Source organism: Micromonospora sp. RB23 (assembly GCF_053585025.1).
In genome coordinates this window covers 969,909-1,080,723 of the sequence record NZ_CM132111.1, presented here as the reverse complement: position 1 = coordinate 1,080,723, position 110,815 = coordinate 969,909, and the positions used below count along the sequence as shown (strand labels likewise).

The 110,815-nt window shown below is 71.9% G+C and carries 117 protein-coding genes and 3 tRNA genes (2 of these 120 only partly in view); 52 read left to right on the top strand and 68 right to left on the bottom strand.

Annotated features, from left to right (window positions below; translation table 11 throughout):
- The 6 genes from ACTFTM_RS05040 to ACTFTM_RS05015 form a co-directional block, all read right to left on the bottom strand.
- A protein-coding gene (locus tag ACTFTM_RS05040; RefSeq protein ID WP_449566542.1) for an ABC transporter ATP-binding protein crosses the window boundary here: on the bottom strand, positions 1–852 show its 5' portion. Its footprint begins 732 nt before the window's first position; only the first 852 of its 1,584 coding nucleotides appear in the window; the start codon lies at positions 850–852; its stop codon lies off the left edge, out of view.
- Between the two features lie 247 nt (positions 853–1,099).
- A complete protein-coding gene (locus ACTFTM_RS05035) occupies positions 1,100–2,167 on the bottom strand; it encodes a BMP family lipoprotein (RefSeq protein ID WP_449566541.1) in 1,068 nt (355 codons plus the stop codon).
- 277 nt (positions 2,168–2,444) lie between these two features.
- Positions 2,445–2,792 carry a hypothetical protein gene (locus tag ACTFTM_RS05030; protein WP_449564693.1) on the bottom strand — a complete coding sequence of 116 codons (348 nt, stop codon included), beginning with the start codon at positions 2,790–2,792 and terminating at the stop codon, positions 2,445–2,447.
- A gap of 68 nt (positions 2,793–2,860) precedes the next feature.
- On the bottom strand, positions 2,861–3,760 hold the full coding sequence (locus ACTFTM_RS05025) for a sugar ABC transporter permease (RefSeq protein WP_449566540.1): 900 nt from the start codon (positions 3,758–3,760) through the stop codon (positions 2,861–2,863).
- A gap of 8 nt (positions 3,761–3,768) precedes the next feature.
- Positions 3,769–5,409 (bottom strand): ABC transporter permease subunit, encoded by a 1,641-nt coding sequence (locus ACTFTM_RS05020; RefSeq protein WP_449564692.1) that lies wholly within the window; start codon positions 5,407–5,409, stop codon positions 3,769–3,771.
- On the bottom strand, positions 5,409–6,659 hold the full coding sequence (locus tag ACTFTM_RS05015) for a sugar ABC transporter substrate-binding protein (RefSeq protein ID WP_449564691.1): 1,251 nt from the start codon (positions 6,657–6,659) through the stop codon (positions 5,409–5,411). The genes ACTFTM_RS05020 and ACTFTM_RS05015 overlap by 1 nt, the downstream gene beginning before the upstream one ends.
- 197 nt (positions 6,660–6,856) lie before the next feature.
- Here ACTFTM_RS05015 and ACTFTM_RS05010 point away from each other — a divergent pair, with 197 nt between their 5' ends.
- The 3 genes from ACTFTM_RS05010 to ACTFTM_RS05000 all read left to right on the top strand — a co-directional run bounded on the left by ACTFTM_RS05010 (position 6,857) and on the right by ACTFTM_RS05000 (position 10,158).
- Entirely contained in the window at positions 6,857–7,903 is a 1,047-nt protein-coding gene (locus tag ACTFTM_RS05010) for a LacI family DNA-binding transcriptional regulator (protein WP_449564690.1), read from the top strand.
- A 72-nt stretch (positions 7,904–7,975) separates the two neighbouring features.
- A complete protein-coding gene (locus tag ACTFTM_RS05005) occupies positions 7,976–9,598 on the top strand; it encodes a glycoside hydrolase family 13 protein (RefSeq protein ID WP_449564689.1) in 1,623 nt (540 codons plus the stop codon).
- Positions 9,599–9,786: 188 nt separating this feature from the next.
- Positions 9,787–10,158 carry a VOC family protein gene (locus ACTFTM_RS05000; RefSeq protein ID WP_449564688.1) on the top strand — a complete coding sequence of 124 codons (372 nt, stop codon included), beginning with the start codon at positions 9,787–9,789 and terminating at the stop codon, positions 10,156–10,158.
- Between the two features lie 9 nt (positions 10,159–10,167).
- Here ACTFTM_RS05000 and ACTFTM_RS04995 read toward each other — a convergent pair whose 3' ends face one another.
- From ACTFTM_RS04995 to ACTFTM_RS04970, 6 genes are all read right to left on the bottom strand, one after another.
- The gene (locus ACTFTM_RS04995) at positions 10,168–10,605 is read right to left on the bottom strand and encodes a hypothetical protein (protein ID WP_089017805.1); all 438 of its coding nucleotides are present in this window, start codon (positions 10,603–10,605) and stop codon (positions 10,168–10,170) included.
- 86 nt (positions 10,606–10,691) lie between these two features.
- Positions 10,692–11,060, bottom strand: coding sequence for a GntR family transcriptional regulator (locus tag ACTFTM_RS04990; RefSeq protein ID WP_449566539.1), 369 nt, complete (start codon positions 11,058–11,060; stop codon positions 10,692–10,694).
- A 17-nt stretch (positions 11,061–11,077) separates the two neighbouring features.
- Positions 11,078–12,001, bottom strand: a complete 924-nt coding sequence (locus ACTFTM_RS04985; RefSeq protein ID WP_449564687.1) for a YhjD/YihY/BrkB family envelope integrity protein — start codon at positions 11,999–12,001, stop codon at positions 11,078–11,080.
- A 79-nt stretch (positions 12,002–12,080) separates the two neighbouring features.
- Entirely contained in the window at positions 12,081–12,650 is a 570-nt protein-coding gene (locus ACTFTM_RS04980) for a 2'-5' RNA ligase family protein (RefSeq protein WP_449564686.1), read from the bottom strand.
- 26 nt (positions 12,651–12,676) lie between these two features.
- Positions 12,677–13,702 carry a tryptophan--tRNA ligase gene (gene trpS, locus ACTFTM_RS04975; protein ID WP_449564685.1) on the bottom strand — a complete coding sequence of 342 codons (1,026 nt, stop codon included), beginning with the start codon at positions 13,700–13,702 and terminating at the stop codon, positions 12,677–12,679.
- Between the two features lie 33 nt (positions 13,703–13,735).
- A complete protein-coding gene (locus ACTFTM_RS04970; RefSeq protein ID WP_449564684.1) occupies positions 13,736–14,875 on the bottom strand; it encodes a hemolysin family protein in 1,140 nt (379 codons plus the stop codon).
- A gap of 171 nt (positions 14,876–15,046) precedes the next feature.
- On the opposite strand from ACTFTM_RS04970, the gene galE reads away from it, so the two are divergent.
- Positions 15,047–16,030 (top strand): UDP-glucose 4-epimerase GalE, encoded by a 984-nt coding sequence (gene galE, locus ACTFTM_RS04965; protein ID WP_449564683.1) that lies wholly within the window; start codon positions 15,047–15,049, stop codon positions 16,028–16,030.
- A 55-nt stretch (positions 16,031–16,085) separates the two neighbouring features.
- Positions 16,086–17,255, top strand: coding sequence for a galactokinase (galK, locus tag ACTFTM_RS04960; protein WP_449564682.1), 1,170 nt, complete (start codon positions 16,086–16,088; stop codon positions 17,253–17,255).
- A 261-nt stretch (positions 17,256–17,516) separates the two neighbouring features.
- On the opposite strand, the gene ACTFTM_RS04955 is transcribed toward galK, so the two are convergent.
- The 8 genes from ACTFTM_RS04955 to ACTFTM_RS04920 all read right to left on the bottom strand — a co-directional run bounded on the left by ACTFTM_RS04955 (position 17,517) and on the right by ACTFTM_RS04920 (position 25,243).
- Entirely contained in the window at positions 17,517–18,812 is a 1,296-nt protein-coding gene (locus ACTFTM_RS04955) for a sulfate adenylyltransferase subunit 1 (RefSeq protein WP_449564681.1), read from the bottom strand.
- The gene (gene cysD, locus ACTFTM_RS04950) at positions 18,812–19,723 is read right to left on the bottom strand and encodes a sulfate adenylyltransferase subunit CysD (protein ID WP_449564680.1); all 912 of its coding nucleotides are present in this window, start codon (positions 19,721–19,723) and stop codon (positions 18,812–18,814) included. Before cysD ends, ACTFTM_RS04955 begins: the two co-directional genes overlap by 1 nt.
- A gap of 65 nt (positions 19,724–19,788) precedes the next feature.
- The gene (locus tag ACTFTM_RS04945) at positions 19,789–20,619 is read right to left on the bottom strand and encodes an inositol monophosphatase family protein (RefSeq protein WP_449564679.1); all 831 of its coding nucleotides are present in this window, start codon (positions 20,617–20,619) and stop codon (positions 19,789–19,791) included.
- Between the two features lie 135 nt (positions 20,620–20,754).
- Positions 20,755–21,345: an aminoacyl-tRNA hydrolase gene (pth, locus tag ACTFTM_RS04940; protein WP_449564678.1), complete on the bottom strand. Its 591-nt coding sequence runs from the start codon at positions 21,343–21,345 to the stop codon at positions 20,755–20,757.
- A 90-nt stretch (positions 21,346–21,435) separates the two neighbouring features.
- Complete coding sequence (locus ACTFTM_RS04935; protein ID WP_449564677.1) at positions 21,436–22,125, bottom strand: 50S ribosomal protein L25/general stress protein Ctc; 690 nt, start codon at positions 22,123–22,125, stop codon at positions 21,436–21,438.
- Positions 22,126–22,436: 311 nt separating this feature from the next.
- Positions 22,437–23,417: a ribose-phosphate diphosphokinase gene (locus ACTFTM_RS04930; RefSeq protein ID WP_433536949.1), complete on the bottom strand. Its 981-nt coding sequence runs from the start codon at positions 23,415–23,417 to the stop codon at positions 22,437–22,439.
- Positions 23,418–23,474: 57 nt separating this feature from the next.
- Positions 23,475–25,061: a bifunctional UDP-N-acetylglucosamine diphosphorylase/glucosamine-1-phosphate N-acetyltransferase GlmU gene (gene glmU, locus ACTFTM_RS04925; protein ID WP_449564676.1), complete on the bottom strand. Its 1,587-nt coding sequence runs from the start codon at positions 25,059–25,061 to the stop codon at positions 23,475–23,477.
- Between the two features lie 110 nt (positions 25,062–25,171).
- Positions 25,172–25,243 (bottom strand) — tRNA-Gln (locus ACTFTM_RS04920).
- A 428-nt stretch (positions 25,244–25,671) separates the two neighbouring features.
- Here ACTFTM_RS04920 and ACTFTM_RS04915 point away from each other — a divergent pair.
- On the top strand, positions 25,672–26,637 hold the full coding sequence (locus tag ACTFTM_RS04915) for an acyl-CoA desaturase (RefSeq protein ID WP_449564675.1): 966 nt from the start codon (positions 25,672–25,674) through the stop codon (positions 26,635–26,637).
- A gap of 222 nt (positions 26,638–26,859) precedes the next feature.
- On the top strand, positions 26,860–27,549 hold the full coding sequence (locus ACTFTM_RS04910; protein ID WP_449564674.1) for a TetR family transcriptional regulator: 690 nt from the start codon (positions 26,860–26,862) through the stop codon (positions 27,547–27,549).
- Between the two features lie 7 nt (positions 27,550–27,556).
- On the opposite strand, the gene ACTFTM_RS04905 is transcribed toward ACTFTM_RS04910, so the two are convergent.
- The 6 genes from ACTFTM_RS04905 to ACTFTM_RS04880 all read right to left on the bottom strand — a co-directional run bounded on the left by ACTFTM_RS04905 (position 27,557) and on the right by ACTFTM_RS04880 (position 33,513).
- Positions 27,557–28,033 carry a DUF4383 domain-containing protein gene (locus tag ACTFTM_RS04905; RefSeq protein ID WP_449564673.1) on the bottom strand — a complete coding sequence of 159 codons (477 nt, stop codon included), beginning with the start codon at positions 28,031–28,033 and terminating at the stop codon, positions 27,557–27,559.
- A gap of 208 nt (positions 28,034–28,241) precedes the next feature.
- Positions 28,242–28,697 (bottom strand): DUF4383 domain-containing protein, encoded by a 456-nt coding sequence (locus tag ACTFTM_RS04900; RefSeq protein ID WP_449564672.1) that lies wholly within the window; start codon positions 28,695–28,697, stop codon positions 28,242–28,244.
- A 101-nt stretch (positions 28,698–28,798) separates the two neighbouring features.
- On the bottom strand, positions 28,799–30,604 hold the full coding sequence (locus ACTFTM_RS04895; RefSeq protein WP_449564671.1) for an ABC-F family ATP-binding cassette domain-containing protein: 1,806 nt from the start codon (positions 30,602–30,604) through the stop codon (positions 28,799–28,801).
- Between the two features lie 108 nt (positions 30,605–30,712).
- Entirely contained in the window at positions 30,713–31,663 is a 951-nt protein-coding gene (locus ACTFTM_RS04890) for a 4-(cytidine 5'-diphospho)-2-C-methyl-D-erythritol kinase (RefSeq protein WP_449564670.1), read from the bottom strand.
- 87 nt (positions 31,664–31,750) lie between these two features.
- Positions 31,751–32,620, bottom strand: coding sequence for a 16S rRNA (adenine(1518)-N(6)/adenine(1519)-N(6))-dimethyltransferase RsmA (gene rsmA / locus ACTFTM_RS04885; RefSeq protein WP_449564669.1), 870 nt, complete (start codon positions 32,618–32,620; stop codon positions 31,751–31,753).
- Positions 32,614–33,513, bottom strand: a complete 900-nt coding sequence (locus ACTFTM_RS04880; RefSeq protein ID WP_449564668.1) for a TatD family hydrolase — start codon at positions 33,511–33,513, stop codon at positions 32,614–32,616. The genes rsmA and ACTFTM_RS04880 overlap by 7 nt, the downstream gene beginning before the upstream one ends.
- Before the next feature lie 76 nt (positions 33,514–33,589).
- On the opposite strand from ACTFTM_RS04880, the gene ACTFTM_RS04875 reads away from it, so the two are divergent.
- The gene (locus ACTFTM_RS04875) at positions 33,590–34,837 is read left to right on the top strand and encodes a hypothetical protein (RefSeq protein WP_449564667.1); all 1,248 of its coding nucleotides are present in this window, start codon (positions 33,590–33,592) and stop codon (positions 34,835–34,837) included.
- 45 nt (positions 34,838–34,882) lie between these two features.
- On the opposite strand, the gene metG is transcribed toward ACTFTM_RS04875, so the two are convergent.
- Positions 34,883–36,685, bottom strand: coding sequence for a methionine--tRNA ligase (gene metG / locus ACTFTM_RS04870; protein ID WP_449564666.1), 1,803 nt, complete (start codon positions 36,683–36,685; stop codon positions 34,883–34,885).
- A gap of 158 nt (positions 36,686–36,843) precedes the next feature.
- Here metG and ACTFTM_RS04865 point away from each other — a divergent pair, with 158 nt between their 5' ends.
- Positions 36,844–37,986 (top strand): hypothetical protein, encoded by a 1,143-nt coding sequence (locus ACTFTM_RS04865; protein WP_449564665.1) that lies wholly within the window; start codon positions 36,844–36,846, stop codon positions 37,984–37,986.
- 10 nt (positions 37,987–37,996) lie between these two features.
- On the opposite strand, the gene rsmI is transcribed toward ACTFTM_RS04865, so the two are convergent.
- Positions 37,997–38,836, bottom strand: a complete 840-nt coding sequence (gene rsmI / locus ACTFTM_RS04860) for a 16S rRNA (cytidine(1402)-2'-O)-methyltransferase (RefSeq protein ID WP_449564664.1) — start codon at positions 38,834–38,836, stop codon at positions 37,997–37,999.
- A 93-nt stretch (positions 38,837–38,929) separates the two neighbouring features.
- Between rsmI and ACTFTM_RS04855 the strand changes: the two genes are divergently transcribed.
- From ACTFTM_RS04855 to ACTFTM_RS04845, 3 genes are all read left to right on the top strand, one after another.
- The gene (locus ACTFTM_RS04855; RefSeq protein ID WP_449564663.1) at positions 38,930–40,645 is read left to right on the top strand and encodes a dolichyl-phosphate-mannose--protein mannosyltransferase; all 1,716 of its coding nucleotides are present in this window, start codon (positions 38,930–38,932) and stop codon (positions 40,643–40,645) included.
- Positions 40,646–41,015: 370 nt separating this feature from the next.
- A complete protein-coding gene (locus ACTFTM_RS04850) occupies positions 41,016–42,308 on the top strand; it encodes a VWA domain-containing protein (protein ID WP_449564662.1) in 1,293 nt (430 codons plus the stop codon).
- Positions 42,308–43,090 (top strand): peptidase, encoded by a 783-nt coding sequence (locus tag ACTFTM_RS04845; RefSeq protein ID WP_449564661.1) that lies wholly within the window; start codon positions 42,308–42,310, stop codon positions 43,088–43,090. Before ACTFTM_RS04850 ends, ACTFTM_RS04845 begins: the two co-directional genes overlap by 1 nt.
- 56 nt (positions 43,091–43,146) lie before the next feature.
- Here ACTFTM_RS04845 and ACTFTM_RS04840 read toward each other — a convergent pair whose 3' ends face one another.
- Positions 43,147–43,416 carry a hypothetical protein gene (locus ACTFTM_RS04840; protein WP_449564660.1) on the bottom strand — a complete coding sequence of 90 codons (270 nt, stop codon included), beginning with the start codon at positions 43,414–43,416 and terminating at the stop codon, positions 43,147–43,149.
- Between the two features lie 183 nt (positions 43,417–43,599).
- Here ACTFTM_RS04840 and ACTFTM_RS04835 point away from each other — a divergent pair, with 183 nt between their 5' ends.
- The gene (locus tag ACTFTM_RS04835; protein ID WP_449564659.1) at positions 43,600–44,256 is read left to right on the top strand and encodes a 4'-phosphopantetheinyl transferase family protein; all 657 of its coding nucleotides are present in this window, start codon (positions 43,600–43,602) and stop codon (positions 44,254–44,256) included.
- 128 nt (positions 44,257–44,384) lie between these two features.
- Positions 44,385–45,227 (top strand): DUF4352 domain-containing protein, encoded by an 843-nt coding sequence (locus ACTFTM_RS04830; RefSeq protein ID WP_449564658.1) that lies wholly within the window; start codon positions 44,385–44,387, stop codon positions 45,225–45,227.
- A gap of 52 nt (positions 45,228–45,279) precedes the next feature.
- Here the strand turns inward: ACTFTM_RS04830 and ACTFTM_RS04825 are convergent, their stop codons facing one another.
- Entirely contained in the window at positions 45,280–46,296 is a 1,017-nt protein-coding gene (locus ACTFTM_RS04825; protein WP_449564657.1) for a hypothetical protein, read from the bottom strand.
- A gap of 200 nt (positions 46,297–46,496) precedes the next feature.
- On the opposite strand from ACTFTM_RS04825, the gene ACTFTM_RS04820 reads away from it, so the two are divergent.
- From ACTFTM_RS04820 to ACTFTM_RS04810, 3 genes are all read left to right on the top strand, one after another.
- Entirely contained in the window at positions 46,497–47,195 is a 699-nt protein-coding gene (locus tag ACTFTM_RS04820) for a hypothetical protein (protein WP_449564656.1), read from the top strand.
- A 340-nt stretch (positions 47,196–47,535) separates the two neighbouring features.
- Complete coding sequence (locus tag ACTFTM_RS04815) at positions 47,536–48,114, top strand: hypothetical protein (RefSeq protein ID WP_449566538.1); 579 nt, start codon at positions 47,536–47,538, stop codon at positions 48,112–48,114.
- Between the two features lie 145 nt (positions 48,115–48,259).
- Positions 48,260–48,943 carry a lytic polysaccharide monooxygenase auxiliary activity family 9 protein gene (locus tag ACTFTM_RS04810; RefSeq protein WP_449564655.1) on the top strand — a complete coding sequence of 228 codons (684 nt, stop codon included), beginning with the start codon at positions 48,260–48,262 and terminating at the stop codon, positions 48,941–48,943.
- Between the two features lie 74 nt (positions 48,944–49,017).
- Here the strand turns inward: ACTFTM_RS04810 and ACTFTM_RS04805 are convergent.
- From ACTFTM_RS04805 to ACTFTM_RS04780, 6 genes are all read right to left on the bottom strand, one after another.
- A tRNA-Ala gene (locus tag ACTFTM_RS04805) sits at positions 49,018–49,094 on the bottom strand.
- A 379-nt stretch (positions 49,095–49,473) separates the two neighbouring features.
- Positions 49,474–50,253, bottom strand: coding sequence for a divisome protein SepX/GlpR (gene sepX, locus ACTFTM_RS04800; protein WP_449564654.1), 780 nt, complete (start codon positions 50,251–50,253; stop codon positions 49,474–49,476).
- A 179-nt stretch (positions 50,254–50,432) separates the two neighbouring features.
- Entirely contained in the window at positions 50,433–51,083 is a 651-nt protein-coding gene (locus ACTFTM_RS04795; protein WP_449564653.1) for a GNAT family N-acetyltransferase, read from the bottom strand.
- A 67-nt stretch (positions 51,084–51,150) separates the two neighbouring features.
- Positions 51,151–52,464: a molybdopterin molybdotransferase MoeA gene (locus ACTFTM_RS04790; protein ID WP_449564652.1), complete on the bottom strand. Its 1,314-nt coding sequence runs from the start codon at positions 52,462–52,464 to the stop codon at positions 51,151–51,153.
- The gene (locus ACTFTM_RS04785; RefSeq protein WP_449564651.1) at positions 52,461–53,423 is read right to left on the bottom strand and encodes a UTP--glucose-1-phosphate uridylyltransferase; all 963 of its coding nucleotides are present in this window, start codon (positions 53,421–53,423) and stop codon (positions 52,461–52,463) included. Before ACTFTM_RS04785 ends, ACTFTM_RS04790 begins: the two co-directional genes overlap by 4 nt.
- Positions 53,424–53,432: 9 nt before the next feature.
- A complete protein-coding gene (locus ACTFTM_RS04780) occupies positions 53,433–55,766 on the bottom strand; it encodes a diguanylate cyclase (RefSeq protein ID WP_449564650.1) in 2,334 nt (777 codons plus the stop codon).
- Between the two features lie 85 nt (positions 55,767–55,851).
- Here ACTFTM_RS04780 and ACTFTM_RS04775 point away from each other — a divergent pair, with 85 nt between their 5' ends.
- Together ACTFTM_RS04775 and ACTFTM_RS04770 are read left to right on the top strand one after the other, a co-directional pair.
- On the top strand, positions 55,852–56,529 hold the full coding sequence (locus ACTFTM_RS04775; RefSeq protein ID WP_449564649.1) for a 5-formyltetrahydrofolate cyclo-ligase: 678 nt from the start codon (positions 55,852–55,854) through the stop codon (positions 56,527–56,529).
- A 63-nt stretch (positions 56,530–56,592) separates the two neighbouring features.
- A complete protein-coding gene (locus ACTFTM_RS04770; RefSeq protein ID WP_449564648.1) occupies positions 56,593–56,967 on the top strand; it encodes an FmdB family zinc ribbon protein in 375 nt (124 codons plus the stop codon).
- Between the two features lie 13 nt (positions 56,968–56,980).
- Here ACTFTM_RS04770 and ACTFTM_RS04765 read toward each other — a convergent pair whose 3' ends face one another.
- Positions 56,981–57,166 carry a hypothetical protein gene (locus tag ACTFTM_RS04765; RefSeq protein ID WP_449564647.1) on the bottom strand — a complete coding sequence of 62 codons (186 nt, stop codon included), beginning with the start codon at positions 57,164–57,166 and terminating at the stop codon, positions 56,981–56,983.
- A 51-nt stretch (positions 57,167–57,217) separates the two neighbouring features.
- On the opposite strand from ACTFTM_RS04765, the gene ACTFTM_RS04760 reads away from it, so the two are divergent.
- A complete protein-coding gene (locus ACTFTM_RS04760) occupies positions 57,218–57,544 on the top strand; it encodes a hypothetical protein (protein ID WP_449564646.1) in 327 nt (108 codons plus the stop codon).
- A gap of 38 nt (positions 57,545–57,582) precedes the next feature.
- Here ACTFTM_RS04760 and ACTFTM_RS04755 read toward each other — a convergent pair whose 3' ends face one another.
- Positions 57,583–58,065, bottom strand: coding sequence for a DUF2231 domain-containing protein (locus ACTFTM_RS04755; RefSeq protein ID WP_449566537.1), 483 nt, complete (start codon positions 58,063–58,065; stop codon positions 57,583–57,585).
- A 195-nt stretch (positions 58,066–58,260) separates the two neighbouring features.
- On the opposite strand from ACTFTM_RS04755, the gene ACTFTM_RS04750 reads away from it, so the two are divergent.
- Both ACTFTM_RS04750 and ACTFTM_RS04745 read left to right on the top strand, forming a co-directional pair.
- On the top strand, positions 58,261–58,689 hold the full coding sequence (locus ACTFTM_RS04750) for a Fur family transcriptional regulator (protein ID WP_449564645.1): 429 nt from the start codon (positions 58,261–58,263) through the stop codon (positions 58,687–58,689).
- Positions 58,690–58,762: 73 nt separating this feature from the next.
- Complete coding sequence (locus tag ACTFTM_RS04745; protein WP_449564644.1) at positions 58,763–59,620, top strand: oxygenase MpaB family protein; 858 nt, start codon at positions 58,763–58,765, stop codon at positions 59,618–59,620.
- Positions 59,621–59,713: 93 nt separating this feature from the next.
- Here ACTFTM_RS04745 and ACTFTM_RS04740 read toward each other — a convergent pair whose 3' ends face one another.
- The 11 genes from ACTFTM_RS04740 to ACTFTM_RS04690 all read right to left on the bottom strand — a co-directional run bounded on the left by ACTFTM_RS04740 (position 59,714) and on the right by ACTFTM_RS04690 (position 68,145).
- Positions 59,714–60,664 carry a RecB family exonuclease gene (locus ACTFTM_RS04740; protein ID WP_449564643.1) on the bottom strand — a complete coding sequence of 317 codons (951 nt, stop codon included), beginning with the start codon at positions 60,662–60,664 and terminating at the stop codon, positions 59,714–59,716.
- A 14-nt stretch (positions 60,665–60,678) separates the two neighbouring features.
- Positions 60,679–61,293: a MarC family protein gene (locus ACTFTM_RS04735; protein ID WP_421474411.1), complete on the bottom strand. Its 615-nt coding sequence runs from the start codon at positions 61,291–61,293 to the stop codon at positions 60,679–60,681.
- Between the two features lie 41 nt (positions 61,294–61,334).
- Entirely contained in the window at positions 61,335–62,207 is an 873-nt protein-coding gene (locus tag ACTFTM_RS04730; protein ID WP_449564642.1) for a PHP domain-containing protein, read from the bottom strand.
- A 78-nt stretch (positions 62,208–62,285) separates the two neighbouring features.
- Positions 62,286–63,482, bottom strand: coding sequence for a hypothetical protein (locus ACTFTM_RS04725; protein WP_449564641.1), 1,197 nt, complete (start codon positions 63,480–63,482; stop codon positions 62,286–62,288).
- Between the two features lie 56 nt (positions 63,483–63,538).
- Positions 63,539–64,333, bottom strand: a complete 795-nt coding sequence (locus ACTFTM_RS04720; protein ID WP_449564640.1) for a SigE family RNA polymerase sigma factor — start codon at positions 64,331–64,333, stop codon at positions 63,539–63,541.
- A 103-nt stretch (positions 64,334–64,436) separates the two neighbouring features.
- A complete protein-coding gene (locus ACTFTM_RS04715) occupies positions 64,437–65,312 on the bottom strand; it encodes a PH domain-containing protein (protein ID WP_449564639.1) in 876 nt (291 codons plus the stop codon).
- 6 nt (positions 65,313–65,318) lie between these two features.
- A complete protein-coding gene (locus ACTFTM_RS04710) occupies positions 65,319–65,477 on the bottom strand; it encodes a hypothetical protein (protein WP_007455302.1) in 159 nt (52 codons plus the stop codon).
- 116 nt (positions 65,478–65,593) lie between these two features.
- The gene (locus tag ACTFTM_RS04705; protein ID WP_449566536.1) at positions 65,594–66,304 is read right to left on the bottom strand and encodes a DUF6758 family protein; all 711 of its coding nucleotides are present in this window, start codon (positions 66,302–66,304) and stop codon (positions 65,594–65,596) included.
- Between the two features lie 47 nt (positions 66,305–66,351).
- A complete protein-coding gene (locus ACTFTM_RS04700; RefSeq protein WP_449564638.1) occupies positions 66,352–66,975 on the bottom strand; it encodes a TrmH family RNA methyltransferase in 624 nt (207 codons plus the stop codon).
- Between the two features lie 39 nt (positions 66,976–67,014).
- Positions 67,015–67,539 (bottom strand): hypothetical protein, encoded by a 525-nt coding sequence (locus tag ACTFTM_RS04695; RefSeq protein ID WP_449564637.1) that lies wholly within the window; start codon positions 67,537–67,539, stop codon positions 67,015–67,017.
- A 90-nt stretch (positions 67,540–67,629) separates the two neighbouring features.
- A complete protein-coding gene (locus tag ACTFTM_RS04690) occupies positions 67,630–68,145 on the bottom strand; it encodes a MaoC family dehydratase (protein WP_355244479.1) in 516 nt (171 codons plus the stop codon).
- A gap of 549 nt (positions 68,146–68,694) precedes the next feature.
- Between ACTFTM_RS04690 and trxA the strand changes: the two genes are divergently transcribed.
- The 3 genes from trxA (at position 68,695) to ACTFTM_RS04675 (ending at position 70,580) form a co-directional block, all read left to right on the top strand.
- On the top strand, positions 68,695–69,057 hold the full coding sequence (trxA, locus tag ACTFTM_RS04685) for a thioredoxin (protein ID WP_421474404.1): 363 nt from the start codon (positions 68,695–68,697) through the stop codon (positions 69,055–69,057).
- 153 nt (positions 69,058–69,210) lie between these two features.
- Positions 69,211–69,651: a hypothetical protein gene (locus ACTFTM_RS04680; protein WP_449564636.1), complete on the top strand. Its 441-nt coding sequence runs from the start codon at positions 69,211–69,213 to the stop codon at positions 69,649–69,651.
- Positions 69,648–70,580 carry an HTTM domain-containing protein gene (locus tag ACTFTM_RS04675; protein WP_449564635.1) on the top strand — a complete coding sequence of 311 codons (933 nt, stop codon included), beginning with the start codon at positions 69,648–69,650 and terminating at the stop codon, positions 70,578–70,580. The genes ACTFTM_RS04680 and ACTFTM_RS04675 overlap by 4 nt, the downstream gene beginning before the upstream one ends.
- On the opposite strand, the gene ACTFTM_RS04670 is transcribed toward ACTFTM_RS04675, so the two are convergent.
- Positions 70,544–70,963: a thiol-disulfide oxidoreductase DCC family protein gene (locus ACTFTM_RS04670; RefSeq protein ID WP_449564634.1), complete on the bottom strand. Its 420-nt coding sequence runs from the start codon at positions 70,961–70,963 to the stop codon at positions 70,544–70,546. The genes ACTFTM_RS04675 and ACTFTM_RS04670 overlap by 37 nt on opposite strands.
- A gap of 92 nt (positions 70,964–71,055) precedes the next feature.
- On the opposite strand from ACTFTM_RS04670, the gene ACTFTM_RS04665 reads away from it, so the two are divergent.
- The 4 genes from ACTFTM_RS04665 (at position 71,056) to ACTFTM_RS04650 (ending at position 74,447) form a co-directional block, all read left to right on the top strand.
- Positions 71,056–72,102 (top strand): Rv2578c family radical SAM protein, encoded by a 1,047-nt coding sequence (locus tag ACTFTM_RS04665; RefSeq protein ID WP_449564633.1) that lies wholly within the window; start codon positions 71,056–71,058, stop codon positions 72,100–72,102.
- A gap of 202 nt (positions 72,103–72,304) precedes the next feature.
- Positions 72,305–72,895, top strand: coding sequence for an RNA polymerase sigma factor (locus ACTFTM_RS04660; protein ID WP_449564632.1), 591 nt, complete (start codon positions 72,305–72,307; stop codon positions 72,893–72,895).
- Positions 72,892–73,860, top strand: a complete 969-nt coding sequence (locus ACTFTM_RS04655) for a DUF2092 domain-containing protein (RefSeq protein WP_449564631.1) — start codon at positions 72,892–72,894, stop codon at positions 73,858–73,860. The genes ACTFTM_RS04660 and ACTFTM_RS04655 overlap by 4 nt, the downstream gene beginning before the upstream one ends.
- Before the next feature lie 179 nt (positions 73,861–74,039).
- On the top strand, positions 74,040–74,447 hold the full coding sequence (locus tag ACTFTM_RS04650; protein ID WP_449564630.1) for a CoA-binding protein: 408 nt from the start codon (positions 74,040–74,042) through the stop codon (positions 74,445–74,447).
- 152 nt (positions 74,448–74,599) lie between these two features.
- Here ACTFTM_RS04650 and ACTFTM_RS04645 read toward each other — a convergent pair whose 3' ends face one another.
- Positions 74,600–75,796, bottom strand: coding sequence for an acyl-CoA dehydrogenase family protein (locus ACTFTM_RS04645; protein ID WP_449564629.1), 1,197 nt, complete (start codon positions 75,794–75,796; stop codon positions 74,600–74,602).
- Positions 75,797–75,971: 175 nt separating this feature from the next.
- Between ACTFTM_RS04645 and ACTFTM_RS04640 the strand changes: the two genes are divergently transcribed.
- Positions 75,972–76,508 carry a DUF4190 domain-containing protein gene (locus ACTFTM_RS04640; protein ID WP_449564628.1) on the top strand — a complete coding sequence of 179 codons (537 nt, stop codon included), beginning with the start codon at positions 75,972–75,974 and terminating at the stop codon, positions 76,506–76,508.
- Positions 76,509–76,520: 12 nt separating this feature from the next.
- Here ACTFTM_RS04640 and ACTFTM_RS04635 read toward each other — a convergent pair whose 3' ends face one another.
- Positions 76,521–77,426: an SDR family NAD(P)-dependent oxidoreductase gene (locus tag ACTFTM_RS04635; RefSeq protein ID WP_449564627.1), complete on the bottom strand. Its 906-nt coding sequence runs from the start codon at positions 77,424–77,426 to the stop codon at positions 76,521–76,523.
- 117 nt (positions 77,427–77,543) lie between these two features.
- Here ACTFTM_RS04635 and ACTFTM_RS04630 point away from each other — a divergent pair, with 117 nt between their 5' ends.
- The gene (locus ACTFTM_RS04630) at positions 77,544–78,071 is read left to right on the top strand and encodes a DUF4190 domain-containing protein (RefSeq protein ID WP_449564626.1); all 528 of its coding nucleotides are present in this window, start codon (positions 77,544–77,546) and stop codon (positions 78,069–78,071) included.
- A gap of 76 nt (positions 78,072–78,147) precedes the next feature.
- Here ACTFTM_RS04630 and ACTFTM_RS04625 read toward each other — a convergent pair whose 3' ends face one another.
- Positions 78,148–79,104 (bottom strand): HpcH/HpaI aldolase/citrate lyase family protein, encoded by a 957-nt coding sequence (locus tag ACTFTM_RS04625; protein ID WP_449564625.1) that lies wholly within the window; start codon positions 79,102–79,104, stop codon positions 78,148–78,150.
- Positions 79,105–79,229: 125 nt separating this feature from the next.
- Here ACTFTM_RS04625 and ACTFTM_RS04620 point away from each other — a divergent pair, with 125 nt between their 5' ends.
- Both ACTFTM_RS04620 and ACTFTM_RS04615 read left to right on the top strand, forming a co-directional pair.
- Positions 79,230–80,054: an SDR family NAD(P)-dependent oxidoreductase gene (locus ACTFTM_RS04620; protein WP_449564624.1), complete on the top strand. Its 825-nt coding sequence runs from the start codon at positions 79,230–79,232 to the stop codon at positions 80,052–80,054.
- 10 nt (positions 80,055–80,064) lie between these two features.
- Entirely contained in the window at positions 80,065–80,340 is a 276-nt protein-coding gene (locus ACTFTM_RS04615; protein WP_449564623.1) for a hypothetical protein, read from the top strand.
- Positions 80,341–80,357: 17 nt separating this feature from the next.
- Here ACTFTM_RS04615 and ACTFTM_RS04610 read toward each other — a convergent pair whose 3' ends face one another.
- Positions 80,358–81,317, bottom strand: a complete 960-nt coding sequence (locus ACTFTM_RS04610) for a DMT family transporter (protein WP_449564622.1) — start codon at positions 81,315–81,317, stop codon at positions 80,358–80,360.
- 94 nt (positions 81,318–81,411) lie between these two features.
- Here ACTFTM_RS04610 and ACTFTM_RS04605 point away from each other — a divergent pair, with 94 nt between their 5' ends.
- Entirely contained in the window at positions 81,412–82,131 is a 720-nt protein-coding gene (locus ACTFTM_RS04605) for an HAD family hydrolase (RefSeq protein WP_449564621.1), read from the top strand.
- A gap of 8 nt (positions 82,132–82,139) precedes the next feature.
- On the opposite strand, the gene ACTFTM_RS04600 is transcribed toward ACTFTM_RS04605, so the two are convergent.
- Both ACTFTM_RS04600 and ACTFTM_RS04595 read right to left on the bottom strand, forming a co-directional pair.
- Positions 82,140–82,670: a hypothetical protein gene (locus ACTFTM_RS04600; protein WP_449564620.1), complete on the bottom strand. Its 531-nt coding sequence runs from the start codon at positions 82,668–82,670 to the stop codon at positions 82,140–82,142.
- Between the two features lie 12 nt (positions 82,671–82,682).
- Complete coding sequence (locus ACTFTM_RS04595; protein WP_449564619.1) at positions 82,683–83,558, bottom strand: PhzF family phenazine biosynthesis protein; 876 nt, start codon at positions 83,556–83,558, stop codon at positions 82,683–82,685.
- Between the two features lie 33 nt (positions 83,559–83,591).
- On the opposite strand from ACTFTM_RS04595, the gene ACTFTM_RS04590 reads away from it, so the two are divergent.
- The 3 genes from ACTFTM_RS04590 (at position 83,592) to ACTFTM_RS04580 (ending at position 86,704) form a co-directional block, all read left to right on the top strand.
- Entirely contained in the window at positions 83,592–84,878 is a 1,287-nt protein-coding gene (locus tag ACTFTM_RS04590) for a magnesium transporter MgtE N-terminal domain-containing protein (protein WP_449564618.1), read from the top strand.
- A complete protein-coding gene (locus tag ACTFTM_RS04585) occupies positions 84,871–85,482 on the top strand; it encodes a DUF1003 domain-containing protein (RefSeq protein WP_449564617.1) in 612 nt (203 codons plus the stop codon). The genes ACTFTM_RS04590 and ACTFTM_RS04585 overlap by 8 nt, the downstream gene beginning before the upstream one ends.
- A 76-nt stretch (positions 85,483–85,558) precedes the next feature.
- Positions 85,559–86,704: an Mrp/NBP35 family ATP-binding protein gene (locus ACTFTM_RS04580; protein WP_449564616.1), complete on the top strand. Its 1,146-nt coding sequence runs from the start codon at positions 85,559–85,561 to the stop codon at positions 86,702–86,704.
- Between the two features lie 762 nt (positions 86,705–87,466).
- Here the strand turns inward: ACTFTM_RS04580 and ACTFTM_RS04575 are convergent.
- Both ACTFTM_RS04575 and ACTFTM_RS04570 read right to left on the bottom strand, forming a co-directional pair.
- Positions 87,467–87,889 carry a preprotein translocase subunit TatB gene (locus tag ACTFTM_RS04575; protein WP_449564615.1) on the bottom strand — a complete coding sequence of 141 codons (423 nt, stop codon included), beginning with the start codon at positions 87,887–87,889 and terminating at the stop codon, positions 87,467–87,469.
- A 76-nt stretch (positions 87,890–87,965) separates the two neighbouring features.
- Positions 87,966–89,378: a S1C family serine protease gene (locus ACTFTM_RS04570; protein ID WP_449566535.1), complete on the bottom strand. Its 1,413-nt coding sequence runs from the start codon at positions 89,376–89,378 to the stop codon at positions 87,966–87,968.
- A 285-nt stretch (positions 89,379–89,663) separates the two neighbouring features.
- Here ACTFTM_RS04570 and ACTFTM_RS04565 point away from each other — a divergent pair, with 285 nt between their 5' ends.
- Entirely contained in the window at positions 89,664–90,251 is a 588-nt protein-coding gene (locus tag ACTFTM_RS04565) for an O-methyltransferase (protein ID WP_449564614.1), read from the top strand.
- Between the two features lie 3 nt (positions 90,252–90,254).
- Here ACTFTM_RS04565 and ACTFTM_RS04560 read toward each other — a convergent pair whose 3' ends face one another.
- Positions 90,255–91,730, bottom strand: coding sequence for a leucyl aminopeptidase family protein (locus ACTFTM_RS04560; protein ID WP_449564613.1), 1,476 nt, complete (start codon positions 91,728–91,730; stop codon positions 90,255–90,257).
- Between the two features lie 146 nt (positions 91,731–91,876).
- Positions 91,877–92,044, bottom strand: coding sequence for a DUF3117 domain-containing protein (locus tag ACTFTM_RS04555; protein ID WP_007455245.1), 168 nt, complete (start codon positions 92,042–92,044; stop codon positions 91,877–91,879).
- A 190-nt stretch (positions 92,045–92,234) separates the two neighbouring features.
- Between ACTFTM_RS04555 and ACTFTM_RS04550 the strand changes: the two genes are divergently transcribed.
- The 4 genes from ACTFTM_RS04550 to ACTFTM_RS04535 are packed head-to-tail and all read left to right on the top strand — an operon-like array spanning position 92,235 to position 96,466.
- The gene (locus tag ACTFTM_RS04550; RefSeq protein ID WP_449564612.1) at positions 92,235–93,053 is read left to right on the top strand and encodes a PaaX family transcriptional regulator; all 819 of its coding nucleotides are present in this window, start codon (positions 92,235–92,237) and stop codon (positions 93,051–93,053) included.
- Positions 93,054–93,057: 4 nt separating this feature from the next.
- Positions 93,058–93,849 carry an enoyl-CoA hydratase-related protein gene (locus ACTFTM_RS04545; RefSeq protein WP_449564611.1) on the top strand — a complete coding sequence of 264 codons (792 nt, stop codon included), beginning with the start codon at positions 93,058–93,060 and terminating at the stop codon, positions 93,847–93,849.
- A gap of 59 nt (positions 93,850–93,908) precedes the next feature.
- A complete protein-coding gene (locus tag ACTFTM_RS04540) occupies positions 93,909–95,207 on the top strand; it encodes a DUF1800 domain-containing protein (RefSeq protein WP_449564610.1) in 1,299 nt (432 codons plus the stop codon).
- Between the two features lie 17 nt (positions 95,208–95,224).
- Complete coding sequence (locus ACTFTM_RS04535; protein WP_449564609.1) at positions 95,225–96,466, top strand: DUF1501 domain-containing protein; 1,242 nt, start codon at positions 95,225–95,227, stop codon at positions 96,464–96,466.
- Here the strand turns inward: ACTFTM_RS04535 and ACTFTM_RS04530 are convergent.
- From ACTFTM_RS04530 to ACTFTM_RS04515, 4 genes are read right to left on the bottom strand one after another with little or no spacing between them, the layout of a single operon-like run.
- Positions 96,463–97,086, bottom strand: a complete 624-nt coding sequence (locus ACTFTM_RS04530; RefSeq protein ID WP_449564608.1) for a hypothetical protein — start codon at positions 97,084–97,086, stop codon at positions 96,463–96,465. The genes ACTFTM_RS04535 and ACTFTM_RS04530 overlap by 4 nt on opposite strands.
- Positions 97,087–97,111: 25 nt before the next feature.
- Positions 97,112–97,681 carry a DNA-3-methyladenine glycosylase I gene (locus ACTFTM_RS04525; RefSeq protein ID WP_449564607.1) on the bottom strand — a complete coding sequence of 190 codons (570 nt, stop codon included), beginning with the start codon at positions 97,679–97,681 and terminating at the stop codon, positions 97,112–97,114.
- Between the two features lie 56 nt (positions 97,682–97,737).
- Entirely contained in the window at positions 97,738–98,235 is a 498-nt protein-coding gene (locus ACTFTM_RS04520) for an SRPBCC family protein (RefSeq protein ID WP_449564606.1), read from the bottom strand.
- Positions 98,232–98,927: a DivIVA domain-containing protein gene (locus ACTFTM_RS04515; protein ID WP_449564605.1), complete on the bottom strand. Its 696-nt coding sequence runs from the start codon at positions 98,925–98,927 to the stop codon at positions 98,232–98,234. Before ACTFTM_RS04515 ends, ACTFTM_RS04520 begins: the two co-directional genes overlap by 4 nt.
- 153 nt (positions 98,928–99,080) lie before the next feature.
- Between ACTFTM_RS04515 and folP the strand changes: the two genes are divergently transcribed.
- A complete protein-coding gene (gene folP, locus ACTFTM_RS04510) occupies positions 99,081–99,950 on the top strand; it encodes a dihydropteroate synthase (protein WP_449564604.1) in 870 nt (289 codons plus the stop codon).
- 29 nt (positions 99,951–99,979) lie between these two features.
- On the opposite strand, the gene ndhC is transcribed toward folP, so the two are convergent.
- A complete protein-coding gene (gene ndhC / locus ACTFTM_RS04505; RefSeq protein WP_449564603.1) occupies positions 99,980–100,357 on the bottom strand; it encodes an NADH-quinone oxidoreductase subunit A in 378 nt (125 codons plus the stop codon).
- Between the two features lie 129 nt (positions 100,358–100,486).
- Between ndhC and ACTFTM_RS04500 the strand changes: the two genes are divergently transcribed.
- The 3 genes from ACTFTM_RS04500 (at position 100,487) to ACTFTM_RS04490 (ending at position 105,022) form a co-directional block, all read left to right on the top strand.
- The gene (locus ACTFTM_RS04500; protein WP_449564602.1) at positions 100,487–101,923 is read left to right on the top strand and encodes a hypothetical protein; all 1,437 of its coding nucleotides are present in this window, start codon (positions 100,487–100,489) and stop codon (positions 101,921–101,923) included.
- Positions 101,924–102,147: 224 nt separating this feature from the next.
- Positions 102,148–103,995, top strand: coding sequence for a 2-oxoacid:acceptor oxidoreductase subunit alpha (locus ACTFTM_RS04495; protein WP_449564601.1), 1,848 nt, complete (start codon positions 102,148–102,150; stop codon positions 103,993–103,995).
- The gene (locus tag ACTFTM_RS04490) at positions 103,988–105,022 is read left to right on the top strand and encodes a 2-oxoacid:ferredoxin oxidoreductase subunit beta (RefSeq protein ID WP_449564600.1); all 1,035 of its coding nucleotides are present in this window, start codon (positions 103,988–103,990) and stop codon (positions 105,020–105,022) included. Before ACTFTM_RS04495 ends, ACTFTM_RS04490 begins: the two co-directional genes overlap by 8 nt.
- A gap of 69 nt (positions 105,023–105,091) precedes the next feature.
- Here ACTFTM_RS04490 and ACTFTM_RS04485 read toward each other — a convergent pair whose 3' ends face one another.
- Positions 105,092–105,736, bottom strand: a complete 645-nt coding sequence (locus ACTFTM_RS04485; RefSeq protein ID WP_449564599.1) for an FMN-dependent NADH-azoreductase — start codon at positions 105,734–105,736, stop codon at positions 105,092–105,094.
- A gap of 82 nt (positions 105,737–105,818) precedes the next feature.
- Between ACTFTM_RS04485 and ACTFTM_RS04480 the strand changes: the two genes are divergently transcribed.
- A complete protein-coding gene (locus tag ACTFTM_RS04480; RefSeq protein ID WP_449564598.1) occupies positions 105,819–106,301 on the top strand; it encodes a MarR family winged helix-turn-helix transcriptional regulator in 483 nt (160 codons plus the stop codon).
- A 10-nt stretch (positions 106,302–106,311) separates the two neighbouring features.
- Here the strand turns inward: ACTFTM_RS04480 and ACTFTM_RS04475 are convergent, their stop codons facing one another.
- A complete protein-coding gene (locus ACTFTM_RS04475; RefSeq protein ID WP_449564597.1) occupies positions 106,312–107,325 on the bottom strand; it encodes a potassium channel family protein in 1,014 nt (337 codons plus the stop codon).
- Between the two features lie 177 nt (positions 107,326–107,502).
- On the opposite strand from ACTFTM_RS04475, the gene ACTFTM_RS04470 reads away from it, so the two are divergent.
- The 4 genes from ACTFTM_RS04470 (at position 107,503) to ACTFTM_RS04455 (ending at position 110,209) form a co-directional block, all read left to right on the top strand.
- Positions 107,503–108,093, top strand: a complete 591-nt coding sequence (locus ACTFTM_RS04470; RefSeq protein WP_449564596.1) for a helix-turn-helix domain-containing protein — start codon at positions 107,503–107,505, stop codon at positions 108,091–108,093.
- Positions 108,094–108,229: 136 nt separating this feature from the next.
- Positions 108,230–108,829, top strand: coding sequence for an ATP-dependent Clp protease proteolytic subunit (locus ACTFTM_RS04465; RefSeq protein WP_449564595.1), 600 nt, complete (start codon positions 108,230–108,232; stop codon positions 108,827–108,829).
- A 55-nt stretch (positions 108,830–108,884) separates the two neighbouring features.
- Positions 108,885–109,652: a hypothetical protein gene (locus tag ACTFTM_RS04460; RefSeq protein ID WP_449564594.1), complete on the top strand. Its 768-nt coding sequence runs from the start codon at positions 108,885–108,887 to the stop codon at positions 109,650–109,652.
- A gap of 176 nt (positions 109,653–109,828) precedes the next feature.
- Positions 109,829–110,209 (top strand): VOC family protein, encoded by a 381-nt coding sequence (locus tag ACTFTM_RS04455; protein ID WP_449564593.1) that lies wholly within the window; start codon positions 109,829–109,831, stop codon positions 110,207–110,209.
- A gap of 59 nt (positions 110,210–110,268) precedes the next feature.
- Here the strand turns inward: ACTFTM_RS04455 and ACTFTM_RS04450 are convergent.
- Positions 110,269–110,344 (bottom strand) — tRNA-Arg (locus ACTFTM_RS04450).
- Positions 110,345–110,726: 382 nt separating this feature from the next.
- Here ACTFTM_RS04450 and ACTFTM_RS04445 point away from each other — a divergent pair.
- A protein-coding gene (locus tag ACTFTM_RS04445; RefSeq protein ID WP_449564592.1) for an AlbA family DNA-binding domain-containing protein crosses the window boundary here: on the top strand, positions 110,727–110,815 show its beginning. Its footprint extends 1,174 nt past the window's final position; the window shows 89 of its 1,263 coding nt (coding positions 1–89); its start codon is at positions 110,727–110,729; its stop codon lies off the right edge, out of view.

The window sequence follows — 110,815 nt, the reverse complement described above, 5'->3', positions numbered from 1 at the left end:
CATGATCGCCTCGATCAGCTCCGTCTGGCCGTTGCCCTGCACGCCCGCCACGCCGAGCACCTCGCCCGCCCGTACGGTCAGGTCCACGCCGTCGACCGCCCGGACCTGCCGGTCGTCGTCGACGACCAGCCCGGTCACCTCCAGCACCGGCTCGCCCGGCGTGGCCGGCGACTTGTCGACCGTGAGCCGCACGCTGCGGCCGACCATCAGCGCGGCCAACTCGTCGCGGCTGGTCTCCGGTGCGGCGGTGCCGACGGTCTTCCCGCGCCGGATCACCGTGATCCGGTCGGCGATCGCCTTGACCTCACCGAGCTTGTGGGTGATGAAGACGATCGACTTACCGGCCGCCTTGAGCGACCGCATCACCGTCAACAGCTCGTCGGTCTCCTGCGGGGTGAGCACCGCGGTCGGCTCGTCCAGGATGAGCAGGTCGACGTCGCGGGTGAGCGCCTTGACGATCTCCACCCGCTGCTGGATGCCGACCGGCAGATCCTCGATCACCGCGTCCGGGTCGACCCGCAGGTTGTAGCGCTCGGACACCTCGGCGACCTCGCGTCGGGCCCGCCGCCGGTCCAGGAAGCCGGCGATGCCGCCCCGCACCTGCTCCGCGCCGAGCATGATGTTCTCGGCGACGGTGAACACCGGCACCAGCATGAAGTGCTGGTGCACCATGCCGATGCCGGCCGCGATGGCGTCCGACGGTCCCTTCAGCTTCAGCGGCGTGCCGTCGACCAGGATCTCGCCCTCGTCGGGCTGGTAGAGCCCGTAGAGCACGTTCATCAGGGTCGACTTGCCCGCGCCGTTCTCGCCGAGCAGGGCGTGAATCTCTCCAGGCTCCACCGTCAGGTCGATGTGGTCGTTGGCGACCAGATCACCGAACCGCTTGGTGATGCCGCGCAGTTCGAGTCTCAGCGCAACCTCCTGGAGTGCGAGCGATGGTGCAGCCTAGCTGCCGTCGAACGGGCCGGAGCGCCTGGCCGACGCGGTGCGCGATCGGCCGCTCCGACCCCCACGGTCACCGCGGGGCCGAAGCGGCCGATCGGTCGTACCTGTGCCCACCGACCTTTCCGATGATCTCACCGGGAAGGTCGGCCGGACGTCACTTGGTCGGCTGAGCCTTCGAGGTGACGGTGATGGTGCCGGCGGCGATGTCCGCCTTGATCTTGTCGACCTCTGCCTTCAGCTCGGCCGGGACCTTGCCGTCGAAGTCGTGGTACGGGGCGATCGAGACACCGGTGTTGGCCAGGGTGCCGACGAAGCCCGGGTTGGCCTGGAGCTTCTCACCACCGGCGGCCTTGACGACGGCCTCCTTGACGGCCTCCGGGATGTTTTTGACCACGGTCGTGATGATCGCGGAGCAGTCCGGGGTGCTCTCGCAGCCGTCGACGTCCACCCAGATGGTGTTGTACTTGCCGCCCGAGGCCTTGGCCGCCGCGGTGGTGCCGAGGCCGGAGCCGCCGGCGACCGGCATGATGACGTCCGCGCCCTGGGCGACCAGCGCGTCGGAGACCTTCTTGCCCTCGTCCTGCTTGGCGAAGTCGTTGGTGAAGGAACCCTTCTGGGTCTCCTTGTTCCAGCCGAGCGCCTGGACGTTCTTGTTCTTGGTCTTGTTGTAGTACGCCACGCCGTCGACGAAGCCGTCCATGAAGATCGTCACCGGCGGGATCGGCAGACCACCGTAGGTGCCCACCTTGCCGGACTTGCTCATCCCGGCGGCGAGGTAGCCAGCCTGGAACGCGGCCTGGGCGGTGTCGAACTGCATCGGGTAGATGTTGGCGTCACCCGGCTGGGCGTCGACGATGCCGAACTGCTGGTTCGGGTTCGCCTTGGCGATCTTCGAGGTGGCGTTGGCCATCAGGCCGCCGACCGCCAGGATGAAGTCGCACTTCTGGTTGACGTACTGCGTCAGGTTGGGCTCGTAGTCGGCCTCGGCCTTCGACGCGACGTACTTGATGTCGATGTTGTCGTTGGCGGCCTTGGCCTCCTGGAGGCCCTTCCAGGCCGAGGTGTTGAACGACTTGTCGTCGATGCCGCCGACGTCGGTCACCATGCAGGCGCTGAACTTCTTGGCGCCACTGCCGGCGTTGTTGTCACTATCGGGGGCCTCGCCACACGCGGCGGCGCTGAGCGCGAGCCCACCCACCGCGACGATCGAAGCGATCCGCATCCCACGCACCGAGCGCAAGACGTCTCCTTCCCATTGCACACCGCGCCTAGTGCGGTGGCAGCCCATCAGCCGACCTGCGGGTGTGCCGCCGGCTGTCCCACGTTACGGACGGGAGCGTACGCCCGCGCCCACCCACCGGCCGACAATCGTGCACGACTGTTGAGCGCCTGTTACCCGGGTGTAACCCTTGCGTGGGGCATATCACTCTTCGTGCTGCTAACCGAGCGTCGAGGCGTCGCCAAAGTCCGGTTTCCGGCGAGCGATTCCCCCTCGGACGCTACCGCCAAAAGACCGCCACCGCCGCGTTGACCAGGGTCAGGCCGACGATCGCGAGGAAGTGGCCGCGGTTGACCACGTCCCGCTTACGGGAGAAGAACACCATGACGAAGATCAGCAGCGCGATGACCAACTTCGTCACAAGTTTCGCCGGGTTCGGCTCGGCGTCGCCGCCACCGCGCAGCGGCGCGGAGAGCCCGAGGCCGGTGAGCAACTGGATCACGGCGCCCCAGAGCATGGCGGAGTTGATCCGCAGCTTCCCGCTGACGTACTGGGCGATCGAACCGCCGAGCAGCAGAGCGAAGCCGATCAGATGGACATAGAGGAGGATGAGTCGCAGTGCTTCCACGCCGCCCATCCTCCCCCATCAACGACACTTTGTAGTAGTGGGGCTGCCCGGTCGGCGCGTCGCAGGGTTCACCCCTTGACCGCCCCGGAGGTGAGGCCGGAGACGATGAAGCGCTGGAGGAACTGGAAGACCAGCACGGTCGGGATCGCGGTGAGCAGGGTGCCGGCCGCGAAGATGCCGAAGTTGGTGTTCCGCTCGGCGCCCTGCAACATCCCCCGCATGCCGACCGCGAGGGTCTTGGCGTCCGTGTCGGTGAGGAAGACGCTCGCCATCAGGAACTCGTTGATGGTGTTGATGAAGGCCAGCAGCCCGGTCACCGCGAGGATCGGCGCCACCAACGGCAGCATGATCCGGAAGAAGACCTGGGCGTGCGAGGCGCCGTCCATGGTGGCGGACTCGTCCAGCTCCCGGGGCAGGGTGTCGAAGAAGCCCTTCATCAGCCAGGTGTTCACGCCGAGCGCACCGCCCAGGTAGAGCAGCAGCAGGCCCCACGGGGTGTTGAAGCCGACGACCGGCCACAGGTCGGTGATCGTGCCGAAGATCAGGAAGATCGCCACGATCGCCAGGAACTGCGGAAACATCTGGATCAACAGCAACGACAGCAACCCCACCCGTCGACCCTGGAACCGCATCCGCGAGAAGGCGTACGCCGCGAGCGCCGAGAGGAACACCGATGCGGACGAGGCGCCTCCGGCGATGAGCAGCGAATTCAGGAACCAGTGGGCGAACTCGGTACGCGCGAACAGGTCCCCGAAGTTCTCCAACGAGACCCCGGCGGTCGGCACCAACTCGGTGGACGAGAGGGTGCCGAGCGGGTTGAGCGCCGCCGAGACGACGAACACGAGCGGTAAGAGGCTGAACAGCACGCCGAGCAGGCCGACAAGGTGCCGCCAGCCGACCTGGGCGAACCAGCGGTTCCTCCGCCTTCTCTCCGGGTGGTCGACCGCCGTCGGACGGCTCGGACCGATGAGCGTGGTCACGCGTACACCTCCTCCTGTTGACGGGTCCGCCGGAAGCTGATCGACGACACCACCGCGACGATGGCGAAGATGAACAACGAGATCGCCGCGGCGAAGCCGAACTGCGCCGCCTGCCCACCGAACGCCAGCCGGTACGTGTAGGTGATCAGCAGATCGGTGGCGCCGTTGCCGGGGTTGTCCGCCGGGAACGGCGCACCCTCGGTGGTCAGGTAGATCGCGTTGAAGTTGTTGAAGTTGAACGCGAACGACGAGATCAGCAGCGGCGAGAGCGCGACCAGCAGCAACGGCAGGGTGACCGCGCGGAAGGACTGCCAGGGTGAGGCCCCGTCGACCGAGGTGGCCTCGGTCAACTCCCGCGGGATGGCCTGGAGCGCGCCGGTGGCGACCAGGAACATGTACGGGTAGCCGAGCCAGAGCTGCACCAGGATCACCGCGGCGCGGGCCGTCCAGTCCTGGCCGAACCAGTCGACGCCGAGCCCGAACAGGTTGTTGATCAGCCCGAAGTCGGTGTTGAACATGTCCCGCCAGACCAGCAGCATCGCGAACGACGGCATGGCGTACGGCAGGATCAGCAACATCCGGTAGAGGTTGGTGCCCCGCATCCGGGGTGAGTGCAGCGCGAGCGCGATCAGCATGCCGAGGATGAACGTGCCGCCGGTGGAGCCGATCGCGAAGGCGAAGTTCCAGACCAGCGTGCCGAGGAACGGCCCGGAGATCCGCTCGTCGGTGAGTATCCGGGTGAAGTTGGACAGTCCGACGTTCACCTTCCACCCCTGGGCCAGGCGCTCGCCGTCGGCGGCGACGAACGCGCCGACCTCGCCGTCCGCGGTCCAGGTCCGGCCGCTGTCGCTGTCCCGGACGCAGTCGCAGCCGGCGTCGTACGCCCGCACGGCCCTGCCCTCGTACGCCCGGGACAGTCCGGACGAGCGCAGCGCGCCGCCGGCGGTCGGCACCACCAGGTCGGTGATGTCCTTACTGCGGGCGCTGGCCTGGCCGACGTTCAGCACGGTGTAACCGTCCGCCGCGGTGACCTTCCCGCCCGGGGTGACGGTGACCGTGCCGGGGTCGAGCGGACGCAGGCCGCCACCGTCGCCGACGGAGACGGTGGCGGTCGCCGGGTCGGTGATCAGGAAGACCAGTGCGCCGCTGGCGGGGTCGCCCTTCGTGGCGACGGACAGCGGGTACTGGGCGGAGCCCGGGACCTGCCGCACCGAGCTGCTCTGGATTGCGACGATCGCGTCCTTCTTGTCACCCCGGTGACCGTCGCCGAAGTTGGTGAAGGCCGTGCTCGCGGTATAGAGGACTGGCACGATCTGGAAGGCGACCAGGAAGAGAGTGCCCGGGACCAGATACTTCGCCGGGACGTGCCGGCGGCCCGCGTACAGGTAGAACAGCGCGGCGGTGGTCAGCACCAGCACCGCCAGTCCGACCCACTGCCCGGCCTGCACGAGCGGGAACGCCGCCCAGATCGCGATCCCGGCCACCAGGCCGAGCAGGAGCACCTTGGCGGCGAGGCCGGCCACGGTGATCGGCGCGTGGTTCCGCGCGGTACGGGACGTACGCGGGGACCCGGTGCCCACGGGCCCCCGGCCCGGGGTCTGCTGGGCAGTCCCCGGGCCGGACAGCGGCGTACTCATTACTTGATCGAACCGGCGATCGTCTTACCGGCCGCGGTGACCGTGCTGGTCGGGTCGGCGCCGCCGATGACGGCGGCCTCCGCCTTGCCGAACGGGTCCCAGATCGCGGCCATGGCCGGGATGGCCGGGAGCACCTGGCCGTTCCTGCCGGCCTCGATGAACTTGGCGAGGTCCGGGTCGCTGCCCTTGACCTGGTCCAGCGCGGCGGTCAGCGCCGGCGGGCGCGGGTCGGCCTGGTAGAGCGCCACGGCCAGTTCCGGCTTGGCCACGTGGTTGACGACGAACTCCTGGGCGAGCGCCTTGTTCTTGCCCTTGGCGGCCACGTAGAAGGACTGGACGCCGATGAACGGAGCGGCCGCCTTGCCGCCGGCGAAGCCGGGTATGGCGGAGATGTCGTACGCGATGCCGGCCTTCTTCACGTCGGCGGTGGCCCAGGGCCCGGAGACCAGGAAGGCGCACTTCTTGCTGGTGAAGGTGGCGGTCGCGTTGGTGTCGGCGATGGAGCGCTTCAGCACGCCCTCGCCCTTCTCGCCGAGTGCGGCGATCTTCTTGAACGCGGCGATCGACGCCGGCTTGCCCACGCCGAGGTCCTTCGGGTCGTAGTCCCCGTTCCCGGTGGTGCCGAAGAGGTAGCCGCCGGCCGAGGCGTACAGCGGGTAGATGTGGTACGCGTCGCCCTTCTGTCCGACCTGGAGGCAGAGCGTCTCGGTGACCTTCTTCTGCGCCTTGAGCTGCTTGCCGGTGGCGACCAGGTCCTCGATCGTCTTCGGGGCCTCGGGGGCCAGGTCGGTGTTGCGGATCAGTGCCAGGTTCTCCTGCGCGTACGGCACGCCGTAGAGCTGGCCGTTGAACGTGACGGCCTTGACGGCACTCTCGCTGAAGGTGGCCTTCTGCTCGTCGGGCAGCTGCACCGGATCGATGGCGCCGTTCTGGACCAGGTTGCCGATCCAGTCGTGGGCGCCGATCACCACGTCCGGACCGCCGCCCTGGCTCGACACGGTGACGAAGTTGTTCTGGAGGTCCTCGTTCGGGACGGCCTGCACCTCGACGGTGACGCCGTTCTCCTGGCCGAACTTCTCGGCGAACGGTTTGAGCGCCGCGGTCCGCTTGTCGTCGGCCCAGATCACCAGCTTGCCGCCGGCGGCCTTGGGGGTTTCCTTCGTGGCCGGCTCGTCGCTGTCGCCACCGCAGCCGGAGGCGGCGAGCGCCAGGCCGAGAACGGCGACCACACCCGCGGTACGGATGCGCATCGGTACTCCTGTCGTCATGGCGGGTCCGCCGGGGGAAGGACGCCCCGCCAGTGGAAAGCTGAAATTTCTTGCTGATCAACGCAGCGATACTGCTCCACGCTGCCGAATGTTGCGGGGACGTTAGCAAGACGTTGCAGATAATGGAAGGGCTTGCAGAGAGCCCCGCAAGAACTTGCCGGTGGGCTACAGTGCCGCACATGCGCGCTCGACTGTCCGACATCGCCCAACAGGCCGAAGTCAGCGAGGCCACGGTGTCGCGGGTGCTCAACGACCGCCCGGGCGTGGCACCGGAGACCCGACAGGTCGTTCTCACCGCCCTCGACGTGCTGGGCTACGAGCGCCCGGCTCGACTGCGCAAGCGCAGCGCCGGCCTGGTCGGCCTGGTGGTGCCGGAGCTGGACAATCCGATCTTCCCCGCGTTCGCGCAGGTCATCGAGTCCACACTGGCACAGAGCGGGTTCACCCCGGTGCTCTGCACCCAGACCGCAGGCGGCGTGACCGAGGACGAATACGTGGAGATGCTGCTGGACCGGCAGGTCTCCGGGATCGTCTTCGTCTCCGGCCTGCACGCCGACACCGCCGCCAACCACGACCGCTACCGGGCGCTGATCGCCCGGCCGCTACCGGTCGTGATGATCAATGGGTACGTCCCCGACGTCGCGGCGCCCTTCGTCTCCTGCGACGACCGGGAGGCCGCCGAGCTGGCGGTGGCCCACCTCGTCGCCCTGGGACACCGGCGGATCGGCCTGATCACCGGGCCGGACCGGTTCGTGCCGGTGCAGCGCAAGGTGGCCGGATGGCGATCGGCGATGACCCGACTGGCCGGCGTCGCCGAGGCCGATCTCGGTCCCCTGGCCGAGCTGACACTGTTCGGTGTGGAGGGTGGCGAGGCGGCGGCCGGCCGGCTGCTCGACCGTGGTGTCACCGGGCTGGTCTGCGGCTCCGACCTCATGGCGCTCGGCGCGGTGCGGGCGGCCCGCCAACGCGGCCTGTCCGTGCCGGGCGACCTCTCGGTCGTCGGCTACGACGACTCGCCGCTGATGGCCTTCACCAACCCGCCGCTGACCACCGTGCGGCAACCGGTGGCCGCGATGGCGGTGGCCGCGGTCCGGGCCCTGGTGGACGAGATCAACGGGCACGGCGCCCCGCACTCCGAGTACCTGTTCCGCCCGGAGCTGGTCGTCCGCGGCTCCACCGCCGTGGCCCCGGCCGCCGTGCGATTCCCTTACGCAAGATCTGCTTGACTCTTGCAAAGGCGAGCGGCATATTGCTCACACAGCCGCGCCCGAGCCTGAGACAGACGGGGAACGTCACCGATGACCGTCAGCACCACCGCCCTGCCCCGCGCCGACGACGACTGGTGGCGCTCCGCGGTCGTCTACCAGGTCTACGTGCGCAGCTTCGCCGACAGCAACGGTGACGGGGTCGGCGACCTGGAGGGCATCCGCGAGCGCCTGCCGTACCTGCGTGACCTCGGGGTGGACGCGCTCTGGCTGACCCCCTTCTACACCTCGCCGATGATCGACGGCGGGTACGACGTCGCCGACTACCGGGACGTCGACCCGATGTTCGGCACGCTCGCCGACTTCGACGCGATGATCACCGACGCGCACGCCCTCGGCCTGCGGATCATCGTCGACCTGGTGCCCAACCACACGTCCAGCGCGCACCGCTGGTTCGTCGACGCCCTCGCCGCCGGCCCCGGCTCGCCCGAGCGGGCCCGCTACCTCTTTACCGACGGGCAGGGCGCGCACGGCGAACTGCCCCCCAACGACTGGGAGAGCATCTTCGGCGGGCCCGCCTGGACCCGGGTCGCCGACGGCCAGTGGTACCTGCACCTGTTCGACCCGGCCCAGCCGGACCTGAACTGGCGTCACCCGGAGGTCCGCGCCGAGTTCGAGGACGTCCTACGGTTCTGGCTGGACCGGGGCGTGGACGGCTTCCGCGTCGACGTGGCCCACGGCATGATCAAGGCCGAGGGGCTGCCGGACGTCGGCTTCAGCACGGCGACGACCGGGCAACGCCAGGTCGAACTGCTCGGCAAGGGCCGCCTGCCGTACTTCGACCAGGACGAGGTCCACGAGATCTACCGCGCGTGGCGGCCCATCCTGGACAGCTACCCGGGCCGCCGGATGGCGGTCGCCGAGGCCTGGGCCGAGACGCCGCAGCGACTGGCCCGCTACATCGGCCCGGACGAGCTGCACCAGGCGTTCAGCTTCGACTTCCTCGACGCCACCTGGTCGGCCGACTCGTTCCGCAAGGTGATCGACACCGCGCTCGCCGAAGCGACGGTGGTCGGCGCGCCCACCACCTGGGTGCTGTCCAACCACGACAAGCAGCGGCACGTCACCCGCTACGGCGACGGCCCCGAAGGGCTGCGTCGTGCCCGCGCCGCCAGCCTCCTGATGCTCGCCCTCCCCGGCTCCGCCTACCTCTACCAGGGTGAGGAGCTGGGCCTGCCCGAGGTTCTCGACCTCCCCGACCAGCTACGCCAGGACCCGGCGTTCCTGCGTACCGGTGAGAGCCGTGACGGCTGCCGGGTGCCGATCCCGTGGAGTGGAGAGCTGGCGCCGTACGGCTTCGGGCCGGCCGGCAGCGAGCTGAGCTGGCTGCCCGCCCCGGCGACCTGGCGTGCCCTGTCGGTCACCGCGCAGGCCGGCACCCCGGGCTCGACGCTGGAGCTGTACCGGACGGCCCTGCGCATCCGCCGCGAGCACCCGGCGCTGGCCGCCGACGCCGGCGAGGTCACCTGGTCGCAGACCGAGCCGGGCGTGTTGGCGTTCACCCGTGGCGCGGGCGACGCCGCGCTGACCTGCGTCGTCAACTTCGGCGCAGCGCCCGTGGCACTCGACGGGTACGGCACGCCTGTCGTCGCGAGCACCCCGCTGACCGACCACCTGTTGCCCGTCGACGCGGCCGCCTGGTTGGAACGGCGCTGAGCGGGTAAGCCAGTCTCGACCTGGTCGTCCGTCGTGCCCCGCGCCAACGGGCGACTGGGCTGCCGACCCCTTGTGGTGGGGGGTGAGGTCACCGGCGCCACGCGGAACGGATTCCGCGCGGCGCCGGTGCTCGTGTGTGTTCCGTCGTCGCCCTGGGTACCACCAGGAGATCGCGGCGGAGGTGACCCATGGCGGTACGAATGGCGCAGTACACGATCGACGTCGAGGACCTGGACGCCATGGTCGCGTTCTGGTCGGCGGCGCTCGGCTACAAGGTCGAGCAGGGCGATGACGGCAGCGCGAAGCTCTGGCCGCCGGGAGGGCCCTCCGCCGCCGCGCCCAGCATCTGGTTGCAGGGGTCCGGCACCGCCAAGCGAGGCAAGAACCGCGTACACCTGGACCTGGTCGCGGACGTCGACCCGCAGGCCGAGGTCCGGCGGCTGGTCGCCCTCGGCGCGCGGCACGTCGACGTCGGCCAGACCGGTGACGAGCGGTTCACCGTGCTCGCCGACCCGGAGGGCAACGAGTTCTGCGTGCTGGACGGCCCGCCGACGCGCTGACCCACCACGTCACTTCGCGGTGAGCAGCGCCGCGATCCGGGTGAAGCCGGCGCGCACCTCGGCCTCGTCCGGCGGCTCGGCGGGTTCGCCGTGACCCGCCTCGTCGGCAGCGGCGTCCAACTCCTCGTCGATCACGTCCTCGAAGTCGCCGTACAGGTCGGCCCCCTCGACCTGCCGGGCCTCGTCCTCCGCGGCCACCTGCGCGGCGGCGATCTCGCTGCGGATCTCGTCGGCCGACAGCGCCGGCAGCAGCGGTTCCACCACGGCCATCAGCTGCTCCTCGGCCACCACCGCCTCGGCCAACGCCAACGCGTGCGGCCGTTCGTACGGCCCGCAGACCACCGGCTCCCACTCGTCCAGGTCACCGAGCGGCCCGAAGGTGATGATCCACGGCAGGCCGAGCATCGGCGAGTCGGCCGGCAGGTCCAGTGTCATGAGTGCGCCCACGGGCTCATCATGGTCTGCGAACGTGAGCGCCGGTGCCGTTCTGTTCAGTTACCGCCCGTCCGGCGGTCGACGAGGGACCGGTCGGCTCAGTCGTGTCGGGTGGCGTCCAGGGCGGCACGCACAAGAGCGACGGCCCGGTCCGGGGACACGCCCAGCCGCCGCGCCTCGGCGGCGTAGTCGACGGCGACCCGGTGCAGCCGGTCGACGGCGTCGTCCCGCCCGGGCGCGACGAAGGTCCCGTTGCGTCCCCGGGTCTGCAACAGTCCGGCCGCCTCCAGCTCCCGGTAGGCCCGCGCCACCGTGTTCGCGGCCAGCCGCAGGTCGGCCGCGAGCTGCCGGACGGTGGGCAGGCGGCTGCCCACCGGCAGCCGACCGTCGCCGATCAGCTCGGCGAGCTGCACACGCACCTGCTCGTACGGCGGCACCGGCGAGTCCTGGTCGACGGTGATCAGCATGTCGGACATGTCCGCCCTCACCCCGCACCGCCCGGAGCGCCGGGATCGGTGTCCTCGTCGATGTCCACCACACCGGCGCCCTCCGCCAGGTCCACCACGCGCCCGCTCCGACTGGTCGCGAGCAGCGCGGCGCCGAACAGCACCAGTTGGTTCAGCAGGTAGAGGTAGAGCAGCAGACCGACCGCGCCGGCCACCACGGTGTACGCCGGGTTCCGCTCGGTACGCACCACGTAGTACCTCCCCACCGTGTTGAGCAGCGTGATGCCGACCGCCACCAGCAGCACCACCGGACGCAGCCGGGACCGGCTCATCCGCAACCGGGGTACGGCGAGCAGCAGCGCGGTGGCGAGCACCGCGTTGACCAGCACACTGAGCACGGCGCTGACGGTGGTCAGGCCGACCGACCCGGTGCTACGCAGCAGGAAGCGCAGCAGTGATTCCAACGCGTCCACCGCCGCCACACTGAGGCCGAGCAGCACGAAGACGCCGATCATCACCCCGAGGTCGACCAGCCGCCGGACCACGAGATTGCCGGGCTGCTGGTTGAGCGCGTACATGAGCCGCTGCGAGGAGCGGATCGCCTCCACCCAGCCGATCCCGGTGAACACGAGAATGACCAGGCCGACCACACCGACCGTGCCGCTGGAGTTCGCGATCTGCTGCGCGTCCAGGAACGGCAGGTTCTCCTTCAGGAACCCGGCCGCCGCCTCGCTGACCTCGTCGTTGTCCTCCAGGATCGCGCCGAAGACGGAGTACGCGACCAGAGCCAGAGCGAAAACGGCGAAAAAGCCGTAGTACGCGATCGCCGCGGCGAGCCTCCCGGCCAACACGTCGGCGTAGAGCGTCCCGGCACGCCAGACGTGGTCGAACAGCCCCGACCGGGAGCGCGCGGCACTCACCCAGCGGTCGATGCCCGCCTCGATCCGGCCGATCACGTTCACGCGATCATCCTCGCCGATCTCCCGCCGCCGTCCCGGCAACCAGCACAAGACCGCTCGCCACCCGGCGCGTCGCCGGACGTCAGTCGCCGAGGCGGAAGTCCCGGCGCGGCTGCCACCGGGCCTGCCCACTATGCGAGAACAGGGTGAACCCGTCGACCTCGAACATCGCGGAGAAATCGGCCAGATCCTCGTACACCTTGTCCAACGCCTCCGGAGCGACATCCTGCGCCACGGTGACGTGCGGATGGTACGGAAAACGGGTCTGGCGGTGCAGGCCCGGCGCGCCCGCGATGGCCGCGGCCAGCAACTCGCACTCGCTGATGCCGGCGGCCACCGCGACGAACACCACCTGCGTCACCGGCCGGAACGTACCAGTCCCCCGCAGGTGCAGCGTGAACGGCAGATGCGCGGCGGCCACGGCGGCGAGGTGCCGCTCGACGCCCGGCAGCACGTCGGTCGGGATCTCGGTCGGACCGAGCAGCGTCACGTGCGCGGGCACCGCGAGCGGATCACCCGCCTCGACCCGTCGCCGGGTGAGCTGCGCCCCCCACGGCTCCGGGATGTCCACCGCGATGCCGATCTGCACGGTGTCGCCCGACGGCGGCACCTCGCCACTGCGATCCACGCTCCGCGCCGCCACGTCGGCCACCGACCCGTCCACCCGTCCCCGCAGCGCTATTCGCCGCGCACCGGCGGGAAGAAACCGACCCGCTCGTACGCGGACCGCAGGGTCGCGCCGGCCACGGACCGGGCCTTCTCCGCGCCGGAGGCCAGCAGCTTGTCCAGTTGGGCCGGGTCGTCGAGGTACGTGCGCGTGCGCTCCTGGATCGGACGGACGAACTCCGCCACCACCTCCGCGAGCTCCTTCTTGAGGTCGCCGTAGCCGCGACCGGCGAACGCGGACACCAGGTCGTCGATGCCGCGCCCGCTGAGCGCCGAGTAGATGGTCAACAGGTTGGACACGCCCGGCTTGGTCTCGGCGTCGAAGACGATCTCCCGACCGGTGTCGGTCACCGCGGAGCGGATCTTCTTCGCCGACCGTGCCGGGTCCTCCAGCAGGTCGATGATGCCGGCCGGCGAGGACGACGACTTGGACATCTTCGCCGTCGGGTCCTGGAGGTCGGTGATCTTCGCGGTGTCCTTGACGATGTGCGGCGCGGGCACCGTGAACGTCGCGCCGAACAGCGAGTTGAACCGCTGGGCCAGATCGCGGGAAAGCTCCAGGTGCTGGCGCTGGTCCTCGCCGACCGGCACCGCGTTGGCCTGGTAGAGCAGGATGTCGGCGGCCTGCAGGACCGGGTAGGTGAACAGCCCGACGCTGGCCCGCTCGTTGCCCTGCTTCTGCGACTTGTCCTTGAACTGGGTCATCCGGCTGGCCTCGCCGAAGCCGGTGATGCAGCCGAGCACCCACGCCAGCTGCGGGTGCTCGGGCACCTGCGACTGCACGAACAGGGTGCTGCGGTCGGGGTCGATGCCGACCGCGAAGAGCTGGGCGGCCGCCACCCTGGTCCGCTGGCGCAGCACCGCCGGATCGTGACCGGCGGTGATCGCGTGCAGGTCCACCACGCAGTAGAACGCGTCGTGGGTGTCCTGCAGGGCCACCCAGTGCCGCACGGCTCCCAGGTAGTTGCCGAGGTGGAACGAGTCGGCCGTCGGCTGGATGCCGGAGAAGACGCGGGGTCGCTCGGGAACGTCGGGCATGACGATAATTCTGTCAGCAAGCATGCGGAGCCGTCATGACGGGCCGGCGCGTCGGCCCCGGCCTGCCGGTGTCGGGGCGCTGACCTCGCGTGGCCCGCTCGTCCCCACCCGTGCGCCCGACCCGACAGCGGTGCCGCGCCGCTGCCCCGCCGCGACCCGGTCCGCCGCGGCCCGGTCCGCCTCGCGCGGGTGGCCGACGGGATCGCGCCGCGGCTCCGGCAACCGGGCCACCGTCACCCCGAGCCGGGCCACCCGGCGCCCGTCCAGGGCCAGCACACGCAGCAGCCAACCGTCCACCGGGGCCGCCGGATCTCCTCCGCCGTCGGTCGGCTCGGCGGGCACCGGCACCTCGTCGCCGGTCAGCGGCAGGCGGCCCAGCACGGCCATCACGTACCCGCCGACGGTCTCGTACGGGCCGGCGGGCAGCGCCACCCCGGTCCGCTCCGCGAAGTCGGCGAGGTTGAGCCGGCCGTCGACCACGGCCGGCAGGCCGGCGTGGGTCGGGTCGGGCGTCCTGTCGTACCCGTCGTGGATCTCCCCGACGAGTTCCTCGATCAGGTCCTCCAGGGTGACGATGCCGGCGGTTCCGCCGTACTCGTCGACCACCACCGCCAGGTGGTGCCCCTCCCGGCGCATCTCGGTCAGCGCGGCCAGGACGCGCTTGCTCCCCGGCACCTGCTTGACCTCGCGGATCAGCTCGCCCACCGTGCCGCAGGGGTCGGCGTCCGGACGGAGCAGCACGTCCCGCAGGTGCACGAACCCGATCACGTCGTCATGGGTGCCGTCGGTGACCGGGTAGCGGGAGTGCGTCTCGGCCCGTACCAGCCGGGCGGCCTCGGCGATGGTCAGCCGGGCCGGCAGGAAGACCACCTCGGTGCGGGGCATCATCACCTCGCGGACGAGGCTCGCACCGGCGACCAGCACCTCGTCGATGATCCGCCGCTCGTCCGGGTCGAGCACGGTGTTGACCGCCAGGAGATCCCGCAGCTCGGCCTCGGAGATGCGTTCCCGGCCGGCCGCCGGGCCGGTGCCGAGGAGATCGGTGACGAGGCGGCTGGCGCCGTCGGCGGTACGCACCAGCACCCGGGCGACGGCTCGCGCGAGCGGCCCGGGGTCGCGGCGGGATCTTCTCCGCACGCGTCGCCGGAGCCCGGAACGGGCCGCTTCCCGCATGACAGAGATGGTAGACACCGGGTGCCCACCGCACCGGCGATGTGCGGCTCTGTTTAAACGTGAGAGATTATGATGGACTGGCGTCCGGCGCGATCCACATCGCTCCCGAGCGCCGCCGTAGGGTGATCACCAAGGGCCACGTCCTGGCGGGCCAGGCAGGAGGCAAACGACGTGAAACTGCTCGTCACCGGGGGTGCCGGCTTCATCGGCAGCGTGGTGACCCGGATGCTGCTCGACGCCGGCCACCAGGTCGTCGTCCTGGACGACCTGCGCACCGGTCACCGTGAGGCGCTCGCTCCGGACGCGACCCACGTCGAGGCGTCCATCCACGACGCCGCACAGGTCCTCACCCCCGACGCCGGCTTCGACGGGGTGCTGCACTTCGCCGCCCTCATCGCCGCCGGCGAGTCGATGGTGAAACCGGAGCGGTACTGGGAGAACAACACCGTCGGCACGCTCGCCCTGATCAACGCGGTCCGGGCCGCCCGGGTGCCCCGGATGGTCTTCTCCTCCACCGCCGCCGTCTACGGCAACCCCACCGAGCTGCCGATCACGGAAACCGCGGTCAAGGCGCCCACCAACACGTACGGCGCCACCAAGCTCGCGGTCGACATGGCGCTCACGTCCGAGGCCGTCGCGCACGGGCTGGCCGCCGTGTCCCTGCGCTACTTCAACGTGGCCGGAGCGCACCTCGCCGGCGACGTCGCGCTCGGCGAGCGACACGACCCGGAGACGCACCTCATCCCGATCGCTCTCGAGGTCGCCGCCGGCCGGCGGGAGAAGCTCCAACTCTTCGGCGACGACTACCCCACCGTGGACGGCACCTGCGTGCGCGACTACATCCACGTCGCCGACCTGGCCCGCGCGCACCTGCTCGCGCTGGACGCCGCCACCGCGGGCCAGCACCGCATCTACAACCTCGGCAACGGAAACGGCTTCACCAACCGCCAGGTGGTCGACGTGGTCCGCGAGGTCACCGGTCACCAGCTTCCGGTCGAGGTGGCGCCGCGCCGCGAGGGTGACCCCGCCGAGCTGGTCGCCTCCTCCGCGCTGGCCCGTGACGAGCTGGGCTGGGTGCCGCGCAAGCCCACCCTGCACGACATGGTCGGCGACGCCTGGGCCTTCTACCGCGCACACGTCCTGGAGCAGTCGTGAGCGCGAGGCGTGAGCCGGGTTTGCGAGCCCCGCAGTCGCGAACAAAGGAGGCACGATGACCGGCCCCACCGGTGACGTCGCCGAGCGGGCCGCCGCCGGTTTCACCGACCAGTTCGACGGTCCGGCCGCCGGCCTCTGGGCCGCGCCCGGCCGGGTCAACCTGATCGGTGAACACACCGACTACAACGACGGGTTCGTGCTGCCGTTCGCGCTTCCCATGCGTACCGTGGTCGCCGCCGACCGGCGCGACGACGAACGCTGGACGGTCTGGTCCGAGCTCTCCGGCGAGACCATCGCCTTCGGCGCGGACGACGTGGCCGAGCCCGGCCGGGTCACCGGCTGGGGCGCGTACGTGGCCGGGGTGGTCTGGGCGCTGCGCGACGCCGGCCACGCGGTGCCCGGCGCCCGACTCGCCATCGCCTCCGACGTGCCGCTGGGTTCCGGGCTCTCCTCGTCGGCCGCGCTCGAGTCCGCCGTGCTCGCCGCCCTGCTCGACCTCGCGGGGCTGGAGCTGCCCGCCGAACGGCAGCCCCGGCTGGCGCAGCGGGCGGAGAACGTCTACGTGGGCGCGCCGACCGGCATCATGGACCAGTCCGCGGTGATCCGCTGCCGCGCCGGGCACGCGCTCTTCCTCGACTGCCGCGACGAATCCGTCGAGCACATCCCGTTCGACCTGGACGTCGCCGGGTTGACCGTGCTGGTCATCGACAGCCACGCGCCGCACCGGCACGCCGACGGCGAGTACGCCGCCCGCCGCCGGTCCTGCGAGGCCGCCGCCAAGGCGCTCGGCGTCCCCGCGCTGCGTGACGTGAGCGTCGACGAGTTGGACGCCGCCCTGGCCCGGCTCGACGACGCCGAGACCCGCCGCCGGGTCCGGCACGTGGTCACCGAGGACCAGCGCGTGCTGGACACCGTCGCGCTGTTGCGTGCCGGCCGTGTCCGGGACATCGGCCCGCTGCTGACCGCCTCGCACGTCTCGATGCGTGACGACTTCGAGATCACCGTGCCGGAGATCGACACGGCGGTCGAGGCGGCGCTGTCGGCCGGCGCGTTGGGTGCGCGCATGACCGGCGGCGGATTCGGCGGCTGCGTCCTCGCCCTGGTCGAGACCGACCGCGTCGAAGCGGTGGCCGAGGCGGTCACGATCGCCTACGCCGAACGCAACTACACGGCCCCCACCACCACCCCGGTCCTCCCCTCCCCCGGTGCAACCCGCCTACGCTGACCCCCCGCGCCCCGGCTCCCCCCGCGCTGCCCGGCCGCTCATCCCGGTGATCAAGAGGTTCGCGTCAGAATTCGGGCTCGGATTGACGCGAACCTCTTGATCACCGGCGAGGTCGGGGTCGGGGTCGGGTGGAGTGGGCGTGCTTGTTCATGGAAGTAGTGGCCTCCCCGTTCGGGAAGGCCACTACTTCATGGATCGAGCGCGATCGTGGGGGTGCCCGGCGCGCGGTCTGGACGGTGCGCGGGCGGGTGCCGGGTACGGTCAGGCGGCTTCGACGATCATGGCGGCGCCCACCGTGCGGTTGGTGGTCTCGTCGATGATCACGAAGCCGCCGGTGTTGCGGTTACGCCGGTACTCGTCGGCCAGCAGCGGCACCGTGGTGCGCAGCCGTACCCGACCGATCTCGTTGAGCCGCAGCTCGTCCGCCGACTCGTCGCGGTGCAGCGAGTTGATGTCCAACCGGTAGTGCAGCCCGCGCACGATCGCCCGCGCCGAGCGGGTGGTGTGCTTGATCGCGTACCGGCCGCCGACCCGCAGCGGGGCCGTCTCGTCCATCCAGCAGACCATCGCCTCGATGTCCTGGGCGACGGCGGGCGCGTTGTTCGGCCGGCAGATCATGTCGCCCCGGGAGATGTCGATCTCGTCGGCCAACCGTACCGTCACCGACATGGGCGGGAAGGCCTCCGCGACCGGCCCGTCGGCGGTCTCCACGGCGGCGATCCGGCTGGTGAAGCCGGACGGCAGCACCATCACCTCGTCGCCCGGCTTGAGCACGCCGGAGGCGACCTGACCGGCGTAGCCGCGATAGTCGGTGACCGTCGTGGACTGCGGGCGGATCACGTACTGCACGGGGAACCGGACGTCGACCAGGTTGCGGTCACTGGCGATGTGCACCCGCTCCAGGTGGTGCAGCAGCGACGGGCCCTCGTACCACGGCATGTTCTCCGACCGGGCCACGATGTTGTCGCCGCGCAGCGCGGAGATCGGCACCACGGTCAGGTCCGGTACGTCGAGCTTCGCGGCGAACGCGGTGAACTCGTCGGCGATCCGCTCGTAGACCTCCTGCGACCAGTCGACCAGGTCCATCTTGTTGACGCACAGGACCAGGTGCGGCACCCGCAGCAGCGAGCACAGGAACGCGTGCCGGCGGGACTGCTCGACCAGGCCCTTGCGGGCGTCCACCAGGATCAACGCCAGGTCGGCCGTGGACGCGCCGGTGACCATGTTGCGGGTGTACTGGATGTGCCCGGGAGTGTCCGCGATGATGAACTTGCGCCGGGGCGTGGCGAAGTACCGGTACGCCACGTCGATCGTGATGCCCTGCTCCCGCTCGGCGCGCAGGCCGTCGGTGAGCAGCGCGAGGTTCGTGTACTCGTCGCCCCGGGCCGCACTGACCGCCTCGACCGCGGCCAGCTGGTCGGTGAAGAGCGACTTGGTGTCGTACAGCAGCCGGCCGATGAGGGTCGACTTGCCGTCGTCCACGCTGCCGGCGGTCGCGAACCGCAGCAGGTCCATCGCCCGGGCCTCGGCTGGCGGGGGCAGTGTCTCGGTGCTCATCAGAAGTAGCCCTCCCGCTTACGGTCCTCCATGGCGGCCTCGCTGACCCGGTCGTCACCACGGGTCGCGCCCCGCTCGGTGATCCGGGTGGCCGCCACCTCCTCGATGACCTTCTCCACGGTGTCCGCGTCCGAGCGGACCGCCGCGGTGCAGGAGGCGTCGCCGACGGTGCGGTAGCGCACCTGGGCCTTGAACCGCTCCTCGCCGGCGCGCGGGCGGAAGAACTCGTTGACCGCGTAGAGCATGCCGTCGCGCTCGATCACCTCACGCTCATGGGCGTAGTAGATCGACGGCAGCGGGATGCGCTCGCGGGCGATGTAGTGCCAGACGTCCAGCTCGGTCCAGTTGGACAGCGGGAAGACCCGGATCGACTCGCCCGGGTGGTGCCGGCCGTTGTAGAGCGACCACAGCTCCGGACGTTGGTTCTTCGGGTCCCACTGGCCGAACTCGTCGCGGAAGCTGAACACCCGCTCCTTGGCCCGTGCCTTCTCCTCGTCCCGGCGGGCGCCACCGAACAGCGCGTCGAAGCGGTGCTTCTCCACCGCGTCCAGCAGCACGGGCGTCTGGATGCGGTTGCGCATGCCGTCGCCGGACTCCCGGACCATGCCGCTGGCCAGGGCCTCCGGCACGCTCGCCACCACGAGCTGCAACCCCAGCTCGGTGACCCGCTGGTCGCGGTATTCCAGCACCTCGGGGAAGTTGTGCCCGGTGTCGACGTGCATCACGGGGAAGGGGATGTTGGCCGGGGCGAACGCCTTCTGCGCCAACCGCAGCATGACGATCGAGTCCTTGCCGCCGGAGAAGAGCAGCACCGGACGTTCCATCTCGGCGACAACCTCGCGCATCACGAAGATGCTCTCCGCCTCGAGAGCGTCCAGGTGGGAGACCCGGTAGGCCGCGGGGGAGGTCATGACACTCGCTCGCTCATCCGATTTCCAGACCTTTCCGGTCGGACATGTCAAGAAGTGCGCTCAGGCTACCCGGAATGCCTCTGCAGCGCTGCAAGCAACCGGCTGGCGAGATCCTTGCGACAGACCAGCAGGTCCGGCAGGCGCGGATCCGCCTCGTTGTATCGAAGCGCAGAACCGTCGATCCGGGAAGCGTGCAGTCCGGTGGCCGTCGCCACAGCCACCGGCGCCGCCGAGTCCCACTCGTACTGCCCGCCGGCATGGATGTACGCGTCCACCTCGCCGGTCACCACCGCGGCGATCTTCGCTCCGGCGGAACCCATCGGCACCAGATGCGCGCCCACGTCCTCGGCCAGGTCGGTGAGGAACACCGGCGGCCGACTCCGACTCGCCGCCAGACGGATCTTGCGCTCGCCGGCGGTCGCCGCCTCGACCGTCATCGGTGGGTACGCCGGCGGATAGTCGGTGCCGAGCACACGGTGCTGCGCCGGCAGACCCACGGCACCGGCGACCAGCCCGTGCGGGCTCGGCGCGTTCCGCGCCCAGAGCGCCACGTGCACCGCCCAGTCCGAGCGGCCCTCCTCGGCGAACTCCCGGGTGCCGTCCAACGGATCGATGATCCAGACGCGGTCCGCGGTCAGCCGGGACACCGCCCCCGCGTTCACCTCCGCCGCCCAGGCCAACCGCGAGCCCTCGTCCTCCTCGGAGAGCACCGCGTCCCCGGGACGCCACCGCGCCAACTCCGTGCGGATCAGATCGTGCGACACCTTGTCCCCGGCCGACTTCAGCGCCCCGGTGTCCGTGAAGCCCAACTCCGTACGCAGGTCCAGCAGAGCCTGACCGGCCCGGGAGGCCAACCACCGGGCGAACGCCCCGTCGATCATCGGAGGACTGCCCATCTGCCCGCTCCCGTCGCCTCGCCGCGGCCCGTGCCCGCACGCACCGATCGGCCGCGACCCGCGTCGCCGGTCACGGCACGCCGAAAGGCGCAGACTACCGGCCCGGCGTTTCCAATCCGGTACGCACCGCCCGACTCAACCCCCGTGATACAGGTTCTGCGTCGGCTCCACGCCCTTGACGATCACCGACTCCACCACGTCGGCGGCCCGGTCCACCAGGAAATCGAGCTCCTTACGCTCCGCCGCGCCGAAATCCGACAGTACGAAATCCGCCGGGTCCTGCCGCCCCGGCGGGCGCCCCACCCCGAACCGCACCCGGGCGTAGTCCTTCGTGCCCAGCGACTTCGACATTGAGCGCAGGCCGTTGTGGCCGCCCTCGCCGCCGCCGAACTTGATCCGCACCTGGCCGAAATCGATGTCCAACTCGTCGTGCACAGCGACCACCTGCGCCGGTGGCACCTTGTAGAACTGCGCCAGCGCCGCCACCGGTCCACCGGACAGGTTCATGTACGTCAGTGGCTTCACCAGCACCAGCTTCGGCCCACCGAACCCCAGCCGACCCTCGGCGACCTCGGCCACCGCCCGCTTGTGCCGACCGAACCGCGCGCCGACCCGCCCCGCCAGCAGCTCGGCCACCATGAACCCGACGTTGTGCCGGTTCCCGGCGTACTCCCGGCCCGGGTTACCCAGGCCGACCACCAGCCACGGCCCTGCCTCGTCCGTCACGACCCGCCCCTCCCGACGTCTTCACCGACTCCCGATACGCCGACAGGCGCCCCCGATGCTCGGGAGCGCCTGTCGCACGGTACGAACCGATCAGGCCTCGGTGCGCGCCTCGGTGGCCTCGTCGCCCTCGGCGGCGTCCGCGCCCTCGGAGCCCTCGGTGGTCTCGCCGACCTCGGCCTCGGCCTCCTCGGTGGCCGTCTCGACCTCGGGCAGCGTCGCCTCGAGCTGCTCCGCCGTCGGCGCGGCGGTCACGGAGGCGACCGGCAGCTCCGAGTCGGCGGCCAGCTCCACGCCGGAGGGCAGCTCGACGTCGGCGGCGGTGATCGTGGTGCCCGCCTCGGCGCCCTCGATCGAGGCCTCCAGGTGGTCCGGCACCCTGGTGGCGTCGGCGGTCACCGAGAGGGTGTCGTGGTCGTGCACGATCAGGGTGTCCTTCGCGGCCTCACCGGTCAGCTGGACCGGAACCTCGACGGTGACCTTCTCGCCACGGCGGACCAGGAGCAGGTCGACGTGCTCGAAGGTGTCCTTGATCGGGTCCCGCTGGATCGCCTTCGGCAGCGCCAGCACCTGGGTGCCGTCGGTGATGTCGATCGCGAAGAGCTGGTTGGCGCCACCCTTGCGGATCGCGGCGGCGAACTCCCGCGACGGCAGCGCGATGTGCTTGGGCTTCTCGCCGTGGCCGTACAGCACGGCGGGCACCTTGCCGGCCCGGCGGGTACGACGGGCACCACCCTTGCCGAACTCGGTGCGGGGCTCGGCGCTGATCTTTACCTCGGACACGGGGAAACTCCTGATGCTTCGCTGCGGCGGCTTGTCGTCTGGCGGTGCTGGGGCGAGGGGCTCGCTGGGGCTCATGCGTCATGAACGACTGCCCGGAGCACCGCGTCGATGACGGTGCCTCCGTGCGGCGCTTTTCAGCGGCCCGCCGGGCACCCTCGCCGTGGCAACCGCACCAGTCTACCCGAGCCAATTCCCAGGTTTCCGGCAGTCCCCGGTCACGGCGCCAGGCTGATTCGCCGACGATGGTTCCCGCCAGCGAATCAGCCCGTTTCGACCAGTTTGTCAGCCCTGCCCGTCGCTCCCGGCGACGTTCAGCTCAGACCACCGAAGAGGGTGGTCACCGAGCCGTCGTCGAACACCTCCCGGATCGCCCGCGCCAGCAGCGGCGCGATCGACAACACGGTCAACTTGTCGAGCTGCTTCTCCGGCGGCAACGGCAACGTGTTGGTCACCACGACCTCGCTGATCGGGCTGTTCTTCAACCGCTCCGTGGCCGGGTCGGACAGCAGCGCGTGGGTGGACGCCACCACGATCTCCGCCGCCCCCGACTCCTTGAGGATGTCCGCCGCCTTCGTGATCGTCCCACCGGTGTCGATCATGTCGTCGACGATCAGGCAGACCCGACCCTCCACCTCACCGACCACCCGGTTCGCCACCACCTGGTTCGGCTTCATCGGGTCACGCGTCTTGTGGATGAACGCCAACGGGCAACCGCCCAGCCGGTCGGTCCACCGCTCGGCCACCCGTACCCGGCCCGAATCCGGCGCCACCACGGTCATCGGCCGGCCCGCGTACTTGTGCTCCACGTACTCGGCGAGCACGTCCATCGCGAAGAGATGATCCACCGGCCCGTCGAAGAAGCCCTGGATCTGCGCGGTGTGCAGGTCGACCGTCAGGATCCGGTTGGCGCCGGCGGTCTTCAGCAGATCCGCCACCAGGCGGGCCGAGATCGGCTCCCGACCACGGTGCTTCTTGTCCTGCCGCGCGTACGGGTAGAACGGCAGCACCACGGTGATCCGCTTCGCCGAACCCCGCTTCAACGCGTCAACCATGATCAGGGTCTCCATGACCCAGGTGTTCACCCCGTGCGTCACGGACTGCACCACGAAGGCGTCCGAACCACGCACCGAATCCTTGAACCGTACGAAGATCTCACCGTTGGCGAACTCGTACGCGTCAGCCGGCGTCGGTGCCACGCCGAGCACCTCGCCGATCTCCTTGGCCAACTCCGGGAAACCCCGTCCGGAGAAGAGCATCAGGCTCTTGCGGTTTTCGGCGACGATGCTGCCCATGGGCCCGTCTGCTCCCGTTTGTCGGCGGTACCCGGCCCGGTGGTGGTGGGTCGGGGACTATTCGGTTGCAGTATCTCCCGCGCCGGACGCACCGCCCACCGTCTCGGCCCGCCCGTGCATTGCCTCACTGTCACTTGCGGTACCGGCCGCCTCCGACGCACCCTTCGCGTCGCTGGACGGCTGCGCACCCTTCCCGTCGCCGCCCGGCTGCGCACCCTGCGCATCGCGGGCACGCTGCGCGGCCTCGGCCGCCGCCGTGCCGGCCCGCCGCATGACCACCCAGCCCTCGATGTTGCGCTGCCGCGCGCGGGCGACGCCCATCGCGCCCGGCGGCACGTCGTCGACGATCACCGAACCGGCCGCCGTGTACGCGCCGTCGCCCACCTCGACCGGCGCCACGAACATGTTGTCCGCGCCCGTCCGGGCGTGGCTGCCGATCACCGTACGGTGCTTGTTGACCCCGTCGTAGTTCACGAAGACCGACGCCGCGCCGATGTTGCTCTGCTCGCCGATCGTCGCGTCACCGACGTAGGTCAGGTGCGGCACCTTCGAGCCCGCCCCGATCTCGGAGTTCTTCACCTCGACGAACGTGCCGACCTTGGCCTTGTCGGCGAGGCGCGCGGCGGGCCGCAGGTACGCGTACGGCCCCACGCTCGCGCCCGCACCCACCTCGGCGCCGACCGCGTGGCTGCGTACCACCGATGCGCCCGGCCCGACGACCGTGTCGATCAGCGTGACGTCCGGCCCGACCAGCGCGCCCGCGCCGACCACCGTGGCGCCGCGCAGCTGGGTGTTCTGGTCGACGACCGCGTCCCGGTCCAGCGCCACCGTCACGTCGATCCAGGTGGTCACCGGGTCGAGCAGGCTCACCCCGGTACGCATCCACGCCTCGTTGACCCGGTCGCGCAGCAGCCGGCGCAGCGACGCCAACTCCACCCGGTCGTTGCAGCCCAGCGTCTCGACGTGATCGACGGCCACGTGCACCGCGACCGGCTCGCCGGCCGAGCGGAGCAGCCCGAACACGTCGGTCAGGTACTCCTCGCCCTGGTCGTTGTCCGTGGACAGCTTGCCCAACGCGTCGCGCAGCCGGGCCGCGTCGAAGGCGTAGATGCCGGCGTTGATCTCGCGGATGTCGCGCTGTGCCGCGTCGGCGTCGCGCTCCTCGACGATCTGCTCCAGCCGGCCGTCGGCGTCCCGGACGATCCGGCCCAGCCCGGTCGGGTCGGGCACCTCGGCGGCCAGCACGGTGGCCGCCGCGGCGGCCTCCTCGTGCGCGGTCACCAGCGCGCCGACCGTCTCCGGGCGCAGCAGTGGCACGTCTCCGTTGATCACCACGACCGTGCCGGCGCCCTCCGGCACGGCGTCCAACGCGATTCGCACGGCGTGCCCCGTGCCGAGCTGCTCGGCCTGGAGCACGGGCGTGGCGTCGGGGGCGATCTCGGTGAGGTGGGCACGAACCTGGTCGGCGCCGTGACCCACCACGACGACGGTGCGGTCGGCGCCCAGCGGCGCTGCCGCGCTCAACACGTGGCCCAGCAGGGTACGACCGAGCAGGGGGTGCAGCACCTTGGGCAGTGTCGACTTCATCCGCTTGCCCTCACCGGCGGCGAGTACGACGACGGTACGAAGGTGGGGCTGGGGCACGACGTGGCTCCCGTCGGGACGGCGGACACTCTCGCGGCCATGCTAACCACGAGGCCCGGCACGGTTCCCTCTTACCCCCAGGAGAACCTAAAGCGGACTTATGGGGATAGCTCGGCCGCCAGGGTTCGAACCTGAAATACGGGTACCAAAGACCCGGGTGTTGCCAATTACACCACGGCCGATCGCATCGTCATGGAGGTCGACGCGGCAGGATGCCCGCATCCCGCCGCTACACCTTAACGCCCGACCTCGCCGGCGCCAGCACTCATGCCCTTCATGATCCCCTCGATCCTTCAGCACGGACGCCATGACCTGGGAACCTCGGTCACCGGAGAGCGGCGATAGTCGTCGTCGGCGTCGTGGCGGTCGGTGTCGGCTCCGGCGCCCCCGGCGGCAGGCGCCGAAGACGGCCACCCCGGGTGCCGCAGCGAGCCTGGATTCGTGCGCCGGGAGAGCGCACCTTGGCGGCGCTTAACACCGACCCTGACCAGCAGGTTCGCACGCTCGTACGACGATTCTTCGAAAGTTCCTCGTGCGATCTACCGGACCGTAAGTTACGGTGACGTAGGCGTAGGTTAGTGATCTTTTCCCCGTCCCTCTGCGAGGTGCCATGTCCACCACCGTGCTCGAACCCAACACCACCGGCTCCGGCCCGAAACCGCTCACCGACGGCACCCAGTCCTCCGGGATTCTGGCTGCCCTGTGGGCGTTCGTCGTGATCCCCTTCGTCGCGCTGCTGGTCGCCGTGCCCGTCGCCTGGGGCGGCTGGCTGGGCTGGAGCGACGTGATCATCGGCCTGGTCTGGTACGTGGTCTCCGGGCTCGGCATCACGGTGGGTTTCCACCGCTACTTCACGCACGGCTCCTTCAAGGCCAAGCGGTGGCTGCGGGTGACCCTGGCGGTCGCGGGTTCGCTGGCGGTGCAGGGCGAGATCATCCAGTGGGTGGCCGACCACCGGCGGCACCACGCGTTCTCCGATCTGGAGGGTGACCCGCACTCGCCGTGGCGCTTCGGCACCAGCGTCTGGGCACTGACCCGGGGCCTGTTCCACGCCCACGTGGGCTGGCTGTTCCGTCGCGAGTTGTCCAACCGGGAGCGTTTCGCTCCGGACCTGATCGCCGACCGGGACATCAGCCGGGTGGACCGGCTCTTCCCCGCGCTGGTGGCCGTCTCGTTGCTCGGCCCGGCGCTGCTGGGAGGTCTGGTGACCTGGTCGTGGCAGGGCGCGCTCACCGCCTTCTTCTGGGCCGGGCTGGTCCGGATCGGCCTTCTGCACCACGTCACGTGGGCCATCAACTCGGTTTGCCACGTGTACGGCGAGCGTCCGTTCGCGATGCGTCAGGGCGACCGCGCGTCGAACTTCTGGCCACTGGCGATCCTGTCGTTCGGTGAGAGCTGGCACAACCTGCACCACGCCGACCCGACCAGCGCGCGGCACGGTGTGCTGCGGGGTCAGGTGGACATCTCGGCCCGGGTGATCTGGTTGTTCGAGAAGGTCGGTGCGGCGTCGCAGGTGCGCTGGCCGAAGCCCGAACGCCTCGCGGCCAAGCTCGTGAAGCCGGTCGCACCCCGGTAAACCGGGCGGTGCCACGGCGGGTCGCCTGGCAGGATGGCCGGATGACCGAGCGACGCGGGGGGACCGGACGGCTCGGCGGACGAGGGCCGGGCCCGATCCGGGTTTGGTCGCACGGCACGGCAGGGCGGTCGGTCCGCCCGCCAGTGAGGCGACGACGTGAACGGGCACAGCGGGGACACCATTCCACGGCAGGGCGGGACCGAGCGCCAGCGAGGCGATGACATGCCCGAGGTGAGTGACGAGCCGGCCGGCCGGCGGCCACCGCCGGCCCCGGCGACGGCGAAACCCAAACCCACCTCTCGGGTACGGATGTCGGCGGCGCAGCGTCGGGAGCAGTTGATCGCGATCGGTCGGCAACTGTTCGCCGAGCGTGGTTTCGACGCCACCTCGATCGAGGAGGTGGCGGCCCGGGCCAAGGTCTCCAAGCCGGTGGTGTACGAGCACTTCGGTGGCAAGGAGGGGCTCTACGCGGTCGTGGTCGACCGGGAGGTCCGGGCCCTGCTGGACCGGATCACCACAGCGCTGACGGCGGGGCATCCGCGGGAGTTGTTGGAGCAGGCGGCGATGGCCCTGCTGGGGTACATCGAGGAGGAGACGAGCGGGTTCCGGGTACTGGTCCGCGAGTCGCCGCTGATGTCCGGCACGGCCACGTTCAGCAGCGTGATGAACGACGTCGCCCACCAGGTCGAGCACATCCTGGGCGCCGAGTTCAAGAGCCGGGGGTACGACCCGAAGCTCGCCGAACTCTACTCGCAGGCGCTGGTGGGCATGGTCGCGTTGACCGGCCGCTGGTGGCTGGAGGTGCGCAAGCCGCGCAAGGAGACGGTGGCGGCGCACCTGGTCAACATGGCGTGGAACGGGTTGTCGCACCTGGAGGCGAAGCCCACCCTGATCACCGCCCGCCGGCGCTGACCCCGGTTCAGCTCCGGTGCGCGTCGGCCACCGGATGTTTGCGGCGCTCCAGCTCCGCCTCGGCGTGCTCCGACGGGCCGACTTTGTCGTAGAGGCCGGTGCCGAGCAGAACCAGGCCGAACAGCATCGACACGATCACGGTCGACATCGAGAAGTTGAGGAAGTTCGCGTCGGTCTGCAGCACGGACATCATGAGGATGCTGGTCGCCAGGAACACCACGCCGGCGGTGAGGTTCATGTAGTGGCCGAGGTTGGTGCGCCGGGACGCCCCGATGATCAGCACGACTCCGAAGACCACGGAGGCGAGCGAGAAGGCCAGGTTCGTCCGTAAACCGAGGGCCCAGGTGCTGCTGCGGGCGAAGAGCGGGTCACCGATCGTCTCGGCGACACCCCAGACGCCGAAGACCAGGATGTACACGCCGATCAGCCCGGAGAGCACCCGGTAGAGCGGCCGTGCCGGATGGTTGACCGGAAAGTGCGGCATACCCGAGACCCCCCTGACGTGACTGATTCAGGGGAATTGTCGCCCAAGAAAACGGGCATGTCAGGCGAACCACCGACGGTTGCGGTCCGCCCGGGAGGGCTGGACCAGGTCAGGTTTTCGCCGGAGCCCGAGCTGCGCAGGGATCAAGCCTGACCGCCCGGAGCAGCTCGGGCTCCGGCGAAAACCCACGGCCGAAACCAAGAAGAACTCAGAGAACGAGCCGAGCCTTCTGGAACGCCTCCGCCTCCTCGTCAGTGCCGACCTTGCCGTACATGCCGGCCATGAGCAGCACCAGGGAGGCCGACAGCAGCACGATCACCGTGACGACGGTGAAGTTGAAGATGTTGGCGTCGGTACGGATGAACGCGAGGCCGCCGAGGCCGATCACCATCAGGGCGTACGCCATCCACTGGTTGACCGCCACGTCGATGTTGCGGCCGAGCGCGGTGCCGACCAGGACGACGAGCCCGAGCAGCGCGCAGAGCAGCGAGAAGCCGAGGTTGGTGCCCTGGCCGAGGACCTTCGTGTCGTCCTGGGCGAGGACCTCGTTGCCGGCGCTGGCGATGATGCCGAGCACGCCGAAGACCACCAGGTACAGACCGGTCAGCCCGCCGATCGCCCGGTAGATCGGCCGCGCGGGGTGGTTGATGGGGGTGTGGGCCATGTCTGGGTCTCCAACGCCGTGGGGTGAGGTGTCGCCGATGATTGTCCCGCATGCGCCGGTGTGACGCCGCACACGGCCCCGCGCCGCCGTGTCCGGGCGGGTCAGCCCTCGGGTATCTCCTCGGCGAGGGTCATCCAGCTCTCCTCGATCCGTTCCCGTTCGGCACGCAGATCCTTGAGCTGGGTGTCCAGCTCGGCGACCCGGGCGTAGTCGGTGGCGTCGGCGGCGAGTTGGTCGAGCAGGGTCGCCTCGCGCTGGTCGAGCTTGCCGAGTTGCCGTTCGAGGCGGGTCAGCTCCTTGCGGGCCTGGCGCACCTCGGCGGCGGACATGCCGCTCGTGGCCGGGCCGGTGGGTGCGGCGGCGGGGGCGCCGCCCGCCCGGGTGACGCCGGCCCGCTCCGCGGTCCGGGCGAGGTACTCGTCGACGCCACCGGGCAGGTGCACCAGCCGACCGTCGCCGAACATCCCGTACGCGGTGTCGGTGACGCGTTCGATGAGGTAGCGGTCGTGGCTGGCCACGATGATCGTGCCGGGCCACGAGTCGAGCAGGTCTTCGAGCGCGGCGAGAGTGTCGGTGTCCAGGTCGTTGGTGGGCTCGTCGAAGAGCAGCACGTTGGGCTCGCCGGCGAGCAGCCGCAGCATCTGCAACCGGCGACGCTCACCGCCGGAGAGGTCGCTGACGGGCGTCCAGAGCCGGCGGTCGTCGAAGCCGAAGACCTCGGCGAGCTGCGCGGCGGAGACCTCCCGGTCGCCGAGCTGGACGCGGCGGGCGACCTCCTCCACGGCTTCGAGGACCCGCAGGTGCCCGGGCAGCTCGGCGAGTTCCTGGGACAGGAACGCCGGCCGGACGGTGGAGCCGGTGGCGAGGCGGCCACCGTCGGGCCGGGTGATGCCGGCGAGCATCCGCAGCAGCGTGGTCTTGCCGGCGCCGTTGGCACCGAGGATGGCGATCCGGTCACCGGGGCCGACCAGCCAGGTGACGTCGCGCAGGATCTCCTTCGGCCCGGCGTGCAGCTCGACGTCCGTCAGCTCGTACACCTGCTTGCCGAGTCGGGAGACGGCCATGCGCTGCAACGACATGGTGTCGCGGGCCGGCGGCACGTCGGCGATCAGCGCGTTGGCGGCGTCGATGCGGAACTGCGGCTTGGAGGTGCGGGCGGGCGGGCCACGCCGCAGCCAGGCGATCTCCTTGCGGAGCAGGTTCTGCCGGCGGGCCTCGGTGGCGGCGGCGACCCGCTCGCGCTCCGCGCGGGCGAGGATCCAGGCGGCGAAGCCGCCCTCGTACGCCCGGACGGTCTGGTCGGCGACCTCCCAGGTGGTGGTGCAGACGGCGTCCAGGAACCAGCGGTCGTGGGTGACCACGACGAGGGCGCCCTTGCGGCCGACGAGGTGCCGGGCCAGCCAGTCGACACCGCCCACGTCCAGGTGGTTGGTGGGCTCGTCGAGGATCAGCAGGTCCGAGTCGCGGACGAGCAGTGCGGCCAGCGCCACGCGTCGCCGTTCGCCACCGGACATCGGGCCGACGGGCTGGTCGAGGCCGAGGTGCGGCATGCCGAGGCCGTCGAGGATGTTGCGGACGCCGGCGTCGCCGGCCCACTCGTGTTCGGCGCCCATGCCCTCGACGAGCCACGCGGTGCCGAGCACGACGTCCCGGACGGTGGCGTCGGGGGCGAGGGTGAGCTGTTGCGGCAGCCAGAGCACACGCAGGTCGCGGCGGTGGGTGACCCGGCCGTCGTCGGGGTCCTCCTGCTTGGTGAGCAGGCGCAGCAGGGTGGACTTGCCGGCGCCGTTGAGGCCGACCACACCGATCCGGTCGGCGTCGTCCAGGCCGAGCGAGACGTCCGTGAGGAGCCGACCGGCGGCGCCGTACCCCTTGGACACCCGGTCCAGATTGACGATGTTGGCCACGTTCCACCCTTCAAGATCAAGGCGTCCGGGTGCCGGCGGGCACCTCGGGACGCCTGACTCAAGGGTACGCGGACGTCCGGACCCCCCACGCCGCGCGGGCCAGCGACGTCAGACGACGCGCGCGCCCGCCACCGGCCCGTGTGCGACCCGTGCCTCCCGGCACACCCCGGCACTGGTCAGCTCGGCGGCGATCCGTTCGGCGTCGGCGGCGTCGGCGGCGAGGAAGACACAGGTCGGGCCGGAGCCGGAGACGATGCCGGTGAGCGCGCCGGCCGCCTCGCCGGCCTTGAGGGTGTCGGCCAGCGCGGGGCGCATGGCCAGCGCCGCGTCCTGGAGGTCGTTGCCGAGGGTACGGGCGAGGACCCGCGGATCGCGCTGGCGCAGCGCGCCCAGCAACGCGTCGGTGCTGCCCAGCGGCGCACCGGCCGTGCCGGAATCGCGCAGCCGGTCCAGTTCCCGGTACGCGGCCGGGGTGGACAGGCCCCCGTCGGCGATGGCCACCACCCAGTGCCATGAGGTGGGCCGGGCCAGCACCGGGCTGACCGCCTCGCCGCGTCCGGTGCCCAGCGCGGTGCCCCCGTAGATGAGGAACGGCACGTCCGAGCCGAGGTCGGCGGCGATCCCGGCCAGCTCGTCGCGGGACAGGCCGGTGCCCCAGAGCGCGTCGCAGGCCACCAGCGCGGCGGCCGCGTCGGCGCTGCCGCCGGCCAACCCCCCGGCGAGGGGGATCTGCTTGCGCAGGTGCAGACGGGCGTGCGGCATGACACCGGCGTACCCGGCCAGGGCGTGTGCCGCGCGGATCACCAGGTTGGAGTCGTCAAGCGCCAGTTCGCCGGTGCCCTCGCCCTCCATGGTCAGGGCGAGGGTGTCGCCCCGGCGGGCCGTCAGCTCGTCGTAGATGGAGATCGCGTGGTAGACGGTGTTCAGCTCGTGGTAGCCGTCGCGCCGCAGCGGCCCCACCCCGAGGTGCAGGTTGACCTTGGCGGGTACCCGTACCCGCACCGGGCCGACGGCCCCGCGTCGCTCGTCCTCGTCGTCCGGTCGCCAGGCCTCGGTCACGGGATGAGGTCCCGCACGTGCAGGCGGATGTCGAACGGCTTGGCCACGATCAGCTCCTCGGCGTCCTGGGCGGGCACGGGCGTCAGCCTACTTCGCGGCCGGCGTACCGACCGGAGCCGACGCGGCGATGGCCGCGAACTGCTCCACGGTCAGCGACTCGCCACGGGCGCCGGGGTCGACGCCGGCGGCGGTGAGGGCGGCCTCGGCCCGGTCCGGGCCGCCGGCCCAGCCGGCGAGCGCCGCGCGCAGGGTCTTGCGGCGTTGCGCGAACGCCGCGTCCACCACGGCGAAGACCCGCTCCCGGGGTACGTCGGGGCGGGGTGGCTCATGGCAGGTGAAGGCGACCAGACCGGAGTCGACGTTGGGGACCGGCCAGAACACGTTCGGCGGCACCCGCCCGGCGCCGCGCGCGTCGGCGTACCAGGCGAGCTTGACCGACGGGATGCCGTACACCTTGGAGCCGGGACCGGCGACGAGCCGGTCGGCGACCTCTTTCTGCACCATGACCAGCCCGTGCCGCAGGGTGGGCAGCTCGGCGAGCAGATGCAGCACCACCGGCACGGCGACGTTGTAGGGCAGGTTCGCGACCAGCGCGGTCGGCGGCGGGCCGTCCAGCTCCGCGGCGGTGACCCGCAGCGCGTCGGCGCGGTGCACGGTGAGCCGGTCGGCGTCCGCTCCGGCGTGTCGGGCGGCGGTCTCCGGTAGCGCGCCGGCGAGCGTGGGGTCGATCTCCACGGCGTGCACGTGCCCCGCGACCGGCAGCAGTCCCAGGGTGAGCGAGCCGAGACCGGGACCGACCTCCAGGGCCACGTCGTCGGGCGTCAGGCCGGCGGCCGTGACGATCCGGCGGACGGTGTTCGGGTCGTGGACGAAGTTCTGACCCAGCTTCTTGGTGGGCGCGACGCCCAACCGGGTGGCGAGTTCCCGGATCTCCGCCGGGCCGAGGAGACTCACCACGGGCCGAAGGCCCGGTCGCCGTTGGCGGAGATGGCCGCGCAGAGCTCGTCCAGGTCGCTGCCGGTGGTCGCGGCGAGGGCGCGGACGGTCAGCGGGATCAGGTACGACGCGTTCGGCCGTCCCCGGTGCGGCGTCGGGGTGAGGTAGGGCGCGTCGGTCTCCACCAGCATCTGGTCCAGGGGTGTGAGCGCGGCGGCCTCGCGCAGGGCGGTGGCGCTGCCGAAGGTGACGGTGCCGGCGAAGCTGAGCAGGTAGCCACGGCGCACGCACTCGCGGGCGAACTCGGCGTCACCGGAGAAGCAGTGCAGCACCACCGTGTCCGGGGCGCCCTCGTCGTCGAGGATCCGCAGCACGTCCGCGTGCGCGTCCCGGTCGTGGATGACCAGGGTCTTGCCGTACCGCTTGGCGACGGCGATGTGGGCTCGGAAGCTCTCCTCCTGCGCGGCGCGGCCCTCGTCGCCGGTGCGGAAGAAATCCATTCCGGTCTCGCCGATCCCCCGGACCCGGTCGCGTGCGGCCAACGACTCGATCTCCCGCAGCGCCGCGTCGAGGTCGGGCAGTCGGGGCGCCTCGTTGGGGTGCAGCGCCACGGTGGCCAGCACCGCCTTGTACGCGTCCGCGGTGTCCGCGCCCCAGCGCGAGGAGGCGACGTCCACCCCGACCTGGACCAGCCGGTCCACCCCGACGGTGACGGCCAGGTCGATCGCCGCGGCGACCGGTTCCTCGGCCGGCCCGCCACCCGGCACACCGGCCTCGCTCACCGTGATGTCCAGGTGGGTGTGGCTGTCCAGCACCGGCCGGGGCAGCGGCTCGGGGGCGGGTGGGAACTCTCCGGCCCGCCGGGCGGCACGCTCGCGGCGGGTTTCAGTCGGCTCGGTCATCAGCGACAGCATCACACACCGGCGTCGTCCACCCGCCCGCCACCCGACGTTCACCTCGACTACGCCGCGCGACTCTACCGTCGCGGCAATGGACGTCACATCCCACGCGCGCGACGCCGCTGGCGAACGGACCGGGTTGCGCGTGGCGTTCGGCGGCGGCGTGTACCCGGCCGAGGAGATCGCCCGGGGCGCCGCGTACGAGCTGTTCAGCGCCGAGGAGGTGGCTGGCTTCGAACGGGCGTCCCGCCCGGACAGCGCCCTGCCGTGGCGGCGGTTCGTGCACGTCACCGAGGTGAACGCGGTGCACGGGGCCGTCGAGGCGGCCGAGGAACCGGAGACGCCGCTGATGCTGCCGGCGCACCGGGAGCACGGCTGGTCACACGTACACCAGCTCAGCCAGCAGCCATCGGCGGCGGGCGACCCGGTGTTGGCCGCGGTGCGCGCCTCGGCGGTGGTGCGGCGCGGCACCCGGATGGTGAAGATCCTCTCCGCGCGACAGCTCGCCGGGTACGTGCGGGGCTGGCTGCCGCACGGCTTCTGCTACCGGGAGCACGACGTGGCGCACCTGCGCACGCCGGCGGCGACCACCGTGCTGCGCACCGACGGGGACGTCGGGCGGGACGGATCGGAGGTGGCGTACGCGCTGCGCTGGCGGGCGGCGGACCCGGGCGACTACGACGTGCCGGTGGGCGAGGCGCACCGGGGCCTGACCGCGCTCCGGCCCCGGGACCGCGTGGGCCCCGCGGTGCTGGGCACCGGTTTCCTGCCGAGCAACGGCCAACTCGTTCCGGAGTTCGTGACCCGGGACTTCGCCGACCTGCCGATGCCGGCGAACGCGACGCTACTCGCGTACACCGCCGAGGGGGTGGAGGTGGTGCTCTACAGCTACCAGGCTGAGCAGCGTGCGTGGCTGCGGATGGTGGGCCCGCAGTGGCGGCACCTGCTGGCCGCGGTCCCGGGCCTCTCCCCCGACCAGGAGTTCGTGCCGACCGGCGACGCCCCGCGCTCCACCCAACTCGTCGGCCTCTACGGCGACACGGAGTACGAGGCGGTGGCGGACCTGCCCGGGGGTTTCCGGGTGTTGGCGATGACCCGGGCGGCCCGCTACCCGGTGGAGGCGGTGGCTCGCCGGCTCCGGTTCGCCTCGTGGCGGGGCGTGCCGTGCCTGGTGCTGCGCGAGGAGGCCGGCTGGCTGCGGTTGCGGCTGCGCCACCCGGATCCGGACGCGGTGGTCGACACCGGCGCGCAGTGCCACGACCGGGGTGTCTACGAGACCTGGGCGCCGGGCGCCGAGGTGACCGACGACCAGGTCATGGACACGCGTTACGCGCTCTGACGGCGCGCGGCGGCAGGATGTGCGCCGCCGCGCCCCGCCCGACGCTCAGCCGGCCAGGCGGGCCAGCTCCTCGTCGACGATCGACGGGTCGAGCTTGCGGAACACCGGCTTCGGCGCGGCCAGCGGCCGGCCGGTCTCGACCGGCACCGACTCCCAGCGGGCGCCCACCGTGTAGTCCCCGGTGAGCACCGGGTACGCGGGGCCGCCGTCCAGGTCGTCGACCTGCTCGATGACGGGCATCGGCGCGTGCACGCCGGTGCCGCCGAGCAGCTCGTGCACCTGCTGCGCGGAGTGCGGCAGGAACGGGGTGAGCAGCGTGTTGGCGTCGCTGACCACCTGGAGGGCGACGTGCAGGATGGTGCCCTGGCGGGGCTTGTCGGCCTCGGCCTTGAGCTTCCACGGCGCCTGCTCGGAAAGGTATTTGTTGGCCTCGGCGACCACCCGCATCGCCTCGCCGATGGCCTGCTTCTGCCGGTGCCGGCCGATCAGGTCACCGACCGTGTCGAAGCCGGCCCGGGCGACGGCGAGCAGCGCCTCGTCGGCCTCGGTGAGCCCGGCCGGGTCGACCGGCGGGATCGCCCCGAAGTTCTTCGCGGCCATCGAGACGGACCGGTTGACCAGGTTGCCCCAGCCGGCGACCAGCTCGTCGTTGTTGCGACGCAGGAACTCGGCCCAGGTGAAGTCGGTGTCGTTGCTCTCCGGGCCGGCCGCGGCGATGAAGTAGCGCAGCGCGTCGGCGTCGTAGCGCTCCAGGAAGTCCCGGACGTAGATGACCACCTTGCGGGACGACGAGAACTTGCGCCCCTCCATGGTCAGGTACTCGCTGGAGACCACCTCGGTGGGCAGGTTGAGCCGGCCCAGCTCGCCCGGCTCACCGTCGCGGGACCCCTCACCGGAGTAGCCGGAGAGCAGCGCCGGCCAGATCACCGAGTGGAAGACGATGTTGTCCTTGCCCATGAAGTAGTAGGACTGGGAATCCTTGCCCTGGCCGTCGGCGGACCACCACCTGCGCCACGCCTCCGGGTCGCCGGAGCGGCGGGCCCACTCGATCGAGGCGGACAGGTAGCCGATCACCGCGTCGAACCAGACGTAGATCCGCTTGTCGGGGCGGTCGCGCCAGTCGTCGAGCGGGATCGGTACGCCCCACTCCAGGTCGCGGGTGATCGCCCGGGGCTGGAGGTCGTCGAGCAGGTTGCGGGAGAACCGCAGCACGTTGGGCCGCCACCCCTGGCGGCTGTCCAGCCACTGCCGCAGCACGTCGGCCAGGGCGGGCAGGTCCAGGAAGAAGTGCTCGGTCTCGACGAACTTCGGGGTCTCACCGTTGATCCGCGACTTCGGGTTGATCAGGTCGATCGGGTCGAGCTGGTTGCCGCAGTTGTCGCACTGGTCGCCGCGCGCGCTGTCGTACCCGCAGATCGGGCAGGTGCCCTCGATGTACCGGTCGGGAAGGGTGCGCCCGGTGGACGGCGAGATCGCGCCCATCGTGGTCTTGGGCACGATGTAGCCGTTGCGGTACATCCCCTCGAACAGCTCCTGCACCACGGCGTAGTGGTTGCGGGTGGTGGTGCGGGTGAACAGGTCGTAGGAGAGGCCGAGGCCGTGCAGGTCCTCCACGATCACCCTGTTGTACCGGTCGGCCAGTTCGCGCGGGGTGACCCCGTCGGCGTCGGCCTGCACCTGGATGGGGGTGCCGTGCTCGTCGGTGCCGGAGACCATGAGCACGTCGTGGCCGGCCATCCGCATGTACCGGGCGAAGACGTCGGAGGGAACGCCGAAACCGGAGACGTGGCCGATGTGGCGGGGGCCGTTGGCGTACGGCCAGGCCACTGCCGCGAGAACGTGACTCATGAGGAGCAAGCCTAGTGACCCGTCCGGCGCGCCCGCGAACCAATAGGGGGTCGCGGGTCGACGGACCGGGCCGACCCCCTCGGCCTTTGGTCCGATTTGTCGCCGACACGCGGTTCACCTGCCCGTTCGACCCCCACTACCGGTGTGCAATGAACGTCGTGACTGGCAGACGAGCGGCCCGGGACCATGACGAGCGTCCCACCGGGTCGACGGCCGGCGACGAGCCCGCCAGGGCGTCCGAGGCGGCGAGGGGCGGCGCGGTCGCCCCCCAGCCCCGGCTGGTGCCCGCCGACCCGACCGCCACCGGACGCCCGGACCCCGGACCGAGCCCGACGCCACGGCCGGGTGCCGCGCCGGACCCGGTGCCACGTGCCGGTGCCACGTCGCGGCCGAGCCCCACCCCACGGCCGCCGACGCCGACCCCGGCACGCCCGAACCCGACGGCGCCCACGCCCAGCCCGGCCCGGCCGCACCCGCCGGGACCGACCGCCGGGACGCCACCGGCCGGTTCGACGGCGGCGGCCCGGAGCACGGGGCGCGCGGATGGCGACCCGGGTGCGGCGGCGACGGTCGAGGTGGAGCCGACCACCGGCGCGCCGGTGGACGCGGTGCCGCGTCGGGTGCCGGTCCGTCAGCAGAGCCGCAGCCGGGACGCGTACCGGCCGGACGGGAAGGAGCCGCCGGACGACGGTGTCTTCTGGGCGCCGATCGAGGAGGTGCACTGGGACGGCACCCCGGTCCGGGACGACCCCGCTCCCCGTTCGCGGGCCCAGGCGACGGACCGTCGGGGCGCGGCACGGACGACCGCGCTGCCCGACCCCCTGTCCGGACTGACCGTACTGGTGCTGTTGAGCCTGGTCATCGCCTTCTTCGCCTGGGTCAGCGCGGCACCGTTCTGGCTCGCCGTCGGGCACGGGCGCGACGGCACAGTGGTGATCGACACCTGCACCGGAGCAGGGCTCACCCAGCGGTGCCGGGGGATCTTCACGGCGGACGAGGGGCGGTTCCTGGCGCACGGCGTACGTGTCAGCGGCGTACCCGCCGGAGGTGGCGCACCGGGAGCCGCGCACCGGGCCCGGATGACCGGACCGGACGGCGGCACCGCGTACGCCGACACCGGCGCGAGCCGGCACCTGCGCTGGCTGCCCGGGCTGGTGGTGGTGCTCGGCTGCGCCGCCGGCATCGTCCGGTGGACCGGGTCGGCCCGGCTGCCCGGCCGGCGACACCGTCGGTGGGCGGTGGCCGCCGCGCTCGCCGGTCCGTCGCTGATCACCCTCGGCTTCCTGGCCGCCGCCTGGTGAGCGCGGCGGGTCAGCTGTGCACGATGGTGTAGACCTCGCGACGGCGTAGGGCGTATTCGGTGGCGACATCGGTGATGGCGTCCCGGCGGGACCGTCCGGCGGCCTCGCGCTCGGCGACCGCGGCCCGCAGGGTGTCGTCGTCGGGGCGTTCCCCGGCGGTCACCGGCGCGCCGGCCACCACCAGGGTGATCTCCCCGCGCGGCTCGGTCTCCGAGGCCCAGCGGGCCAGGTCACCGAGGGGCCGGCGGAGCACCTCCTCGTACGTCTTGGTCAGCTCCCGGCAGAGCGCGGCCGGCCGGTCCGCGCCGAACGTCTCGGCCAGGTCGGTGAGCGCCGCGCCGATCCGGTGCGGCGCCTCGAAGAAGACGAGGGTGCGCTCCTCGGCGGCGAGCGCCCGCAGCCGGGACCGGCGGGCGCCTCCGGCCCGGGGTAGGAACCCCTCGAAGCAGAACCGGTCGCAGGGCAGGCCGGAGACGGCGAGGGCGGTGGTCACCGCGCTGGGCCCGGGCGCGACGGTGACCGGCGCACCGGCGTCCAGCGCGGCCCGGACCAGCCGGTATCCCGGGTCGGAGACGCTCGGCATGCCGCCGTCGGTCACCAGTGCCACCGCGTACCCGTTGCGGATGACCTCGACGAGTTCGGGCGTACGCCGTTCCTCGTTGCCCTCGAAGTAGGAGACGATGCGGCCTCCGACGGTGATGTCGAGGTCGCGGGCCAGGCGGGTGAGGCGTCGGGTGTCCTCGGCGGCCACCACGTCGGCGCTGGCCAGCACCTCCCGGAACCGCACCGAGGCGTCGGCGGGGTTGCCGAGCGGGGCACCGAGCAGGATCAGGCGCCCAGCTTCGGACATTTCACCCACGACATCGTCTCCTTCATCGACAGCGAATACCGGTATCAGGGACGACGGGCGCCACAGGACACCCTGGCAGCCTACGATCGCCGGGTGACGAGTGCGTCGACAGCGCAGAGCCCGAGCGCCGACCCGGCAGACACGGTCGAGGTGTCCGGCGAGCCCAGCCCCCATCCGGAGGCGGCCCCGCCGCCCACCGACGGCGGGGGTGTGTCCGCCGTGGTCCGTCGACGGTTCGCCACCGTCGACACCCGGATGGACCCGTACTCGTGGCTCGCCACCGCCGTGGTGGTGGCGATCGCGGCGATCCTGCGCTTCGTCGGCCTGTCCAGCCCCAAGGGCAAGATCTTCGACGAGACGTACTACGCGAAGGACGCGTACGGGCTGATCAGCCGTGGCGTCGAGTGGAACTACAAGGACAACGTCCCGTCGTACGTGGTGCACCCGCCGCTGGGCAAGTGGCTCATCGGCGTCGGCGAGTGGGCCTTCGGCTACCAGGACGCGGAGTCGAAGGTGTCCGTCGGCGGACACCTGTTCACCACCGCGCCGGAGTTCGGCTGGCGGTTCTCGGCGGCCCTGATCGGCACGCTGTCGGTGCTGCTGCTGGTCCGCATCGGTCGGCGGCTGTTCCGCTCGACGGTGCTCGGCTGCGCGGCCGGCCTGCTGCTCGCGCTCGACGGTTTCCACCTGGTGCTGTCACGCGCCGCGCTGCTCGACATCTTCCTGCTGTTCTTCGTGCTGGCGGCCTTCGGCGCGCTGGTGCTGGACCGGGACGCCCGGCGTCGGCGCTGGGCACGCGCGTTGGACGAGGGCCTCGACCCCAGCCTGCCCGGCCGCGCGGGCCGGCCGTCGACCGGCTGGCGGACGTGGCCGTGGTGGCGGCTGGCCGCCGGCGTGCTGATCGGTTGCGCCTGCGCGGTCAAGTGGAGCGCGCTCTACTTCGTGCCGGTGTTCGCCCTCTTCGTGATCCTCTGGGAGGTCGGGCTCCGCCGGTCGGCGGGCGTCCGCAGGCCCTGGCGGGACACCTTCCTCGACGAGGTGCCCTGGCTCGTGCTGGCGGGGTTGCTGATGATCGGCACCTACCTGGCGACCTGGTCGGGGTGGCTGCTCAGCGACGACGGCTACTACCGGCTGGCGTCGTCGTCGGCGTACCCGACGGGGTCACTCAGCGACACCCCGGTGATCGGCCCGCTGGTCAACCTCTTCGAGTACCACCGGGCCGCGTACGGGTTCCACGCCCAGCTCGACGATCCGCACAAGTACCAGTCGTGGCCGTGGCAGTGGTTGCTGCTCGGCCGCCCGGTCGCGTTCCACTGGTCGGGGGACGGCGCCTGCGGCGCGCCGACCTGCGCCTCGGAGATCCTGCTGCTGGGCACTCCGCTGCTGTGGTGGTCGTTCCTGCCCGCTCTGGTGGCGCTCGTCTGGTTGGGCGTCGCCCGCCGGGACTGGCGGGCCGGCGCGATCCTGCTCAGCGTGGCCGCTGGCCTGCTGCCCTGGTTCTGGTTCGCTCTCGACGGCCGGACGATGTTCTCGTTCTACGCGGCCCCGGCGCTGCCCTTCCTGGTGCTCGCCGTGGTGTACGTGCTGGGTGCGCTGATCGCCCCGGCGGAGGGCGATGTGGGTGAGACGGCGGCGTTGACACCCGGGACGGCCGGCTACGAACGACGGCTGGTGGGCAGCATCGCGGCGGGGGCGTACGTGCTGCTGGTGGGGCTGTGCTTCGCCTACTTCTATCCGATCTTCGTGGGCAAACTGATCCCGTACTCGGACTGGCTGGCCCGGATGTGGCTCGACGGTCGCTGGATATAAGCATCGGCAGGCGACGCGCCGCACAGCGCGAAGCAGATCGGGCCCGCACGCGTCACGCGTACGGGCCCGATCTTTGCTTGCCGCGCTCGACAAGCTCTACACGAAGACGCGCGCCCCGATCGCCTGCCACGGGGGAAGCGGGCGATTGGGGCGCGCATGAAGAGCTTAACCACCGCGCGCCACCGGCACAACGGGTCAACTTGGGTCGGATTTCCGACCGATTCCGGCCGGGCCGAGGACTATCCTCCCGCCGTTGACCGAGGGTGACCTGACGTGGACCCAGCGCCCCCGACGATGGCGCTCCGGCCCTTCCGGGACGACCCCGGCACCCCGACGATCATCCAAAGTGGATCTCACTACACTGCGGGCCGTGATCAACTTCAGACGATCGGCGGCCGTCCTTCTCGGACTGCTGGCGACCACCGCGCTGACCGGGCCGGTCCCGGCGGCGGCCGACGAGGAGCAGGTGGCCGAGCCGCCGCGGGTCGAGCTGGTGCTCGACGTCAGCGGCTCGATGCGGGCGGCGGACATCGACGGGCGCAGCCGGATCTCGGTGGCCCAGCAGGCGTTCAACGACGTGGTGGACGCCCTGCCGGAGGAGACCCAGCTCGGCATCCGGGTGCTCGGCGCGACCTACAAGGGCAAGGACAAGAAGGTCGGCTGCCAGGACACCCAGCAGATCGTGCCGGTCGGTCCGGTCGACCGGAGCGCGGCCAAGGCGGCGGTGGCGACACTCCGGCCGACCGGGTTCACCCCGGTCGGGCTGGCGCTGCGCTCCGCCGCACAGGACCTGGGCACCGGGGCCACCACTCGACGGATCGTGCTGATCACCGACGGGGAGGACACCTGCGCCCCACCGGACCCGTGCCAGGTGGCCCGGGAACTGGCCGCGCAGGGCACCAGCCTGGTCGTCGACACGCTCGGCCTCGCACCCGACGAGAAGGTACGCCGCCAGTTGCTCTGCATCGCCGGGGCGACCGGCGGCACGTACACCGCGGCGGAGAGCGCCGACGAGCTGACGGGCCGGATCAAGCAGCTCGTCGAGCGGGCCGGCGAGACGCACACCCGGGCGCCGACCGTGGTCGGCGGCACGGACGCCTGCGGCTCCGCGCCGCTGCTCGCCCCCGGGGTGTACGCCGACCGGGAGTCGTTCTCCGAGCACCGCTACTACCGGGTGCCGGTACGTCCCGGCCAGGAGCTGCGCGCGTCGGTGAGCATGGCGCTGGACCGCCCGGTGAACCGGGACTACGGGGTGCTGCTGCGGGCCACCGCGGCCGACGGACGGGAACTGGTCCGGGGCGCGGACGCCGGCAGCGGCCGAGCCGACGTGCTCTCCGCCGGTCTGCGCTGGTCAGCCACGGCGGACGAGGAGGACGCCGCCGACGAGGACGCCGCCGACGCGAGCCCGACGCCGGCCGTCGAGCCCACCACCGTCTGCCTGGTGGTCAGCAACTCGTTCGCCGCACGTCCGGGCACCGCGGCGACGCCCGGCATGCCGGTGGAGCTGACCATCGACGTGGTCGCCGCCGCCGGCGCACCGGACGGCCCCGATCTCGGCCGTGGCTGGGCGCTGCTCGCCCTGCTCACCGTGGCAGGTCTGCTCACCGGCCTGATCGCCGGCCTGCTCACCCGCTGGTGGGTCGCCACCTGGAGGGAGAACTGATGCGTACCGCACTGTTCCGGTCGCTGGCGGCACTGGTCGCCGCCGGCGGGGTCGCGCTACTGCCCGCAGCGGCCGTCGCCGCCCCCACCCCGTCTCCGGGCGCCACTGCCGTGACCCGGGCCGGCACCTCGTTCCTCACCGCCACGCCGATCACCGCCGGCCAACCGGTACGCGTGGACGCCTCCGTCGGCGACCACCTGTACTGGTCGTTCACCGCCACCGCCGGGCAGGTCCACGAGATCAGCGCCACCGTCACCTTCCCGAAGGCGCGCGGCGGCGCCTCCACGTGGACGATCGACGTTTTCGACGGGCTGCGCCGACGGCAGGCGTGCACCGCCGGTGCGCAGACGCCGACGGTGGACGGCAAGGCGTCGAGCGTGGCGCTCGGCTGCACCCTGCGCGAGGTTCGTCCCTGGGCGGAACCGTGGTCGGCCGACCCGCTGCCGGGCACGTACGTGGTCCGGCTCTCGGTCACCGACCTGCCCGAGCCGGACCTGGGCGCACCCATCGACGTGGACCTGCTGGTCGGCGTCGTCACCGACCGGGGCGCCTCGGCCGACGACGGTGAGCTGGCCGCCCCGCTGGTGCCGAACACCAAGGCGGGCACGGTGCTCAACGCCGTACCGACGCCGGAGCCGGACGCCGACGACGACGGTGGCTCGCTGACGGACTGGCTGCCGGATCTCGGCTCGCGCTGGGTCTGGACCGGCATCGGCGGCGTGCTCGCCGCGGTGGCCGGGGTGGTCGGCTTCGCTCTGACCCGGCGGCCCCGGCGGCCCTGAGCCGACCGTGTGCGTCGTGGCCCCGCCCGGTTCGCCGGCGGGGCCACCGGCGTTTTTCAGCTACGTCGCGTCCCCCGGGGTAGCCAGCCGATGAACCGGTCCTGCAACGACATCACCGGCGCCGCCCGCAGGTCCTCGGCGGCGGCGGCGAGACAGGACCCCAGGTAGACGCTGAGCATCGCCCGGTCACCCCCGTACTCCGCCAGCAGCCGGTCGCGCTTCGTGGCGCACGGCCACTCATCGCCGCAGGAGCCGCAGTCCCAGCCCGGGGTCGTCGGTGCGTGGTCGTCGGCCCGACCCCCAGGCCGTTCGGCGCCATCGCTCATCGCAGGTCCTCCAGATGTTCACGGGACTGGCCAGCTCTTGATGGTGGTCCCCCCGGAGCCATCATGGAGAGCGCGACGCGTCCCTCCGGTGTTACATCTTTGCGGTACGTTCAGCGGTCGTGGGAGTCAGAAATATGACGGTGGTGCGAATACCCCCTCGCTACCGGGCGGTAGGTTCCCGTCGTGCGTGACCTCCTGCCGCCGACGGTCGCCGTGGCCGTCGCCGCGCCCGACGACTGGACCGGCGACCTCCTCGACGCCGAGCAGGCGTGTCTCAGCGAGCAGGCGGTGCAGACCCGTCGACGGGACTTCACCGCCGGCCGGGTGTGCGCCCGTCGGGCGATGGCCGACCTCGGCCTGCCGCCGGTGGCCGTGCCCAGCGCCGCGAACCGCGCACCCGTCTGGCCGGCGGGCGTGGTGGGCGCCATCACCCACACCGCCGGCTACTGCGCCGCCGCGGCGGCGCGTGCCGCCGTCGTGCGGTCCGTCGGTATGGACGCCGAGCAGCACCGCGAGATCAATGCGGGGGTACGCCGACTCGTGCTGCTGCCCGAGGAGGAGGAGAGCTGCGCGCGGCTGCCCTCCGGCGTCCTGTGGCCGATCGTGTTCTTCAGCGCCAAGGAGACCGTCTACAAGGTCTGGCACCCGGTCGTCGGGTCCTGGCTGGACTTCCACGACGCCCGACTGGAGATCGACCCGGACGCCGGGACGTTCACCGCCCGGATCGCGGCGGCGCGGGTGGACGCGGCGGAGGCCGCTCACCCGCCGAGCACGATCACCGGCCGGTTCGTGGTCGCCGACGGCCTGGTACGCACCGCTGCCGTCCTCGCACCACACTGACCGCCAGCGTCCATGCTGGCCACCGCGGGGACGGTGGGACAACGCCCGGCGCGGCGACCGGGTGCCCGGCGGCGCACGGTAGCGTCGGCGGGTTCCCGAACCGCACGTACGAGGCGTCAAGGAGTACGGTGACCCACCCCCAGCCCTCCGTCGGACCGCAGGACCTTCAGCAGCCGAGGCCGGAGCCGCCGCTCCCGGCGACACCGCAGCAGTCCGTCGCAGACCCGACGGTCCCGCCGGCGACGCCCAGCCCCTGGTCGGCGGCGGGCAGTGGGCCGGTTCCGCCGCCGTACTCCGGCGCCGCGTACCCGCAGGCCGCCGGGCCGGGCCACCCGCTCACGATGCCGCCGCCCGTCCCGCCGACGACGTCGCAGCGGACCGTGGTCGCCGTCGCGGTGACGACGGCCGTGCTCGCCCTGCTGCTCTGCGCCGGCGGCATCGTGGCCGTCGTCATCGGCACGAAGAACGCCGCCAACAATGTGACCGAGGCGCTGCCCACCCCCGGCGTCACCGGCGACGTCGGGCAGCCGGCCGCCGGGGCGATGCCCTCGCCCGTACCGTCCGTCGCCGGCAAGGCCCGGAACATGTCCGTCGGGGACACCCTCGTCATCGACGACAACGGCGGCACCGTCGAGATCACCGTGACGAAGTTCCACACCGCCACGAAGCCCTGCAAGACGTACGGCCTCAAGCCCGACGAGGGCCTGTTCGTGATCGCCGACGTGACGGTGACGGTGACCAAGGGCACCGGTTCGGCGAACCCGCTCTTCTTCCAGTGGGTCGCCGCCGACGGCACTGAGACCAACGCGGTCACGGGCGCCTTCTCCGGCTGTGGCAAGCCGATCCCGGCCGGCAACGACCTGGCCGCGGGCAGCAGGCGTACCGGAAGCGTGGTGTTCGACGTGCACGACACCTCGGGAGTGCTGGAGTACCAGCACCGGTTCGCGACCGCCGGCTCCTGGAGGCCCTGACACGCCCGTGGGGCCGGCCCGCTGATCGGACCGGCCCCACGTGTTCGACAGGTCAGCAGCCGGTCCACCGGACCGGGGTCACCCGGTCGGCGTTCCGGAAGCCGACGATGGTGCCCGTGTCGGCGATGGACCGGGCGCCGAGGCCCACCCGCTCGCCGCCGCCGGGCAGGACCTGGGAGGTGGCGCCGCGGGCGACCCGGTCACCGCCGACCACGACGCCCTTGGCGTTGACGTCGTTCAGCAGACCCAACTGCGGGTCGAGCGTCGTGTAAGAGCCGTCCCGGACGTCCCACCGCACCATGGCCGCCTGAGCGTTGCTGAGGCTGACCCGGCCGACGGCCCAGTGTCCCGCTGCCGCGTGGATCTCGGTCGACTCGGCTCCGGGGAAGACGAGCGGCTTGATCCGGCCGTTGGGCCGACGGACCCAGGCGGTCCAGTTCGCGAACTCCCCGGCCGAGCCGACGATGGTCCCGTTCGGCGTGATCCCCTGCGGCCGGGCGTTCGCCGGCGCCTGGAGCACCTCGACCGTGCCCGGCCGGTCGGCCGGCCAGCGCAGCCCGACGTACTCCCCGGGCACGATGTCCGAGCCGATGCCGACGATGTCGCCGGCCTTGTTGATGGCGGTAACCGAGATGCCGCTGGACGGCAGCGTCGGCAGCTGTTCGAACCGGCCGTCGCGGTAACGCCACGGTTGGGCGATACCGTTCTCCGACCAGCCGTTGCCGATCACGACGCCGCTCTCGTTGATGTCGGCGGGCTCGACTTCGTTGCGGCCCGGCGCCGGGATCTCGGTGAGCTGCTGCCCGTCCCAGAGCAGCATCAGGTACTGGTTGTCGCTGGCACCGACCCGCAGGGCGGTGCCAGCGACGAAGCGACCCGACGGGTCGATGGCGGTCGCGTCGGCGCGGTAGGTGTCCGTCGGGTAGGGCAGCGTGCTGATCGTGCAAGCGCGGGCGGTGGTCCTCGCGGGCGAGGCGGTCGCTGGCGAGGACAGGGCGATGCCGAGGGAGGCGGCCAGCAGTCCGGTGGCGGTGCCGGCGAGCATCCGGTGTCGAGCGGTGTGGGTCATCTTCTTCTCCCCGTGTGGAGCCCGGCGTTCCCGGGCGTCAACTGATGCCAGATGGACACCTGGGAACGTCCCGGGGTTGCGGCCTGTCCGATGAGCGACATGGTTGGCTCGCGCGGCCCGTCGTCTGCTATGGACGGTCATTGGCCGGCCCGTGTGGACGGCTCTTGCCCGATGCCCGCCGTGGTCCCAGGATCGGACGGGTGATCATCGATCGGCCGCGTTCGAGCCACACGCTGGACTACCACCTGATCCTGCCCGCAGCGGGCGTTCACGACGGGGAGGGCATCCTCGTCGAGGAGTTCACCCGCCAGGACGACTTCTGCGCCACCGGCCTGTACAGCGTGAGGTGGACGCCGGGCGGCGGCTGGTGGAGTTCCGCCGCGCTGAGCCGCGGCCTGCGTGCCGATCCGGCCGTACTCGCCCGGGTCGTCCCCACCGGACGCGCCGAGGCGAGGGACGCCTACCGCCGCCTCGGGGGTGGTGACCTGCCGTCCGAGGTCGTGCTGCGGACGTACTTCGGGGATCATCAACCGATCGCGGCGACCGCGCCGCTGCGACTCGGCCCGCCCCAGCCACCGGAGGGCTTTCACGAACGACGTCTGTACCGCGTCCTGTTCGCGAAGGACCTGCGGGCGGAGCAGGTGACAGCTCTGCGGCGTCTCTGGCGCACGACGGGTGGCGGCACCGCCGGTTCGGTCGCCGACGGTCGCCACGAGGTCGCCGGCGCCCGGTTCACCTGGGACCTGCGACGGGTCGGCCGCACCCTCGCCTGGAGCCTCGACGTGACGGTCCTGTTGCGGGGAGGCGGAGCCGAGGCGGTACGCGCGACCCTGACGAACCTCACGAACCTGCTGCGACAGCAGGGGCTGATCACCGTGACGACCGAACGGTTCGCCTAACCGCTCTGCCGATTTTGCAATGATGTACGTCGATGTTGCCAGACTGGTGCCAGACGTGTTGGAATGGCTCGTATCGCCGCAGCGCGGAGGCAACCGCGCTGGGAACGGCCAGCGCGGGAGCAGCGCAGTGCCGGCAGCGCGCCGCTTGGGCAGACGCTCGCCTGCCGCACAGCCGGGCCACCTCCGTGACGACGGACAGCTCGCCGACAGGCGGCCGCGCCCGTCGTACGCATCCCCCGACACGTGCCCCCGACGGCCGACGCGCTCGACGTCGCACCCGCCGGGGCGTCCGGTTCGGTCCGCCAGGACGCCGGAACCGGCGACGAGGTGAGAGGCAATGATGAGTTCCCCAGAGAATGCCGCCAGGTGGTACCGGAACCGGCTGGTGTGGGTGGCGGTGATCCTGCTGGTGGTGTCGGCCGGCGCGGTCGTACTGGTCAGGCGGACGGACCAGGACGCGAAGCCGGCGGACCTGCAGGCGCAGATCACGGCGCGGATGCGGACGACGCTCGAACAGGCGGACCCGGGGCAGCACAACCATGCCGGCCACGGCGCGCAGCAGGCGGCGACCGAGGGTAAGCCGCCGGTGATCTGCGGGGTCCGCGTCTACGGGTACGAGCCAACCGACGCCGCCGCGCTGGCCGACGTGCGTACGGTCTACGGCTTCCACCTGTGCGGAGTCGCCGAGAAGAAGCGCCCCTGGGACGTGGCGGTCAAGCTGGCCGGCCCGCTGATCATGGACATGTCGACCAACCCTCCGGGCATCCAGGTGGTCGAGGCGACCGCCGATGTCATGTTCGTCGACCGGCTACGGCAGATGTTCCCGGACAAGTACGAGGAGTTGGCGCTCAAGGAGGCGCTGACCCAGTCGGAGATGGCCGACCAGCGTCGCCGGTACGACGCCGCAGCCGGCCTCTGACCAGGTTCCTCCGATCGTGGTGTCCACCCTGACCACCTCATATCCCATTTTAGATAGATCAGCATTGATATTTAGACACATGGATGTAACAGTGGGTTTGGGAGCGTTCCCACCCCCGATCACCCCCGAGAACGGAGGATGAACCGTGCGTTCAACCAAGTCCGATCAATCCGGCGGGCGACCCCGGTCAACCGTCCGTCGGTCCCTCCAGGCGCTGGTCCTGCTGTTCGCCATGGTGGCCGGCGCACTGCCCTCGGTCGGCGCGGCCCAGGCACACGGCACCGTCATCAACCCGGCGACTCGCGCCTACCAGTGTTGGAAGACCTGGGGCAACCAGCACACGAATCCGGCGATGCAGCAGCAGGACCCGATGTGCTACCGGGCGTTCCAGGCCAACCCCGACACCATGTGGAACTGGATGAGCCAGCTGCGCGACGGTCTCGGCGGCCAGTTCCAGGCCCGCACCCCGGACGGGCAGCTGTGCAGCAACGCCCTCTCCCGCAACGACTCGCTCAACCAGCCGGGAGCGTGGAAGTCGACAGCGGTCAGCCGCAACCTGACGGTCCAGATGTACGACCAGGCCAGCCACGGCGCTGACTTCTTCCAGGTCTACGTCTCGAAGCAGGGGTTCAACCCGGCCACCCAGAAACTCGGGTGGGGCAACCTGGACCTGATCGCGACCACCGGACGCTACGCGCCGGCGCAGAACATCTCGTTCAACGTCACGATCCCGTCCTCGCGCAGCGGGAACCACATCCTGTTCGTGCTGTGGAAGGCGTCGCACATGGACCAGACGTACATGTGGTGCAGCGACATCACCGTCAGCTGACGGTAGGACTCGACAGCCACGGCACACAGCAAGGGCGGGTTCCCGGTCACCCGGGGAACCCGCCCTTGCCCTGCTGGTGGAGCTGAGGGGATTTGAACCCCTGACCCCCTCGATGCGAACGAGGTGCGCTACCAGTCTGCGCCACAGCCCCCCACCGGCGAACCGGCTTCGGTCCCACCCGGCTTACACCGGGCGGGCCGGCAGCAAGGCTAACAGGTCGCCCGCCTCCACCGCGAATCCACCCCCGGTGCGCCGCGCCGGCCGCGTCCGAGATCCACTCGGCGTCCAGGAAACCGGGGCATCCCGGGTACCCAGACACCACACCTTCCCGGAAGCCGAGTCGATCAAGCGCCGCCCGGACCCCACACCCGCCTTGATCGACTCGACATCGCCGATATGGGGGCATCAACGCGCGGCGACACCCCAACTTCGGCGATCTGGAGTCGATCAAGCGCCCCCAGGCCCAGCGAGGGCCGACCCGGGTTCGGCGACAGCCGACGCAGGCCCAGCGACAGCCGGCGTGCGCATGGTCAGGCGCCGCGGCCGGCCTCGTAGGGGCGGCCGCGCAGGCCACCCGAGCGGCGGTACGAGACCGAGCCGCCGTTGACCGCCGCCGGCAGGTCCGCGGGGCGGTCGAGGCCCATGGCGGCTCGGCGTACCCCTTCGCGTTGGGCTGCCAGACGGCGCTGCGCCTCCCGGCGGGCCGCCGCGCGACGGGCCTGTTCGCGGCGGACCTCCGCCTGGCGAGCGGCCAACCACGCCGCCTCCCGGGCCCGGGCGCGACGCCGACGACGGGCGGCGAGGGCCCGCCGACGCAGGTGTACGACGTACACGGCCAGCAGCATGAAGGTGACCGAGAAGCCGATCCAGAAGCCGGGGCTGACGAACAGCACGCCGATCAGCTCGACGACGTTGAGCAGCAGCAGCGCGGCGAGGACGCGGCGTCGCCGGTACACGGCGGGGGTGTGCTGCCGGCGCGGCGGACGACGGCGGGGCCGCTTCGGGGCTGCCGGCACGGCGCGCAGTCGACCGGAGCGGCGTGCCGCCGGAGGTGCGGAGACCGGTGCGGCCAACTTCCCCGTAGCCACATCCTCACTGAGCGTGACGACGAGCGAGCGGGGTGGATGGACGGGCTGGCGTCCCGGCACAGTGCGACGCCGCCGGCGGCGCTGGAGCACCCGCGCCGTCGACTGCGCCCGCTCCGCCACCAGCCGCTCGGTGGCGTCGTACCGGCGAACCAGCGCCGGAGCCAGGGCGAGCAGGCCGGCGGCGGCGAGGACGGCGAGGAGCACCGAGGTCGGCACCCTCACCCCTCCCGTCACCGAATTCGGAGCAACCGCTCCCCGACCGCAGGATCTTCCACCGAACACGCCTGAGCGCGTGGATCGTCCGGGCGGTGAGCGCTTGCCGCAGCTTGCAGTTACTTGAGGTTACGGTGCACCGTCCGGGATACCGCTGCGCCGCGCCGATCCCGTCCGTGGGACAGCCGCTACCGCGCCGTGGCGCGGATCCGGTGCCAGCGGGCCAGCAGACCGCCCTCGGCGGCGACTTCCTCGCTCGTCATCGCGTATCCGATATGGTCACGCCACGCGCCGTCGATGTGCATGTAGCGCACGTGGTACGACTCCTCGCGGAAGCCCAACTTCTCCACCACCCGCCGCGACGGGCGGTTCTCCGGCCTGATGTTGACCTCGATCCGGTGCAGTCCACCCGGGCCGAACGCGTGGTCGACGGCGAGCGCGAGCGCGGTCGGGATCACACCCTGCCCGGCCACCCGGGCGTCGACCCAGTAGCCGACGTAACCGGAGCAGAAGGCGCGGCGCACGATGCTGCCGACGTTGAGGTGCCCGACCAGCCGATCCCGGTCGGCTTCACGCAGGCAGACCGCGAAGGGCATCCCCTCGCCCTCGCGGGCCGAGCGCCGCTGGTCGCGGTACACCCAGCGGAACGCGGCCGGCGAGTTCAGCTCGTCCCAACCACCCGGCAGCGACGACTCCCAGGGCGCCAGCCAGGCCTGGTTGGCCCGCCGTACCTGCGACCACGCCGCCGCGTCGGAACGCCGGTACGGACGCAACAGCACCGGACCGTCGACCAGCACCGCCGGCCAGCCGGGCGCACGGACCGGTCCGAAGAGACTCACCCGCACAGTCTCCCGCGCGGGACCGGTTCGCGCGCAAGTGGACCCTCGACATCCCGCCCGGGGGATCTCACCGACGGCGGTCCAGCAGCAGGACGTCCACGGTGGAGCCGGCGGCGGCGGTGGTGACCCGCTCCCCGAGCACCAGGAGCCCGTTCGCCTCGGCGAGGCCGGAGAGGGTGAACGGACCTCCCCGCAGCGGCTGCACGGTGTAGCCGCCGCCGCGTCGCTCGGCGACGTGCGCGGGCCGGAACTCGCGCAGCCCGCCCGGGGACGACACGGTCTCCAGCAGGTGCGCCCGGACGCTGGGACGGAACACCGGCTCGGCGCCGGCGAGCAGTTGGATCGCCGGTCGGGCCAGCACCTCGAAGCCGATCAGCGCGGCGCCCGGGTCGCCGGGCAGGCAGACCACCGGCACCTCCTCGGCGCCGACGGTGCCGAACCCGAGGGCGGTACCGGGGTAGAGCGCCACGTCGGTGAAGGTCACCGGCCCGGCCCGGCCGCCCTCGCGGCGGGACAGGATCCGCCGGACCATGTCCCCGGGGCCGGTGCCGGTCCCGCCGGTGGTGATGATCAGGTCGGCGCGCAGGGTCTGGTCCTCCAGCAGGCCGCGCAACCCCTCCGGGTCGTCGTCGCAGATGCCCACCCGGTACGCCAGGGCACCCACCTCGGCCGCGGCGGCGGTCAGCGCGTGCGAGTTGGCGTCCACCACCTGACCGGGCTGGCTGCCGCGGCCCACGTCGACCAACTCGTCCCCGGTCGCCACGATGACCACCCGTGGACTCGGCCGGACCACCACGTGGCCGATGCCGGTGGCCGCGAAGACCGCGACGAGGGCCGGGGAGACGTACGTGCCGGCGCGGGCGAGCAGGGTGCCGGCGGGCAACTCCTCACCGGCGCGGCGGACGCCGTACCCCCGCTTGGGGGTGCGGAAGATCTCGACGGCGGCCATGCCCTGATCGGTCCACTCCACCGGCACCACCACGTCCGCGGCGACCGGCAGCGGCGCCCCGGCGGCCACCGAGAAGCACGAGCCCGGGGTGAGCCGCACCGGACGCCAGCTCGCAGCGCCCAGGTCGCCGACCACGTTGAGCCGGATGCTCCGCCCGCCGGGAGTGCCGGAGGGGGCGGGGACGTAGCTCGGACCCCGACCCCCTCCGGAGATGTCCTCCCAGCGGGCCGCGTACCCGTCGACGGCCGCCTGGTCGAAGGCCGGGAAGGCGTGCGGCGCGACGACGTCCTCGGCGAGGACGTTGCCGTGCGCCTGGGTGAGGTCGAGGTCGAGTGGCGGCAGCGCTCGTAACCTGCGCAGCACGCTGCCCAGGTAGTCGGCGAGCGGCGTCAACTCGTTCGCGGCCGCCTCGGCGTCGGCCGTCGCGGTCATGTACCAGATCCGCCTGCCGCGTCGGCCTTGACGAAGTCGGCCAGCCAGGCGCGGAACTCGGTGCCGACGTCCGCACGCTCGGCGGCGATCTGCACGACGGTCTGGAGGTAGCCCAGCGGCATACCGGTGTCGTAGCGGGTGCCCCGGTAGACGATCGCGTGCACCGGGGTGCCCTCGGTGCGCAGCAGCTCCATCGCGTCGGTCAGCTGGATCTCGCCCCCGCTGCCCGGCTTGGTCCGCCGGATCGCGTCGAAGATCGTGCCGGGCAGCACGTACCGGCCGAGCACCGCCAGGTTGCTCGGCGCGTCCTCCGGCTGCGGCTTCTCCACCATGCCGGTCACCTTGACGACCTCGCCGATGTCGGTCAGGTCCGCCTCGGCGGGCTCGACCGAGGCGATGCCGTACCGCTTGGTGTCGGCCGGGTCGACCTCGAAGAACGCGAGCACCACGCCGCCGGTGCGGGCCTGCAACTCCAGCATCGCCGGCAACAGCGGCTCGGACGGCTTCACGAACTCGTCACCGAGCAGCACCGCGAAGGGCTGGTCGCCCACGTGGGCCTCGGCGTACCCGATCGCGTGCCCGAGCCCGAGCTGCTCCGGCTGCCGGACGGTGTAGATCTCGGCCAGCTCACCGGGCCGACGCACGGCCGCCAGCCGCTCGTCGTCGCCCTTCTCCGCCAACCTGGTCTCCAGGTCCGGGCGCCGGTCGAAGTGGTCCACCATCGACGTCTTACCCCGACCGGTGATCAGCAACACGTCGCCGATGCCGGCCTGGGCGGCCTCCTCGACGATGTACTGCAGCACCGGCCGGTCGACGACCGGCAGCAGCTCCTTGGGAACCGCCTTGGTGGCCGGCAGGAAGCGGGTGGCCAGTCCGGCGGCCGGAATGACGGCCTTGACCGCCAGGGGACGGCCGGTTGCGGCGACCGTCGCTGAGGGGTTCGCTGAGTGCTCCGACATGCCGCGAGACTATCGGCCACGGCTCTGCCGCGGCGGGTGTGGCCCAGAAGACGCGCCGCCGCCCGGCCCCGGCCGCGCCGCGTCCGGGCCGGTCCGCGCGGCGTCCGCCGGGCCGTCCGCCGGTTCCGGCCGCGCGTGCGCGGGTACCGACCGGTTCGATTCGGGTACGCCCGCGGCCGACTCCGACCGGGCGTGGCCGCCCGGCTCCCGCGGGACCTGCACGGACCGGCCGGCCCTGGGCAGCCCGTCGGGTGGGCTGACCGCGCCGGCCGGCACCGGTATCTCCCGCGTCGGCACGTCGGGGCGGACCTCCGCGACGCGGTAGGTGTCCCGGCCGGCGGCCTTGGCCACGTAGAGGGCGTCGTCGGCGGCCTCCAGCACCTCCCGCCCGGTGCTGCCGTGGTCCGGATAGACGGCGATGCCCACCGACACGGTGACCACGATCGGCCCCGAGTACGCCTCGACGGCGATCGGCGTCTCGCGTACCGCCGCGCCCAGCCGCTCCGCGACGATCGCCGCGCCCCGGGCGTCGGTCTCCGGCAGGAGCAGCACGAACTCCTCCCCGCCCTGCCGGAACGCCAGGTCCACCTCGCGGATCTCCCCGCGTACCCGCCGGGCGAACTCCGCCAACACGGTGTCCCCCGCCGCGTGCCCGTACGTGTCGTTGACGTCCTTGAAGCGGTCGAGGTCGAGGGCGAGGACGCTGAGCATCCGGCCGAACCGGCTGGCCCGCTCGACCTCCCGTCGGATCGACTCGCGCAGGTAGCGGTAGTTCCACAGCCCGGTGAGCGGATCGGTGAGGGACAGCCGCTGGGCCTCCTCGTGCACCCGTACGTTCTCCACCGCCACGGCCGCGTGCCCGGCGAAGGTGCGCAGGGTGACCAGGTCGTCGTCGTCGAATTCGTCCGCGCCCACCCGGTCGTAGAGCGCCAGCACGCCGAGGGCCGCCGCCGGGGCGCCCGAGTCATCGGTAGCCCTCTCGCCGGCCGGGGTGGGCGTCGGGCCGCCGCCGAGCCCGGTCGTGCCCGGGGCGGCGAAGGGGACCGCCACGTAGGTGCGGCAGCGCGGCTCGCCGATCGGCGCCTCGGTCGGTTCCACGCGTCCCCGCTGCGGCTCGCCGGTCGCGGCCACCGCGCCGACCACACCGACGCCCACCGGCACCCGCAGGGTCTGCGGCCCGTCCGGGTCCGGGACGGGCCAGCGCCCGTCCAGACCCTCGCTGCACTGCGCGACCAGCATCCCGCCGGCCTCCACCAGCAGCACCGCGCCGGCCCGCGCGCCGGTGGCCGCGATGGCGCTGTGCAGGATCACCCGCAGGATGCGTTGCAGATCGTGGGTGCTGGCCAGGGTGTCGCCGAGCACCGCCAGATGCCCGCGGAGCTGGTCACGGCTGCTGGTCAGCGCCGCGACGTACGAACCGGTCTCGCGGGTCATCCGGTTGAACGCCTCCGCGAGCCGGCCCAGCTCGTCCCGGCCGCGCACCGGCACCCGGGCGGTCAGGTCGCCGTGCGCCACCCGGTCGACCGCGCCGGCCAACTCCACCAGGGGCCGGGTGGTCACCCGGGCCAGGCGCCACGCGGTCAGCACGGCGAGCAGCCCGGCCAGGACGACCACCCCGGCCAACGTGACGTGCAACCCCGGTGGCCTGGTGCTCGGCACCGACAGCACGAGCGGCAGCGGCTGGCCCACGGACGGCCCGATCCGCCGCACGTACCGGCCCTTGGTGGTCTCGGTGACCCGCTCGCCGGTGCTGTGACCGGCGGCGGCCAGCACCCCGTCGCGTACCTCGCGGGACTCGGTGGTGTGCGTGAACCGGACGGCGCTCGCGCCGCCGTCGAGCAGCGTGACCGCGACTCCGCTCACCGCCGCCAGCCGCGCCACGAAGGCCGGGTCGACGAGCTGCGCGGCGGCCACACTGCCCAACAGGGTGCCGGCCGGGTCCCGACGGTCGACGCGGGCCGCCAGCGCGCGGACCGGGCCGGACGTCGCGGCGGCCGGCTCCGCACAGTCCCACCAGGGTGTCGACGGCGCGCCCGGCGAGACGTACGTGACCCGCCCGCTGACGTCGCTGACCAGCACTGCCGCGGCCAGACCGCGACCGACGAGCTGGCCCGCGACGACGGCCGGATCACCGGTGAGGGCGACCGCGTCAGCGGCGGCACGGAGCTGCTGGCAGAGCGCGTCGACCGAGGTACGCACCGCGGACGCCGCCACGGCGAGGCGTTCGGTGGAGCGGGTGCGGTCGACGGCCGTGACGGTGGAGGCGACGAAGAACGCCCCGAGCAGGACCGGGCCGAGCACCACCACGAGGAAGGCTGCCGTCAACCGCCCGCGTAGCGTCACTCGGTCCCCCCGGAAGTTCCGCCTCCGTTGCTTGCGATGCTGACACAGAGCAACCGTGGGAGTGGCGTTGCGTCAGGAGTGTTGCGTGTCAGATTTTTCTGATGAAGCGGAAGTGACGCGGGTGAACAAGCGGGACACCCGGGTACGGCTGCTCGCCCGTCGTCGGGCCCTGGACGCCGCGGCGCGGGTCGAGGCGGCCGGGCGTGTGCAGGCCGAGCTGGTCGCCCTGGTGCGCCGGCTGCGTCCGCACCGGATGACGGCGTACGTGCCGGTCGGTTCCGAGCCGGGCGGGGCCGACCTCGCGGAGGTGTTGCGCGGGGCGTTACCGGCCGGGGGCGAGTTGCTGCTCCCGGTGCTCCGCCCGGATCTCGACCTGGACTGGGCGGCGTACACCGGTCCACACGCGCTGGCCGCCGCCGGCCGGGGCATCCGGGAACCGGTCGGCCCCCGCCTCGGCGTGGCCGCGGTCTCCGGCGCGGAGCTGGTGGTCGTGCCGGCGCTCGCCGTCGACCACCACGGCCGGCGGCTGGGCCGCGGCGGAGGCTCCTACGACCGGGCGCTGGCACGGGTGCCCACGGCGAGCCTCACCGTGGTGCCGTTGCACGACGGTGAGCTGGTCGAGGCGCTGCCCATCGAGCCGCACGACCGTCCGGTCCGCGCGGTGGTCACCCCGTCCGGCGGGATGCGTACGCTTGACGGCGGCCAGGGTACGGCGCAGGGTGTCGCGCCCCACACGTCCGCTGGACGAACCCGGCCCGAATGACGCACCATTGGCACTCGAATACGTCGAGTGCCAACTGGCCGAGTCCAGATACCGGAGGAGAACGTGCCTACGTACCAGTACGCCTGCACCGCGTGCGGTCACCAGCTCGAGGCGGTGCAGTCCTTCTCTGACGAGCCGCTGACCGAGTGCCCGGCGTGTCAGGGGCGGCTGCGCAAGGTCTTCAACTCCGTCGGCGTCGTCTTCAAGGGCTCGGGCTTCTACCGCACCGACTCCCGCGCGTCCGGGTCGGAGACGTCGGCCGGCGGCGCCGCGAGCAAGCCGGCCAAGTCCGAGTCGTCCTCGTCCTCGGGTGGGGACTCCGGCTCGTCGTCCGGGTCGTCCTCGACCTCGTCGTCCGGGTCCTCGTCGTCCGGGTCGTCCTCGTCGTCCGGTGGATCGGGCGGCGGCAAGGCGGCGGCCGCCAGCTCGGCCTCCTGACACCGCCCGGGACTCAGTCCCAGTGCGGGGGGCGTTGGGCGAGGAGCCAGTCGTCGTTGCCGCCGCCGCTGGGCTCGCCCCAGCCGTGGTCGGTGTCGTCCGAGGTCTGCTCGGGCAACACGACGAAGTCGTCGCTCAGGTCGACCGTGCGGTCGTCATCGCCGCGCGCGACCGCGGCGCCGGGGTCCTCGGTGCTCACGAGCGGCAAGACTAGCGCAGGCCGCCGGCGCCGTTGGTAGCGTCGGACGGCGTGACGACCCCCAGCGGTGCCAGCACCCCGGACGACTACTGGCGTCGACCCGGGCCCGGCGACGGCCCGGCGGCGGATCAACCGCCGCCCGCCACACCACCCACCGGCGGGTACACGGGACCGCCCCCGAGCGTGCCGCCTCCGGCGGGCTGGCGTCCCCCCGTACACCTGGAGCCGGCGCCGCCACGACGCCTGCCACCTCAGGACACGGCCGCCCTCGACGCGGCGGAGCAGCGGTCGCAGCGGGTCACCTACGGTTTCGGGGCCGCAGCCGCCGTGGTGGTGGTGGCCCTCGTCTGCCTGCTCTGCTCGCGGATCGTCTTCTGACCGCCTCGCCGCCGGCCTGCTCCGACCGGCGGGCGGCGTCAGAGGGTCGTGCCCCAGACGGCCTCGGCGCCGGAGTGACCGGTCAGGTAGACGTAGACCAGCGCGGCGAGCGACAGCGCGACGGCCGCCACCGCCAGCACCGGCGTCACCAGCGCCGGCAATCGGGGCACCCGGGGGTGTCCGCTGGTCGCCACGAGGAGCGCGATGGCCACGATCCCCAGGGGCACCACGATCCGGAACAGGATGTCGCCGTAGCGCGAGTGCTCGAAGATCTGGTCGAGGATCTGGCCCTGGTACCCGCGGGCGACCAGGGCGTCGGTGAACGCCTCACCGGACTCGATCGCCACGAAGGCGGTCACCGGCGTCACCACGGCGAGGATGCCCAGCGCCCAGTCCAGCCGACGCCGCCAGCCCGGCAGCCCCACGTACGCGATGGCCAGCACCGCCAGCAGGGGGACGAACACGACCATCGCGTGTACGACGAAGACGTGCGTCGGTAGACCGAGGATCTCCTCGAACATCGCCACCTCCAGGCGGATCACGGTCACGGGACCGCCAGCGTACGAACTGCCGGTCGTCCCCGGGCTCTCCCCCGAAAGACACGCGCACGGCGGCGCTGAGGTTCAGCAGCCGGATCGATCTTCACGAGTTGTGTTCGTGACCACCGCCCTCGGGTGACGGTTGTCGTCGCTGGGCGTCCGTGCTGTCATTGGCGCGTGTCCAGAGGTGAGGAACTACTGCGATCGAGGGGCCTGCGTGTCACCCGACCGCGCCTCGCGGTGCTGGACGTCCTCGCCGACGGCGGGCACCTGGAGGTCGACGAGATCACCCGGCGGGTCCGCGAACGCCTCGACTCGGTCTCCACCCAGGCCGTCTACGACGTGCTGGGGGCGCTGAGCAGAGCCGGGTTGTCCCGCCGGATCGAGCCGGCGGGCAGCCCCGCCCGGTACGAGGCACGCGTCGGCGACAACCACCATCACGTGGTCTGCCGGGGGTGCGGCGAGATCGCCGACATCGACTGCGCGGTCGGCAGCGCGCCCTGTCTGGAGCCGGGCGTCGCGCACGGCTTCGAGGTGGACGAGGCGGAGGTGACCTTCTGGGGTCTCTGCCCGAGCTGTCAGTCGCGCCGCGCCGCCGACGGCTGACCCCTCCCCGCCGCCGAGAACGGGCCGCCCCTGCCGGCCGGCACCGACGCGCCGGCCGTGGCACGCTTGGTCGGTGGACTCCGATGACCTCGGCCTCTTCGGTCCGGGTTCGGTCACGTGGAAGGTGCACGAGGAACCGATCCTGATCGTCGCCGGCCTGCGCTCGCTCTACCTCCAGGCGCTGCACCCCCGCGCCATGGCCGGCGTCGCGCAGAACAGCGACTACCGCACGGACGCCTGGGGACGGCTGGTCCGCACCGCCACCTACGTGGCCACCACCGTCTACGGCACCACCGCCGACGCGGAGCAGGCCGGAGCGCGGCTGCGTCGACTCCACGCCCGGCTGCGGGCCACCGACCCCGCCACCGGCGAGGAGTTCCGGATCGACGACCCGGCCCTGCTGCGCTGGGTGCACGTCACCGAGATCGAATCGTTCCTCAGCACGGCCCGGCGGGCCGGTCTGCCGCTCACCGATGACGAGGTGGACGGCTACTACACCGAGCAACGCCGGTCGGCCGCCCTCGTCGGGCTGGACCCGGCCACGGTGCCGGGCACCGCCGCCGAGGTCCAGCGGTACTACCGCGCCGTCCGGCCGGAGCTGCGGATGACCCGGGAGGCCGCCGAGACGGCGCTCTTCCTCACCGCGCCGCCGCTGCCGTGGAAACTCAGTCTGCCGGCCCGGGTGGGCCTCAACCTGGGTCCGCCGCGCTGGGCGTACCTCGGGATCGCCGGCACCGCGCTCGCGCTGCTGCCCCCGTGGGCCCGGCGGATGTACGGCGGGTTGGGGCTGCCCACCACCGAGTTGTCGGCGGACCTCACCGTACGCGCGCTGCGCCTGGCGCTCGGCGCGGTGCCGCGCCGATACCTGGAGGGGCCGTTGATCCAGGCCGCCAAGCAACGTGCCGCCGGTCGGGCGGCGCTGGCCGGCTGACCGACCGCACCCGCCGCGGGCCGCCGTCGACCGGCCGGCACGGACAGCCGGCGGCACGGGACACGCCGCCGCACTGAGCCGGCCGAGGGACGCTCAGCCTTCGGCGGACCGTTCCACGGCCGCCCACGGCTCCTTGCCCGGGGTCTGCGCGCCGGTGGGACAGTGCCGTCGGTAGTCGCACCAACCGCAGCGCGGCCCGGGCGCCACCGGGAACGCCTCGTCGGCGTCACCGCCGTCGGCGACGACCCGCTCGGCGGCCATGATGTCGCGGGCCGTGTCCTCCGCGCGGGCCAACTGACGGGCCAACGACTCGACGGTGTGGTCGTGACCGGCGACCGTGCCGGTCGGCAGGTGGTGCAGCTCGACCCGACGGCACGGCTTGCGGAACACCCGCTCGGCCGCGTACGCGTAGAGGGCCAGCGCCTGGGAGCCCCGGGCGTCGTCGGCGTCCAGCCCGGTGCGGCCCGTCTTGTAGTCGACGATGACCAGCTCCGGACCCTCCGGCCCGGGGCGGGAGTCGATGCGGTCGGCGCGGCCGTTGAAGGCCAGAACGGCGGTCTTGACCGCCACCACCCGCTCGACGCCGAGCGGGTCGGTATCCGGCTCCAACGTCTCGACGTACGCCTCGAGCCAGGTCAGCGCCCTCCGGTAGGCGGCCCGTTCCTGCTCGTCGTCGCGGTAGCCCTCACGAACCCAGGTGCCCTTGAGCAGGGTGGCCAACGCCTCGGGGCGGCGTCGGTCGGCGGGCAACGCGTACCAGTTCTTCAGGGCGGTGTGCACGCTGGCGCCGAGGGAGTTGTGGGCCCAGGGCGGGCCCTTCTGCGGCGCGGGCCGGTCGACGTAGGAGTAGCGGTAGCGGCGGGGGCAGTCGGCGTACGTGCCGAGCTTGCTCGGGGTGCAGACGAACAGTCGTTCCGGCATCCCCTCGAAGCCGAGCTGCTCGGCGCCGCCGGGGCGCTGCTGAGGTGCCCGACCGCCCGCGGCGGGTCGTCCGGCTGAAGAGGCTCGTCGCACGCCTGCGATCCTGCCATCCACCCCCGACATCCCGGGTGTGCCGGTCAGGTCATGTTCACGTAGTGCGTGACGAAGGCGGCAACCGCGTCGGCGATGAGCTGGACGGCGATCGCGGCCAGGAGCAGGCCGGCGATCCGGGTCAACACCTCGATGCCTCCGGGGCGCAGGATCTTGACGATGCCGCCGGAGAAGCGCAGCACGATCCACACGGCGACCATGACGGCGAGGATCGCGGCGGCGATGGCGGTGAAGTCACCCAGGCCGTCGGCCTGCTGGACGAAGAGCATTGTCGCCACGATCGCGCCCGGTCCGGCCAGTAGCGGGGTGCCCAGCGGCACCAGAGCGATGTTCGAGGTGACCTGCTGGCTGGGGTCGTCGGCCTTGCCGGTCAGCAGTTCCAGGGCGACGAGGACGAGCAGCAGTCCACCGGCGGCCTGCAACGCGGGCAGGTCCACGTGCAGGTAGTCGAGCAGCGTCTGCCCGGCCACCGCGAAGATCACGATCACGCCGAGAGCCAACGCCACGGCCTGCCACGCCGCCCGGTTACGGTCGCGCGCCGGCAGCGGCCCGGTCAGCGCCAGGAAGATCGGCATCATGCCCGGGGGGTCGGTGATCACCAGCAGGGTCACGAAAACCTCGCCGAACAGCTTCAGATCCACGTGATCAACCTAGCGGCGGCCCGGTGGGCGAAATACGCGGATCACCCCGAAGCGACCTCGGTCACCCCGGCGGCGACGATCCGCTCGTACGACTCGACGCCGGTGGTGAACGCGCCGAGCTGGACGGTCTTGTGGGTGCCGTGGAAGTCGGACGAACCGGTGACCAGGAGGCCCAACTCGGCGGCGAGCGCCCGTACGTGTTCCCGCTCGGCCGGGCTGTGGTCCTCGTGGTCCGCTTCCAGCCCGGCCAGCCCGGCGGCGGCCAGCTCAGCGATCAGTTCGTCGGGCACGACCCGGCCACGTCGGGTGGCCCGGGGATGGGCGAACACCGGTACGCCCCCGGCGGCCCGGACCAGTCGGACCGCACGGAAGACGTCGATGTCCTCCTTCGGCAGCCGGTACCGCTCGCCCAGCCAGTCCGGGCCGAACGCCGCACGGGTGTCGGCGACCAGCCCGGCGCGGATCAGCGCCTGCGCGATGTGCGGGCGACCGACCGTCCCGCCGGCCGCGCCGGCGAGGATGTCCGGCCAGCTCACGTCGATGCCGTCGGCGCGCAGCAGCGCCACGATCCGCTCACCGCGCTCCTCGCGGGAGGCCCGTACCCGGGTCAGCTCGGCGACCAGCTCCGGGTGTTCCGGGTCGAACAGATAGGCCAGCAGGTGCAGTGGCATCGCCGGCTCCGCGCCCTCCCAGCGGCAGGACAGTTCGGCGCCCCGGACGAGACGCAGGCCGGGTGGGAGCGCCCGTACGGCCGGCGCCCAGCCCGCGGTGGTGTCGTGGTCGGTGATGGCCAGCACGTCCAGACCCGCGTCGGCGCCGGCGCGGACCAGTTCGGCCGGGGTGAGCGTGCCGTCACTGGCGGTCGAGTGGGCGTGCAGGTCGATCCGGGGCGCGGAGCCGGTACGGGAGGTCACCTCCCGACGCTACCGAGCGGACCCGAAGCAGACTCGCGTAGGTCGAAGCGATTCCGGCACCCACCGGACCCGCTTCCGTCAGGAGCCTCTGACCAGGACCGGTCGGTCGCCGGGCTCAAGGCCGGCCACGGGGATCGGCTCGGCCTGTTCGCCGGCACGGACCCGCTTCACGTCGGCCCGGACCAGTTGGCCGGAGCTGTCGACGTACGAGACGTCCGAGCCGCTTGTCCAGGCGATGGCGCCGCTCACCGCCGGGCCGACCGGTACGGCGTCCAGCGTCGTACCGAGCCGCTCCAGGTCGACCAGCAGGGAGCGCTCGCTCGCCCCGACCTTCCCGTTCACCAGGAGCCACCGGCCGTCGTCGGACATCTCGCCGACGCCGTCCGGACTCAACTGGGTGCCGCAGGCCGCGCGTACCGCTTCCGTGGACCGCTTCGGGTCGACCAACGTCAGGCAGGTCCCGTCCGCCGCGTTCGCCGGCACCTGGCTGACCAGCCGACCGTCGGGCAGCGAACCGTAGACGTTCAGGGTGTCCCGCTCGGGTACCGCGGTCAGCTCGTCCGCGCCGGGCCGCCACAGGGCGTGACCCGGTCGGTTCGGATCGAGCCGGACCAGCACGCTGCTGCCGACGAACCGGACGGGCTGCGCGCTGTCCGGGACGGCGACACGCACCGTGCCGATGAGCTGGGTGCCGACGACTCCCGCCACGAGCAGGTCCTCGCCGTCCCGCCAGGCGACCTGGGTGGCGTCGGGTGCGAGAACGATCTGGCCCGCGCCGGCCAGCAGCACCTGCACCAGGCCGTCGTCCTGCGCCACCCAGAGGGAACGCCCTGCGGTGGTGGGTGCTCCGATCACCAGCAGACCCGCGTCGTTGGGCAGCCGGTGGGCGCTTTCGGCCGGGCCGACGCCGGGCAGCGCCAGGCGCTTGCCGTCGGCGTCGATCAGTTCGCCGGCCAGGAGCAGGCTGGTGGGCGCCGCCGGCGAGGGTGGGGCAACGCTGCCCGTGGGGAGCGGTCGGGCCGACAGGTCCGGGTCGCCGATCACGACGATGGGCGGCCCCTGCTGGTCGGAGTCGCCGGAGAGGTGCGTCATGCCGGCGCCGATCAGCACGGTGGTGACCACCCCCAGCGCGACGCCGACTCCCGCACGCCGCCGTCGGATCCGGTTGGCACGACGGATGGCCTGACCGGCCGGATCGGCGGTCAGCGGACGGGTCACGGCGACCTGGCGCGAGAGAGCATCCCGCACCGCACCTTCGAGCTGGTCACGTCGCACCTGATGAGGACGCCGCAGACCGCCCGTCAGGTTGTCGGGCAGCCGCGGAAACGGGCTCACTGCTGCTCTCCGGGGCCGGTGCCGACAGGCACGGCCACCGAAGCGGTGGGCAGCTCGACCGCCGGGGCGATCGGATGGGGCGCGGACGGACGCGGCACGACCGGCCTCGGCTCGACCCGACCGGCGCCGGGACGCGGCGTCACCGCGGAGAGTGCGCCGGACATCCCTTCGACCGAACCGGACGGGACCGCCGTGACGCCCCCGCCGGGTTTCGCAGCCGTGCGGGGGCGGACGGCAGTAACGTCCCGGCCGCGCCGCGGGGCGGTGCCGGTCCCGGCCGGTGCGGCCAGATCCGGCGTGTCGGCGCCCATGCGGCGGCGCAACGTGGCCAGCGCCCGGGACGCCTGACTCTTCACCGTGCCGGGGGAGATCTCCAGCAGTGCCGCCGTCTGCGCTTCCGACAGGTCCTCGTAGTAGCGCAGAACGAGCACCGCGCGCTGCCGGCTGGGCAGCTCCTTGAGGTGCCGCCAGAGCAGGTCACGGTCGAGCTGCTGCTCGATCTCGTCGAGGCCGGGGCGTTCGGGCAGCACCTCGGTGGGGCGCTCACCGTGCCAGCGCCGCCGCCACCAGCTCGTCGAAGTGTTGACCATCACACGTCGGGCGTACGGCTCGACCGCCTCGATCCCGCCGAGCCGCTTCCACGCGAGGTAGGTCTTCGTCAGCGCCGTCTGGAGCAGGTCCTCGGCCGTCGCCCAGTCACCGGAGAGGAGATAGGCGGTACGGAGCAGGGCGGCGGAGCGAGCCGCGACGAACTCGCGAAACTCCTCCTCCAGGGGGTCCCTGCTCGCCACCACACACCTCCGCACCCAAACCGTCCTGGAAGAGTGCCACGTCAGCGGCGTTCCGGTCCATGACGAAAGGTGCGCACTTGCTCCGATGTTCGGACGAAAACTTTCACGCCCCGTCGTCGGCCTTGGCCTCGTCGGCCTCCTTGCCCAACCGCGCCTCGACCGCCTGCGGCTCGTACATCTCTTCGACGACGCGCAGGTAGAGCTCGTTCGGGTTGGGCAGATTCTTGATCTCCCGGAGCGCCTGCTCCTGGCCCGCGGACTCCAGCACGAAGGTGCCGTAGTTGAGGGCCCGACCGGTCGGGGTCTGCTCGTACTTCATGTCGGTGACCCGGACCAGCGGCATCATGGCGACCTTGCGGGTGACGATGCCGTTGACCACCATGACCCGCTTGTTGGTCAGGATGAACCGGTCATACCACCAGTCGGCGACCTTCCACGCCACCCACCCCATGACGGCGAACCAGAGCAGCACCGCGATGGTCGTCAACGCGCCGACGTTCTGCCCCGCGAGGAAGCCGGACAGGTAGCCGAGCACGAAGGTCGCCGCGACGCCGATCAGGAGCGGGTTGGTGAGGTGGATCCAGTGCCGCTTCCACTCGCCCCGGTAGCGCTCGGTGGGGAAGAGGTAACGGGCGACCAGCGAGCTGGGCTCGTCCTCAAGCGGAAGAACCCGACGGGGTGTCGACCCCATGGCGTCGGCGCGCAGCCCCGCCAGCTCCTCCTCGGAGATCTGGGGCGGCTGGTTGGCGGCGTCTGGATCGCGGATCCAGGCCCGACCGGACCGCCCTTCGCCGGCATAGCCGGGCCCGTCGCCGTAGCCGACGTCGTCCGAAAGGGAGGGCCCGTCGGACAGGCCGGGACCGGCTCCGTAGCCCGGGCCGTCATCGGGCCCGATCCGCGGGATCGGCTCGGTGTCGCGCTCGCGGCGTTCCCGGTCGGGGTCGTCCGGGTCGAAGGGTGGACCGGAGGGGCTACCCATCGGTGGCTAGGCGACGAGGCTGGTGAAGAAGTCGCCGAATCCCTGGGCGATGTCCATGATCCCGCCGCCCAGCGACTTGAACACATCAGCCGCAGAGTTTGGCCGATAGGCGACGAAGAAGATCAAGAATGCGATTCCGGCCCAGGTGAGGACCTTCTTGACCATGGCGGGCCATCCTCTCGCGCGGCGCCGGGTCCCATTACCGCAGCGGCACCCAGAGTATCAGTGTGGTGTCGTACAGTGAATATCTGCGTCCGTTCTCCGTCAACCCGGAAGAGAGATCAAGCTCTCCCGGACAGGTACGGGGACGGTGCGCCGTACACGAGTTCGGGCGGAGTCCACTCGGTCAGGTCGTGCAAGACGACGTCTTCCGCGAGGAGGTGACCCGCACTCGCCGGCCAGGCTATCGCATGTAGCCACATTCCCCGAGCCTCGCCGGCGTACGCGCTTCGATCCGTCGGAGAATTCACCAACCACAGTGGAGTCGGGTGCCCGCCGACCTTGATCCGGGCCTGCCCGACGTGCTCGGGATGCCCGGGGCCGGGATCGGTCAGCGCGTCGGCGAGTTCCGGTCCGGGATCGGGCCCGGCCAGGCCGGCGAGTCGCGTGCCCAGGCCCACGCCGGGTTCCTCGGCGACGAAGACGAGATCCGCCGGGCCGTCGTCGAGTGGCGCCGGCCCCGCGCAGGCCACCGCCGTCGCCCGTACGCCGGTGCGGTCGTCCCCGGCGTACGCCACGCCGGTGAGGGTCCAGCCGGGAGGCAGCGGCCACGGGCACCACAGTGGCGTCCCCGATGGACCGGGACTCGCGGTGATCCGTTCCACCACGCTCGCGACGATCTCCGCCCCGATGTGCTCGGGCACGTGCAGCGGCGGCACCGGTCCGCAGCGCAGGCACCTCGACTCGGTGTGCATCAGATCCGGCGCCCGTACCGGGCCCCCGCATCTCGGACAACTCACCGCGACACTCACATCCCCACCGTCACCCCGCATCGCCGGCACGTCAAGCCGGAACGCCGATCGCGCCAGCGGAGCGACGGTCAGTCCGGCGGTGGGCCGGCGTGGGTCCGGATCCACGCGTGCATGGCGATGCCGCTGGCCACACCGGCGTTGATGGACCTCGTGGAGCCGTACTGGGCGATGGAGTGGAGTCGGGCGCACGCCGCCCGCGCGGGCGCGGACAGGCCCGGGCCCTCCTGACCGAACAGCAGCACGCAGTCGCGCGGCAGGACGGCGGTCTCGATCGGCCGGGAGCCGGGAAGGTTGTCGATGCCGAGCACGGGCAGCCGCCGTTCCGCCGCCCATCCGACGAACTCCTCGATCGTCTCGTGGTGCCGGACGTGCTGGTAGCGATCGGTCACCATCGCGCCACGTCGGTTCCACCGACGGCGACCGACGATGTGCACCTCGGCGGCGTTGAACGCGTTGGCGTTGCGCACCACCGTGCCGATGTTGAAGTCGTGCTGCCAGTTCTCGATGGCGACGTGGAAGCCGTGCCGCCGCCGGTCCAGGTCGGCGACGATCGCCTCGTGACGCCAGTAGCGGTAGCGGTCGACGACGTTGCGCCGATCGCCCTCGGCCAGCAGCTGCGGGTCGTAGCGCGGATCCTCGGGCGGGTCCCCCGGCCAGGGGCCCACACCTACCTCAGGCTGGTCGTCGGTCACGGTCATCAGAGAGTACGGCCACCCCGGCGCCGCACGATCTCAGCCCAGGCCGAGCGCGTCACCGAGGCGGTCCAGGAAGCGCCGGTCCGCCGGGCTGGCCGGATGCCCGTCGAGGCCGGGCACCGCCCGGCAGACGCGGGCCGCGACCGACTGCACCCACTGGCGGTACGCCGCCGAATCGGCCGGATCGGCGCGCCGACGCAGCACGCGGGCCGCCGCCCGACACGCGGCCAGCAGGTCCACCAGGTCGGTGAGCCGCTCGGCGGAAGCGGGCGCGCCGTCGTGGCGGGCGTAGATCGCGGCGACCACGGCACGGACCAGGTCGCTGTCGAACCCACGGCCGGCGGCGACCGCGTCCAGGCCGGCCAGGCCCGCCCGTACTCCGCGCTCCGGGCGACCCGCGCCGGGCGCGGCGGCGGCCACGAGGACCCGAGCGGGCAGGCTGGTGAGCAGATCCCACTCGGCGGCGGAGTAGACGGCGGTGGTCAAGGGTGCGGCGCGGCGACCGGCAGAGGGCGGCTCTCCGGCGACGGAGTGGCTCATCGGAACCTCCGGCGTCAGCATAAGCCCCCAAAACGGGAACAGGGCCGCCACCGGCAGAACATGCTGCCCGGCGTTGCCCTGTTCCGGCGGTGCTCGACCGGCCGAGGGCGGTCAGCGCGGCGTCGGGAAGCTGGGCCGTTCCGGGTCCACCCCGTCCGGCACGGCGCTGGCCGCGTACTCCTTCTTGGGGACCATCACCCGGCGGCGGAAGACGCAGACCATCGTGCCGTCCTGGTTGTAGCCCCGGGTCTCCACCGAGACCACGCCCCGGTCGGGCTTGGAGCCGGACTCCCGCTTGTCGAGCACCGTCGTCTCGCCGTAGATGGTGTCGCCGTGGAAGGTGGGCGCGACGTGGCGCAGCGATTCCACCTCCAGGTTGGCGATGGCCTTACCGCTGACATCGGGCACCGACATGCCGAGCAGCAGGGAGTAGATGTAGTTGCCGACCACGACGTTCCGCTTGAACTGGCTGGACGTGGCGGCGTAGTGCGCGTCCATGTGCAGCGGATGGTGGTTCATGGTGAGCAGGCAGAAGAGGTGGTCGTCGTACTCGGTGACGGTCTTGCCCGGCCAGTGCCGGTAGACCGCGCCGACCTCGAACTCCTCGTAGTAGCGGCCGAACTGCATCCTGGTCCCCTTCGACGGGCGGCGATGGAGTTCGGCACAGCATGCCTTACCGCTGGTTAAGGCGACGGTCGGGGCGGGACCTCGGCGGAAATGTCACACCGGTCACTCACCCGAGGGGAGACGCAATGAGCGGCGGGGCCCTCCCCGGCACCCGCCGCCCACGCTCTGATGTGAAGAAGTCTGCCCTACGGTGCCGTAGCTTCAACAGAGATCGCGGTCACATTTATCTTTTTGTAACATTACTCTCCGTGACGAATGCGAGGTTGATCAGCGATCTCCGCAGGCCGGATACCTCCTCGTCAGGGCTCAAGTTACCGATTCGTAGCGCTCGATCGCGTGGATCTCCCTGGAAACGCTCCCATCACCGCAGGTCACGCAAGTGCGTCGTGCACTTGCGTTCCGCAGGACGAGATGAACTGACGCCCCTCGATGGTCGTCAACGCCCCCGGGCAGCCCCGCCCACGTTTCGTGCGCAGCGACCCGGGAATTCGATACGGTCAGCCCTGGTTCTACGGGACGCAGACAACCCGCGGGTGATCGGAGAGTGCAATGGCAACCGTTGAGCTGACCTCGGCGAACTTCGACGAGGTGACCGGCAGCGACGGCATCGTCCTGGTCGACTTCTGGGCCGACTGGTGTGGTCCGTGCAAGCGGTTCGCCCCGGTCTACGAGCGCTCCTCGGAGAAGCACCAGAACATCGTCTTCGGCAAGGTCGACACTGAGGCCCAGCAGGAGCTGGGCGCGAAGTTCGACATCCGGTCGATCCCGACGATCATGGCGATCCGCGACGGCGTCATCGTCTTCGCCCAGCCGGGCGCCCTTCCCGAGTCCGCGCTGGAGAACCTGATCGAGCAGGTCGAGGCTCTGGACATGGACGACGTCCGCAAGCAGCTGGCCGAGCACAAGCACTGAGCCGTCTCCACGACGGCACGCGAAGGCCGGGCCCGGTTCGGGTCCGGCCTTCCGTCATTCCCCACGCCCGCCCATGATCACCGACCCGGGCAGGCGGAACTGACCATCGGTGGGACCCGAGACGGTCGGTACATCCCGTATCGTCACCACCCGATGGAGACCCTGACCACCCGTGGGCGCATGACCCGGCTGGGCGTGACCGCACTCGGTCTCGTCCTGCTGCTGGTGGGCACGTTCTGGGGTAGCGACGACGACTTCCCGTTCGGCCCGTTCCGGATGTACGCCACCTCGAACCCGCCGAACGCCCCCGCCCCGGACACCCGGGTGGAGGGCGTGAACAGCACCGGAGCGGTGGTCGACCTCGACCAGAACGCGACCGGCATCCGCCGCGCCGAGATCGAGGGCCAGCAGGACCGGTACGCCGCCGACCCCGCGCTGCTCGCCGAGGTCGCCGACGCGTACGCCGAACGTCACCCGGACGCCGCCGCGCTGGTCGAGGTACGCATCGTCATCCGCTGGCACGGCATCCGCGCCGGCCGGCCCACCGGGCAGCACATCGACGAGACCGTCGTCAGCTGGCAGGTGTCCCGATGACCCGCTGGCTGACCGAGGCGGTGCCCCGCGGACGGATCGCCGCGTTCCGGACTGTGATCTATCTGTTCGTCGCCGCCGACCTGGTGGTCTTCACCCCGTGGGTACGCACCAGGGCCAGCGTGCCCGGCGAGCTGTACCAGCCGCTGCTGATCGGCCGCCTGCTCCCGCTGCCGACGCCGACGCCGACGGTCGTGGCGGTGATCTTCTGGGTGCTCCTGCTCACCGCCCTGCTCGCCGCGACCGGCCGGGCGCCCCGGCTGCTCGGCTGGACGGTCTGCGCGCTGTACCTCGAGTGGATGATCATTGCGATGAGCTACGGGAAGGTCGACCACGACCGGTTCGGCCTGCTCGTCGCGCTGGCCGTGCTACCCACCGCCGGCCGCGCCCGCCACGGCGACACCACCCGCACGGAGGCCGGCGGCTGGGCCCTGCGCGTCACCCAGATCGCGGTGATCTGCACGTACTTCCTGGCCGCCTTCGCCAAGCTGCGCTTCGGCGGCCTGGACTGGCTGACCGGCTCGGTGCTGGCCCGGGCCATCATCCGACGCGGAACCGACCTGGCCGACCTCATCGCCCAGGTGCCGCACCTGCTGATCGTCGCCCAGTTCGGCATCGTGGCCTTCGAGCTGCTCAGCCCCGTGGTGTTCCTGTTGCCGGCCCGCTGGCGACTGGCCATGGTCGGCTTCTTCTACTCGTTCCACGTGGTGACCATCGCGACCATCACGATCTCGTTCGCGCCGCACCTGGCCGCGATGACCAGCTTCCTGCCCCTGGAGCGGGTACGCCCGCTGGTGTGGGCACGTCGGCTCGCCGGACGCGGCCCGGCGGACGTGGACACGACGTCCGCGCCACCCGATGCGGCACCTCTCGGTGATCGGGCCCGGCTCGGCGATCAGGCTCCGGCGGTCGGGCGCCCGGTCGGGCCGTAGAGGCGCTCCCGCGCCTCCTGCGGGAGCGAACAGGCAGCCGTACCGCCCGGCAGGCGGTGGCGGTTGCGGGCCACCCAGCGGTACACCGGCCACGCCAGCGCGCGCACCGGCGGAAACCGCAGACCCGCGCCGGCCACCCGCCACACCGGGCCGCTGTCGGCCAGCAGCTTCGCGATGGCGTCCGGGCCGGCGGCGCGGGCGCCGTCCGCACCCACCCACTGCACGGCCTCCTCGCACTCGGCCACGGTGAGACCGAGCGCGTCCAGGTCGGCGAACTGCCAGGGCACCACCCGCGCGCCGGTGGGGATCCGACGTTCGATGAACTCCGCACAGGTCGTGCAGAACGCGCAGTCACCGTCGTAGACGAAGGTCGACGTGTCCATGCCGTCCATCCTCCCCCGTCGCGACGCCGATCACGCACCGGTGTCCGGCGGGTCACTTGCGCAGACCTCGTACACGTGTTCGAATAGTGCCCATGCGCTGGGAGAACCTGACCGCTCCCCCGGTCGAGGGAGATCCCGAGAGGGCAGCGCCAGCGACGCCACCCCTGCCGCTGGCGCTGCCCGGCGCCGTCGTCCGCACCTTCGACACCCCCGAGTTCGCCGGGATGACCTTCCACGAGGTGCAGGCCAAGTCCATCCTGAATCGGGTGCCGGGCCAGTCCCGCGTCCCGTTCGAATGGACCATCAACCCGTACCGGGGATGCAGTCATGCGTGCCGCTACTGCTACGCGAGAAACACCCACACCTATCTCGATCTCGACGCGGGTGCGGACTTCGACCGGCAGGTGATCGTCAAGGTCAACGCCGGTGAGTTGGTACGGCGCGAGCTGGCCGCGCCGAAGTGGCGGGGCGCTCACGTGGCCATGGGCACCAACGTCGACTGCTACCAGCGGGCCGAGGGTCGTTACCGGCTGATGCCGCAGATCATCGCCGCCCTACGGGACTTCGCCAATCCGTTCTCGATCCTCACCAAGGGCACGCTGATCCTGCGCGACCTGCCCCTGCTGCGTCAGGCAGCCGAGGTGACAAGCGTCGGCATCTCCTTCTCGGTGGGCTTCGTCGAGGACGGGCTCTGGCGCGGCGTCGAGCCGGGCACGCCGCACCCGAGCCGCCGGCTGGACGCGGTCCGCCGGCTCACCGACGCCGGTTTCTCCGTCGGGGTGCTGATGGCGCCGATCCTGCCGGGCCTCAGCGACAGCGAGGAGTCGATCGACGCCACGGTCTCGGCGGTCGCCGCCGCCGGAGCGACGAGTGTGACCCCGCTGGCGCTGCACCTGCGCCCCGGCGCCCGCGAGTGGTACGCGCAGTGGCTCGCCCGGGAGCACCCGCACCTCGTCGCCCGCTACCGCGAGCTGTACCGCTCGGGCGCGTACGCCCCGCAGGCGTACCAGCGGGAGCTGACCGCCCGGGTACGGATCGCCGCCCGCCGCCACGGACTGCTCCGGGGCGAGGTGGGCGACAACCGCCGCCTGCCCGAGCCGCCGCCCGCGCCGGCGGCCGAGCAGCTGACCCTGCTCTAGTCTTCATGCCGGCAGGTAGGCCCTGACCTGCCCGGACTTCAACAGCCTGACCTCATTACGCCCCCGCGCGACGGTGACGGACGGCCGCCGGCATGACACGCAGCGCTTGCGGCGGTGCTGGGACGAGAAGACGGGAACCTGGCGTCGGTGCCAGACAAGAACAGGGCATGAACGCACCGTCAAACCAGGGGGCCATCGGGACATGACTGTGACCGAGCGCTCCGACGCGCTGTTGGTAACGGGAGCGCCTGAACTGTTCGGGGAGCTGTTCGAGCGGTACGGCGGTTGGCTGTACAACTTCAGCGCCCGCCGGGTCGGGCGGCAGCTCGCCGAGGATCTGGTCGCCGAGACGTTCCTCATCGCGTTCTCGCGACGGGACCGTTACGACACATCGATGGCCAATGCACGTCCGTGGCTGTTCGGCATCCTGAGCAACCTGCTGCGGAACTACCACCGCGCCGAGGTGCGGTGGCTGCGGGCACTGGAGAAGTCAGGCAGGGACCCACTCGGTGGTTCCGGTCAGCACAACTTCGCCGACCGGGCCGACGAACGGCTCGACGCCGAGGCTGCCACGCGGGCACTGGCCGGCGCCCTCGCCGCGATGCCGCACGACCAACGTGACCTGCTCCTGCTGCACATCTGGGCCGGCCTGGACTATCCGGAGCTGGCCTCCGCGCTCGGCCTGGCCCCGGGCACCGTCCGCTCCCGCCTTCACCGGGCCAAGGCACGCCTGCGCCTCGCGATGCCTACCCACTACGCACCGTCCGCTGCTGCGAATGAGGAAAACGGATGAACGACAACGTGGAATCTGACAACGCAGGCGTCGAGCTGCTCGTCGCCTTTCGCGAGGACCTGACCGGCGCCGGAACGGACGCGACCGACCGGATGCGGCACGCGATCCTCAACGGGACCAGGTACCCGCGTCCCACGGCGAAGCGGTGGTTCCTGCGTCGCCCGGCGATCGCGACCGCGACCGCCTTCGCTCTGGCCGGTCTCGCCGCCGGCGGTGTCGCGCTGAGCACGGCCGACCAGCGGACCGGGCAGACGGGCGGGGCCGCCGCCAGCTCGACGGACGCGTCCCGCACGTTCCAATTGCGCGATGTCGCCTACGTCAGCAACCAGACCCAGGCCGCACTGGGCGAGGCGGACGACTACGTCGTGAAGGTGCACCACACCTACCGGGGTGGCTGGATCGACTCCTGGGAGGACAAGCAGACCGGACGCCGCCGGGTCGACATCTTCCGGGGCGACGGCAGCCCGGACTCCACGCTGGTGTCGATCGTCGCCGACGGAAAGTTCCGCGGCACCCAGATCAGCCACCTGGAGCGGACGTACTTCCAGTTCGTCGATTCGCCGGACCAGGCAACCAGCACTGTCTTCGTGCCGAGCGACCCCACGAGCATCCGGGCCTGGCTCGCCCGGGGGAGCCTGGAGATCGTGGGCCAGGAGAAGGTGGACGGGCACGACACCGTGCACCTGCGATTGAAGGAGGGGAAGGCCACCTACGCGGCCGAACTCTGGGTGGACACGACCTCGTTCCTGCCGTACAAGACGGTCGCCGCCAAGAGCGGAAAGGTGACCGACAAGGCCGAGGTCAGCACCTTCGAATGGCTGCCCCGTACCGGCGCGAACCTGAGCCACTTCGACCTGACGCCACCCGCCGGCTACGCGAAGGCCGGGGGCAGGAGCACCAAGGGCGACTCGCCGTTCACTCTTCCCGAGCGCCCCGACCAGGCCCCCAGCCCGACGACCAACTGACCGCCGTGGGTTGCCGCTCCCTGGGTTCCGGGGAACGGCAACCCACGTCGTAGCCGGTCTGCTTCGCTCCCCGTGAAGCGCCGGCCGGGCCCGACTGGCTGCTGGGGGCGGCCAGTCGGGCCCTTCGGCGCAGGTGTTCCTCGCCTGCCCCGCCGGGCGGGCGGCGCTACAGTCGGCGGGTGCGTACCGCTCAGCAGATCCTCGCCGACTCCGCCGTGATCGCCGTCGTGGGCGCGTCCCGTGACCCGATGAAGGCAGCGCACCGCGTCCCGTTGCAGATGCAGCGGTACGGCTGGCGGATCATCCCGGTCAACCCGACCGTCGACGAACTCTTCGGCGAGCGGGCGTATGCGTCACTGGCGGACATCCCGCACCCGGTCGACCTGGTGGACGTGTTCCGGCCGGCCGCGGACGCCGTGCAGGTGGTCCGGGACGCGGCGGCGATCGGCGCGCCGGCGGTCTGGCTGCAACTGGGGATCGTGTCGGCCGAGGCGCGCGAGATCGCCGAGAAGGCCGGCATGGAGTACGTCGAGGACCGCTGCCTCATCATCGAACGCGCCGCCGGGAACCTGACCCGCCTAACCTGACCGGCCCCAACCCCCTCCCCCTCCCCCCGCCCCCGCGCCACACAGCCGGGTCGATCATGGAGTTGTGGTGCCGGTTTTGCGGTCGTAAACGGCTTTGTCACCCACCACAAGTCCATGATCGACGGGGTTGGGCGCGGGATTCAGGGGCGGGGTTAGAGCTTGTACTCCTTCAGGAGGCCTCGGCTGATGATGGTTTTCTGGATCTCCGAGGTGCCCTCGCCGATCAGCAGGAACGGGGCCTCGCGCATCAGCCGCTCGATCTCGTACTCCTTGGAGTAGCCGTAGCCGCCGTGGATGCGGAACGCCTCCTGGACGACCTCGGCGCAGTATTCCGACGCGAGCAGCTTGGCCATCCCGGCCTCGACGTCGTTGCGCTGGCCGGCGTCCTTGAGGCGGGCAGCGTTGACCATGAGGGCGTGCGCCGCCTCGATCTTCGTGCCCATCTCGGCGAGCTTGAAGGCGATCGCCTGGTGCTTCGCGAGCGGCTGCCCGAAGGTCTTGCGCTGCTGGGCGTAGCTGACGGCCAACTCGAAGGCGCGCAGGGAGATGCCGCAGGCGCGGGCGGCCACGTTGACCCGGCCGACCTCGATGCCGTCCATCATCTGGTAGAAGCCGCGGCCGACCTGGTCGGCCCCGCCGAGGATCGAGGAGTCGGGCACGGTCACGCCGTCGAGCACCATCTCGGTGGTCTCGACGCCCTTGTAGCCCATCTTGTCGATCCGGCCGGGGATGGTCAGGCCGGGAGCGGTCTCGCCGAAGCCCGGCTCCTTCTCCAGCAGGAAGGTGCTCATGTTGCCGTACACCGAGTCGGCGCCGGTGTCGGTCTTGACCAGGGTGGCGACCACCGAGGAGTACGCCCCGTTGGTGAGCCACATCTTCTGCCCGTTGAGGACGTAGTTGTCGCCCTCCCGGACGGCCCTGGACTTGATCGCCGACACGTCGGAGCCGGTCTCCGGTTCGGACATCGAGAACGCGCCGCGCACCTCGCCCGTCGCCATCTTCGGCAGCAGGCGGGCCTTCTGCTCGGCGGAGCCGTGCTGGGAGATCAGGTACGCCACGATGAAGTGGGTGTTGACGATCCCGGAGATCGACATCCAGCCCCGGGAGAGCTGCTCCACCACGAGGGCGTACGTGAGCAGCGACTCGCCGAGCCCGCCGTACTCCTCGTCGATGGTGAGACCGAACAGCCCCATCTCGCGCATCCCGTCGAGGATGTCGGTGGGGTACTCGTCGGCGTGCTCGAGCCGTTGGGCGTGCGGGATGATCTCCTTGTCGGCGAACTCCCGGACGGTCTCCAGGATCGACTGTTGCACGTCGGTGAGGCCGGGCGTCTGGGCGAGTCGGGCCATCTCAGCCTCCGGGGATCAGCGCACTACTCGTGGGTAACTGAACGCTCGGTCAGTATCGGCCTCCCGGCCGAACAGGCCAAGGTGACCAGTCCACACAACCGCTGTGAAAAGGTTCACCGCTCCGGGTAGCGTCCGGCAAGAGGGACTTTTCCGGCACGGCAGGAGGAGGACAGCCGTGAGCCACCCGCCGCCGTCCGGCCCACCCGAGAACGAGCCGCCGCCGTCGCCGTACGAGCCACCCCGGGACCAGTCGCCGTACGCGCCACCGCCGGCCGGCCAGTCGCCGTACGCGCCACCGCCGGGCCAGTCGTCCTTCGGGCCGCCGGAACGCTCGCCGTACGGGCCGCCCGCCGACGAGCCGTCGCCGTACGAGCGGCAGGGGCCGCACCAGCCGGCGCACTGGAGCCAGCAGCCGCCGTACCCCCCGCAGGGCCCCTACGGCCAGTACGGCCCGCCACCGTCCGGGCCCGGCCGCGGCACCAACATCCTGGCGATCCTGTCGTTGGTGTTCGCCTTCGTGTTCCCCCCGGCCGGCGTCGTCCTCGGCCACCTCGCCAAGCGGCAGATCCGCACCAGCGGCGAGGAGGGTGACCAGCTCGCCACGTGGGGCCTGATCCTCGGCTACGTGTTCACCGCGCTGACCCTGCTGGCCTGCTGCGGCTGGCTGGCGCTCGTCATCCTCGGCAACACCGGCGACAGCCGCGGCTACTGACCCGCCGCGACGTCAGCGGAACTGGGCCTCCCGGACGCTGTTACCGCCGTCCACCACGAGCATCTGGCCGGTGATGTACGACGCGGCCGGCGAGCAGAGGAAGCTGATGGCGGCGGCGACCTCGTCCGGGGTGCCCGGTCGGCCGACCGGGGTGCCCAGGCCCTGCTTGATCTCGGCCATCGTGGACGCCGCCGTGTAGATGGTGCCCGGGGCGACCGCGTTCACGGTCACGCCGTCGGCGATCATCTCCATGGCCAGCGCACGGGTCAGCCCGACGACACCGGCCTTCGCGGCGGCGTACGCGGCCTCGGTGGGCAGGGCGTTGACCGGCCCGGCGGTGGCCGCCAGGTTGACGATCCGCCCCCAACCCCGCTCGGCCATCCCGCCGATGAACGCCCGGCTGCACAGGAAGGCGGTGGACAGGTTGCGGTCGATCTCGCCGCGCCACTCGTCGTAGGTCAACTGCGCGACCGGGCGCAGCACCCCCTGGCTGGCCCGGCTCGCCAGGCCGGCGTTGTTGACCAGCACCTCGACGTCGCCCAACTGCTCGGCCACCGCGTCGGCCAGCGCGCCGACCTCCGACTCGTCGGTCAGGTCCGCCACGAACCCGGTCACGCCCAGCTCACCGGCCCGCTCGTGGATACGGCGGGTGGTCGACACGATGGCCACCCGCGCGCCCAGGTCGACGAGCCGGCGGGCGGTCGCGTACCCGATGCCGTCCGCGCTGCCGGCGCCCGTCACCAGGGCGACCCGACCGTCGAGCCGCATGGTCACCGGATCCGCGAGCGCCACCGGCTCGTCGGCGCCGGTCGTGCCGGTCGACGGGCCCACCCGACCGCGCCGCGCGGCGCCCGGGCGGCTCACGTCCCGTCGCGGTCGGCTGCCGGAACGGTCCGCGGCACGCGCGTCGATTGCCATGCCAGCGATCCTGCCCGTTACGACCGGCCCGGGCAACGCGGCACCCGGGAGCGGGGGCGTCGGGTTTGGTCACTCCTGGCTACTCTGACGGCGCAACCGAGCCGACGGAGATCACGCATGACCAATCCCCCGCCTCCCGGCGACTGGACCGACCCCACCTTGTCGGCCCAGCCGTCGAGCACACCGCCGGACCCCACGCTGGTGGCCGGTCAGCCAGTGCCCGCGCAGCCCGGTCCCGTGGACCCGTACGCGCCGGTCGACCCGTACGCGGGCGCGAAGCAGCCACCCGGTTACCCGGCGCCCGGCTATCCGCCGCCCGGTTACGCGCCGGCGGGTTACCCGCCGCCGTACCCCGGTTACGGCTACCCGCCGGCGGCGAAGACCAACGGGCTGGCCATCGCGTCGCTGGTGCTGGCCCTGGTCGGTCTCGCCTCCTGCGGCGTCACCGCGCCGATCGGGGCGATCCTCGGCCACGTCGCGCAGAAGCAGATCCGCGCCAGCGGCGAGGACGGCGAGGGGCTGGCGAAGGCCGGCATCATCGTCGGCTGGATCGTCACCGCGCTGATGGTGCTGGGGATCGCCGCGTACGTCACCGTGATCATCTTCGCGGTCACGACGGGCGCGAGCAGCGACAGCGGTTACTGAGGCGGCGAGTTGGTGGGCGTACCACCGGATGCTGGACCGGGTCGACGGCCGGCGGCGGTCGACCCGGCCCGGCCGCTCACCCGGCCGGTGGGGTGAACGACGAGGTACGGCTCATGCCGGCGGCCCGGCCCTTGGCGGCGATCACCAGCGCCATCTTGCGGGACGCCTCGTCGATCATCTCGTCACCGAGCATGACCGCGCCCAGCTTGCCGCCGGCCTCCGAGGTGTAGTGCTCATAGGCGTCGAGGATCAGCTCGGCGTGGTCGTAGTCGGCCTGCGCCGGCTGGTAGACCTCGTTGGCGGCGTCGATCTGGCCCGGGTGCAGCACCCACTTGCCGTCGAAGCCCAGCGCCGCCGACCGCTTCGCCACCTCGCGGAACGCGTCGACGTCCCGGATCTGCAGGAACGGGCCGTCGATGGCCTGCTTGTCGTGCATACGGGCGGCCATCAGGATACGCATCAGGATGTAGTGGTACGGGTCGCCCGGATAGTCCGGGATCAGCCCGCCGACCACCAGTGACCTCATGTTGATCGACGCCATGAAATCGGCCGGACCGAAGATGATGGTCTCGATCCGGGGCGAGGCGGCCGCGATGGCGTCCACGTTGACCAGACCGGCCGCGTTCTCGATCTGCGCCTCGATGCCGATCCGGCCGACCTCGAGGCCGAGCGTCTTCTCGATCTGGGTGAGCGTCAGGTCCAGCCACCGCACCTGGCCGGCGTCCTGCACCTTCGGCAGCATGATGCAGTCGAGGTTCGCGCCGGCGCCCTCGACCACGTCGATGACGTCCCGGTACGTCCACGGGGTGGTCAGGTCGTTGACGCGCACCACCCGGGTCTTGCCGGCCCAGTCGCCGTCGTTGAGGGCGGCCACGATGTTCTTGCGCGCCTCCGGCTTCGCGAGCGGGGCCACCGCGTCCTCCAGGTCGAGGAACACCTGGTCGGCGGGGAGCCCCTGCGCCTTGCCGAGCATCTTGACGCTGGAACCCGGTACGGCCAGGCACGACCGGCGGGGACGACCGACTGCGGCCATGGATGTGCTCCTTCCAGCGACCGGCGGGCACGCCGACGCCACCTGACTCCGAGGAAAACTTAACGATCCCAAAGGGCGTGGTGACGTCACGGTAACCTCGCGCCATGACCGCGGTGAATGGACCTGTGGAAGATCTCACTGGGCGTCGGCTGGTGGTGGTGACGGGTGCCAGCTCCGGCATCGGGTTGGCCGCCGCGGTGGCCTTCGCCTGCCGTGGTGACCAGGTGGTGCTCGTCGGGCGGGACCCGGCCCGACTGCAGGCCGCGGCGGAGCGCGTACGGGAGACGGCCGGCGAGCGCCCGGAGCTGTTCCGGGCCGACTTCGCGGTGCTCGACGACGTACGCGGCCTGGCCGAGCGGCTGCGCGACGCGTACGACCGTATCGACGTGCTGGCCAACAACGCGGGCGCCATCGCGCTCCAACCGCTGACCACCGTCGACGGCTTCGAGATGTCGATCCAGGCCAACCACCTGGCCCCGTTCCTGCTCACGAACCTGCTGGCCGACCGGGTGAGCCGGACGGTGGTGACCGCCTCGGGGGCGCACCGCTTCGGCGCGCTCGATCCGGACGACCTCAACAGGCCGCTGCGCGGCTACCGACCGATGGGCGCGTACGGCACCAGCAAGCAGGCGAACATCCTGTTCGCCGCGGAGGCGGCCCGGCGCTGGCCGGGCGTGCGAGCGTACAGCTTCCACCCGGGAGTGGTCCGGACCCGGTTCGCCAACGACAGTCGACTGGTCGCGTTCGGCATGCGGTTCATGCCGTTCCGCAGCCCGGAGAAGGGGGCCGAGACCCTCATCTGGCTCGCGAACCAGGATGCGGGCCGGCTCGCCGACGGCGGCTACTACTACAACCGCCGGCCGCGTCGGCCGTACCGCAAGGCGGCGGACCCACAGCTCGCGTCCCGACTATGGGAAGCCAGCGCGAGGGCCGTCGGCATCGATGGGTAGCGTGGCCGGAATGCTGACGCTTGTCGCGATCGTCGAGTACGCCGACGGGGCCGAGACCGCCGGGCAACGCTACGAGGACACCGTGCTGGCGCTGCTCGACCGGCACGGCGGCCGCCTGGAACGGAGGCTGCGCGCCACCGACGGGCGCAGCGAGGTACACGTGATCACCTTCGCGGCCCGCACCGGCTACGAGTCGTTCCTCGTCGACCCGGAGCGGGCGGCGGTGCGCGCCGACCTCGGCGACGCCGCGCCGACGACCCGCGTCATCGAGGTGACCGAGGTTTGACGGTCCACTCCGCTCGCTCACGGCTCCAGCGGGGCGGCGTCGGCGGGTAGCGGGGTCGGCGGCGTGGCGCGGCGGCCCGCGCGGGCGCCACCCAGCACCACCACCGCGACCCCGACCAGCAGCAGCGCCATGCCCAGCAGCGCGTACGGGCGGGGAACCTGGTGCAGCCAGGCCCAACCGAGCAGCGCCGCGCCGGGGGCCTCCAGCAGGATCAGCACGCTCACCGTCGTCGCCGAGATCTTGTGCAGGGCGTAGTTGAACATCGAGTGCCCGAGCAGTTGGGCGCCCGCCACCAGGGCCAGGATCGCCAGCCAGGTGCGCTCGTCGAAGCCGACCGTGCGCACCCCACCCAGCAGGCAGATCACCAGCAGGATCGCCGAGCAGATGCCGTAGCAGATGGTCGTGTAGGTGGTGGTGCTGATGCTGGCACGGGCCCGTTCACCGAAGGCGGTGTAGACGGCCGCGAACATGCCACCGGTCACCGCCAACAGATCGCCGGCGACGGCTCGGCCGGAGATGCCCACGTCGGCGCCGGTGGCGACCACCGCGCCGCCGACCGCCACCGCGATGCCGACCCACACCACCGTGGGCAGCCGCCGCCCCTGGGCGCGGGCGATCAGCCCCTGCCAGACCGGCTGGGTGGCGCCCAACGCGGTGGCCGCGGCGACCGAGGTGAGCTGAGCGCTCGGCACCCAGGTCGCGAAGTGCCCGGCGAGCGCGACCCCGGAGAGCACGCAGAACAATCCCTCGCGCCGGCCGGCCCGACCCGCCAACGCGCGGAACTCGGCGCGGCGTCGCGCCAGGGCGAACGGACTCAGCACGGCCACCGCGAGCAGGTTGCGCCAGAACGCGATGGCCAGCGCGGGAGCGGCGGCGTACGCGATCAACGGCGCGGACGACGACACGGCGACGACGGCCAGGGCGACCGCGCCGGTGGTCAACGGGTCCAGGGGTGGTCGAGGGGGCACGGGTAGCAATCTTCACACGACCACGGACAGCACGGAACGTCAGCACTCCGTTACGATCACGCGCGTTCGCGCCGACGACCCTCGACCGCAAAGGCGCTATCCCATGGCCGGCTACCAGGCGGTGCTGTTTGATTTCTTCGGCACGCTGACCCGTTCGGTGCAGCGCGGCGCCGCGCACCTCGGCACCGCCGAACTGCTCGGCTGTCCCAGCGAGACGCTGAGCGAGGTGCTGAACCGTACCTACTACGAGCGCGCCACCGGCCGGCTCGGCGACGCGCAGACGACCATGCGGTGGGTCTGCGCCCAGGCTGGCGTACACCCGAGTGACAGTGCCCTGCGGGCGGCGGTGGTGTCCCGGCATCGCGCGATCCGCGCGGACACCCGGCTGCGCGCCGACGCGGTGCCCGTGCTGGCGGCGCTGCGCGAGCGCGGCGTCCGCACCGGCGTGATCAGCGACTGTACGCACGAGCTGCCGGCCTTCCTGCCGCAACTCCCCGTCGCGCCCCTGCTCGACGTGCGGGTCTTCTCCGTGCGGGTCGGACGCTGCAAGCCGGATGCCGCGCTCTACCTGACCGCCTGCCGTCGACTCGGGCTCACGCCCGACGACTGCCTGTACGTGGGTGACGGGGGCAGCCAGGAGTTGACCGGCGCCGAACAGGCCGGCATGACCGCGGTCCGGCTGGCCGCGCCCGATCTGGCCGAGCACATGGTGTTCAACGCCGACCGGCAGTGGCGCGGCACCACGCTCGGTGCCCTGCGTGAGGTGCTCGACCTGGTCGACACCGGCACCGAGGCCGTGGGGGTCGGCGGCCGGGCGGGGTGACGCGCCGATCAGCGGCGACGGACCCGGTGCAGGCGGAACGGCTTGCGGGTGGCGCGGACCGCAGGAGTCTCCCGGGGTTGCTCGGTCTGCGCGTCGGACGGCAGTTCCGCGCCGGCCAGGGGCGTGCCGGCCGGGGCGAGGCGGTTCAGGGCGCAACCGTCGGCGATCCAGCGGGCCACCAGGTCGGCGGTCGGACCGGGGGCGTTCAGGCGCTTGCCCGCCACCAGCGGCGCGGCGGTGTCCCACGCCTCGCTGCCCGGTGCCAGCCGGGTCACCCGGGCCGGCCAGGTGACGATCCGCCCCCCGTGGTCACCGCGCAGGGTGACCTGCGCCTCGGCCGCGTCGGCGAGGCCCGGCGCCGCCTGCTCACCCGGTCCACTCACCACCAGGAGCGCACCTTCCAGCGGGGCGCACCAGAGCGCGAGCGCCGGCCCGCCGGACACGCTGACCCAGGCCACGGCGGCCTTCTTCATCGCCTCGTCGACCAGCGGCGTGCCGCCGGCGGCATCCTCGTCCGTCACACCCGCATCCTCCCGCATCGACGCCGTCGCTCAGCCCACGAACGGCGGCACGGCAATCTCGCCCCGGGCCACCGGCATCACCTGGCCGGCGACGGTCGCGCCGACCGCCACGCCGTTCGCCGCGGTCACCGTGCAGGACAGCGCTGACGGACGGCCCATCTCCGAGCCCTGGCGCACCGAGTAGTGCGACAACCCCTGCGCCGGCAGCAGCCCGCTGGCCACCAGCCAGACGCCCAGCCCGAGCGCCGCCGAACCGGTCGCCGGGTCCTCCGGAACGCCGATCCCCGGCACGAAGACCCGAGCGTGCGCGGTTTGCGTGGCGGCGTCCCAGGAGAAGACGCTGACGTGCGCGACCCCGTACCGTTCCGCCGCCGCCGGGTTCACCCGTGCCCGGGCCACCGCGTCCGGGTGGACCGGCAGGTAGGGGAACTCCAGACCACAGCCGGCCACCCGGGGAGCGGGCCCGTTCCGGTCGAGGTCGTCCGCGCCCAGCCCGGCGATCTCCAGCAGCGGCTCCGGGTCCAACTCGGGGCCGAGGGTGGGAACGCCTCCGGTGAGCGTCGCCCCGGAGGCCGTCACCTCGATCGGCAGCACGCCGGCCCCGCACTCCTGGGTGATCTGCCCCACACCGAACATCCCGCGCCGACTGGCCGTGACCGCGGCGCCGACGCTCGGGTGCCCGGCGAACGGCAACTCCTCCACCGGCGTGAAGATGCGGGCCCGGTAGGTGGCGCCGACCTGCGTCGGTGGCAGCACGAACACCGTCTCGGAGAGGTTGAACTCCAGCGCGAGCGCCTGCATCTGCTCGGTGGCCAGCGCCTCCGCGCCGAACACCACGGCCAGCGGATTGCCGGCGAACGGGCGGTCGGTGAAGACGTCCACGATCTCGTAGGCCAAGGTCGACATGTTGATAAACACTAGGCGCTTAGGCTGGTGCCCGTGAGTACGCCGACCCGGGTCTACATCGCCCGACTCGCCGGAGTCGCCGTCTTCGATCCGAACGGCGACCAGGTGGGTCGGGTCCGTGACGCCGTGGCACGGCTGCGCCCGACCGGCAAACCCCCCGAGGTGGTGGGTCTGGTCGCCGAGATGCCCATGCGTCGGCGCATCTTCCTGTCCATCAACCGCATCACGTCGATCGACGCGGACGCGGTGGTGCTCGGCTCCGGCACGCTCAACCTGCGGCGCTTCGAGAAGCGCCCGAACGAGCTGCTGGTGCTCCAGGAACTGCTGGACCGGCGCGTACAGCTCGACCCGGGCGGCCAGCCCGGCGCGGTGGTGGACGTCGCCATGGAGTGCACCAGGGGTGGCGAGTGGTCGCTGACCCGGGTCGCGGTCCGGGAGCAGACCGGTCGGCTCAGCCGCCGCGGTCACCTGCACCAGGTCGAGTGGGACCGGGTGCGCGGCCTCAGCGGCATCGCCGACAACCGGGGTACGGCGAACCTGCTCGCCGTCCTGGAGGACATGCGTCCCGCCGACCTCGCCAACGCGCTACAGGACCTGCCCGACGCCCGGCGCAACGAGGTGGCCGCCGCGTTGAACGACGAGCGGCTCGCCGACGTGCTCAGCGAACTGCCGGAGCACGACCAGGTGGAGATCCTCGCCGCGCTGGACCGGGAACGGGCCGCCGACGTGCTGGAGGAGATGGACCCGGACGACGCCGCCGACCTGCTCAACGAGCTGCCCCCACCGGAGCAGGACGTCCTGCTGGACCTGATGGAGCCGGACGAGGCGGACCCGGTACGTCAGCTGTTGAAGTACACGCCGGGCACGGCGGGCAGCGTGATGACGTCGGAGCCGGTCATCCTGCCGCCGGACGCCACCGTCGCCGAGGCGCTGGCCCGGATCAGGGAGCCGCAGCTCTCCCCCGCCGTCGCCGCGCAGGTCTTCGTGACCCGGGCCCCGCAGAACACGCCGACCGGCCGCTACCTGGGCATGGTGCACTTCCAGGCGTTGCTGCGCGAACCTCCGGCCGACCTGCTGGGCAAGGTGGTGGTCAACGACATCGACCCGTTGCGTCCCACCACCCCGCTGCCGGAGATCACCCGTCGCATGGCCACCTACGACCTGGTCGCCATGCCGGTGATCGACCGCAACGGCCGGCTGGTCGGCGCCGTCACCGTCGACGACGTCCTGGACCACTCGCTGCCCCGGGACTGGCGGGACCGGGACGCCGTGACCACCCCGGGCACCCCTGACGCGGCACTGGACGGCGACGGTGGCTGACCAGCGGCGGACGGAGCGGCTCGACCAGCCCCGCGAGCCGCGGGGCATCACCCTCCCCCGGTTCGACGCGGAGGCGTTCGGTCGCTGGTCGGAAGGCATTGCGCGGGGCATGGGCACCGCGAACTTCATCGTCGTCATGACGGTGGTGATCGCGATCTGGTTCGGCTGGAATACCCTCGCGCCAGCCGAGCTGCGCTTCGACCCGTACACCTTCACGTTCCTCACCCTGGTGCTGTCGTTGCAGGCCAGCTACGCCGCACCGCTGATCCTGCTGGCGCAGAACCGGCAGGCGGACCGGGACCGGCTGGCGCTGGAGGAGGACCGGCGGCGGGCCACGGCCCAGAAGGCGGACACCGAGTACCTGGCCCGGGAGATCGCCGCGCTGCGGATCGCGCTCGGCGAGGTGGCCACCCGCGACTTCCTCCGCTCCGAACTGGCCCGTCTGGCCGAGGAGCTGGACGAGGCGGGCCAGCGCCGGCAACGCCTGGAGCGCCGGCAGCAGGAGAAGGGCAGCAGCCAGCGTCCGACCGACGGCCCGGGGCTGGACGAGCCGCGCGACGAACTGGACGGCGACTACGCCCGCGACGCCCGGCCCGAGCGCTGACGAAGGCTCATCGTTTGGCTCACACCACCCTCGGCCAGCGGCCGGTCGGGATGCCCCGCGACGTAGCATTGCGGGCATGTCAGCACCCGTGAGCACTGTCGAGGACGCGATCCAGGCCGCCCTGGCCACCGTCAACGACCCGGAGATCCGCCGGCCCATCACCGAGCTGGGCATGGTCCGCTCCGCCACGATCGGCGCGGACGGCGTCGTCCGGGTCGAGCTGCTGCTCACCGTCGCCGGCTGCCCGCTGAAGGACAAGCTGCGTACGGACATCACCGCCGCCGTCGCGGCGGTGCCGGGCGTGGCCGGCGTGGAGATCGACTTTGGCGTGATGAGCCCGGAGCAGCGGCAGTCGCTACAGGCGCAGTTGCGCGGCGGCGGCACCGAGGAGCCGGTCATCCCGTTCGCCCAGCCCGGCTCGCGCACGCGCGTGTACGCGGTGGCCAGCGGCAAGGGCGGCGTCGGCAAGTCCAGCGTGACGGTCAACCTGGCCGCGGCGCTCGCGGCCCGTGGGCTCTCCGTGGGCGTGGTGGACGCGGACATCTACGGTCACTCCGTACCCCGGATGCTCGGCGCGGACGGCCGGCCGACCCGCGTCGAAGACATGATCATGCCGCCGCAGTCGCACGGCGTGAAGGTGATCTCGATCGGCATGTTCACCTCGGGCAACGCGGCCGTGGTGTGGCGCGGCCCGATGCTGCACCGGGCGCTCCAGCAGTTCCTGGCCGACGTCTACTGGGGCGACCTGGACGTGCTCCTGCTGGACCTGCCGCCGGGCACCGGCGACGTGGCCATCTCGCTGGCCCAGCTCCTGCCCAACTCGGAGATCCTGATCGTCACCACCCCGCAGACCGCCGCCGCCGAGGTGGCGGAGCGGGCCGGAGCGATCGCCCTGCAGACCCACCAGCGGGTCGTCGGCGTCATCGAGAACATGTCCTGGCTGGAGCTGCCGGACGGCTCCCGGATGGAGGTCTTCGGCGCGGGAGGCGGCACGGCCGTCGCCGAGTCGCTGAGCCGGACCATCGGCGCGCAGGTTCCGCTGCTCGGGCAGATCCCGCTGGACACCCGGGTCCGTGAGGCCGGCGACGCCGGTAACCCGATCGTGCTGGCCGAGCCGGAGTCCCCGGCCGCGCAGGCGCTCGGCGGCGTCGCCGACCGGCTCGCGCTGCGCCGTGAGTCGCTGCTCGGCAAGCCCCTCGGTCTCAAGCCCGCCGGGCGCTGACGCTTGTCCGACCGGGCGCACGACGTAGTGCTTGTGCGCCCGGGACGCGCCACCTGCTATGCGGCCGACCAGGGCACGATCGGACGGTCAGCCTTGCGGTGCGCTGGCTTGCGGTGCGCTGGCTTGCGGTGCGCTGGCTTGCGGTGCGCTGGCTTGCGGTGCGCTGGCTTGCCGTGCGCTGGCTTGCGCTGGCCTGGATGCCTTGGCCCAACCCTGCACGGCCTCCAACCGGTACCACCTCATGGCCGTCCTTTGGAGCTGATGCCGCAAACGAATCTGCTGACCGACATCCCGGCCAGCCCGGCCCCGGCTAGCCCTGGCCTTAGCCGTTGCCCTGCCCTCGCCGCTACATCTGCGCTTGGCTCTCGCTCCCGCTCCGCCTGCGATGACGCAGACGATTCAGCTCCAAAGGATGCATGCAGCGCCGCCGCCCCAGGAGGTGCAGGCGCAGCGCACGCCGAGGGACGCAGCGCACGCCCAGGACGCGCGGACGCAGCGCACGCCCAGGGGGTGCGGCCCGTCAACTGCCCGGGCGCGCGGTCTAACGCGCGGCTCGCGGAGGCAGTCTCTTCCGGATGGGTACCGCTAGACAGCCGCCCGGCCGCTACTGCCGACTACCTGAGGGCCGCCACCTAGAGCCCGAAATGCCGCAAGGCGGAGGTTTGGAAGGGTCGGGAGGACCGGAGGTGCGGGGTGCTGGGAGGGCGCATTGGACCTGGGCGCAGACCTGAAGAACGGAGGGACGCTGCCGGCAGGTGCGGGTCAGGTGGCGTCGTCGTAGCTGACCCGGGGAGCCGGCGCGGAGGGCGTACCGGTGGTGGTGCCGGGTCGCGTCCCGTTCGACCGCAGGTCCGCGGCGTTGGCCACGTCCTTCAGATCGTTGTGCACGCCGTTGACGTCCGCGCGCAGGTTGTCGTAGACGCCCTGCAACGGCTTACGGATCGCCGCCTCGTCCTCCTCGCTGAGGAGGTGCTTGCGGATGAATGCCTTCGGGTGCAGGTCTTCGAGCTGGATGTCGGTGCCCAGCTCACGACTGAGATCGCCGGTGGCGTTGCGGGCCATGTTCCGCAGGTTGCGGACGAGCCGCAGGCCGTCGTTGATCACGGCGGGCAGCCGGTCACCGAAGATCAGCAGCGCCAGGAGCAGCAGCGCACCGATCTCCCACCAGTTCAGGTTGTCGAGCATCCCGCGGGCCTCCTCTCGGCGTCAGCAGCAAGACTACGCACGTCGGGCGGCTTTCCGGCAGGGGGTGACCCGCTGTTCACTTCGCATCCGCGGCGAGGGTCACCGACGTGTTCCGTCGTGCGGTCCCCCGCCGGAACTCGACGGTCACCACCGACCCGGGGGCGAACTTGCGGACCAGCGCGATGAGGTCGGTCGGCTCGGTCATCGGCCGTCCGTCGAGCTTCAGGATCACGTCGCCCACCTTGAGCCCGGCCCCGGCCGCCGGGCCGGAGGGCTCCACCGCGGCCAGCCGTACGCCGCCGCCCGCGCCCGAGCCCGGCCCACCGACCTGGGCGCCGATGACCGTACGCCGGGCCTTGCCGGTGCCGATGATCTCCTGGGTGACCCGCTTGGCCTGGTTGATCGGGATGGCGAAGGCGAGACCGATGTTGCCGGCCTCCTGCCCCTCGGCCACCAGCGACTTGATGGTGGAGTTGACGCCCACCACCCGTCCGGCGCCGTCGACGAGCGGGCCGCCCGAGTTGCCGTGGTTGACGGCGGCGTCGGTCTGGATCGCCGCGTAGTAGCGCACCGGGCCACCCGGCTCACCGGCCTGCATCGTCCGGTCCAGGGCGCTCACGATGCCGGCGGTGACCGTGTTGGCCAGCGACAGGGGTGAGCCCATGGCGAGGACCGGGTCGCCGACGGCCAGCGCGTCGGAGTCGCCGAACTCCACCGGTCGCAGCCCCGTCCGGTTCACCTTGATCACCGCGATGTCGGACTCCGGGTCCTGACCGACGACGGTCGCCGCCGCGGAGCTGCCGTCGTTGAAGACCACCGAGGCCTTGCCGTTGCTGCCGGCCACCACGTGGTCGTTGGTGATGACGTGCCCGTCGGCGCTGGCGATGAATCCCGACCCTTCGCTCGTGCCACCGAGGCTGCTGACGCGGATGGTGACCACGCTGGGCAGCACCCGTTCGGCGACCCCGGCCAGTGACTCCGGCTTGCGCTGGGCCAGCGCCGGTGGGTCCGCGGCCTGCGCCCCGAGCACGGTGCCGGCCGCGCTTCCGCGCACCGCGAACGCGTAGCCCAGCGCGCCGCCGAGGGTTCCGGCCAGCAGAGCGGTGATCACCGGGATGAGCAGCAGGTGTCGCAGCGTCGGTCGACCCGGCGCGTCCGGGTCGGTGATGGGCTCCGGTGCGGTGCCGGCGGACACCACCGAGGGCACCACGACCGCGGCGGGGGCCGCCGGGTCGCGCCACGGATCGCCGAGGGCGTCGGACCACCACGGCGACGGACCGGGCGCGGTGGAGGCAGGCGGACCGGCGTACGCCACCGGGGGCCCGGCCACGGATGTGGTGCCGCCTACCGAGGGCTCGGGCGCGGCGCCGCTCCCCGGCGCGGCCGGCGGCCCCACCGGCGGGGCTCCTGCCTCCGTCGGGCGCGCCGGAGCCGGAGTCTCACCGTCCCGGCGCCATTCCCAGCCGTCGGTCACGTCGGTGCCTCCCAGTCCCGTCCCCCGGATCCCGTACGGCGTCACCCGGCAGCGGTTGAGCGCGGCCGAGGCTGACGGGATACCGCTTCCAGGATTGCACGGATGCGCGCGGTGGGGTCAGCGGTTGCCTCCGGTGATCGCGGAGGGGACGGAGGCGCGGCTGCGCCCCGCGCCGGTCGCCTCTACGCTCACAGTGCCAACCCGCCCCCCGCACCACGCGCCGCCCGGAGGTGCCCCATCGCCACGGTCGCCGGTTCCGGCAGTTCGACGACCCAGGCTCAGCAGTTCGCCGAGTCGTACGTGACCGAGGATCTCGTGCTACGCACCGCCCGCAGCCTGGCCCACGAGGTGGGCCTCGACGCGGTCACGCCCGGAGCGGGGGCGGCGTTACGGCTGCTGGCCGCAGCCGGCAACGCCCGCGCGGTCGTGGAGATCGGCACCGGTACGGGCGTGAGCGGCGTCTGGCTGCTGCGCGGCATGCGTGCCGACGGTGTGCTCACCACCATCGACCTGGAGGTGGAGCACCAACGCATCGCCCGACGGATCTTCAGCGAGGCGGGCTTCCCCGCCGGCCGTACCCGCATCATCACCGGCCGCGCGTCGGACGTGCTGCCCCGGCTGGCCGACGGGGCGTACGACCTCGTCTTCGTCGACGCCGAAGCGACCGGGTTCCACGCCTTCGTGGAGGCGGCGCTGCGGTTGCTGCGTCCGGGCGGCGTGCTCGCACTCAACGGCATGCTGGCCGGCGGCCGGATCGCTGACCCGGCCGCCCGGGACGCGGAGACGGTGACGGTCCGCGAAACGATCAAGGCGTTGCGGGAGTCGGAGCACTGGATTCCCGCGCTGCTCCCGGTCGGTCACGGGGTGCTCGCCGCCGTGAAGTGCTGACGGTCAGGCGATGGCCGCCAGCCAACGCAGCAGCGAGCGGACGCCCCAGCCCGTGGCGCCCCGGCTCACTTCCGCCTGGTCGCCGTCCGCCCAGGACGGGGCGGACATGTCCAGGTGCAGCCAGCGGTCCCGCAGGTCGCCGGTGAACTCGCGCAGGTAGAGCGCGGCCGTCACCGATCCGGCGCCCTGGGCGGGCGCGCTGTAGAGGTCGGCGATCTCGCTGCCCAGGTACTCGACGTAGTCGCCGTGCAGGGGCATCCGCCAGGCCGCCTCGCCGGCCGCCTCGATCGCGGTGAGCACGTCGGCGGCCAGGTCGTCGTTCTCGCTGTAGAGAGCGGCGGTCCGCTTGCCCAGCGCCACGGCGTTGGCGCCGGTGAGAGTGGCGAGGTCGACGAGCAGGTCGGGCTTGAGCTGCTGAACCGCGTAGGCGAGCGCGTCGGCGAGGACCAGGCGGCCCTCGGCGTCGGAGTTGGTCGTCTCGCTGGTCGTCCCGCCGTAGTGCCGGATGACGTCGCCCGGACGGAACGCCGAGCCGCTGACCATGTTCTCGGCGAGCGGGGCCAGGGTGGTGACGCGGACCGGCAGGCGCAGCTCCGCCGCGCCGAGGGTGGCGGCGACGACCGCCGCCGCGCCGGCCATGTCCTTGCGCATGAGCTTCATCGCGGGCACCGGCTTGATCGAGATGCCGCCGGTGTCGAAGGTGATGCCCTTGCCGACCAGGACCACGTGGGTACGTGCGTTCGCGGGATGCCAGTCCACCTCGAGCAGACGCGGGCCGCTGGCCGAGCCGCCGCCCACGGCGAGGATCCCGCCGAAGCCCTCGGCGGCCAGCTCGGCGGGGCCACGGACCGTCAGGCGCAGGTCCGGCAGGTCGGCGGAGGCGGATGCCACCTGGTCGGCGAACCACTGCGGGGTCTTCACCGAGGAGGGGGTGTTGGTCAGGTCGCGCGCCAGACGGGTCATCGCGGCGGTGGTCCGCGCGGTGGCGACGGTGTCCTCGTAAGCCGCCGGCTCGGTGAGCAGCAGGTCGACGCCGTCGAGCGCGGGCGGCGCGTCGGCGTCGGTCAGCCGGAACCGGTACGAGGCGAGCAGCAGCCCCTCGGTCAGCCCGCGCACCACGGCCGGCGTCACCCCGGCCGGCAGCACGAGAGTGATGTGCGTCTCATCTGAGGTGGAGCGGGCCAGCGCCGCGCCGGCCGTCCGCCAGGAGGATTCCCCGCCGTCGCCGATACCGAGCAGCACCAGCCGGCCGGGGTCGCGCCCGGGACGCAGCTGGGTGCTGATCTCGCCGGCCCGTCCGCTCAGTCGCGCGGCCGGCACCAGCGCGGCCGCCTCCTCGGCGGTGCCGTCCGGCGGCGTCACCGCGGTCGGCGCCAGCTCCGCCGACGCGTCGCCACCCGCCGTCGACTCGGTGGGACGCACGGGCAGAACGAGGACATCGAGCCGTTCGGGCTCGGCGAGCAGACGGATGGCGAGCACGCGGAACCGCACCTCCAGGAAGTTTCACAAAGTGGATCGGGCCAGGCCCGCACACAGATATGAAGACCCTGAGCCACCGGCGGTCCCGGTGGCTCAGGGTCCAAGAAACGCTCCGACCGGCGTACGCCGTCCGGGTCGTCCCTCACTCAGCCGGCGGCTGCCTTCAACGCGTCACCGAGCGCGTTGGCCTCGTCGGGAGTCATCTCGACGACGAGCCGGCCACCGCCCTCCAGCGGGACCCGCATGACGATGCCCCGACCCTCCTTGGTGACTTCCAGCGGACCGTCGCCCGTCCGCGGCTTCATCGCCGCCATGTTGTCTCCCCTCAGACCTACACCAGGGTCGGTGGGTTGCCCCACAGCCACTTCGTCACGACCACCCGCAACGCTCGCGGGGGTGTCGACAGACGATTTTCCCTGATGAACACCGCCGGACCCAAACCGGAGCAGCATTGATGTAACAGCATCTAGCTTATCTTGAGAAGGCCTGTCACAATGTGCGGTCATGCAGGCACGGTCGGCACTCTTCGACCTGTACGGCGACCACCTCCGGCCGAGGGGTGGCCGTGCACCGGTCGCCGCCCTGGTCAAGCTACTGGCGCCGTTGGGAATCGCGCCGCCCGCCGTTCGCACCGCCGTGTCCCGGATGGTGCGTCAAGGCTGGCTCGACCCGCTCCGGTTGGCCTCCGGACCGGGATATTCGATCACACCAAAAGCCGCCCGACGACTCGACGAGGCGGCGGCCCGGATCTACCGGACCGGCCGCGTCACCTGGGACGGGCGGTTCGATCTGCTCGTGCTCGACGCGCCGGGCTCCCGACGGGACCGGCAGCGGCTCGCCGCCACCCTCAGCTTCCTCGGCTACGGCACCCTCGACGAGCAGACGTGGGTCGCGACACGGCCCGCCGAGGACGTCGACCTGCTGCTGGCCGAGGCCGGCATCCGGTTCGAGCGGTTCACCGCGTCGCACTTCTCCGGCACCCCGGGCGCGATGGGCGTCGTCCGTCGCGCGTGGGACCTGGCCGAGATCGGCCGCGCGTACGAGCGATTCGTCGCCGACCAGCGCCCGCTCCTGAGCGCGGTCACCGTGCGCAGCAGCGACGAGGAGGCGTACGCCGCCCGGTTCCGGCTTGTGCACGCGTGGCGTACCTTCCTGTTCCGGGACCCGCAGCTACCCCCGGCGCTACTGCCTGAGCGGTGGCCCGGCACCGCCGCGGCCAGCTTCTTCGACCGGCACGCGGCCCGCCTGCGTCCGGCCGCCGACCGGTACGTCGAGCAGTGCCTCGACGCCGGCAACCGCATCGTTCGACAGAAGGGTCGTTGAAAACGTGACCGAGCCGTTGCTCGTCGACCGGACCGACGCCGTCGTCACCCTCACGCTCAACCGGCCGCAGGCGATGAACGCGCTCGACGTCGCGTTGAAGGAGGCGCTGCGGGACACCCTGGCGGAGCTGGAGGCCGACCGGTCCTGCCGGGCGGTCGTGCTGGCCGGGGCGGGCGGGTCGTTCAGCGCCGGGCAGGACCTGCGCGAGCATGTGTCGACGCTCGAGAACGGCTCGACCGACCCGCTGGGCACCGTCCGGGTGCACTACAACCCGATCGCCGCCCGGCTGGCCAACCTGCCCAAGCCGGTGGTGGCCGCGGTGCGCGGGATGGCCGCCGGGGCGGGCGCGTCGCTGGCCTTCCTGGCCGACATCCGCATCGGCGGGCCGAGCACCAGCTTCCTGATGGCCTTCGCGAAGGTCGGTCTGGCCGCCGACACCGGCGCGTCCTGGACGCTGCCCCGGCTGGTCGGCCACGCCAAGGCGGTGGAGCTGCTGATGCTGGCCGAACCGGTCCGCGCCGAGGAGGCCTGCCGGTTGGGGCTGCTCACGCGGTTGACGGACGACGACGAGCAGGTGCTGCCGGCCGCACAGGAGCTGGCCGCCCGGCTCGCCGCGGGCCCGACCGTCGCGTACGGGGCGATCAAGCGGCAGCTCTCGATCGCCGACGCCGGCACGCTCGCCGACGCGCTCTCGGCCGAGGCCCAGGCCCAGGCGATCTGCGGTGCCACCGTCGACCACAAAGCCGCCACCCTCGCGTTCGTCGCCAAGCAGAAACCGGTCTTCGAGGGACACTGAACGCGATTCGCACCCCGTCTTTACCGTCCTCGTACGCGGGCCGCCTAGCGTCGGCCCCCATGAGCGATCGAGAAGCGGTGGCGCACCTGCTGCGCCGGGCCACCTTCGGGCCGACCGCCGACGAGGTGGACGCGGCCGAGCGGGCCGGCGCGGCGGCGACCCTGGACAAGCTGCTCACCCCGGGACAGGCCGACAAGGGTGCGGCGGCCACCCCGCCGCCGGCCCTGCCCGCCGACCCGTACGCCGCGCTGAGCAAGGAGTCCACCCGCGAGCAGCGGCAGAAGGCCAACGCCCAGCGCAAGGAGCAGCTTCAGCAGGTCACCCTGTGGTGGCTGGACCGGATGGTCGCCGCCGAGGACGGGCTGACCGAGAAGCTGCTGTTCTTCTGGCACGGGCACTGGGCGACGAGCGCCCAGAAGGTCAAGTCGGCGCGGATGATGCTGGGCCAGTTGGAGACGCTGCGCCGGCACGGGCGCGGTCCGCTCCCCCCACTGGTCGCCGCGATGGTGCGCGACCCGGCACTGGTCATCTGGCTGGACGGGCAGAAGAACACCCGTAAGGCGCCGAACGAGAACCTGGCCCGCGAGCTGATGGAGCTGTTCACCCTCGGCATCGGCGCCTACACCGAGGCCGACGTGAAGGCCGGCGCGCGGGCCCTGACCGGCTGGACGGTCGACCGACGGACCGGAACGGCCCGCTTCGAGGCCAGACGACACGACCCCGGAGAGAAGACCATCCTCGGACAGACCGGTCGCTTCGACGCCGAGGCGTACGCCGGGCTGCTCGCCGCCCAGCCGGCGGCGGCGACGTTCGTTGCCAGGCGGCTCTGGTTCCGCTACGCCGGCGCCGACGTTCCCGCGCCGGACGGCCTGGCGGGCGCGGACACCATCGCCACCCTGCGGGCGTTGTTCACGTCGCCGACCTTCGCCCAGACGCGCGGCACGCTGGTGAAACAGCCGGTGGAGTGGCTGGTCGGCGCGCTACGGCAACTCGGCGTCCGCCCCAAGGCGCTGCCGGAGCAGCAGCGCAAGCAACTGCTGGGCGGGCTCAACGCCCTGGACCAGGTGCCGCTGCGACCGCCCAGCGTGGGCGGCTGGCCGGCCGGCCCGGCCTGGCTGACCACCTCGTCGTTGCAGGCCCGCCTCCGGCTGGCCGGGATGCTCGCCACCGCGACCACCCCGGCGGTGCTGGACCGGTTGACCGCCGCGCCCGTCGCCGGCCGGCCCGACGCCCTGGCCCGGCTGCTGGTCGTCGACACCTGGAGCGCACGTACCCGGGCCGCCCTCACACCGCTGGCCGGCGAACCACGAAAGCTACTGGCGGCCGGCCTGGTCAGCCCCGAGTACACCGTCAGCTGAGCGGAGGAGTCGAGAAGATGGACACCCTGACCCGACGTAAGTTCCTGCTCACCAGCGGGGTGGTCGGCGCGGGCGCGCTGGCCGCGGGCGCCGGCGCGTACAGCCTGCGGGACCTGCTGGACACCGCCGGCGACCGCGACCCGCAGTCGCAGACCCTGGTGCTGGTCACCCTCTACGGCGGCAACGACGGCCTGAACACCGTCATCCCGTACGGCGATCCCGCCTACCGCGCGGCCCGCCCCGAGCTGGCGTATCCCGACGGCGAGGTGCGTCGCCTCGACGACGACTTCGCCCTCAATCCGGCGATGGAGGGCCTGCACAAGCGCTGGTCCACCGGCGGACTGGCGATCGTGCGTGGCATCGGCTACCCGAAACCGGACCGCAGCCACTTCCGGTCGATGGACATCTGGCACACGGCGCAACCGGACCGTCCGGGCACCACCGGCTGGCTCGGTCGTTGGCTGGACCGGGCGGGCGGCGATCCCCGGCTGGCGGTCTCGTTCGAGCCGGCGCTGCCACCCCTGCTGGCCGGCGAGCGCAGCGCGGGCGCCGCCGTACCGGTGACCGACCGCAAGGCCACCAAGGGGCTGCCGGCGGACACGCTGAAGGCGCTCTCCGCCGCCGAGGCGGGCGAGTCGCCGGCCCGCGCCCGCGCCGCCGCCTGCTTCGCCGACATGCGCTCGGTGGACGAGATGATCCGCGAGGTCCGTGACTCCGGCGACCCGGACACGGCGGACCCGGACGGCGACCAGGCACCGGCGACGGCCACCGGTGGGGCGCGTACGCCGCTGGACGCCCAACTGGACCTGGTCGCGCAGTGCGTCGAAGCCGGGGTGTCCACCCGGGTCTTCTCGGTGTCGCTCGGCGGCTTCGACACGCACGCCGACGAGAAGCAGTTGCAGGCCGTGCTGCTGGGCCAGCTCGACCGGGCGTTGACCGGGTTCGCCGACCGGATGAGCCGCACCGAGGCGGGCCGCAAGGTGGTGGTGGCGGTCTACTCCGAGTTCGGCCGTCGGGTCCGGGCGAACGCGTCCGACGGCACCGACCACGGCACCGCCTCGGACATGCTGCTGCTCGGCGCGGGAGTACGCGGCGGCTGGCACGGGGACGCGCCCAGCCTCACCGACCTCGACGACGGCGACCTGAAATACACCACCGACTTCCGGGACGTCTACGCCACGCTCCTGGAACGGGTGCTGGGCAGCGACCCGGGCCCGGTGCTCGCCGACTGGCGAGGACGCCTCGACAAGCTCTTCTAATCGTCCTCTTCCGGGTCCTGGTTGGCCTCCGCGCCGAGCACGAACGCCTGCATGGCCAGCTCGTCGCCGGACGGCGAGACGAAGGCGGGCAGCTCACGCGGCCCCAGCTCCTGCACGTACGACCAGAAGAGGCGTACCGCCTCGGCGGGCGTGCCGGCCTCGATCGGCAGGTCCAGGCTGACCAGCCAGGTGCGCCGCGCCGGGGGCGGACCGAGCTGGTCGGCCAGGGCCCGGAAGGTCGCCGGGTCCAGTGCGGTGAGGGGCCCGTCTAGGCTGAGCAGTTCGGTCGGCACCGGCTCGTCGAAGGTCCGCCGGGTGTACGTCACGACGAGCGTCTCCGGCTCGACCGGGGACTGCGGGTCGTCCGGGTCCTCACGGTGCCGTCCCGTCGGCGCGGTGACCCGGCCCAGGGCCACCAGGCGTGGTGGGGCATCGGCCAGCACCGCCACCTGGTCGCCGGGGCCCGGTCGCCCAGCGTCGGTCAGGCCGGTCAGCTTCAGCGAGTCGTGGTGCACGAGCCGCTCGGCCTCGTAACGCTCGGCGGGCAGCAGCACCGCCCAGGTGCCCGGCCCGTCTGCCTGGCCGGCCCCGTCGGCCCGGTACGCGGTCTCGGTCGTCATGCCTGCCATCCCATCACGCCGCCGGTCAGCGGGTGACGTGACAGCCGACGATGTGATCGTCGACCATCCCGGTGGCCTGCATGAGGGCGTACGCGGTGGTGGGGCCGACGAACCGGAAGCCGCGCTTCTTGAGCGCCTTGGCCATCGCCGTCGACTCGGCGGTGATCGGCGCCAGCTCGGCGAACGAGGCGGGACGGGCCGGCCGGCGCTCCGGCGCGAACGACCAGAGCAGCGCGGACAGCCCGTCGGGCAGTTCGAGGGCGGCGCGGGCGTTGGCGATCGCCGCCTCGATCTTGGCCCGGTTGCGGACGATGCCGGCGTCGGCGAGTAGCCGGGTCACGTCGGTGTCGTCGTAGCCGGCGACGGTGGGGATGTGGAACTCGTCGAACGCCAGCCGGAACGCCGGCCTCTTGCGCAGGATGGTCAGCCAGGACAGGCCGGACTGGAACGCCTCCAGGGTCATCCGCTCGTAGAGCGCGTCGTCGCCGTGCAACGGCCGACCCCACTCCGTGTCGTGGTAGACGGCGTAGTCGGGGGTGCTCGCCCCCCAGGCGCAACGGGCCAGCCCGTCCGCGCCGATCACCAGGTCACTCACGTCGCACACGCTAGGCCATGGCACCGACAGCCGGACTCACCCGGGCGGCGGCGCCGTCAGGGCAGCCGGCCCTGCTCGACCAGGCGCGCGAACCTCTTCAATGCCTGCGTGAGGCCCAGCTTCGAGCCGGGCCAGAGCACCGGCCACGCCAACCGGCCGGCCCGGCCGCCGGGCAGGTGGAACCACTCGTGCCAGACGACCTGGGTACGGGACCGGCCGAGTTCGGTGCAGCGCAGTACACCGGGACCGCGCAGCACCTGGCCGTGGTGCACCACGCCGATCTCGTACGGCTCGTCCACCCGGACCACCAGCATCTCGTCGCGCAGCGTCGCCCCGCCGAGCGCGGTCACCGCCTCGATCCGGCTGCCCTCGCGGCCGTCGCCCTCGACGACCCGGACGCGGGTGAACGGGATCCAGTCCGACTGCCGTTCCCAGGCGAGCAGCGCGGCGAAGACACGGGCCGCCGGCGCGTTGACGATGACCGTGGCGGTCACCTCACCGGCGCCCGGTTGGGCGGCCTCCCGGAGAGCGTCGGCGCCCTCCGGGCCGGTCACGCCGACTCCGACCGGACCACCGCGCCCTGTTGTCCGGCATTCCGGGCCGCCTCGTCCGGCGCGTCATCGGCGGGCGTCCGGACGCTCGCGTCGCCGGCCGCCGGCGCGACACCGTCGGCGTCGGCCGCCGAGGAGGTGGCCGGCGCGATCCCGTCGGCGTCCGCAGCCGAGGAGGTCGCCGGTGCCACCTCGTCGGTCTCCGCCGCCGAGGAGGTCGCCGGTGCCACGCCGTCGGCGTCGGTTGCCGAGGAGGTGGCGGCCGGCGACGCGTCCGTGCCGACCAACGCCGCCTCGTCGTCGGCGGGCTCCGCGGCGACGGCCGCGGGCGCCGAGGCGACGGCCTGCTCCCGCGCCCGGCGCAGCACGTCCGCGTCATCGGTCCGGCCCTCGCGCAGCGCGATGACCTCCGCCTCCAACACGCCGATCAGTTCGGACTTGTAGCCGATGTCGTAGGCGGCGCGGCGCATCGCCTGGTCGACCTGGGCCATCCGGTAGCCACGCAGACCGGTGTCGAAGCGGACCGCGCCCACGTCGGATTCGCGCAGCGGCCGGGTGCCCGGCAGCGGTACGGCCTGCGAATCCGGTTCCGTCGGAGCGAGACCGGGATCGCGGCCACCGACCAGCACCGTCACGCCGAAAACCACCGCCGCGACGGTCAACGCCACGACCAGGAGGAGCAGAAGCTGACCCATGCACTGATCGTGGCACGAGAGCCCGCCGGTAGCGACCCCACCACCCCGATCACCCATCGACGCCCACGCCCGCCCCGCGCGTGTCCTCGCGGACCGGCTAGCGTCGGTGGCGGCCGGAGCAGCGGCGACGGCGTGCACGAGGCGGGAGGCGGCATGGCCGGGGCACTTCGGCTCGGTTCGCGGACGTTCGCGCCGGGTGAGCTGGTGGTGATGGCCATCGTCAACCGCACACCGGACTCGTTCTTCGACCGGGGTGCCACCTTCGCCGCGGACAGCGCGCTCCGGGCGGTCGAGCGGGCGGTCGGCGAGGGCGCCGAGATCATCGACATCGGCGGGGTCAAGGCCGGTCCGGGCACCGAGGTGGACGTGACCGAGGAGATCCGACGCACGGTGGACACGATCGCCGCCGTACGGGCCGCGTTCCCGGAGGTGGTGATCTCCATCGACACCTGGCGCGCCGAGGTGGCGACGGAGGCCGTGGCGGCCGGCGCGGACCTGCTCAACGACACCTGGTCGGGCGTCGACCCGGCGCTCGCCCGGGTCGCGGCGAGCACGGGCGCCGGGCTGGTCTGCTCGCACGCCGGCGGCCTGTCCCCCCGGACCAGGCCGCACCGCGCCGCCTTCGACGACGTGGTCGCCGACGTGGTCGAGACGGTGACCGGGCTCGCCGAACGCGCGGTGGCGGCGGGGGTACGCCCCGACGGGATCCTCATCGACCCGGCACACGACTTCGGCAAGAACACCCGTCACTCGCTGGAGATCACCCGTCGGCTGGCCGAGCTGAGCGCGACCGGCTGGCCGGTGCTCGTGGCGCTCTCCAACAAGGACTTCGTCGGCGAGACGCTCGACCTACCGGTGGGCGAGCGCCTGGAGGGCACACTCGCCGCGACCGCGGTGTCCGCGTGGCTGGGCGCCCGGGTGTTCCGGGCCCATCAGGTCGGCCCCACCCGTCGGGTGCTGGACATGGTGGCCTCGATCCGCGGCGACCGTCCGCCCACGGCCACCCGGCGGGGCCTGGCCTGAGCCCAGCCCGCGGTGGGCAGGTGGAGCGCTCAGGTCCAGCGGAGGATGTTCCTGCGCCAGGCGTAGAGGATGCCGAGGGCGAGCACCGCCACGAAGATCGCCATCTCCAGCACCGTGACCAGGCCGAAGCCGGGCCGGTCGAAGACCACCGCCCACGGGAAGAGGAACACCGCCTCGACCGCGAACAGCACGTAGAGATACGCGTAGACGTAGTAGCGGATCTGCATCTGCGCCCAGTCCGCGCCGACCGGGTCGAGCCCGCACTCGTAGCTGGCCCGCTTGCCGAACGGGTCGGCCGGGCGGGCGGGACGTAACACCCGGTTGGCCGAGAACGCCGTCACAAAGAACAGGACACTGACGAGCAGCAAGAGCCCGAGCGTCGCGTACGAGCCCAGGTAACCGGTCACGTCCGGAGCCTACCGCCCGCCCCGGAGGGACCTTCCCCAACACGTTACGGATTCGTTTCCGGGCGGGACTAGTGCACCGGAGCAACTATTAACAATATTGAACTCCCCACCCCCGCCACCGGAGGACAGATGGCCCGCGTGAAGGTTTCGCCCGATCGCTGGGCCGCAGGGCGGCATCCCACGCGCCTGCTGGGCACCTCGCTCGCGCTCGGGTTGTTCGCGGCGCTGGCCGTCGCGCCGGCCCTCGCCAGCGCGGCGACGCCGGGCATCCATCCGGTCACCGCCGTGACGGAGTCGGCCCCCGAACCGGATCCGGACCCGGAGACCACGCCGCCGCAGGAGCCCACCCCGACCGAGGAGCCGGGCGACCCCGCACCGACCGATCCGGCCCCGCCGACCACCGCGCCGCCGCCGGAGACCACACCGCCGGCGCCACCGCCGACCACCGCCCCGCCGCCGCCGGTCACCACCGCTCCGGCCCCGGGCGGCTCCACCCGTCCGCCGACGGCCGGGCCACCCCCGCCTGGCGTCCCACCGGTCAACCCACCCGCGCCGGGCGGCACGCAGGCGCCTCCGCCGAGCCCACTCGGCGTGCAGGTGACGACCGAGGACGTCACCCTGTCGGAGGCGTACTGGAACGCACCCAGCACGACGACCACGCTGCGGGTCACCGTGGCGAACACGGGCACCGCCACGCAGCGGGTCCGGCTGTCGTACACCCTGCCGACCGGTCTGAGCGACGCCGGAACGAACGGGTGCGTCGGCGAGGGCGGCGGCGCGTACCGCTGCGGGGCGTGGACGACCGAGGCGGGCACCCGGTTCAGCAGCCTGATCCGGGTACGGGTCGCCGGCACGGCCTGGGAGCGGATGCCCCTCAGCGGCATGGTGCGGGTCGTCGCGGACGTGCCGGGGATGCCCGGCGAGGTGGCCGACGACCAGGGCTTCGCGGTGCTGTTCCCGCCCGGACCGCCGGTGCCCGGGATCTCGCTGGCCGCCGACGAGGTCGCGTTCGACATCAGTGGCGCGCAGAGCACCCTCGCGGTGCGGCTGGGCAACACCGGAACGGTGGACGCCGACGGCCTGGTCGAGGTGGTCCTGCCGTCCGGGGTGAGCGCGCCTGCCCCACCGGCGGGCTGCGCGGCCGTCGACGTGTCCCGTACCCGGTGCGACGTCGGTCTGCTGTCCGGAGGCGAGACCCGTGAGCTGCGGCTACCGGTGGAGGCGACCCCACAGGCCCAGCGGGAGGCGCCACTGTCCGGGGCGGTGATCGGTCAGCTCGACCCCCGCAACGGCGGGACGCGGCGGTTGCAGATGAGTTTCCGCATCACCGCCGCGGCGGCGCTGGCCACGCCGGTCGTGTCACCGCCCGCGCCGACGGGCTCCCAGGGCGTACTCCCGGCGGGCGCCACCACCGACGACGGCATGACGTCGGTCCAGCGCACCGCGGTCGTCCTGGTCGTGGTGTCCGCGCTGCTGGTGGTACTGGCTCTCACGCTGGCCACCACCTCGCTGCGTCGCCGGTTCGGCGGGCCGGCCGCCGAGCCCACGGCCCCGCCCACCGACTGACCGATCGACGACCCTGACCGTCACCGGCCGGGGTCGCCGCCGGCTCACCTACGGTGATCTGGATTACGGCGGCCGGGACGAAACCCCGCGTTCCGCCGCAATTCTTGCGTTGATCGGGTCTCAGTCGGCGGACCTCCGGGCAGGGTGGGGGGTCCCTTCGACGTAGGCTCTGGGTGGGGAACGACAGCGCTTGCGAGCCCGCAGTCGCGAACGAAGGTGGCACAGTGACCAAGCAGATCCGTCAACTCGACCGGGTGGTCATCCGGTTCGCCGGTGACTCCGGCGACGGCATGCAGTTGACCGGCGACCGGTTCACCTCCGAGACGGCGCAGCTCGGCAACGACATCTCCACGCTGCCGAACTTCCCCGCCGAGATCCGGGCCCCCGCCGGCACGCTGCCGGGTGTGTCGAGCTTCCAGGTGCACTTCGCCGACTACGACATCCTCACCCCGGGCGACGCGCCGAACGTGCTGGTGGCGATGAACCCGGCGGCCCTCAAGGCCAACCTGACCGACCTGCCGCGCGGCGCGGACATCATCGTCAACACCGACGAGTTCACCAAGCGCAACCTGGCCAAGGTCGGCTACGCGGTGAGCCCGCTGGACGACGACTCGCTGGCCGGCTACGTCGTGCACCCGGTGGCGCTGACGTCGATGACGGTCGGCGCGCTGGCCGAACACCAGGTGTCCAAGAAGGACGCCGAGCGGTCCAAGAACATGTTCGCCCTCGGCCTGCTCTCATGGATGTACTCCCGGCCGTACGAGTCGACCCTGCGCTTCCTCGAGCGCAAGTTCGCGGCCCGCCCCGAACTCGTCGCCGCGAACGTCGCCGCCTTCAAGGCCGGCTGGAACTTCGGCGAGACCACCGAGGACTTCGCGGTCCGCTACGAGGTCAAGCCGGCGAAGATGCGGCCGGGCACCTACCGCAACATCACCGGCAACGCGGCGCTGTCGCTGGGGCTGGTCGCCGCCGGGGTCCGTTCGGGGTTGCCGGTCTTCCTCGGCGCGTACCCGATCACGCCGGCGTCGGACATCCTGCACGAGCTGAGCAAGCACAAGCGCTTCGGCGTGCTGACCATGCAGGCCGAGGACGAGATCGCCGCGGTCGGCGCGGCACTGGGCGCCTCCTACGGCGGCTCCCTCGGCGTGACCACCACCAGCGGCCCGGGTGTGGCGCTCAAGAGCGAGACGATCTCCCTCGCAGTGGCGCTGGAGCTGCCGTTGGTGATCGTCGACGTGCAGCGGGCCGGCCCGTCGACCGGTATGCCGACCAAGACCGAGCAGGCCGACCTGAACATGGCGCTGTACGGCCGGCACGGCGAGGCGCCCGTCGCGGTGATCGCCCCCCGGTCGCCGTCGGACTGCTTCTTCGCCGCGCTGGAGGCAGCCCGGATCGCGTTGACGTACCGCACGCCGGTGATCCTGCTGTCGGACAACTACGTGGCGAACGGCTCCGAGCCGTGGCTGCTACCCGACGTGGAGTCACTGCCCGACCTGCGCGTCGACTTCGCCACCGCGCCCAACGGCGAGGACGGCACCACCTTCCTGCCCTACCTGCGCGATCCGGAGACCCTGGCCCGCCCGTGGGCCATCCCGGGTACGCCGGGGCTGGAGCACCGGATCGGCGGTCTGGAGAAGGCCGACAAGACCGGCGACATCTCGTACGACCCGGCGAACCACGACTTCATGGTCCGCACCCGGGCCGCCCGCATCGAGACGATCCCGGTACCGGACATCGAGGTGGAGGACCCGGACGGCGACGCCCGCGTGCTGGTGCTCGGCTGGGGCTCGACGTACGGGCCGATCGGCGCCGCCTGCCGTGGCGTCCGCCAGCGCGGCCTGTCCATCGCCCAGGCGCACCTGCGGCACCTGGCCCCGATGCCGGCGAACCTCGGCGAGGTGCTGCGCTCCTACGACAAGGTGGTCATCCCGGAGATGAACCTGGGTCAGCTCGCCCACGTCATCCGGGCCCGCTACCTGGTCGACGCGATCAGCTACAACCAGGTCCGCGGCCTGCCGTTCACGGCCGCCGAGCTGGAGACGACGCTGGAAGAGGTCCTGAAGAATGTCTGAGTCCGTCGCCCTCAAGCTCACCGCCAAGGACTTCAAGTCCGACCAGGAGGTGCGCTGGTGCCCCGGCTGCGGTGACTACGCCATCCTGGCGGCCATCCAGCAGTTCATGCCGGAGCTGAACATCCCCCGCGAGCGGACCGTGTTCGTCTCCGGGATCGGCTGCTCGTCGCGCTTCCCGTACTACATGAACACGTACGGCATGCACTCGATCCACGGTCGGGCCCCGGCGATCGCGACCGGCCTGTCGGTGTCCCGTCCGGACCTGTCGGTCTGGGTGGTCACCGGCGACGGCGACGCGCTGTCCATCGGCGGCAACCACCTGATCCACGCGCTGCGGCGCAACGTCAACCTCAAGATCCTGCTGTTCAACAACCGGATCTACGGGTTGACCAAGGGGCAGTACTCGCCCACGTCCGAGGTCGGCAAGATCACCAAGTCGACGCCGGCCGGTTCGGCGGACGCGCCGTTCAACCCGCTCTCGCTCGCCCTGGGCGCGGAGGCCAGCTTCGTCGGTCGCACCATCGACTCCGACCGCAAGCACCTCCAGTCGGTGCTGCGGGCCGCCGCCGAGCACCAGGGCTCGGCGTTCGTGGAGATCTACCAGAACTGCAACATCTTCAACGACGGGGCGTTCGACCAGCTCAAGGACCCGTCCACGCGGGACGACTACCTGATCCGCCTGGAGCACGGCCAGCCGATCACCTTCGGGGCCGACGGTCGGTTCTGCGTGGTGCACCCGCCGGGCGCGTTCGGCTTGGAGGTCCGGGAGACCAGCTCCGTACGCCCCGAGGAGATCGTCGTGCACGACGCGACGGTGACCGACCCGGCGTACGCGTTCGCGCTGTCCCGGCTGCCCGGTCTGGACCTGCGTAACACGCCGATCGGCGTGTTCCGGTCGGTGGACCGGCCGTCCTACGACAGCGTGGTGCAGGAGCAGTTGGCCACGGCCAAGGCGAAGGTCACCGAGACGCCCGAGCAGCAGCTCGCCGGCCTGCTGGGCAGTGGCGACACCTGGACGATCCTCTGACCTGTCCGACCTGAAACGAGAGCGGCCGCCCGATCCGGGCGGCCGCTCTCGTCCGTGTCGGGTGCCGTCTCAGCGCTGGGCCGAGGCCGGCGTCCACAGGTTGTCGATCTCCTTCTCGGCCGCCGCGCGGCTGGACTCGTGCAGCGGAATCAGCTCGGCCATCGCCGGAACCGTGGGCGCCAGGGTCAGTTCCGTGGTGATGAAGCGCGGCTCCAGGCCGGTCATCGACAGGCCGTGCGGCAGCCACTGCTCCGCATGGTCCCAGCCGTGCCGCGGGGTGCCCTCGCCGTAGCCGCCGCCCCGGGTGGCCACCACCACGAACTCGCGGCCGCTGAGCAGGCCCTCCTGGGTCGTCGGGTCGTAGGTGAGGCCGGCGACGATCAGGTGGTCGACCCAGGACTTGACGCTGCTGGGGGCTCCGAAGTTGTAGAGCGGCAGCCCGAGCAGGACCACGTCGGCCCGCTTCACCTCGTCGACCAGGCGCTCGCTGAGCTCCCACGAGGCGCGCTGGGCGGGGGTGTGCTGGTCCGGCGGCGTCATTCGCGCCAGCCCGCCGTCGGAGTCCAGGTGCGGCAGCGGCTCGGCCCCCAGATCGCGGTAGGTCACGGTGCCGTCGGGGTGCGCCGCACGCCAGGCCGCGGCGGCCCGGGCGGTGAGCTGCCGGCTGACCGACCAGTCACCCCGAATGCTCGAATCGATATGCAGCAGGTTCATGGTTCCTCCTCCAAGGATCGTCTGTGTTACGCCAACTATTTATAGCAGGCAGATGTTCCAGAGCGTCGGTAGACTGGGTCACATGTCCGCCCTGCCGCTGGAGCCCTCCGAGCACCGCTCGGGCGCCCTGCTGGACCACCTGGCGCGGCGGATGCGCCTACGGGCGGAATCGGTGCTCGCGCCGCTGGGTCTGCGCCCCCGGCATCTGGTCGCACTCACGGTGCTGCGCGCGGGCGGCGGCATCAGTCAGCAGGCGCTCGCGAGCACCCTCGAAATGGACAGCACCAACATCGTGGGGCTGCTGAACGACCTTGAGGCGAAGGATCTCGTCGAGCGGAGGCGGTCACCCCAGGACCGGCGGCGACACGTTGTCGAACTCACCGAAGACGGGGCAAAACGCCTTAAAGAGGCCGAATGCGCCCTTGCGGGTGCCGAGGACGAGGTGCTGGGAGCGTTGCAGCCGGCCGAGCGGGAGACGCTCTACGATCTCCTGCGGCGGGCCGCCACCACGACACCGGTCATCTGCACCGAGGCCCTCAGTGAGGTGGACGCGGACGCCTGCTGAGGCGCGGGTGTCAGACCGTGGTCGTGGACTGCGGGCGGTCGTCGCGGACGTGCACCAGCATGTCACCGGTCTCGATCACCGCGCCGGCCTTGTCGGACAGGGTGACCACCTTGCCCCGCCGGACCAGGGCGATCACCAGTGAGTCCAGCTCACGCGGTGAACGACCCACCTCGTCCCGCTCCGCCGAGCGCATCGCCAACGCCATCCCCTGCCCCGGCGTGAGCAGATCCTCCACGACGTCGATCAGCGGTGGCGCCGAGGTCGAGAGACCGAGCAGGCGGCCGGCGGTAGCCGAGGAGACGATCACGTGGTGCGCGCCGCTCTGCTTGAGCAGCGGGGCGTTCTCCGCCTCGCGGGCCGCCGCGATGATCCGGACCTGCCCGGCGGTGAGCTGCCGGACGGTCAACGCCACCAGCACCGAGGCGTCGTCGCTGTCGGTCGCGATGATCACCGCCTTGGCGCTCTTGACGTGCGCCTCGTTCAACACCGACGACCGGGTCGCCGACCCCTCGATCGCCACCAACCCGGCCGACGTGGCCTGCCGCAGCGCGATGCCGCTGCGCTCCACCACCACGATCCGCGACCGGTCCAGGCCGTTCTCCAACAGAGCGTTGACCGCGCTGCGACCCTTGGTGCCGTAGCCGCAGATGATGACGTGGTCCTTCACGACTCTCCTCCACCGCGACAGGCGACGGCCGGTCCGGTACTGCTCGGTCAGGACTTCCAGGGTGGTGCCGACCAGGATGATCAGGAAGAGCACCCGGGCGGGGGTGACGAACAGGACGTTGACCAGCCGGGCCGACGGCGCGGCGGGGGTGATGTCCCCATAGCCGGTGGTGGAGAGCGACACCACCGCGTAGTAGAAACAGTCGAGCAGGGTGAGGCCGTCCTCGTTGACGTCGCGGTAGCCGTCCCGGTCCAGATAGACCGCCGCCACCACGGCGAAGACCAGCGCCAGTGCGGCCGCGAGCCGCAGGCTCAGCGCGCTCAGTGGGCCTCGGCGCTGCGCGGGAAAATGGATCACCGTCGAACCTGCTCCGCCACCGTCGCCTGCACGTGCACAACATAGCGGGTACGCCGCACAGCGCACGCCCCGGTCACGGAGACCGCCGACTCGACACGTACGGGTCGGCCCCCGCCGCCGGCAACCGGCATGATGAGGGGAGGTGTCACGGACGACGACCGCGAGAGTGAGGCCGGCATGTCGTTGCTACGACGAGTCATCGGCGGGGTGCTGCGCCGGCTGCGCCAGAGCCAGGGCCGCACGCTGCGCGAGGTGGCCGAGGCGGCCGGGGTCTCCGTGCCCTACCTCTCGGAGGTCGAGCGCGGGCGCAAGGAGGCCTCGTCGGAGATCCTGGCGGCGATCTGCCGGGCGCTCGGCATCCAACTCTCCGACCTGCTCGAAGCGGCCCGCGACGACCTGCGCCGGGTCGAGCGGCGCATCCCCGCCGCGCCCCGGGCCGCTCTGGCCCGGCTGGATCGGGCGCCCTCGGCGCGCACCGGGACCGGCCCCGCGCTCCGGATCGGTTTCCAGCCGGGCGGGGCGACGCCACCCGCGGCTGCCGCCGCACCGGCTCCCGTCCGGCAGCCCATCGGGCCGGTGCTGCGGCTGGGCGGGCCGATCCTGCACGTCGGCGGTCCAGCCTCGCCCGTCGGGTCGACCGTGGGCGGAGCGGGGCTACGAGTTCGACTGATCGCCTCCGCGCCGGCCGGGCGCCCCGGTCCCCGTACCTCCAAGATGCTGGCCTGCCATCGCGCCCGGGCGGGCCGGCGGCGGCTGACCCGGGTGTAGGCCGGCCGAGGTTCTGCCCTGGGCCGATCTGCCGCCGGCAGAATCCCTGGGCCGCCACCGCCGCCGCGCGCACGCTGGAGGAGCCGGCTCCCCGGGCGGTCCCGTCGCCCGCCGGCACGGCGGAAGGTGGCGACGAATGATCGGGTACGACGTACGGATGCTGGACAACGGTCAGCCGACCTTCGGCGACCAGGTGTTCGAGCGGCTGCTGCGGGAGCGGATCGTCTTCCTCGGCAACGAGGTGACCGACGAGTCGGCGAACCAGATCTGCGCGCAGATCCTGCTGCTCGCGGCCGAGGACGCCGACCGGGACATCTACCTCTACATCAACTCGCCGGGCGGCTCGGTGAGTGCGGGCATGGCGGTCTACGACACGATGCGCTATGTCCGCAACGACGTCGCCACGCTGGCGCTCGGCTTCGCCGGCTCGATGGGACAGTTCCTGCTCTGCGCCGGCACGGCCGGCAAGCGGTACGCGCTGCCACACTCGCGGATCATGATGCACCAGCCGTCCGGCGGGATGGGCGGCACCGCCGCGGACATCACCATCCAGGCGGAGAACATGCTGCACGTCAAGCGCACCATGCAGGAATTGATCTCCCAGCACAGTGGACGCACACTCGACGAGATCCAGCGCGACTGGGACCGGGACCGCTGGTTCACCGCCGAGCAGGCCCGGGAGTACGGCATCGTCGACCGCGTGCTCACCCACGCCGAACAACTGCCGGCGAACTGACCCACCGTGGTGTGCGGGCCCCCCAGAGTGGACCTTGTTGGTTAGGGTCGCGTCTATGCGTCGACTGATCCCTGTCCTCTCGATTGCCCTCGCCGCCGCCCTCGTGGCCGGCTGCGGCACCACTTCCGGCGACACCGGGGGGCCCGGCCCGTCCGCGGCTCCCACCACGCCCAAGCTCGAACCGGCCGCCGCCGTCCGGCAGGCCATGGACCGCAGCCTCGCCGGCACGGTCACCATGGACGCCTCGGTCAAGGCCGGCGGCCAGTCGATCAGCCTCAACGGCAAGGTCGACCCCGCCGCCAAGGCGATCCACGTAACCGGAACCGCCCCGGAGCCGATCGAGGCCCGGCTGATCGGCGACGCCGCCTACATCAAGTCGGACTCGCTCGAGGGCGAGAAGCCCTGGATGAAGATCGATCTGAACAAGCTCCGGCCGAACAGCTCGCTGCGCCAGTCGTTCGACCTGAAGTCACAGACCGGCCTGATCGGCGGCATCGTGACCGCCACCGAGGTCAGCCCCGGCCGCTACAGCGGCACCGCCGACCTGAACAAGGCCGCCGAGGCCGCCAGCAGCGACGGCGGCATGCGCGAGGGCCTCGAGTCGACCGCCAAGCTGGCGAAGGACCCCACGGCGATCCCCTTCGAGGCGACCGTCGACACCGACGGCCGACTCACCGCCCTGTCCTACACGGTCGCCACGAAGAGCCTCGGTGACCTCGTCACCGACATGAAGATGAGCGGCTTCGGCGAGAAGGTCACCGTGTCCGCCCCGCCGGCCGCCGACACCGAGGCCGCCTCCGCCGAGATGTACAAGTTCCTCTGACGACTGCGACAACGCGGTGCCCTCCGGTACGGCCCGGAGGGCACCCACCCGCCCGACGCTTCGCGTCGCCGTTCCGTCCGCCCGGTACGATCGCGAGCGTCTTTGCCCTGCTGGGAGCCCATGAGATCCGCGTGCGGCCGGCCCGGCGGATGCCAAGCTGAGAGCAGGTTTCGTCAATGGCATGCCGTATCGGTGAGCTCGTGCTCAAATGCCGCGACCTCGAGGTGCTGGCGCGGTTCTGGTGCGAGGTCCTGGACTTCGTGGAACTCGACCGCGAGGAGGGGGTCTACATCGAGGTAGGCCCGCGCGAAGGGTTCGGCGGCCCGCAGCCGACGATCTTCCTCATCCGCGACGACGAACCGAAGAACGGGCAGGCCCGGCTGCACATCGACGTCAATCCCACCGACCGCGACCAGGACGCCGAACTCGAACGTCTCCTGGCCGCCGGGGCCAGGCCGATCGACATCGGCCAGCCCGCGGACGCGTCCTGGCATGTCCTCGCCGATCCGGAGGGCAACGAATTCTGCCTGCTCAAGCGCCGCCTCGACCCGCTGTGACAAGTCCTCGCGCAGACGATCGACGAAGCCGCCGACGAGATCGGGCGAGCCATCGACAATGGTGCCCCCGGCAGGATTCGAACCTGCGACACACGGTTTAGGAAACCGATGCTCTATCCCCTGAGCTACGGGGGCGCGAGGGCACAGTCTAGCGACCTGGGGGTTCACCTGGGGTGGCAGGGAGTGGCCCACGTTCACCCACGTTCCCCGGACCGCCGTTCTCGCAGCCCAGGACCACACCCGAGCACACGAACCCGGAGTTGCGACCGGCGGTCGCCGTGGTGACCCGAGTTGGCACCGGTTGATCCGGGCTGGCATCCGCTGGAGAGCTCACACCGTGCACATCACCGAAGATCATGATGTCCGCTTCCCGCCCGGGAGCCGCCGGCCGCACGTCGGGCACCGGTGATCGACGCGCTGTGAGCCCTAGGGTGAGAACCTCAGCTCCGGTCATGCCAGTCGCCGACACGGTGAATGTCAGGTGCGTGCCGGCAATGCCTTCGGGCACAGTAAGCAGATGCGCTCGATCTACCTCAGCGTGGACACCCCGCGCTGGACTCCGCGCACGGAGTCCGACCTTCAGTCCGCGCTCGACCAGGGCCTGCT

Coding starts and splice junctions, on each gene's coding strand:
- ACTFTM_RS05000 (WP_449564688.1), top strand. CDS start 9,787: ATGGCGGTACGAATGGCGCAGTACACGATCGACGTCGAGGACCTGGAC.
- ACTFTM_RS04470 (WP_449564596.1), top strand. CDS start 107,503: ATGTCGTTGCTACGACGAGTCATCGGCGGGGTGCTGCGCCGGCTGCGC.
- metG (WP_449564666.1), bottom strand. CDS start 36,685: ATGAGTCACGTTCTCGCGGCAGTGGCCTGGCCGTACGCCAACGGCCCC.
- ACTFTM_RS04840 (WP_449564660.1), bottom strand. CDS start 43,416: ATGAGCGATGGCGCCGAACGGCCTGGGGGTCGGGCCGACGACCACGCA.
- ACTFTM_RS04710 (WP_007455302.1), bottom strand. CDS start 65,477: ATGGTCAAGAAGGTCCTCACCTGGGCCGGAATCGCATTCTTGATCTTC.
- ACTFTM_RS04705 (WP_449566536.1), bottom strand. CDS start 66,304: ATGCGGGGTGACGGTGGGGATGTGAGTGTCGCGGTGAGTTGTCCGAGA.
- ACTFTM_RS04455 (WP_449564593.1), top strand. CDS start 109,829: ATGGCATGCCGTATCGGTGAGCTCGTGCTCAAATGCCGCGACCTCGAG.
- ACTFTM_RS04550 (WP_449564612.1), top strand. CDS start 92,235: ATGCAGGCACGGTCGGCACTCTTCGACCTGTACGGCGACCACCTCCGG.
- ACTFTM_RS04630 (WP_449564626.1), top strand. CDS start 77,544: ATGACCAATCCCCCGCCTCCCGGCGACTGGACCGACCCCACCTTGTCG.
- ACTFTM_RS04535 (WP_449564609.1), top strand. CDS start 95,225: ATGGACACCCTGACCCGACGTAAGTTCCTGCTCACCAGCGGGGTGGTC.
- ACTFTM_RS04500 (WP_449564602.1), top strand. CDS start 100,487: ATGGCCCGCGTGAAGGTTTCGCCCGATCGCTGGGCCGCAGGGCGGCAT.
- ACTFTM_RS04635 (WP_449564627.1), bottom strand. CDS start 77,426: ATGGCAATCGACGCGCGTGCCGCGGACCGTTCCGGCAGCCGACCGCGA.
- ACTFTM_RS04595 (WP_449564619.1), bottom strand. CDS start 83,558: ATGTCGACCTTGGCCTACGAGATCGTGGACGTCTTCACCGACCGCCCG.
- ACTFTM_RS04530 (WP_449564608.1), bottom strand. CDS start 97,086: ATGACGACCGAGACCGCGTACCGGGCCGACGGGGCCGGCCAGGCAGAC.
- ACTFTM_RS04675 (WP_449564635.1), top strand. CDS start 69,648: ATGACCCGCTGGCTGACCGAGGCGGTGCCCCGCGGACGGATCGCCGCG.
- ACTFTM_RS04490 (WP_449564600.1), top strand. CDS start 103,988: ATGTCTGAGTCCGTCGCCCTCAAGCTCACCGCCAAGGACTTCAAGTCC.
- ACTFTM_RS04945 (WP_449564679.1), bottom strand. CDS start 20,619: ATGGGCAGTCCTCCGATGATCGACGGGGCGTTCGCCCGGTGGTTGGCC.
- ACTFTM_RS04915 (WP_449564675.1), top strand. CDS start 25,672: ATGTCCACCACCGTGCTCGAACCCAACACCACCGGCTCCGGCCCGAAA.
- ACTFTM_RS04910 (WP_449564674.1), top strand. CDS start 26,860: ATGCCCGAGGTGAGTGACGAGCCGGCCGGCCGGCGGCCACCGCCGGCC.
- ACTFTM_RS04790 (WP_449564652.1), bottom strand. CDS start 52,464: ATGACCGCGACGGCCGACGCCGAGGCGGCCGCGAACGAGTTGACGCCG.
- ACTFTM_RS04990 (WP_449566539.1), bottom strand. CDS start 11,060: ATGCTGATCACCGTCGACCAGGACTCGCCGGTGCCGCCGTACGAGCAG.
- ACTFTM_RS04900 (WP_449564672.1), bottom strand. CDS start 28,697: ATGGCCCACACCCCCATCAACCACCCCGCGCGGCCGATCTACCGGGCG.
- rsmI (WP_449564664.1), bottom strand. CDS start 38,836: ATGTCCGAAGCTGGGCGCCTGATCCTGCTCGGTGCCCCGCTCGGCAAC.
- ACTFTM_RS05020 (WP_449564692.1), bottom strand. CDS start 5,409: ATGAGTACGCCGCTGTCCGGCCCGGGGACTGCCCAGCAGACCCCGGGC.
- ACTFTM_RS04880 (WP_449564668.1), bottom strand. CDS start 33,513: ATGCTGTCGCTGATGACCGAGCCGACTGAAACCCGCCGCGAGCGTGCC.
- ACTFTM_RS04695 (WP_449564637.1), bottom strand. CDS start 67,539: ATGCTGACGCCGGAGGTTCCGATGAGCCACTCCGTCGCCGGAGAGCCG.
- ACTFTM_RS04670 (WP_449564634.1), bottom strand. CDS start 70,963: ATGGACACGTCGACCTTCGTCTACGACGGTGACTGCGCGTTCTGCACG.
- ACTFTM_RS04740 (WP_449564643.1), bottom strand. CDS start 60,664: ATGTCGGGGGTGGATGGCAGGATCGCAGGCGTGCGACGAGCCTCTTCA.
- ACTFTM_RS04755 (WP_449566537.1), bottom strand. CDS start 58,065: ATGTTCGAGGAGATCCTCGGTCTACCGACGCACGTCTTCGTCGTACAC.
- ACTFTM_RS04540 (WP_449564610.1), top strand. CDS start 93,909: ATGAGCGATCGAGAAGCGGTGGCGCACCTGCTGCGCCGGGCCACCTTC.
- ACTFTM_RS04645 (WP_449564629.1), bottom strand. CDS start 75,796: ATGGCCCGACTCGCCCAGACGCCCGGCCTCACCGACGTGCAACAGTCG.
- folP (WP_449564604.1), top strand. CDS start 99,081: ATGGCCGGGGCACTTCGGCTCGGTTCGCGGACGTTCGCGCCGGGTGAG.
- ACTFTM_RS04970 (WP_449564684.1), bottom strand. CDS start 14,875: ATGCGGGAAGCGGCCCGTTCCGGGCTCCGGCGACGCGTGCGGAGAAGA.
- ACTFTM_RS04815 (WP_449566538.1), top strand. CDS start 47,536: ATGAGTTCCCCAGAGAATGCCGCCAGGTGGTACCGGAACCGGCTGGTG.
- ACTFTM_RS04715 (WP_449564639.1), bottom strand. CDS start 65,312: ATGGGTAGCCCCTCCGGTCCACCCTTCGACCCGGACGACCCCGACCGG.
- ACTFTM_RS04460 (WP_449564594.1), top strand. CDS start 108,885: ATGCGTCGACTGATCCCTGTCCTCTCGATTGCCCTCGCCGCCGCCCTC.
- cysD (WP_449564680.1), bottom strand. CDS start 19,723: ATGACCTCCCCCGCGGCCTACCGGGTCTCCCACCTGGACGCTCTCGAG.
- ACTFTM_RS04665 (WP_449564633.1), top strand. CDS start 71,056: ATGCGCTGGGAGAACCTGACCGCTCCCCCGGTCGAGGGAGATCCCGAG.
- ACTFTM_RS04905 (WP_449564673.1), bottom strand. CDS start 28,033: ATGCCGCACTTTCCGGTCAACCATCCGGCACGGCCGCTCTACCGGGTG.
- ACTFTM_RS05005 (WP_449564689.1), top strand. CDS start 7,976: ATGACCGTCAGCACCACCGCCCTGCCCCGCGCCGACGACGACTGGTGG.
- ACTFTM_RS05010 (WP_449564690.1), top strand. CDS start 6,857: ATGCGCGCTCGACTGTCCGACATCGCCCAACAGGCCGAAGTCAGCGAG.
- ACTFTM_RS04480 (WP_449564598.1), top strand. CDS start 105,819: ATGTCCGCCCTGCCGCTGGAGCCCTCCGAGCACCGCTCGGGCGCCCTG.
- ACTFTM_RS05015 (WP_449564691.1), bottom strand. CDS start 6,659: ATGCGCATCCGTACCGCGGGTGTGGTCGCCGTTCTCGGCCTGGCGCTC.
- trxA (WP_421474404.1), top strand. CDS start 68,695: ATGGCAACCGTTGAGCTGACCTCGGCGAACTTCGACGAGGTGACCGGC.
- ACTFTM_RS04515 (WP_449564605.1), bottom strand. CDS start 98,927: ATGGGTCAGCTTCTGCTCCTCCTGGTCGTGGCGTTGACCGTCGCGGCG.
- ACTFTM_RS04615 (WP_449564623.1), top strand. CDS start 80,065: ATGCTGACGCTTGTCGCGATCGTCGAGTACGCCGACGGGGCCGAGACC.
- ACTFTM_RS04955 (WP_449564681.1), bottom strand. CDS start 18,812: ATGAGCACCGAGACACTGCCCCCGCCAGCCGAGGCCCGGGCGATGGAC.
- ACTFTM_RS04655 (WP_449564631.1), top strand. CDS start 72,892: ATGAACGACAACGTGGAATCTGACAACGCAGGCGTCGAGCTGCTCGTC.
- ACTFTM_RS04605 (WP_449564621.1), top strand. CDS start 81,412: ATGGCCGGCTACCAGGCGGTGCTGTTTGATTTCTTCGGCACGCTGACC.
- ACTFTM_RS04930 (WP_433536949.1), bottom strand. CDS start 23,417: ATGGGCAGCATCGTCGCCGAAAACCGCAAGAGCCTGATGCTCTTCTCC.
- ACTFTM_RS04785 (WP_449564651.1), bottom strand. CDS start 53,423: ATGTCGGAGCACTCAGCGAACCCCTCAGCGACGGTCGCCGCAACCGGC.
- ACTFTM_RS04680 (WP_449564636.1), top strand. CDS start 69,211: ATGGAGACCCTGACCACCCGTGGGCGCATGACCCGGCTGGGCGTGACC.
- ACTFTM_RS04875 (WP_449564667.1), top strand. CDS start 33,590: ATGGACGTCACATCCCACGCGCGCGACGCCGCTGGCGAACGGACCGGG.
- galK (WP_449564682.1), top strand. CDS start 16,086: ATGACCGGCCCCACCGGTGACGTCGCCGAGCGGGCCGCCGCCGGTTTC.
- ACTFTM_RS04625 (WP_449564625.1), bottom strand. CDS start 79,104: ATGGCCGCAGTCGGTCGTCCCCGCCGGTCGTGCCTGGCCGTACCGGGT.
- ACTFTM_RS04600 (WP_449564620.1), bottom strand. CDS start 82,670: ATGCGGGAGGATGCGGGTGTGACGGACGAGGATGCCGCCGGCGGCACG.
- ACTFTM_RS04575 (WP_449564615.1), bottom strand. CDS start 87,889: ATGCTCGACAACCTGAACTGGTGGGAGATCGGTGCGCTGCTGCTCCTG.
- ACTFTM_RS05035 (WP_449566541.1), bottom strand. CDS start 2,167: ATGCGGATCGCTTCGATCGTCGCGGTGGGTGGGCTCGCGCTCAGCGCC.
- ACTFTM_RS04660 (WP_449564632.1), top strand. CDS start 72,305: ATGACTGTGACCGAGCGCTCCGACGCGCTGTTGGTAACGGGAGCGCCT.
- ACTFTM_RS04690 (WP_355244479.1), bottom strand. CDS start 68,145: ATGCAGTTCGGCCGCTACTACGAGGAGTTCGAGGTCGGCGCGGTCTAC.
- trpS (WP_449564685.1), bottom strand. CDS start 13,702: ATGCCCGACGTTCCCGAGCGACCCCGCGTCTTCTCCGGCATCCAGCCG.
- ACTFTM_RS04580 (WP_449564616.1), top strand. CDS start 85,559: ATGTCAGCACCCGTGAGCACTGTCGAGGACGCGATCCAGGCCGCCCTG.
- ACTFTM_RS04465 (WP_449564595.1), top strand. CDS start 108,230: ATGATCGGGTACGACGTACGGATGCTGGACAACGGTCAGCCGACCTTC.
- ACTFTM_RS04555 (WP_007455245.1), bottom strand. CDS start 92,044: ATGGCGGCGATGAAGCCGCGGACGGGCGACGGTCCGCTGGAAGTCACC.
- ACTFTM_RS04845 (WP_449564661.1), top strand. CDS start 42,308: ATGCGTACCGCACTGTTCCGGTCGCTGGCGGCACTGGTCGCCGCCGGC.
- ACTFTM_RS04485 (WP_449564599.1), bottom strand. CDS start 105,736: ATGAACCTGCTGCATATCGATTCGAGCATTCGGGGTGACTGGTCGGTC.
- ACTFTM_RS04825 (WP_449564657.1), bottom strand. CDS start 46,296: ATGACCCACACCGCTCGACACCGGATGCTCGCCGGCACCGCCACCGGA.